Genomic DNA, 115,343 nt, shown 5'->3' on the forward strand with positions numbered 1-115,343 from the left:
CCAAAATCACCCAAGCCGGTACTAAGCTTATGAAACACATTATGAAAGTAACGAACTGGTTCAGTATTATTATCTGAAGTTTCAATGTGTAGTAAATAATTTTCTATGATGAAGGTATTGAACCGGGCAATTTCCAAGCGCAACTCCTTAATAAGGTCTTTCATATTTGCTTAAAACAGTCTGCTAATATAAGCAGGTTAACTTATATTAGAACCATGCTGAAGCATTTATACTATTTAGTGTATAATAATTTACTTACTTAATGAGTGAGACTCAAAAATAATATATATTAATAATAATAGAGGCAAGTAATTAATTATTCATAATCCTATGAATTTTATGATTTTGACAATAGCAGTATTAAAAATGAATATATAACTAAAGCAAATAGGAATAATAGTAGTGTTTTTTAATTTATTAAATAGCACTTACTAATAACTCATTATACTTTTCTAAAAGTGAAACATATTTTGTTTTATACATTTCATTTTCAACGTTAGCATATTCAGAATTAACATCTGGTATTTGTTTGAATGATTTGTTTTTTACAATTTTAAAATCTTCGCTGACAAATAATTCAGGAAACTCCTGTGAAAAATCGTGTCTTAAAACACATCCAATTTGGAATATAACTTCTTTTTTTAGATGTGTTTGATTAAACCAATTGTAAATAGATCTTCTGTTTACATGTATGCTTCTTGCCAAATCACTTATGCTATACCCATTTTTTCGAACTCTGTACTCTACAATTTGCCCATAATGTTTATCCATAATTCAATTTTTATTAAAAATTCATGATAGGGTTAATTTTAAATTACGTCATTAAAAATATGTAATTTTTCGCAATTAATGCATATGCAATTTATGATTTTTTTTTAATATACACACGTATAAATACGTAAAAATGCATGTATAAATACGTGAAATATAATAACTAAAGATTATAAGATTGTTAATTAATTAGGAGGGAGTGCTAAAATAATTGCTATTATTATTTTACGCTATTCTAATGAATATTTTCCATTATAGGATTTAACGCTTCTTTGGTAACTGGTTTAACCAGGTAAGATTTAACAAAAGGGTATTTACTACAGCGTTTTATATCTTTGGGATCTATAGACGAGCTTAATATATATACAGTAATTGGCTTAATTAGTTGTGGGTACAAAACTTCTAAATGATCTAAAAACTTCCAGCCATTTAACTTAGGCATATGTAAATCCATTAAAAGTATTTCAGGTAAAATACTTTTATCCTTTTTGTGCAATTTTAAAAAATCAAGTATAGTGTGCCCGTCAGTGCTATAAATAGTGTCATTCAATTGGTCATAATTCATCAGCATTCTTTTAATAATTAAATGCTGTATTTGATCATCATCAAGAACTATAAGCTTACACATAAATATTTGAGTTACTATAGGTCAAAGAAATCTATTACTCAAATTTATTGTTTATAAACACCATTTTACATTCAAAGCCATACCGTTATCAGCACATTTTTTTTCACACTCTTTTTTTACTTTCCGGCAATTTAAAATGATAGGCTTTACCATTTTTTAAGCTTAATACCAAGCTTATTTTTTTAATAATATGTCTGTCAATATTTATAGCTACACATATCCTTGCCACTTTATACACTATTTCTCAACATGTTATACACTTTTGGGTAAATCAGCTTTTTGCTACTTATTAACTTTATTTTTACTTAAAACATAAATATATTAACATTATGAAAAGTGCAAAAAATGAATCAGCGGGCTTAAATTTAGTCCCGTTTGTGAAGGGAGGATTTCAATTATTCTCCGTTAGGAAAGGAATTTGTATGTTAACCATTATGATAGCTACTACAGGCTGTGTTAAAAAGGATCTGAGTCAAGACAGGGACTATGGATATGGTAAATTAACAGTTGAATGTGAAAAAAAGTGCAGCGTATCATTTGGCACACCAGACAAAATGAATATTTATGATATTGATGCAAGCATGGCTGTTTACTATATCAGATATCAGGCTAAATATAATCTTGACATTAATGTTACTCCAATAGATGAAGACCAAAGGGTTATATTAAATGTATACAGCAGAGAAGAAAAACAAATATTTCATAACGAAGCCATAAGGGAAGCTAATGAGTTATGGTATTCAAAAATTATAATTCCGTAAAAGTTATAAATGTTAAATGTAAATTTCTACAAGTAAAATATAAAGAAAGTTGTCTCCTCAAAAGGGGCATTTTTTCTATTTTAAAAAAAAGCCTTATTCTTAAACTTAAGGCATGAGAAAGAATCCGAAAACAGGGATTTTAAGCTGGCTTACCAGATCAGTTAGCCATACCGCATACTATATATATTTTTGAAGGACTGATGCCATAACAGCACCCAGCGGGGGTGGTGCAGCAGGTGATTACACGGATAGAAGACATCCGACGTCAACTTTAACAATATCGTAAATATCGACCGGTTAATCCGGAACCGGCGTTTGTACATATCAAGCTTAACCTGGCCATAAGTTAACTGGGAGGGCCAACAAAACGGAAGCCAATATTAGTTGCTTTTTATTGCTCAAGTTCAAAAAGTGGCGGGCTTATTGTAAGCTATAATTGGTTTAACCAGCAAAAAATCTCAATAAACTACCCCTTACTAACTTTCTTCTTATTAGATAGCTCAAGCTCATTAAAAATAAAACCGCCCCATAGTAATTATGAGAGGGCTTCTTTTTATGAATAAATTTAATGTAGAATATAGGTGGGATGCTATTAGAATTTGATTCTGATATTGCTGCCTGGCAAAATAAGGGGGGGATATAATATTATATTTGAGAGTCGTTCTCCAGTTGTTTTAATAAAAGGTTGTTATATTTTTCTAATAGATCAATATATTTATCTTTCCAGTTTATGGCATTTATTTCCCCAACGATTGACAAATTTCCGGAACTATCCACAACACTGCTGCGTGTAAAATCTTCTTTAGTAAACAACTCTGGAAACTCAACAGAAAAATCATGATGAATAATGCAGCCAACGCTGTAAATAATTTCGGGTTTTAGGTACTTTTGGTTAAACCAATTATACACACATTTTCTATTGATTTGCGATAAACGTGCAAGTTCACTAATACTATATCCTTTTTTGCGGATAACCAGTTCAACTATTTGACCATAATGTTTGTCCATAATATTTTGCAATTAGTTATTTAGATCGGTGATAAATTTTAAACTCTATGTACGTACTTCATAAAAAATAATTAACAAATAGCTGATCGTCCACGGACTGAAAGTTCTTTCTGATCGATTTTTACCGTGAGTGCACAGTTTAAATTTTCAATTATCATTACAACTGATTTACCCTGGATCTTTTGTATTTCTCCATTATGATTTAAAAGAGGCCCGTTTTTAACGGTTACATATTCGCCTATTTTTATATTGTTTAATGGAACCGTTTCAATATCTGAGTAAGTATTTACTATAGTGCGTATGCGCTCAATCTCTATATTGTTTATAGTGGCGGGTTTGCCACAGTGTGATATGTAATTAATTACACCAGATGTTTGTGTTGCTTTTATCAATTCAAATTGATCGGCATGTACAAACAGGTAAGAGTTAAATAAAGGAACTTCTACTATTTTGTTCCGATCAACCCATTTACGATTTGTTTTAACAAGCGGGCAAAACGAAGTAATATTTTGATCTGTTAATAATTGATCCACTTTTTTTTCCCATCTCGAACGTGTATAAAGTACCATCCATTGCTTATTTAAAGTTTTTATCATAAAAATCAAATTAGTAGTATGTGAATCTTTTATTTATAGCTATTTAATTTATGGTGCAATTATGTTACTTAGAACATTAATTGACACATATTTCATCCAACTAAATTAAATTAAAAGAAAGGTCGTTTTGCCAGTTTAGAAAGGTTGTGTAACAACGTGTGTAAATCTGTGTAATTACATTAAGCCTGCAAAAGTGATTAGTTATAAGCTAATTAGCTTAAATTTGAAGTTATTATAGGTTGTTTTTAAAGCCTGGGTGTGTCTTATTTACACATTTTTTGTTGTGCACATTTACACACAATTTTCACACATTTTTACAATCGTTGTACAAGCGTATTAAAATCCTTATTTTTTGCTTATTATTTATTAAAATTGTGACTTGCCTTAGGCTTATAATTTAATTACTTACATGTAAGTGAGAATAGCGAAGCTGTATTAGAAGCATGCTTACATTCTCAATCATACCTACATTCTCAGTCAGATCCTCCCCCCACACTCTCAGCTAAAGCATTAAATCTTATTTTCAAACCCATTTCATTATAAATGTTATGAAAAATAAATGGTTATTGTTTTGCACGTTTATGTTAGCATGTTCCAATGCTTTTGGAGGCACCAATTTAAAATTTGGCATAATAGAGGGAATAGTGCAAGATACTTGCAGCCCCGTGAGTACTCTCCCTTGTGATGCAATTAAGGTTAATATGCCGTATATCTCGACATTTAATGCGCCAATGCCCGGCACATTAAATGATATTAACGGGCAGGGCACAGGTTTTACTACCGTTAATAATTATTCTGGGGTACGCTTATCTGCGGATGGTAGTGTTTCAAATCAGTTTGTACCAGGTTATGAACCCTCTAAAATTTTAATTACAGGTGGCCAACTACAAATTACATCCTCTAAAGGCATTGATTATTTAACGAATAATAATCAACTGAACACCTTAGGTGTCAAAATATCAACCGGAGGCAAATTTCAGATAGAAGTTAAAGTAATTAATCCCTATTATGGAACACAATCACAACAGGCTGGGATATGGTTTGGATTTAATGACAAAACCTATATAAAATTAGGTATAACTGGTAATAAAGTTGAATTAAGAAAAGAGCTTAATGATCTGTCAAGCACCGTTGCGGGCACAGCTAATCCTGATCAGCGTGTAACCCCTGTTATTAACAATTTACAAACACAAACTGTATGGCTTAGATTAATTATAGACTCGGCTTCTAAAACAGCTGAAGGTTTTTATTCAACCAATGGCACAAACTATAACAGTACAGGCGCCACATATGCAACTTCCAGCGTGAATATAACAAGCATGGGAATTACTGACAGTACAGCTTATGCGGGTGTATTTGCTACTTACCGGAATGGCCCCACTCCAATAAATTATAAATTCGATGATTTTAAAGTTTCAAATATAAGTCAGACAAGTCAGTATGCTCTTTCTTTTTCAGTAGATAAGCTCGACTTTACTGCACTTCAGGGTTCGCCAGTGTTATCACAAACAGTAGTTGTACGGGGTGATCCTGTAAGGCCGCCATATACTTTATCCAAATCATCTGCCAGTTGGCTACAACTACCTTCCGGCCAAACTGATAGCCTTAAATTTGGCCCGCAAAACATTAATACAAACCTGGCTGCCGGTAATTATCAGGCTTTAGTTACATGTAAATCTCCCGGGTATACAGATGCAACGCTTCTTATAAATCTAAACATTGTAGACAGTATCCCGGACAGAGCGGTAAGAATAAATTTCCAGGACAAGGCCACAGTTCCGCCGGTCGCTTATGTAAGAGACTATGGACAGGCCTATGGCCCACGTACAGGGCTTTATCAGGCATCTGAACTAACCTACGGTTGGAAAAGGAAATCAGATAACAGCTTATTGAGTTTGACAGCAAACGGGCGAAATAGAAATACGCCAGAGGATATTTTGTTTGCAACCCTAATGCACATGCAGGCTAATAATATAAGCGGCTCATTTACGGGTACAAAAATTGAAGGGTATTGGGAGTTAAGTGTACCAAATGGGGTATATGATGCAACAGTAGCAGTAGGCGATGGTTTAGTAAACTCATCTCCCGAAAGGCACACCATTAATATTGAAGGTGTAAATGCAATTTCAAATTTCATACCCGTAGGTAACGTAGGTACAAATACCCGTTTTAAGTCGGCAACAATAAGAGTAACCGTTGCCGATGAGCGTTTAACTATTGATGCAACAGGAGGGCAAAACACAAAAATAAATTATGCGGCTGTTGTGCCTGTTTCTACAGCTCCTTATTTGTATTGGAGTACAAGCACGCAAAACATTATAATCAAAAAAGGATCAACACAGGTAAATACCTTTTTAGTAAAACTCGGGAATTCAAAAAATTTAACATCTTCTTATAGTTTAAAAGCCAGCTACGCAGCCGGAGCTACCGGATGGTTAAGTTTTAATTCAACATATTCCGGAATACAACCGCAAATAACTGTCAATTATTCTGGTGCTAAAAATTTGGCGGTAGGTATATATAAGGCTACAATAACGGCAACTTCATCACAATATACAAGTGCAAAATTAGCCGTTCAAATAAATGTTGTTGATAGTTTAAGGCCGTATGTTATATCATCAACACCTTTGAATGGTGCTAAAAAAGTATCCATAAACACTGTAAGTATAGCAGCAAACAACTTACATGTACCGGTGGTAAGTGGCACAACCGGAGGGGTTGATAACAGTACTATTACCAGTACAACAGTAAAGTTGATGAAATTAATTGATACAACTTATACTCAGGTAAGTGGTGTTGTACAGGGAACCGGTGGTGGTGATGCTATAAGTTTTTCACCTTCCAGCAATCTGGCACCTGCAACAATTTACAAATTTATGGTTACCGCTGGTGTTAAATCTTATTCGGGCGCGGCGTTTTCACCCTATGAAGCAACATTTACTACTGATGAAGCGAAAATAGATACCAGCGGCTTTCTCAATGCTCAGTTTGCAAAAGTTCCTATCCCTGGTACTCAAAACATAAAGTATAGTACCCTAAAAATTGGCCCTGATGATAAATTATATGCGTTGCGGCTGGATGGCATTATTGAAAGATTTAATATTAACCATGCTGATGGCACATTATCAAATAAATTCACCATAAATACATTATTTAATAAGTATGGTGCACGGTCTGCAATAGGATTAGTTTTTGATCCTCAATCAACAGCTTCAAATTTAATTGTTTGGGTATCCCATTGTTCTGGTGGCCTTACCACTGCGCCGGAGTTTGATGGGAATATATCCCGCTTAAACGGAAATAATTTGCAAATGGAGCAATTAATGGTTACTAAGCTCCCTCGTTCAACAAGAGACCATTTGGTAAATAGCCTTGCATTTGGGCCGGATAACGCACTTTATATTTGCCAGGGGAGTAACAGTTCCGCAGGTTCTTATGATAATGACTGGCAACGAAGCGAAAGCTTGCTTTCCGGAACAGTTTTGCGGTTGGATGTTCAAAAGTTGAATGCGTTTACATTGCCTTTAAATGTTAAAACTACTACCAGTCAAAGCATTATAAATAATGCACCTTCAAATTCAGCCACAATGAGCGATGGTACTTACAACCCATATGCCAGTACTTCGCCAATAACAATTTATGCATCGGGCGTACGCAATGCATATGATTTAGTTTGGCATTCAAACGGGCAGCTTTATTTACCAACCAACGGTTCAGGCGGTGGCGGTAATTCCCCGGCTTCAGTGGCTGGCACACGCAAGGTAAACGGTACTTTTTACAACGGACCTGTTATACCTGCAACTACAGGTGTAAAGGTTCAGGTAGATTGGTTGTTTAGGGTAAACCCATCAAAACCCGTTGGTTTTTATGGACACCCAAATCCGCTAAGGGGAGAATATGTTATAAACAGAGGATTTCAGGATAATCCATTGTACGCTCCTAATATTGTACCGGATAATAACTTTCGCCCGGGTTATGATTTTGGCCTCAATCACTCACCAAATGGTGCGCTTGAGTATAAAAGCAACACATTTAATGGGGTATTAAAAGGCAAGTTATTAGTATGTCGTTTTAGTGGAGGCGGAGACATTGTTGTTATGGAACCAGGATCAATGGTGAAAAGAACTGATATTGGTTCAGATGATCATATATATGATATTGTAAAGGTTGTTTCAGGCTCGTCCAACAGCGGGCTTATTGGCATGTCGGGTTTTATTAACCCGTTAGATATAGTTGAAGATGAGACTAACGGTAATTTATATGTTATTGAATTTAACTGGAATGATATACCTTCTGCAAGCTCACAAATTACACTCTTGCGTGTCCAGTCACAACCAAGTCCTCCGCTTGCTATGTTAGCGGTAAGCGCCACTGCCGAACCAGCTAATGATTCACGAAAGAAAAAATATATTATTACCCTGGCTAATAGAGGCGACGGCGTTTTAAGAGTTAAAGATATTAGCCTTACAGGTGAGGATGCCACCGGATTTAAAATAGCCGATATTAAATTACCCACAACTAAATCACCTTTAATATTAAAAAGGAACAGTGCCATCTCCTTTAAAGTTAACGCTGCACAATCAAATGCAAAATCAATAAGTACAAAATTGATAGTAACCAGTATGGATGATGTAACCGGAGAAGCGGATTTAAGTAACAAGCCGGAAATAGAATCAATTGAAAGTAAAGCCGATAACGAAATAATTACTGCAAAAAATTTATCTAAAGAGCAACGGAAGCTAATAGTATATCCGAACCCTAATGCAAGTACGGGAACACCTTTAAATATACAATTGAAAAACTTTAACAAGCATGAAAATACAATTTTAACTGTTTATGATATGCGCGGCAACACACTTAAAACCATGCAAGCGCCCATCAGTGATGACGGCGAATTTAATACCCAAATATTAATGAGCGACCCGGGCATGAACACTTTTTATGTAGTGCGTGCCACTTACTTATCAGGCTCGATAAGTTCAAAAATTATACTTATCAGATAAGATCCCTTTTTCCTGTTTATTCATATCCATTTTTTCTTGTTTATTCATATCCATTTAACCTTTCATATTTAATCATGAACATTTTTAAGCTATTCAGAAACATTCTTTTATTATGTGCCCTGTTGTTCGGAACTTTATTTCTACTGTTTTTTGAGTATAAAAAAGATTTGGCTAAAGCTTCAATTAAGCAGCAAAACACACAGTTGGCTTCCGAAATATTTAGCCTTGTATCAACTCCTGCAGTTGAAACAATAAAAATTAATTTTCAGGATGAAAAGACATTTCCGCCTCCCGGTTGGCTTAAAGATGCCGGTGAGCCGTTTTCAAACCATCCTGGTATTTATGAAGGCTCACAATTAGTATACGGATGGAAAAACACGGCAGATAGTATGCCTGTTTCTTTAGGTGGTAATGGAAGGGCAAGAGACGAGCCTGAAGATGTGTTGCTTTCAACATTTATTCATATGCAGGCAGATGATATTAACCGTTTGCGGTACGGTACATTTAATGGTACCAGAGTAAATGGATATTGGGAGTTAAAGGTTTTAAATGGGGAGTATAAGGTTACTGTTGCAACAGGAGATGGTGCAATTGGAAAAGCAAAAGAAATTGATTGTATTAATGTTGAGGGCGTAAAGGCAATATCAAATTTTGTTCCGTTTGGGAAACTAAGAAGTCCGGGGAGGTTTAAAACAGCTACAGTTACCGTAACTGTAAGTGATGGTTACCTTACAATTGATGCAGAAGGGGGTACCAATACAAAAATTTGTTATGTTGAAGTTGAGCCAGTTACAATAGCACCCTATCTGTACTTATTACCTGCTGCTCAAAATTTGCTGATAAATAAGGACCTGAATGAAAATAAATCAGTTGCAGTTAAGCTTGGTAACTCATTAAAGCAAGATATTAGTTATCATTTAACTGCAAATTATAGTGCAGGAGCCACAAACTGGTTAAAGTTTCCTGCTAATACTTTAAATGGAGATAAAGAATTATTGTTTGATTATTCAGCAGCGGGTAAATTACCTGTTGGTACATATCGGGTTAAATTACAAGCATCAGCTCCGGGCTTTAGCACTTCCAGTGTAACTATTCAGGTAAACGTGGTGGTAAATAGCAGGCCCTATGTTATTGCTTCTATTCCTGAAAACGGATCATGCATGGTTAATAACACTACAATTGCTGCAAACAATCTTTACTTACCGGCAATTAACGGTTTTACGGGCGGAATAAACAATGTTACCATTAACAATAAAACCGTTAAGTTATTAAAAATGAGTAATGGGAATGCCGAAATGGTACCGGGAAATGTGCAGGGTACCGGTGGGGGAGACGCGATAAGTTTTTCGCCACTACACCCGCTAGAACCTAACGCCTATTACAAATTTATAATTACCTCTGGTGTTAAATCTTACAGTGGAAAATCCTTAATACCATATGAGTCTTCTTTTTCAACAGCGACAGCTCCGGTTGATTCCAGTAATATTTTAAAAGCAGAATTTACAAAAGTATCAGTTCCGGGTACACAGAATAAAAAATATACCGCTCTAACTTTTGGGCCCGATGGCAAATTTTATGCTCTTAAAATTGATGGTGGTATTGAAAGATATAAAGTAGACCATACTACAGGAATGTTGAGTGGTCTTGAGCAAATCAACACTATGATAAAAAAGCATGGTAAAACAACTGCAATAGGATTAACTTTTGATATTCACTCAACAGCAAAAAATTTAATAGCATGGGTATCTTATTCGTCATCATCAGGGCTAACTGCAGCACCTATGTTTGATGGCAATATATCCAGAATTAACGGGCCTAAGCTTGAAAATGAGCAGCAAGTAATAGTTAATTTACCCAGGTCAACCAGAGATCATATGGTTAATAGCATGGCCTTTGGGCCAGACAGTGCCTTATATATATCAATTGGAAGCAATAGTTCGGCCGGTAATTATGATAAGGGCTGGCAAAGAAATGAAACGCTATTGGCTGGTTCTGTATTACGTTTAGATATAAAAAAGCTTAACAAAATAAAATGGCCGCTCGATGTAAAAACTACGGCCAATCAAAATTTAATAAACCATGCATCAAATGTAACTGCAAAAATGGCTGATGGAACTTACAACCCATACAGCATAAGCTCACCACTTACTATATATGCCTCAGGCATCAGAAATGCGTATGACATGGTTTGGCACAGCAATGGCCAATTATACATTCCTGCTAATGGCTCGGGTGGAGGAGGCAACTCACCCGCTTCGGTTAAAGGCACTAAAAGGCCCAATGGAACTTACTATAATGGCCCTGCCATTGCCGCAACACAAAATGTACCTGTTCAGCATGATTGGCTGTTTCGTGTTAACCCCGATAAGCCAGTTGGATATTTTGGCCACCCCAATCCATTAAGAGGGGAGTATGTTATTAACAGAGGATTTGCAGATAATCCTGTTTTTGCGCCAAACGTTAAGCCGGATGTAAATTATAGGGGCGCTGCGTATGATTTTGGGTTCAACAAATCTCCTAATGGTATTATAGAATATAAAAGTGATGCATTTAATGGCGCATTAAAAGGTAAGCTGCTTATTTGCCGGTTTAGTGGCGGGGGAGACATTATAGTATTAGAGCCAGGTTCTAAAGATAAACATCGCTTATTAAACAATGCAGATACTATTTATAATATAAAGCATGTAGCCAGCGGCATTGGTAACAATGGTTTGGTAGGTATGGCAGGGTTTGCTAATCCGCTTGATATTGTTGAGGATGTTAAAAATGGCAACCTATATATCAGTGAATTCAATTGGAATGAAAACCCGAATTTAATTTCTCAGATAACACTTTTAAAAGTAAAACAACCAACCGTTAAGCAGTCAATTGCCAGAATAGTGTATTCAAATAAACACTAAATACATATTTCAAGCTGGGGTTACCATCAATAGAATTATTGTGAGCTGTTCTGTTGGTGGCCTTTTTGTGTCCTTTTCATTTATAAAGTATAAAGTTTACACTACCTATTAAAAACGATATAACAATGAAAACTAACTATTTACTTAAAAAAGCTTTATATAAGCAAATATTGCATATTATTATAATATGTAGCTTTTGCTATGGTAAGGCTTATGGTATTACCAACAATAAGTGGGGGGTAATTTATGCTAACAATTTAAGCATGGCAGATACCTGTGCCCCGGTAAGTACACTCTCTTGTGCTGCCATAAAGGTTAGCCTGCCATTCAATTTAAATTATAATGCTGGTATAGCCGGCACTATTTTAGATAAAAATGGACTTGGAACAGGTTTTACTACTGTTAACACTTATTCAGGTGCCAGATTATCTGCTGATGGCCAACCCACAATCAGTGAGGTACCGGGATATGTTCCTTCTAAAATTACCGTAACTGGTGGGCAACTGCAATTAGTTACTAATAAAGGAATTGATTTTCTAACTAACAACAATCAGCTTAATATTTTAGGTGTACAAATAAACCCTGTAACCAAACTGCAATTAGAGGTGAAGGTAATCAACCCGTTTAACGGCACCCAATCTCAGCAAGCTGGTTTGTGGTATGGATTGAATGACAAAACATTTATTAAATTAACTATTATAGGCAATAAGATAGAGTTAAGAAAAGAAATAAATGATGTATCATCAACAACACCCGGAACAAGCAACCCCGACCAACGTGCTACTGCCGTAATAAGTGGTTTAAATAATCAAACTGTGCGCTTACGTATGATCATTGATTCGTCAACAAACAGTGTGGAGGGGTTTTATTCTATAGATGGGGTAAATTATATAAATGTAGGATCAGGTTATAACCCAGCCGGTATTAATATAGCAGGTATGGGACTAGCTACTGCCAGTACTGCTTATGCAGGAATATATGTAACCCATCGAAACGCTACTACCGCTGTTACCTATAATTTTGATGATTTTTCAGCAACTTCTATAGTAGTTCCGGTATCGCAAAACGTTAATATCAACTTTCAGCCAGGCACTGCAGCCGTTCCGGCAGGTTATATAGCAGATACCGGCCTGCCATATGATGCAACCCGTAAATACGGCTGGGTAGATCCGGTAACAAAGCAACCGGTGAATTTACAGGCAAATATGAGATTACGCTCAGGAACCGGCGACCCTAAACAACTTTCATTGGTACAAATGCAGGCTAATACAAGCGGCCAGGTGCCAGGCACCTGGGAGTATGCTGTGGCAAACGGCCAATATGTAGTTACAGTTAGTGCTGGCGATGTTGGGTATTATGATAGTAATAATCAAATAAACGTTGAAGGTTTACCTACCATTGCCGATTTTAGTCATACAGCAACCACAAAGTATCGTACAGCTACTGCAAAAGTATCTGTAACAGATGGTAAATTAACAATTGACGCAACGGGCGGAGCAAATACTAAAATGAACTATTTAACATTTAGTCCTGCTGCTACCGTAACAGATGTAATAAACCCAACCGCAAGCGCCCGCTTTGCAGGTGTACTAAAATCTACCAATGCATATGATGGTGAAGTGCAGGTTTTTTTAACTGCTGCTGATACAGGAGGTTCCGGGTTGGCTCTGTTTCAATATTCCCTAAATGATGGCGCTTATATAGATTATAAAGCACCATTTGTTATAAGTACAGCTGGTAACTATGCCCTAAAAGTAAAAGCGGTTGATGGTAATAATAATGAAACCATTACAAGTACATATAATTTTAGTGTAGTTGCACAGGCAACAACAGGTGTTTATATGGTTTTAAAAAACCTTGATAATTTTCCATCAGATAACAGGTTACTATTTTCGTTGATTCAAACCCCATGGAGAAGGGTAAGCCCTGATACAACCCCTTACAATGCTAACCATGATAGGGTAAAACTAAGGGTTAACAGCAAGGGCACCGGGAAACTTACCATCAGCAATATTAAACTTTCTAACCCAAGTGCATGGAAAATTGTATCCATCGGTTTAGATACTTTATCTCAAGTGCCTGTATCTGTTTTATCAAAAGCATTTACTGATATAACTATTCAATTTATAGCTAAAGATGCTGCAAGCAGGCTTAAAGTATTTACAGATACCCTTACTATAACCAGTAACGACAATAGTTTTCCAATTAAAAAAGTACTATTAAGCGGCATTTGGCAAAAAGAAGGAGAGGGTGTTAATGAGCCGTATGCACAGCAAATTATAAACGCATTTGGTTTTACAAGTATTGTTGGTTATGCACATGATGATAATGGCATAGAAGGAAAAACAAGAGTGCCCAATTCAAGCGAAGTAAACGCAAATTATTTTGTAAGGGTTGATAATACCAAGCCGGTAACAGTGTATCAGGTAGCTGCTTATCATGGGTGTTGCTTGTCGGTCGAATCAATAAGGTATTTTGATAAAGGTTCTAGCTCAAATAGAAATGTGTTTACCCATAATAATCTCGATGGACAATCTGTATTGCCCAGGCTTATAGGTTCAAGCACTGTTCTTGCGCAGGGTAGTTTTACGCCTACAGGAAAATTTGGCTTAAGGGTTGGATCATCATCAACAGATAGAAACCAAAATGTTGATAGCCTTATCGGGATAAGAATTTTAAAAGCTTTTGATGGACAGGGAAATATTATACCTAATGCATACTTTTTAGATTGTGATTACCTGGGTACCCCATTTACAAACTATGATTATCAGGATAATATATATTATGTGGAAAACATGCGGCCCGACTCTGGCACAGTTAACTATTCTGAATTGGCGGTATCACCTGTAACGGCAGTCAATTTTGCACCAACCCAAACCGGGGTAACTACCACTGTCCCATTAACGTTTACAAACACGGGGAAAACCTATCCAAACGGCACAAGCGACCCGGCAATTACTTTGAGTAGTATGCAAATTGTTGGTCCGGATGCTGCAGAATTTGCAGCGGGGGCTTTCCCGGCCGGCACTCTTAACATCCAAACTTCAAAGCTTTTAAATATTAAGTTTGTGCCAACAAGTGTTGGTATTAAAAATGCTGCATTATTAATTAACTATAATAGTGCGGCATCACCGATGCGTATTCCTCTATATGGAATTGCTAATTCTGCTACTTCTACTGTAAATGCCATAAAGCGCATAAAAAGTGGTTCAAACTCAAGTGTTACTATTGGGAATATTCCATATGAATCTGATGTCTCATACCGTAAAGGCTCTATTAAGCTGGATGGACAGGCAATAGCGGGCCCAATTAGGAGTACTGACGTTGATTCTTTATATCAGACTTATTTATCTGCAACTGCAGATGGTGCTGAAACAAGATATGAGATTCCGGTTTCGAATGGTAATTACCAGGTGCGAATGCATTTTGTTGAAAATTATTTTACGGGCCCGGGGCTGCGGGTATTTAATACCACTATAGAAAATCAGCTGGTATCATCCAATTTTGATATTTTCAGTGAAGTAGGTTATCGTACGGCACTTGTTAAAGACTTTAACGCCACGGTTACAGATGGCGTATTAACTATAAAATTTAATCCAACTATTAACAGATTAGCATTGGCAGCAATGGAACTGTTTCAAATTACAAATAACAGCAGCTTATTGGCAAGTACTGTAAATACATTAATAACACCTCCGGAGGTTTCTTCAGAAAAGAAAATAATGGTTTATCCAAATCCAAATAACGGAAGCCTGTTCAATTTGAATTTAAATAATTTTGCGGCATCAGAAAAGGTCTTGGTATCTGTAACAAATACCTGGGGGAAACTAATGCAAAGCCAATCTGTTATTACTGATTTATCGGGTAATGCGAGTGTTACATTTCCTTTAAATACGGTACTAAGCAGAGGCGTTTATATTATAAATGCACGTGCCACCTCCGGCAAATTGTATACTAAACTTGTTGTTGAATAGCTCTTTTTTCCCGTCTAAATAATTCTTTATTCCTCACTTTCTCACATTAGTGCACACAATTTTACATAAATGTATCAATGTCTGGATTTGAATAAATCTCATTGATATTTTTGTAATATTTGTTATGTGTTAATGAAAATGTTATTGACTAATTCGCTCAATAACAAATATTATCACAATATAAATTAAATATTAAATTCTCGCTTTGTGAGCGAAGTGGCGAAGCTTTTTGCCAATACCTGCCCAAAACAGTATTAAAAGTGACTTGACCACAATACTGGTACAGGTTTATCTGATTTTTTCTGTTTGCATTTTCAATCGTTTATCTAACATCAAATATTTATTTACTTAATATTCCGATCATTCATGAAAAAGCTATTTTTAACAACACATTGTTTATTTGCATTAACATTACTTCTTTTATGTTCTTGTGCAGACACAAAAAAACTCAGGTATTTTCAGGATCTATCTCAGTCTAATTCACCATCAGATATATCCATTGCTAAATACACAGAGCCAGTTATCCAACCGGATGATATTTTATCAATAAACGTAAACACGCTCGATCCCGAAGCTACTAACAGCATCAATTCACGAAATGGAGGGTTTTCAACCATTGGTGTGAATTATGGATCGGGTACTGTAACACCTATATCGGGATATTTAGTTGACAGGCAGGGATTTGTTGATATCCCCATTATTGGAAAAATGAAATTAGCCGGTTTAACAACTCTCGAAGCCAGGAGTTTGGTTGAAAAAAAGGCTGCTTTAACATTAAAAAGCCCGGTGGTAGATATAAGGTTTACCAATTTTAAAATAACCGTAATAGGCGAAGTAAATCGCCCGGCTTCTTATGTTATGCCGAATGAACAAGTTACTTTATTAGATGCAATTGGTTATGCAGGCGATTTAACCATCTATGGAAAACGCGAAAATATATTATTGATCCGTAAAGACGCAAGTGGAAGAAACGTATCCATAAAAATGGATATGACAAGAAAAGACATTCTTAACTCTCCCTACTTTTACTTAAGGCAAAACGATGTTATTTATGTAGAGCCTAACAAAACCAAAGTTCTGAATAACGATAATAACGTTATTAAATATATTTCAGCCGGAGCAACAATATTTACTGCAATAATCTTAGGCATAAGATACCTATAAGAAACTTTGGGCTATAATCTGGCCCACCATTTTATCCATCTTCAAGTTAAATTAAACTTATATGAAAACTAATCCAGTAAAGGAAAGCAATAATGGTCTCAGGTATTTTCTTTTGCAAACTAAAACTAATTGGTACCTTTTTGTAATTAGCCTTGTTTTGTTTTTAGGGTTAGCGTATGCCTACAATACGTTTGCTACAAAGCAATATCTTATATACAGTACAATGCTTTTACAACAGCATCCAAATACGCCCGAAGCATCTTCTCAGTTTTCAAACGGTGGGGTGTCTTCGGTACTGAACGTTGCTGACAATATTAAAAATGAGGGAGATATACTACGTTCGCGTAATTTGATGAAAGAAGTTGTGCAAAGCATGCATTTAAATTTGCAATACTTTACAAATAGCGGCTTGTTAGCTAAAGAGATCTATCATGAAGCACCGTTTTATGTTCAACTGGTTAAGTCAAAGGTCGACTCTTTAAAATGGAGAGATTATAAAATAAACATTGTTAATGACACAACTGTAAAAATAACCAGCGAAGATGAGGGCGTAGATCGTACCGTTAGTTTTGGCAAATCCATAAATCTGCCGCAGTATGAAATAAAAATTATAAGGCGCAATGGAATTAGCTTTACAAGCTCTGAATATTCAGTTCGTATATTTTCTGAAGATGATGCCATAAACATTCTGTTAGCCGGTTATGATGCGTCGTTTACTGATAAAGCCACAACGAATGTTATGTTCACCCTGTATTACCCACATCCCAAAAAAGGAGAGGATATTTTACAAAGTATAATGAATCGCTATTTGATGGATAATATTGCTGACAAACGAAAAAATATTGACAGCACAATTGATTTTATTAACAAAAGAATAGCTGTTGTTGCAACCGAGCTAAATGAAATTGAAAAAAATTATCAGGACTTCAGAAGCAGTAACGATATAACCGATATTAATGAACAATCAAAAGTACTGGTTGGTAATGCAAGTGAATATGCTAATCGTTATCAGCAGCAGCAAATACAACTTTCTATCATAAATGATTTAAAGAACCGGTTAAATGATTCGTCAAATAAAGACGTAATTCCCAGCTCTATAAATATTCAAAATACATCTTTTGCGGCAGGGCTTGCTCAGTACAATAATTTGCTTAATGAAAAGGAAAAGAGGAAGTTATCATATACTGAAGATAACCCTGTAGTACAAAACCTTAACCAGCAAATACAAGTTGTCAGACATAACTTACTGCAAAGTATTGATAGCTACAAAAAAGAAATGGAATTAAGTAGCGCAGGCTTAAGTAGTCAGAATAATGCTATTAGCGGATCAATTAAAAAGGTGCCGGGTAAACAGCGGGCAATGATTGATTATGCGAGGCAGCAAGAATTAAAACAGCAATTGTATGTGTATTTATTACAAAAACGCGAGGAAACTGCAATGGCAAAAGCTGCAGACATGCCATATTCCCGAATTATTGATAATGCAAAAAGTACTAAAGATCCTGTAAAGCCCATAAAGCAGATTATTTATGTTATGTCTTTCTTTTTAGGCTTGATAGTGCCATTTGGTTACGTTAATTCAAAACATTTGTTTGGATCAAAAATTAGTTCAGAAGCCGATATTGAAAAACAAACTGACGTTACCATTATAGGTAAAATTGGACATAACTCTTTATCAGAAAAATACCTGGTAGATATTACTTCGCGCTCACCCGTAACCGAAAGTTTCAGGACCCTGAGAACTAAGCTCAGGAACATACTGGATCCCGATCAATCAAATGTTATTATGATTACCTCAAGCGTTAAAGGTGAGGGAAAAACATTTATGACATGCAACCTGGCCAGCACCCTGGCAATGTCAGGTAAAAGGGTTGTTATGATTGAGATGGATCTTAGGAAACCAAAATTATCCGGGTTGCTGGACATTGATTATGCTGATAGGGGATTCTCAAATTATGTTTTAGACGGGCTTGATATTAACAGCATTATTAAACCAACCGCTTTTAGTCATAATTGCTTTATAATTTCTTCAGGCCCGGTTGTTGCCAATGCAAGTGAACTATTGCTTACTGATAAGCTTGGTGAATTAATTGCTGATCTGAGGAAAAGATTTGATTATGTATTAATTGACAGTTCGCCTGTAGGGTTGGTGTCTGATGCTTTAGTGATACAAAAATATGTAGATATGACTATTTACGTTTGCAGGCATAATTATACTGACAAAGCACAAATTGATATAATTAATAATATTCAAATAAATGACAAAGTAGATAACCTATACCTTGTTATAAATGATGTAGATTTTTCTAAGACCGGCTACACCGGCTACGGGTATGGGATGGGTTACGGTAATTAAATTATTCTATCCATAAATCTGTTTTAAGTCATCAACTCATACATCCTCTTTTGCAATGATTAATAGTTATTCTGTTTATCCGGCAGTTGAACAAACAACAGGTCCGTTTATAAAAAGATACGTCAATATTTTGATGCTATTCTTTCCATTAACAGCATTTTTACTTATACCTGTAATTCCGGGTACCACCATTATTACTGTAATGGCCGGTTTAATGTTCTTTTTAATTCCTTTATCAACTTTTAAAGAAGAAAAAGGAATGTTTATGCTAGAATTAGGATACTTTTTTGCGGTTGTGCTTACCTTAAGTTTTTGCTCTCAGTTTATAAACTTAGTAAGCCATTTAAAGTTATCAAGCAATCTTATTTTAATTAACAGAAACGATTTTACCAAAACGTTTTATAGAACCTCGCACCTTACCCAGTCTTTATCGTTGATTGTAGGGTTCATAATTTATGCATATGTAAAATACTTTTCAACCGAACGTATTATTACATATATATACTGGGGTATACGTCTACTTTGTTTTTATGGATTGTATGAATTTGTATTTTACTTATTAACCGGCCAAAGTGGCGATTTTGTAGTAAACCGCACATTTGGAGACGGTGAAAAGTCGGCTTCGTTATTCCAAACTGTAAATTTGGGAGGGTTAAGTTTATTACGATTTAAAGGCTATACTGGCGAACCATCGATGTTTGTTTTTACGGTTTTTCCTTTTTGGGTATTAAGCTTCGCACTAAAAAGAAAATTTGATACATATCTGATATTGGGATGTCTTTTGTTATCATTTTCAACAACCGCTTACATGTGTATAATTATGTTTTCATGTTTTTGGTTTGTATATAAGAGGCAGTTCCAGATTTTCTATTACATATGCATTTTTATAGTATTTATATGCTTGATTCTTCAATTAGATAGGTTCCAGCATCTTTTAGATAGCATTTACAATTTTGTTTTTGCGGGTAAAATATCTGGTAATGCTGCATCAGGCCGGGACAGGAGCAATGGCTTTGTAAACCATGTTTCATATTGGGCCAGCCTTAATAGCCTTAGCCAGGCTTTTGGTATTGGCTTTGGTTATGTGCGCTCTACTGACTTTTTCTCAACTATTATTGTAAACAATGGCCTTATAGGGTTTTTAATTTTTACCTGGTTTGTTCTAAGAAATCTGTGGCTTAAAATATCGGTGCCCTTATTATCAGTTTGTTACAAACTTGGCCTGGCATTGGTTTATATTATTATGATGGCTTCGGTTCCGGAATTTGCATACCCATCTCTATGGATTTACATAGCATTGGGGTTTGTAATAAAACACGTGAGCGAAAAACAAAATGCTCTTGAATTATCAAATAGCTAACCTACCATTTATGAATTTTAAACTTAAATTAAAGGTTGGCTTGCTAGCCATGGCTGCCGTGTTAAGTTTTACTGCAAATGCCCAAAAAGTTGATAGGGATTTTGTTTGGGGGATTAACGGGCACCCTTTAACTCAAAAGGCTTATTCCAATAATTTGGATGACCAGATAGAAAGATTGAATGATCTTAAAGTTAACAGTTACCGTGTTGATGTATTGCTGGATCCACAAGGTTATGCAAAAAAAGAAAGTCAGTTTATTGAAATGCTGTCACGGTTAAAAAACAACAACATATCTACACTGCTGGTGCTTATGCAATCAGGTTTAAAAGGGTTGGATGCGCAAGCTACTTATCAAACCAGCTATGATCAAGGCAAGAACTTTGCCAGTAAGTACGGAGAGATGATATCAGTAGTTGAGATTAGCAACGAGGCTGATAATAAAATATTGTTACCAGGTAATTTAACCGGTTTAAAAGTAGGTGATTATGACCTGGTAAAAGCACAAAAAATAATTGCCGGAATAAAGGGATTTATTGACGGTTTAAAATCAGTTAAATCAACTATTAAGGTTTCTATATCAGTTAGTTATATACATTTTTATTATCTGCAGTTGTTGAAGGATAATAATGTTGATTATGATATCATAGGCTGTCATTGGTATTCAAACATGGGCGATATTACTAATGCTAAGCCACCTGTTGGCAATGCACTTTTAAGAGTTAGCAAGCAATTTAAAAAACCAATTTGGATCACCGAGTTTAATTACGGCAAGGGTAGCCTAAAAGTAACTTCTGCAAAGCAAAAGGAATATTTATACAATACCATTCCTCAAATTATATCTCAAGGGATTATTAGCGGGTTTTTTATATATGAATTATATGACCAGCCAGAATTAGGGCAACGCTATCCGCTGGAAACATCTTACGGCCTTATCCAAAAAGACGGTTCAGGTCGCATGATCGAGAAAGATGCTTATACAGGATATAAAGAAGTTATCCAAAACTTTTTGCGAAAGCGAAAATAGTTTATGCTAATAATGTATTGGCTCTGTTGCAAGCCCAATAAGTTTAGTGTATTAACCCCATTTATATAGGGGCCTCTCTTATACAGGAAAATGATCGTCTATTCAGAAACAAAATAAACTAATTACATATGAAAATTGCAATAGTACATGATAACCTGGTTTGCAAAGGTGGTGCAGAACAGGTTGCGTTAAGTTTTCACAATGCTTTTCCCGATGCACCAGTTTTTACGCTTGCTTATGATTCTAAAAACACTTACCCTGAGTTTAAGGATTGTAATGTGAAAACAAGCTGGTTTGGGCGTTTTATTAAAAGCGAAAAAAACTTAAAGCGCTATTATTTCCCATTTGGAATAATGGCTATGCAACAGTTAGATGTAAGCGGGTATGATATTGTATTACAATCTACAACTCATTGTGCAAAATATATTAAAACAGATCCAAATGCACTGATCATAACTTATTGTCACAATCCGTTCAGGTTGGTTTGGAGCACAGAATCATACGAGAAGGTTGTAAAAGCAGGGGCCATAAAAAAAATATTGTACAAAAAAGTTATTGATATGTTAAGAAATATTGACAAGACTTTTGCTAATAAAACCACCTGGTTTATTACAAACTCAAAAGAAGTGGTACCACGTATACAAAATGCATACCACCCTAAAAATGAAATAACAGTAATTAATCCATCTGTTAAATGTGAGAATTTTTATGTAGCAGATGCCATTGGCGACTATTTTCTGGTTGTATCCCGGTTCGAATCTTATAAAAAGATTGATCTGGTTGTGGAAGCCTTTAACGATATGCCAGAGAAAAAGCTGGTTATTGTAGGTAAAGGATCAAGAGAAAATGAGGTTAAATTAAGTGCCGGCCCTAACATCACGTTTTTAAATGGATTAAATGTTCAGGACCTGGCGAAGGTTTATGCAAATTGCAAGGCTTTTATTTTTCCGCAGTTAGAAGACTATGGGATAACGCCTTTAGAAGCTAATGCATCTGGCAGGCCCGTAATTGCTTACGGGAAAGGTGGTATTTTGGAAACCATGTTGCCATATAAAGATGATGCAATGAAAGCAACAGCGATTTTCTTTGATGAACAAACCAAAGATGCGTTAAAAGAGGCTGTAGGTATTTTTGAAACGCTCACCTTTGATCCTGCTTTTATACGCGCACACGCGGAATCTTTTGACGAAGGGTCTTTTGTTAACAAGATCAGATCTTTTGTAATGAATAAATACATCTCTGGCGACGTTGTAAAACCTAATAATGTCGAAGAACCTAAACCGGTTATTGTAGTGGCATGAGAGTCCTGATCATTAATACCTACTATTACCCGGCATTTGTTGGAGGTGCAGAAATATCTGTTAAACTATTAGCAGAAGGAATGGTTAAGGCAGGAAATAGTGTTTTTGTGCTTACAACTGGTTTAGCTGATAAGGTTTACAGAGTAAATGGGGTTATTGTAATTTGTTTAAAGCAGAAGAATATTTTTAATAGCTATCGGGATTCAAAAAACATTCCACAATTTTTAAAAGTATTTTGGCATCTTATTGATTCATGCAATCCGTTTTATCATTTTAAAATTTCAAATTTATTGAAACGGATAAGACCTGCTCTGGCACACACTAACAACATACAAGGCTTTTCACCGTTTTTATGGCTCACAATTAAATCACAAAAAATACCTTTAATACATTCACTACGTGATTATTATTTGCTTTGCCATAAGTGCAATTTATATAATAACGATAAAAATTGCGAGCGTTTATGTTTGCCTTGTTCGGTTACGCATACAATAAAAAAAGGTTTTTTTAAGTATCCTGATCATATTGTAGGCATCAGTAATTATATTCTAAATAAGTATAGCACCTATCTTCCTATTTCAAAGCTAAATAGTAATGTTATATATAATGCTACCGAAAAAAACGATTTTGAATTTATGAAATCTGATTCGCCAAAGTTAAGATTTGGCTACATTGGACGAATTGCAAAGGATAAAGGGGTAGAATACCTGGTTGACGAATTGGCTAAATTAGGTGAACAAAAAGATGCCTTTAAGATCATATTTGCAGGCAAAGGTGACGCCGGGTTTATTGAACAACTATCCCATAAGCTGGAAAATATTGAATTTGAATTTTTAGGGGTTGCCAAGCCTTATGATTTTTATAACAATATAGATGTACTGCTTATTCCTGCTTTATGGAATGAGCCGTTTGGCCGAATTGTAATTGAATCGCTATCTTATTTAGTACCCGTATGCCAGTCGGACAGGGGAGGTCTGAAAGAACTTTTTAACCCAGCCAATTCATGGATATATAGCCCCGAAGAAGGGGAACTATCTATTTTAATAAAACATATATTAAACAACAGAAATGAGGTTGTAGAAAAGAAAAAACAATGTGGGCAGCAAGCTGGTAAGTTTTCTTCAGAACAATATATTGCTAACTATTTGAAACTTTACCATCAGTTTGTTTCTATTGGGCCTGAAATAAGTAAAGCGAGGGTACACCCCCGCCTTACTTAAAAAATGAATTTTTAAAATACTATTATTTACTAATTCATTAATGTATTAGCTACAATTTTGTTAGTCCAGGTTGAGTAAGCCGTTTGCCATTTTAACAAACCATAGAATCCTTCTTGACCATTTTTGTAAGGTTCGTCAAACAATTCATAAAATATAAGTACTTTAACTTGTGGGTTGTTTTTGCACTTCGCTATAAACTTTGTTGCAAAAGCATTTTGATCGGTTTCGTTAGTTGAAATTGAATTAGTTAACTTATACCGGAAGTTACATTCTGTAAACCAGATTGGTTTATTAGGAAAAAGTGAAGCCAGTTTTACTGTAATATCTGGAATTTTGTTAGTAGAGTTAGCTGCAGCAGTTTCCATATCTGCGTACCAGTTGTACGAAACAATATTAAATTTAACACCGTATGATTCGCACATTTTTAAAAATCCGTAGTGTAACCAGCCAGCAGTGATCATGGTTTGAGCACCAGGGTCTTTAGCTTTAATGCCATCATCCATACCTTTTAAGTAAGCCGCTGTTATTTTAAATTCAGCTGGCTTGTAATCAGATGAGCTTGCTCCGGTTTTACCAGAGTATAATAACTTAAGTTCCAAATCATTACCAAGATTATAGTAAGTAAAATACTTACCATACTTAGCAGCAAAGTTACCACCCAGGGTTTTGCCTTTTTGGTACGAAGTTGATTCAGTGTCACCAAAATTGAGTGTACGCAGGTAAAGCATTGGCAACAGGTTAACACCGGCGGTTGTACCGGCTGCCTGTAAGGCTTCTAATAATTGTGATGAAGATGCAGATCCATCAGATGTAGTTTGCACGTTTATCCTATACCAAGACATTTTCATGTTTTTAAGCAATTGCATTTGCTTAGCAGGCGAAGTTGCCAGGTAGGGTGCATCACCCATGTGGCAGTTAACACCAAGTGCAAAACCTGATGGTGTAGCTGCAGTAGTGGCTAATACTGTTTCGGTAGAGTTAGATAGTGCACTTGAGTCAATTGAGGCAGTAGGTTCAACTGCATCGTTTTTAGCGCATGAGGCTAAAGAAAGGAGGGCAATACTAAATAGTAATGCCGATCGGCTTTTAAAATTTTTGTTCATCCGGGGTGATTTTAATTAATAGTACCTGTTAAACGATAGGATTTATAAGAATGTTACATTAGAATTCTTATAAATTAAAAAAGTTTTAATAAAATGATATTTATATAATAAAATTAGTAATAAATGTTTCTTATAAATTATTAAGTTTCAAATATTTAACATGTAACACATGCATGTAAGCTTTATTTATCTACTTATGGCTATTTTTTTACAAATTTTTACCAAAATCTCATAAATGGATACAATTCTTAAAAAACCTGTTACGGATACCGATAGAAAATTAGTTACATCCGGTATTTTTTGGAATTTTATTCAGCTACTTATCAATCAATCATTTGCGTTTATATTAAAGCTGGTATTAGCTAAACTCCTGTTTCCATCTCAGTTTGGAATTGTAGGAATGGCTGCTGTTTTTACCGGATTTGTACAGGTTTTGAATGATCTTGGAGTTGGTGCAGCATTGGTTCAGCGTAAAGCTGAAGATTTGCGAAAAGAGCACTATCATACTGCATTTTGGACTGGGGTTGTGTGGTCAGTGTTATTATATATAATAATGAGTATAGTTGTAGCTCCTGTAGCCGCCTCATTTTACAATGAAGATTTGCTTAAAACAATTATACCTGTATTAAGTATTGGCATACTCGTAAGTCCAATAAACCTGGTGCATAAAGCCCAGTTAACAAAGCAAATGAATTTCAAAAAACTTGCTTTTATAGATAATACATCAAATGTTTTAGCGGGTACAATTGCTCTTATTATGGCTTTTAAAGGGGCTGGGGTATGGGCGTTGGTTTTTAATGCGGTTGCAACAGTATTTTTTGCGATGCCCATGTTTTTTAAAGCTACTGGTTGGAAACCAGCATTTATAGTAGAAAAACAAGCTTTTAAAGATGTATTTGGCTTTGGTGTTTATACCACCGGTTCAAACATAATGAACTACTTGTATAATAACATTGATTATTTATTGATCGGAAAGCTTTTGGGAGCAACATCCTTAGGGATTTATACACTGGCATTTGTGCTAACAGATACTTTCAGAAGTAGGTTAATGGCTGTTATTAACAATGTGATGTACCCAATTTATGGGAAAAAACAAAGTGATTTTGTTTCCTTAAAAAAATATTATTTAAAGGTTGTGGAGTTTAATTGCCTGTTTATATTTCCGGTTATGGTTTTCTTTATAATGGAAGGCAATTTTTTTGTTGTGCATGTTTTTGGAAACAAATGGCATGAAACTGTTGCCCCATTACAAATATTGTCCTTTTCTGTAATGTTACACATTCTTGTTAGTGGTAATACCGCTTTATTGCGTGGTTTAGGGCGCCCTGGTTTAGAAATGAAGCAACAGGTATTAAAAGCAGTGATCTTTCTGCCTTCCCTTGCCATTGGTATCTATTATGGTGGTATAATAGGAGCCGCTTGGGCAATACTGCTTAACAAACTGATAGGAGTATTGATTGCCCAGTACACTTTTAAATATCTTATTCCAATAAAAATCTCAGCAAAAGAATTAGTTATAGCTATAAAGGCACCGCTTTTAGCGGCGGCAGCGGCATTTTTAACAGCTTATTTGTTAACTTTTATAAGCATTCATTATTTAATTACCGGTGTGCTTATTTGCGCTTGTTATTTTGGTGTTGTTTGGTTGTTCATGCAAAATGAACTAAAACTTTTAATAAAAGGGATAACACGTAAATAACGTCCACTAAATATTTATCATTTTAAATTTCTCTTTTTATGGTATCAGTAATTATACCCTGCTATAATTGTGAAAATTTTATTGACCGGGCCATGCAAAGTGTTTTTGCACAGCTTTGGCAAAATATTGAAATTATTTTAGTTGATAATAAGTCAACCGATAATACATTAAAGGTTTTGCACGAATATCAAGCAGCATCTCCTTTTCAAATAAGTGTTTATGAAGAGCACAAGCCGGGTGCGCCTGCAACACGTAACCATGGTTTATATAAAGCTAAAGGAGATTATATTCAGTTTTTGGATGCAGATGATGAGTTGCTCCCCGAAAAAATATTCCGGCAACTACAAATTGCTCGTAATACCGGTGCTGACATTGTAGCGGGTGAATGCCTGCTTAAATATAGCGATGGTAAAAAGAATACAAGGCATGTAGATAGTAATGCATGGAGGGGGTTGATCAGTTCAAACCTGGGTATAACAAGTTCTAACTTATGGCGAACAAGTGTGCTCAAATCAGTAAATGGCTGGGACGAAACTATAAGCTCATCACAAGAATATGATTTGCTTTTTAGGCTACTTAAAAATGATGCAACGGTAACCGTAGACCCATCAGCCAATACAATTGTTAATTTTTCAAGTAATTCAATATCAAAAAGCACAAATATAAACGTGCTGAAAAAAATACTGCATAACCGTATCAACTTAAGGTTGAAAATTAAACTTGAATTACAGATAAGAGGACAATTCAGTCCGGAATTGTCTCAAGCCGTTGATACTTATATCTACAAGGAAATTATGAGGAACTATCATCATTTTCCTAATCACGCAAATGAACTATTACAACACTATGGGTTTAAAGCCAATGCTTTTAATTTATTAAAAATCAAAATTAAAATGGCGTATGATAAACTCCGCCCACAGCCTATCACAAATACAGTGTTGCTTTAACCCGCTATACTCCAAACCATTATGAACAAAATTTTTGTATCTATTATTATTCCAACTTATAAAGATTGGGCAAGATTGTCATTCTGTCTGCATTCACTTTCGCAGCAAAATTATGACAAGGATCTTTTTGAAGTGATTATTGTAAATAATTACGTGGCCGATAAGCTACCAGATGATTATAATTTGCCAGAAAACTTTAAAATGATCACTGAAGAAAAGCCCGGCTCTTATGCAGCGCGAAATGCAGGGATAAAAATTTCTCAGGGAGAGATTATAGGTTTTACAGATTCTGATTGTATCCCCGATAAGGATTGGATAAGCAATGCCGTTGATTTTTTTAACAATAATCCTGATTGTGACCGTATTGCAGGTAAAATAAGGCTGTATTACAAATCAGATAAGCTTACAAAGGCGGAGCTGTATGAAAAAATATATGCATTTAATCAGGACATGTATGTTGAGCAAGACGGAACAGGTGTTACTGCCAATATGTTTACTCACAAGTATGTTTTTGATAAAGTTGGCTTGTTTAAAGAAGATCTGTTATCTGGCGGTGATTATGAATGGTCAGTAAGGGCCCGTGAGGCTAACTTTAAAATCAATTATTCTGATAATGTAATTGTAAATCATCCGGCCAGGTATCATCTTAATGAATTGGTTAAAAAAGCAAAAAGGGTAGGTGGCGGTCAGGCTGGCTTTGATCCATCTTCAGGCAAAAATATCCTTCAATCTATGGTAAGATTTATTTATGATTTGCGCCCGCCCGTTAACAGTATCCCGCTTATCATAGCAAAAGGGAAGGATCTGCACATATCTCAAAAAGTACTCATATTTTATCTGAGATATTATTTATCTATAATAACTGCTCATGAAAAGTTTAGAGTTAGCCAGGGTAAAGGCGCTCAGCGCGAATAGTAATTCAAAATCTTTAAATAACTAACATAATATATTAATCTTAATCTTAAAATTCATGAAAATTGCTGTTATAGGAACGGGCTACGTAGGGCTTGTTACAGGAACATGTTTGTCTGAAACAGGAAATATAGTAACCTGTGTAGATATTAACAAACAAAAAGTTCAAATGATGCAACAGGGGCAATTGCCAATATATGAACCTGGTATTGAGACTCTTTTTCACCGTAATATTATTGAGGATCGCCTGCACTTTACATCTGACCTGGCTAGTGCCATTGAACACGCAGAAATTATTTTTTTGGCATTGCCAACGCCTCCCGGAGAAAACGGTGCTGCAGACTTGAGCTATGTATTAGGTGCTGCAAAAGATATAGCATTGCTGGTTACCTCATATAAGGTAATTGTAACCAAGTCAACAGTTCCGGTTGGCACTGCTGATAAAGTAAAGGCCATATTTGAACAATACACCGATGTTAAAGTAGCTATTGCATCTAACCCTGAATTTTTAAGAGAGGGCGTCGCTGTAGAGGATTTTATGAAGCCCGACCGCATTGTTGTTGGCACTACTGATGAACATGCACGAAAGCTGCTAACTGAGCTTTATGAGCCTTATGTACGCCAGGGGAATCCTATTTTGTTTATGGACGAAAAATCTGCTGAATTAACCAAGTATGCAGCCAACTCTTTTTTAGCAACCAAAATATCGTTCATGAACGAAATGGCTAATCTATGTGAAAAAATTGGTGCCGATGTGGATATGGTTAGATTAGGTATTGGAACAGATGAACGTATAGGGAGGCGTTTCTTATTTCCGGGAATTGGATATGGAGGTAGTTGTTTTCCGAAAGATGTACAGGCCCTGGCAAAATCAGCAAAAGAAAATGACCAGGATTTAGAAATACTGGAAGCCGTGATGAGAGTTAATGTTTCTCAAAAAAAGGTATTGATTGAAAAGCTTAAAAAGCACTACAACGGCAATTTAAAAGATAAGTTATTTGCATTATGGGGATTGGCTTTTAAGCCTGAAACTGACGATATAAGAGAGTCTCCAGCCTTGGCCATTATTGATGAATTGTTAAAAGAAGGGGCCAGGGTGGTAGCTTATGATCCAGAAGCTATGAATAATGTTAAAAACATTATTGGAGATGATATAATTTATGCAGATGATCAATATGAGGCATTAATGGGGGCAGATGCATTGTTAATTTTAACCGAATGGAGCGTGTTCCGCAATCCGGATTTTTATCTGGTTGGAAAACTACTTAAAGAAAAAGTAATTTTTGATGGGCGTAATTTATATCAGGTAGAAAAGATGATGGATAACGGCTTTTATTATAACAGCATAGGCAGAAAAACCGTAGGGCAGATAGACCGGGAAATCCCAACCAATACAATTTAGTTTTAAATCGGGACATCAATTTCTCAGTACTACACAAAAATCTCCCAACCGTTTAAATGTGCAAACTTTAAAGAAAGATTAATTGTATTATTGTTAAAGGAAATAAGAAATTGTTATGACATTGGTAACAATAGATATTTTTTATAGTTATAATGTTAGTTGTTTCTTATAAATAGTAAATCTCCTTCCCTAAGATGATTGATTACTATTGCCGGCTAAATTTAAAGTGATTCTGTTTTTAAATGCTTTAATTATGAAAACACGCTACCTATTTTTGGTTTATTTAATAATGTCAATTACAGACATTATAGTTGTTAACTTATCATTCGTAACGGCTTACGATTATACTTATTTTAGAATTGATGGAGCTATGGATCAGCTGATAATAGCAAACAATGTTTGGATATTTTCTGCTGTTTATTTTGGGCTGTATAACCGAAAGTTTATACACAGTTTAAGAGATATGTATAGCTTAACCATTAAAAGTTTTGTGCTTTTCTCCATAATATTTATTTCATATATTTTTATTTTTAAAAGTAACGTACAAACAGGTGATGTATTGGTACTGTTTAATTTAATCTTACTCATAGGGTTAATTCTAAACAGGTATATGTATTACCTGCTTGAAAGCTTGTTTAAAAAATGTTTTAGAATTACCCGGCCGGTTGCAGTTATCGGTACTAACCACATGGCAATGCGCCTGGCTGGGTTCTTTAAAGAAAGTGATAATCATTTTGCTTTTGAAGGTTTTTTAAACAAAGGGAACGCGTCTTATCTTGATAACCTGGGTCAGTTATTACCTTCTATTTTAAATCAAATTAAAACTGCTGCAGAAAGCGGGATAAAAGAAGTATACGTTTCACTTGCCCCTGACAGGATTAATGAGTACGATTTTTTGCAAAAAGAAGCAGATAAATATTGCCTGCGCTTAAAGTTAGTTACAGATATGCCAAGCTCTCTCATTAGTCATTTAAAAATCAGTTATATGGGCGAGTTTGCGGTTTTGAGTAATAGATATGAACCCCTTGAAGAAATTGAGAATAGATTTAAAAAGAGGGTGTTTGATATTATTTTTAGTTCGCTTGTTATTGTATTTATAATGAGCTGGTTATTCCCAATTATTGGGTTGCTTATTAAGTTGCAAAGTCCCGGGCCTGTTTTGTTTAAACAGTTAAGAAGCGGTAAAGATAACCGGTCATTCTTGTGTTACAAATTCAGGAGTATGCGATTAAATGATGAAAATCATAAACAAGCAACTATAGATGATAATCGTATTACTAAAATTGGTAGGTTTTTAAGACGAACCAGCCTTGATGAATTACCTCAGTTTTTAAATGTACTGCTTGGCGACATGAGTACTATTGGCCCCCGGCCGCATATATTAACCATGACTAAAGAGTACAGCCAGATCATCAATCAGTATATGGTTAGGCATTTACTTAAATCAGGCATTACGGGTTGGGCGCAAGTAAATGGTTTAAGAGGTGAAACTAAAGACCCGGAGTTGATGAGGAAAAGGGTTGAATACGATATCTGGTATCTTGAGAATTGGTCAATGGGACTTGATCTGAAGATTGTTATTATGACTATTTTACAAGTAATAAAGGGTGATAAAAATGCCTATTAATGACATATGGCATATGTTTCATGTGTGAATAAAATGTTTACACTTTCACAAATTCAACAAACTAACAAACTAAACTTTAAAGCTATGAACGGTTTAACAGAAAAATTAAATTATCTTAAACTTGTTAATAAAAAACCAACCATTTTAGTTGTTGGCGATTTGATGATTGATCAGTATATATGGGGTAGCGCATCCCGCTTATCACCCGAAGCCCCTGTACCGGTAGTGGCTATAAGTAGTGAAACTTATACGTTGGGTGGTGCTGGTAATGTGGTACAGAACCTTGTATCATTAGGGGCCAATTTAATTGTTAGTGGTGTTATTGGTAATGATTTACCTGCATCACGTATTATAGATATACTTATAGGCGAAGGAGTAAATACAGAGCACATTCTTAGAGATAATGAAAGGGATACAACTGTTAAAACCAGAGTGGTGGTTGGCAGTCACCAATTGGTTAGAATTGATAAAGAGTGTACTCATGCTGTATCTGCTTCAATGGAAAATGAATTAATGGACCATTTGAGTAGTTGTATGCAAGAGGCTGATTTGGTTGTAATGTCTGATTATAATAAAGGTTTACTTTCTCCAGGCTTAACACGGGGTATTATTGATTTAGCAAACAAGCTGGGTAAAAAGGTAATTGTTGATCCAAAGGGACATAGCTTCCAAAAATACCAGGGCGCTTATATTATAAAACCCAACAGGCAGGAACTTGCTTTAGCTACCAAGTCAACCCAAATAACGTCAATCGAGAGCTTAAAATTAGCGGCCGAGATAGTTTTGGAGCAAACAAATGCTCAATACCTTATTGTAACACTATCAGAAGAAGGTTTAATGATTTTTGATGCAGATTCATATAGGTCGCATCCTGTTAAAGCAACAGAAGTTTTTGATGTTACAGGTGCCGGCGATACGGTAATAGCAAGTATTGCATATTTCTCCTCACTGGGATTGGATTTGGATGAAGCCTGTGAATTAGCCAACCATGCAGCCGCTATTGTAATTAGGCGGGTAGGCAGTGTTACCACAACTGTAGATGAAATTATTCAAGATATCGTTGAAACCCAAAAACGTAATTATCAGGAATTAAGATAATTAGATAACTAAATTACTTACATAAAAATCAATCATCATGGTATTAGCCGAACTTAATGATCATTATCAAACCATTAAAACCCTTATTAACAGCAGCCTTATTACAGATATTGAAACAGCCTGCGAATTAATTAGGGATACAATAACGAATGGAAATAAAGTTTATTTGGCAGGTAATGGCGGAAGTGCTGCGGATGCACAGCATATTGCGGCTGAACTAACCGGAAGATTTTTAAAAGAAAGAAAACCATTACCCGGAATTGCCTTAACAACAGATACTTCGGCAATTACAGCAATTGCAAACGACTATGGTTATGAATATGTTTTTTCAAGGCAATTGGAAGCTTTAGCCCAACCTGGTGATTTATTTATAGGTATATCTACCAGCGGAAATAGTCCGGGTATATTAAATGCTTTTCGGACGGCTCAAATGGTCAATTGTAAGACATTGGGATTATCCGGAAGAGATGGTGGACAAATGACAAGCCTTTGTGATCTTAATATCATTATTCCTTCAACAACAACGGCACGCATTCAGGAGATGCACATCTTAATTGGCCATATTCTTTGCAAGGCTGTGGATGAATTGTTTAATGACGAAAAAATTAGCGTAAAGGAAGAGCAGAAAGCTGTTATATGAGGCCGGGGATTGAACAAACCTTATTGGCCAAAATAAACGAGCTTACAACTGCCACAGAGAGGCTACAGCAATGGCATAAAGAAGGCCAAACAGTTGTTTTTACAAATGGTGTATTTGATGTGCTGCATGTTGGTCATATAACTTATCTTTCAAAAGCAGCAGAGCTCGGGGATAAATTAGTGATAGGAATTAATGCAGACGAATCCGTAAAAGGTATTAAAGGTGACGGGCGTCCTTTTAATGATCAGCATAGTCGGGCATTATTGCTGGCTTCATTGTTTTTTGTTGATGCTGTAGTAATGTTTAATGATAGTACTCCTCTGAATTTGATCCGCACACTTTTGCCGGATATACTTGTAAAGGGTGCCGATTATACAATTGAAAATATTGTAGGGGCCAAAGAAGTGATTGCGAACGGTGGTGCCGTTAAAACAATTGATTTTGTTGATGGATTCTCGTCAACTGCTATAATCAATAAAATGAGAGGTTAGTTGCTTTAATTCAAAAGTGTCAATTCTCAAAGATAAGATCTTAATTATCCTGATTAAATCAACAGGCATCAAATCAACACGAAATGAAAGAAATTAAATACAGATTTGGTCCAAATGTATCTATCGGAAAAATCAAAAAAATCAAACTAATAGACCGGTTGCTTAACCTTTTTTTTAAAGGACCTGCGGCCCCCTTAATTGTGTCACCTATAACAGAAATTACTATTATACAGTTTGCACACATTGGCGATTTGATTTTAATGCTACCGGCGCTTAAAAAATTAAAAATTCTCACCAGCTATAAAATCAACCTGGTGGTAAGCAGTCAGAATTTATTGATAGCCAAAAGGTTAAAATATATTGATAGTGTTATAGTTGCAGACGCACCTTATTTTTCCAGAGGAAAAAAAACATCATACTTAAATTTTATTACTCAATTAAAAAAAATAAATTCTGACCTGGTTTTTGATGTTAGAGGAGATTTAAGAAATAATTTTTTCATAAAATTTTTTGTTAAGAAAAAATATTTTGCTGGCTATAATGTAGGAGGGGGAGAAGCGCTGTTAGATATTTCTTTGCCGTATAGGCACGGGGGGCATATTACCGGTTTATTAGAACCCTTGTTTGATTATTTACACATACCAGATATTGATATTTCTTATTGCTGGCATCAGGAGGATATCCCGTATGATGTAATAAAAGATCATGATTTTCCGTCAAATTTTTTAGTTGTTCATTTAGGTACCGGTGCGTCAGCCAGAAAGTGGCCTGTTGAACATTTTATTACAACCATAAAAAGCTTAGCGGGTATAACACCGGTTTATGTATTAGGCGTTAACCAGGATTTATCTGCAGAGCAACTCCAAACCATTACACAAATACCCAATGTAGTAAACTGTGTAGGCAGGTATTCTATATTACAATCAATTTTCATATTAAAGAAATGCAGTATGTTTTTGGGCCTGGATTCAGGCTTTTCTCATATAGCAGCCATGTTGAAAAAGAAAGTATTTGTGGTATTTAGTGGCACAGTGAATAAAAGCGTTTGGAAACCTTATAGCTTTGATAAAGACCAGGTAATACTTATTAACAAAAATGTAGCTTGTGATTTGGTTACCGGGTGTGGTAAATTAACCTGTGTTGATAATATATGCATGAAACAAATTCATCCGGGACGGGTGATCTCTGTATTAGAATCGTATATCAATAATAGAGATGATTATTATAGCTATCAAGCCACTAAGTCATCTTAGCCAATAAAATAATGATACCGTTCCTTATAATAATTGAGTAGTGCTAGGCTATAGGCAATAATAAGTTAAATCTCTAAAAAATAGAAAAGCGATCCTTGTATTAAGAAGGATTAGTTATTTGCTGTATTGATTGCAGTAATTTTAATGAGAATATTATCTAATTGATTATGGAAATCAATATAGGATATATGTGCGCTTTGCAGGGACGCCATTAAATCTTCAATCTCAATTTTCATCCCCTGGTCCTTTGAGATCCCATTAAGGACTTGTAAATACCCTTTCTCATAAGTAATAAATTCAGGGTCTTTCGTAAACTTAATTTCTTCGTTAATCTTTTTGATTTTTACTTTTTCTGCTTTTAATAAACGCAGGATAGTTACATTTTTGTTGCACCTTAAAATATTTTCGGCTCTTTTTCTTTGTCTGTTGATCATTTTTTAATTTAACTGAAGGTCATAAAACAACTTAAAATGTATTGATAAAAATCGATTAAGAAATTTATGTTATATATTTTTAGTTAATTAATTAAACGTAATTATTTAAACGTAATATTTTTTGAAAAGTTACATTTATATAATCATTTTTATAAGATAAATTGTTGCTGAGGATAAACAACTTATTTAAGATAAGTATATAATATTTCAATTTAAAAACTATGGTTATCCATTTTTATTTTAATTGGCTGGTAACCAAAGATCAGAAATGAATTATAAACATGTTTAGGCATATTTACAAAAAAATGCAATAAATTATTGTGAATAAATATAGTTATATGTTAATTAATTACACTTAATAAGTGTGTAACAAATTAAATACAAAAATAAAAAAAAACGAAGCGAAAAACTACCATTTTCTTCGTTTTTTTATTTTAATATTTTGAGCATAATTAATTTTTTCTAATTATCTGAACCTTTATTTTTTCTTTGTGATTTTTCGTAGCGAATTATTACCATAATCTACAATATACATATCATCCACATAAATGGCAATCCCGCTCGGTGTATTAAACCTGGCGCTTTTTAATGGCCCGTCAACATTTCCTGCAAAAACTTTTTTTACCATGGGCGTTTCAATACCCTCAATACTTAAATAGGAGATTGCGTTACTCTGATGTACTAAAAACAAATTTTCGACAGATGAAGTGTTAAGGGCCTTATCTTTCTTACTAACCGCAATATCAAGGATTGCCATGTTTTCAATTTTTTCTGTAAAAATAGTTTTAACCTCCCCCTTAGCCGATATTCTTCTAACTTTCTGACCAACCTTATCTTCGGCATTTCCATCCACAACCCATAAAAAGCCATCAGTTGCTAATTTAATATTTGAAGGGAAACAAAAATTAGCCTGCTGGCCTACGCCATCACTCGTTCCAAATACCATTGTGCTTCCGGCAAATACGGTTGCCAGTCCCTTAGGAGTAAGTTTAACTATTCTTCTGTTATATGTATCTGCAATATATAAAGTCCCATTTTCTGCAACGGCCACGTCCAGTGGTTTATTTAAACCGATGCTAATGTCAAGAGTAGATACAGCGCCCTTAGGAGTGATTTTAACTATTTGATCTTCTCCGGCGATTGCAACATATACATCGCCATTTTTTGCTGTAGTTAAACCTACCGGATTTTTACGGTGTTGTAAGATAGTTGTGATTTTACCATTTGCGGTAACTTTAAATACTTTTCCTTGCAAAGCCGATGATATAAATAATGTACCATCTTTATTGCTACAAATTCTTGAAGGTTGTGGTAACGTGTTTAATCCGGATATAACCGTTGAAACCAATAAATTGGAATCTGCAGGTATTACTGGTGGGGTAATTATTCCTGTTTCTTCTGAGGGGTTTGTTAACGGATATATAGGTTTATCTTTTTTACAACTTTCCCAAATTATCATTGTAACGAAAATTAGTAAGAACGCTTGTTTAATTTTAAACCTTCTCATAGTTTTAATAATGTTTACAATATTTATAGCTATCGGAGAAACCGGTAATACACTACTTTTTGATGTTTAATAAGCTAAATTTATCAAAACAAATGGTTTAAAATGAGGTAGTTAACTATATTGTCCCAATAGCGAGAATATTTCACAATCGTCACATGCAGGAATGAGAAACGCCAACTAAAAAAGCATTAATGCTTAGCGATACGCAGAGATTGTGATCGTTTGTTTTGCATTGAATGAGCAGTCATTATATTGTTATCCACTCGTAATTCAAGTTGCTTTCCTATAGTGTCAATATCACTTTGCAACAGGGGATATAAGTAAGAAATCATCTGATAAGAGGTTTTACTTTGCCTATGGATAAGACATATCCATTGCCCGTTTTTGTAAACGTCATAAGCATTGAAAACAGATCTTTTTTTCATTGAAAATGTTAACTCACAAGTCTCATTTCCTAAGCTGCAGTTAAGTATAAATTTTTCCATCCAATTCTTAATTTGTTCAATTAAATTAAGCATATAACATGTTATTATATAATTAGGGGGGTGTAAATCAGTTTGTTGTATCGTTTTTTGAGAAGCGTTTCACATTAGCAGCTCATAATTTTAGAGTATTAAATGTGTTTTGTTTAATTGCAGAAGATGTTCAGAAAAGCTTTCCTTTACGTGACTGACAATTAATTCTTTAAGCTTTGGGCAAGGTTGTAAATCAGCAATAAATTCCCATTCCTCATTAGTATTTACAATCAAATAACGTAATAACTTCAATTTAAATTCATATATAGTATGACTGGGGGAAATGCTAATTAAACGCACATCCGCTAAAAAGTCAAAATCAAAATAGTTGAATTTAATAGTAAGTACCTGGTCATGAATTTCCATGTACCTAAAGTATGGAGTTATAATTAGGTAATAAGTTCAATAAAGTACCAAATTACTATACAACTTATTAGCAGATCCCTCCTTAATAAGATGGAGTTTTAATTAACATTTGCTTTTTATGTTAAATTTCAATTTTACTAGCAAGAATTTCTGTCGCATACCTTTTTATATCCTTATCATCAATAAAACAATAGGTTTGCATTTTGCCCTCTACATATAACGTTTGCCCTTGTATAATATCAGTATGTAAGTATGATATTATAGTTTCAGGAATTTTAACATAATGATATTCTGTATGTAAAATGGTGTCATCACCTTTTCTGATAGGTTCTTTTGTCATTAAAACAACACACAGGTAACTAATATCATGAAGTGTTACTTTGACCGGCTCCTGTGTTATATGGCCCATTAAAAATGCTTTATTTACACTACTGTTGGCCTGCATCTTATAATTATTTTGTATTTGCTTATAAACGGGTGCTTTATCTAAGTAAGATCTTTTTGATAATTGTAATAGTGTTGATTGCATAACCAAAAGATAATTTATTAAATATTGATGGACAAAACCTGACCCTTAATCTTTAGTGTAGTATTATACCTCTGAAAACTTAGAATAATTTGAATATCTAATTAGAACAAATAAATCATAAATAGAAGCATGTTTAATCTTTGCAATTGTAATTGCTCAATAGATACTTGTTGTATCAGTTAAGTTGTTCATAATTCAATCACTCATTCTTCCATCCATTACAATTTCTTTTATTTTGTCGAATAAAATACCAACCTCTTTTTCTCCAAGTCCTTTAGCTACAGTAATTCTTTTGGTACCATAATTCATAATTATCTTGTAACCGTTCTCTTCAATATAGCTTTGAACACTTATTCTGTTTTTTACACTTAAGTTTCTTAAATTATCATTCAAACCCACAATGTTTCCAGCCAGGCTTAAAGGGTACACCCTTGAAATAACAACCATACTACTATTTGAATGATGGCCTGAAGGACTTAATATGAAAATGGAGGACACATGATCAAGTAAAAATATCTTGTCCTTAATCACAATGGAATTTTTGCTAACCTTAAATGTATTAGGCTTCCTTAAATAATTAATTATGAAAACAATACCTAAAGACAACCCCAGCATTAAGGCAAACCAAATAATTATTCCAATTTGTAAAGTAACCGGCCGATATATTATTGTTAAACATAAAGCCGGTAAACAAACGTACAAACATATTGGAACGGCCATTTGATAGCTATAGGGCCTTATTTTGTAGATAAATTTATTGTATACACCTTCTTGCTCAACTGTATAACTATCAGTGGTATTTGCTTTTTTCATGATTTCTATTAAAAAAATTCAATATGTAATCTGATTTTAATAAATACTTTGTTTTAACAAAGCTAACCAGCAGAACACTGTTTTTTTTTGTGATTGATATATTGTGTAGGATTTGTGAATTATACACACAATTGCCTCAGATATATAATTATCTGTTTTTTGCAATCAAATATGTAGCGGATAGAATTGAGTTATAGGGTTTAATAAAATTGTTATTGTTGATGGTTTAGTAGAGGTAGTAAAAGGGGCTTATTAATTATATATGGCCATATATAAAATCCCAATCAAAATGTGTGATTATGTGTGCTTTAAATGAGCAATACTATACGATATTATTCCATGTCTTTGGAGTTATTTACTTTTCATTTAGCTTTAATGAGTTTATATAATTAATTATCAATAATATATTATTATACTTATGCAACCTAGACGATTTGTTATTAAAATAGCAATTATAGCCGTTCATTTTTGTTTTGTTTTATGCCTTATTTTAGGAAGTGCAAAAACAGCATTTGGGCAATGGACACGAAAGGCTGATGAGCTTAGTCAAAGAGCCGAATGCAATAATGTTTTATATCGTAATAAACTATATGTATTTAGTGGCTTTGCTAATAATCCTATTATTGAAAAAACAAATGAAGTATATGATATTGCAGCAAATAAATGGAGCAAGATCGCCTCTTTCCCAACCGGTACGGAAGTTACGCATCAGGGAGTATTGCTGGTTGATGATGAGATATGGATTATAGGTGGCAGGGCTGTAGATGCACATGGGCCGGCAAGCAGTAAAGTATTAATATATCATATTACTACAAACACCTGGACAAACGGGCCAGAATTGATTGATCCGGCAAATGGAAAACCATTCCCAATGGGGGCCGGAGGATATGTACTTCTTGGGCGCACTATTCATGTTTTTGGCGGCTTTGGGCCAACTCTATGTGTTGATCAGGCAACCTTGCATTTAACCCTTGATGTTGATAAGTATCGCGCTGCTGTAAGCACAACCACATGGGAGAATAAGTTAGCTCCTTTACCTATTCCCCGCAATCATATAAGTTATGTTGTTTTAGCAGGTAAAATTTATGCCTTTGGAGGCCAGTTTTTACATGACTGCGGCGCTGTAGATCAAAAGTATTGTCACGTATATGACCCCACAACAGATAAATGGACCAGGCTGGCAGACCTTCCGGTCCCACGTTCACATGCCGAAGCTTCAACTTTTGCTGTAGATGGAAAAGTATTCCTGGTGGCAGGCCAGGGAAAAGATAATATACCTCAAAACTCAGTTTATCAATATACTCCACAGGCGGCAAATGGGCCGGGTAGCTGGGCATTATTATCGGCATATAAGCTTCCCGGAAGCTTTTTAGGGCTGTCATCAAAAATAGCAGGCAAATATTTTATCATTACAAACGGTGCTCTAACTACATATTCTAATGAGCGGAAAGAAACGTATACAGCTTATGTTACCAGAAGTAGCAACAGAACGCTTGGGTTCTCCGAACCGTGTCTGTCGTTATCATCAATAGCAGGCCAAAAAGTAATCATGCAGAACTTATTGTATGTTGTGGAAGATGAAACTACCTATAATGCAACAACAGACTCTCAATGGCTTACAGTTACTAAAAACGGCACAGGTACCGTAAATCTTAGCGGTACAGTAATTCAAGTAACAATTAATACAACAGGTTTATCAGCAGGCAGTTATACCGGCAAAGTGACTGCCACAGGTACTACTTCTACTTCAAAAGCTTCTTTTTGTGTAAATCTAACTGTTTTACCTTCATCAGGTTATACTTTAACTATCAATAAAACCGGATCAGGGACAGTTACCCAAACGCCAAACGAGCCTCTTTACGCCTATGGCAGCACTGTAAAACTTGATGCTATAGCCGCTACAGGATGGCAATTTAATGGATGGAGTGGTGATACTGTAACACTTCTTAATCCACTATCATTAATCATGAAGAAGAATGTAGTCTTAAAAGCAAATTTTATTCAGGATAGTAACTTTTTAATAAGTGATATTAAACCAACATCAACAGGCATTTATGAACCGGGTGAGTTGGTTGTGGGCACAACTTATTATACCGATAGGGATTATACCATACAATCTATTCCGGCTGCATTAATTAATACACCATTTATTAAAACGGCTAATAACGATAAATCCCTCAACTCATCAACATTGCTTACTTTTAAACTTAATAGGGCGGCAACAATTTATGTTGCTTATGATAGCCGTGCTACTACGCTGCCTGCCTGGCTGTCGGGCTGGCAAAAGCTAACAGACAAGCTTGTGGTTAGCGATGCTAAATTGCCCGGTTTTATACTTTATACAAAATATTTTCCTGCCGGGACTGTCAGCCTTGGTGCTAATATGGCCAGCCCTGCTGCCGGTGCATTGTGTCAATACTTAATTATGGCATTGGAAGATGCCACAAGTTCTAATTCGGCCACAATGCTTTTAGCAAGCACATCCTCAAGCCAATTTTCACAGGTTGTTTATAATAATAACCCTAATACTGATAAAAACATTGTAGCTAAACCCATTTTATACCCTAACCCGGTTCGTACAACTTTGCAGGTTGTTTTTCCGGATAGTTACCAGGAGCCTACTGCAGTGCGCCTTATTAGTATGACAGGGCTTATACGCAATTTATCAAACTCGATTTTTAGATCATCCGGAAATGTAATTGATGTTAACTTAGAGCCTTTAGGGTTAAGGCAGGGAACCTATGCACTGCATATTACCTATGGTAAAGGAAAGGTTTATGTGATACGATTTGTAAAAGAATAAGTAATTTATTTATTGCGTTACTCCGAAGCAATTATTCATTCGTGTCTACAGGCAGGCTAAAGTAAAAAGTTGAACCTTTACCTATTTCACTTTCCACCCATATTTTACCATTATGGCGATGTACAATTTCAGCACTTAAATATAATCCTATACCGAAACCTGAAATGCTTTTGTTATCTTCAACTCTGTAATACCGTTCAAATAGTTTTTCCATCTCGGTTGATTTTATACCAATCCCATAATCCTTAACGCTTACTATTGCTATATCGCTTGCTTTGAAACAGCGAGTTTCAATAGCAGTTTTACCGGGAGAATATTTAACTGCGTTAATTAATATGTTAGAAATTACATTAATTATTTTTTCCTGGTCCGCAAAAACAACCACCTCGTCACCTGGTACATATTCAAACTGATGATCGGGCCCCATCATGCTAATTTCTTCCATTACCGTTGCAAGTAACTTATCCAATCTAAAATGCTGCTTGTTTAAATGTATTTTGCCCGATTCTAAGTGAGATATTGTTAGAAAACCATTAATCATTCTATTCATACGCTTCATTTGCCCGTATGCTTTATCAAGCAGGCTGATTATTATTTTATCCGCACCCTTAAATTCTTTTTGTAAGATTTGTATGTATGCACTTAATGATGTTAGAGGTGTTTTTAATTCATGGCTCACCATTCCTATAAAATCATTTTTTCGTTGTTCATCATATTTTTGTTCGGTAATATCCTGTATTACACCAGTAATAAAATCAGGCTTTCTGTTATCATCATAATGTATGTTGCCAATGCATCTTACCCAAACTATTTTATCCTCATGTAATTTGTTTATTTGATACTCTACGTTAAATCGGGCGCATTGGTGTATAGAGGTTTCAATAGCATTAAGAACCATCTGCCTATGATCTGGGTGGATCTGTGCTAAAACCTCATTGTATGTCATTTTTTTATCCCTATCAAAGCCAAAAATTTCTATTGTACGGGCCGAACTTCTAAACTCTCTTGTTTCTGTATGAATATACCAGGTGCCCATCTGCGCAGATTCTATAGCAGAGTGCATTAATGCTTCACTATAAGCCAATTCTTTTGTTCTGCTTAAAACACGTTCCTCCAATTTTAAGTTGGCATTAAGCAGTTCGTTTTGCAGAAACACTAATTCCCTGTTTAAGGCAATTAATGTTTCATTAATATTTGTTAATTCTTCATTTTCTATCAATGCTACCTCATCTGCCGGTGGACCCTTTTTTGTAGAATTGGCTTCTCTAAGTGAAATATTTTCAAATTTATTGGTCAGCTTTATTTTATCAGTATTATCATAAATAGTAATTACAAGGTATTTAGGCTGATCATCATTTTCTGCAATAGGAATAACTTCTAATTGCCATATTCTAATTGCCGTTTGACTGGTGTTAGCAGATGAAACACTGTAGTTGAAAGGAGCCGAGTGTACGGTTTGGTTAGTCCTGACAGCCCTGTATAGGGCATCCATTATTACTTTACCACTTTCGTCACTGGTTTTGTCAAAATTAAAAGCGTTCAGTAAAGCAAAACCAACAACATCTATTTTGGGGATATAGGAAGTAGTTTTAAAAGTATCATTATAAGCGATAATTGTAAAATTTGGCGCATCTGTTTTAAGTATTATACGTGGGATTGATGAATTGAATAACGCCAGGAATAACGGAGTGTTTAGCGAATTCATTAAGCTAAAAAATTAATAACGTTTAATCATATATCGTCTAAGTTAAAATTTGTTTTAAAGTGAAGCGTAACAAAATTGGGTCAATAACTTATGAAAAATGTGTGAAAGATTTACATATTCCTTACAATATGTACCGAAGCTTTTAAAATCATTTATATAAAGGTTAATTTAATAGGTATTAATAGATAGTATATTAATAAAGGTATACCCCTACAACATAATCTGCCTGGTTTAGAAACGGAAATACGAATATGTGATAGCCACATAATTATATTAATAGTGCTTTGTTATGTATTATTTATTAAAGTAAGCTTACTATGAAGATAGCCGTTATTGGCGCGGGCCCTGCTGGTTTAACTATTGCGCACCAGCTTACCAATAAAAACATTAAGGTTGATATTTATGAAACCGCCCCTGAAGTGGGAGGTTTTGCAAAGTCAATTGAGCTGTGGGGAAGAAAAATAGAAATAGGCCCGCATTTTTTTAATGTAAGTAAAATCAGATCAGTAGAAAAGCTGGTTATGGGTATACTTAAAGATAAATTTAGTATCTATAAACGCCAGACATTTATTCTTACCAACAATAAAATATTTTCATATCCACCATCGCCTTTCAATATAATAAAGCAACTTTCTATCTTGGGTACTGTAAAGGTTATCTGGGGCTTTATAAAGCAATCCTTTATTACTAAACAACCTGATGGTACAGCAGAAACATTTATAAAAATATATTTGGGTGATTATTTATACGCGTTCTTTTTTGAAAGTTTTTGTAAAAAATTATGGGGACTGGCAGGAAACCAGGTTTCTGATGTTTTTGCAAAATCATTGATCAGTTTCAATCAAGGTTACTCGCCTCATAAAATAATTTTAAACAAGCTAAGTAATTTTAGGAACGGGGCGTATGATGAAACATATATTCATCCAAATGGTGGCTTATCGGCGCTTTGGAATGCAATGAAAGTTGAAACTGAATTACAAGGAGGGCGGTTTTTTTTATCGGCCGATATTGCTTCAATAAATTGTTCATTGACTGAACCTGATAAAATAGAGCAACTTGTATTGGCTGATGGCAGTTTTGAAACATATGACTACGTTATATCAACCATCCCTATTGACAGGTTTTTAAAATATTTAAAAGCAAATACCCAAAATGAGAGTGCTAATCTCCAAAGTACTATCAAATATCGTAATGATAGATTGCTTTATCTAAAAGTAAGTTATGAAGCTCCTGTGGCTGCCCAATGCTTTTATATCTACTCGAAAGAGATCAGTATAACCAGAGTTACAAATTTTGATGCTTTTGAAGAATTCGCGCAGAGTGAATTCTCTATACTATTGATTGAGTTTTGGTGCGATAAGAATGATGAAGTATGGAATGCACCATTAAATGCCCTGCTTGAAATAACTGCAAAAGAGCTTGATAAAACTAATCTTTTTAAGAATTTGAAAATACTTGATGTAAAAGAAAAGAAAGTAGAGAATGCTTTCCAGATACCAGATCTCAATTTTATAAAAAACAGGAACACCCTGTTTGAAAAACTTTCTGCATATGATAATTTATATGTTACCGGCAGAAATGCCGCTGTGAACTTTAACTACGGAATGGAAAATGCAATAATGGATGGTATTACTCTTGCCGGCGATTTGTCAAAAATGGTCCAAAAAAATAGTAAAATGGAAATGATATGAATATTTTGACAATTGATTTAGAAGAGTGGTTCCATGCGGTTTTTGAAACAGATCCTGCCGGTTGGAACGATAAAAAAGTGAGAATATATCATAACACTGAATTCCTTTTAAAAACCTTAAAGGAGCATAATTTAAAGGCTACCTTTTTTGTGGTTGGCTGGATAGCAAGGCAACACCCGGATCTGATAAAAAGGATCCACCAGGAAGGGTTTGAGATAGGTTCACATTCAGACAATCACAGAACTGCTTATATGTTTACTAAGGCTGAATTTAAAGATGATGTAAAGCGATCTATTGAATCATTGGAAATGCTAACCGGCGAAAAAGTAAAACTTTTTAGGGCCCCTTATTTTTCCATAACAAATTCGACAGGAGATTATTTGGAAACTTTACTTGAAAATGGTATTGAGATAGACAGTTCTATTTGCTGTGGTGTAACTAAATATGGTGGTTTTAAGGATTTTAAAACAGGGAATCCCTGTCTTATCAATTTCGGAAATTCATATTTAAAGGAATATCCAATGAGTACTTATCAGTTTTTTAACCGTCACCTTATTTTTTCCGGCGGCGGGTATTTCAGGTTGTTACCATTATTCATTATTAAAATGCTCTTAAAAAAGCTTCCTTATAACATGACTTATTTTCATCCGCATGATTTTGACGAAGCTCCTCCGGCCATGGATATTTCATTTAAAGATAATATAAGAAGAACAATAGGAACAAAAGCGGCGCAAAACAAATTTAAGAGAATGCTTTCATCGGTGAATTTTATAGACATAGCCGCATCCAACCAAATAACAAACTGGAGTAAAGTGCCCGTAGTTAATTTATAAAAAAGTGGAAAAGGAATTTAAAACGGCAATTGTGCATGATCTTTTACTGACAGTAGGAGGGGCAGAAAAAACGCTGGAATGTATTTATCAACTTTTCCCTTCACCTATTTATACATTGATCTTAAACCGCGATGCAATTAAAAATTCAATTATAAACAAGGCGGATATCACCACATCATTTATTCAAAAATTACCATGGAGCACAAAGAAGCATAGGCATTACTTGCCTTTTTATCCGATAGCTATTGAACAGTTTGACTTAAGCAATTATAACGTAATATTTTCTTCTTCGTTTGTTGTTGCTAAAGGCCTGCTTTCTAATACCGAACAATTACACATTTGTTATTTACACAATCCCATAAGGCCAGCATGGGAACTATATCATCAATTTTTATCACAAGCAAAAAATGGGAAGGGATTAAAAGGGCTGATCACAAAAATAATATTCCATTATTTAAGGCAATGGGATTTACTATCTGCCAACAGGGTAGATCATTTTATTGCCAATTCTCAATATACTGCAAAAAGAATAAAAAAGCTTTACAGAAGAGAATCTAAAGTAATATACCCACCTGTAAACATTGATTTGTTTGATTTAGATGAGGTGAAAGAAAATTACTACGTCACTGCATCACGTTTGGTTTATCATAAAAGAATTGATTTAATAGTGCAGGCCTTTGCCGCAATGGCCGATAAAAAGCTTTACGTGTTAGGCGATGGCCCTGAGTTAGCTAAACTAAAAGCTACTGCAACATCAAATGTAGAATTTCTGGGCTATCAGCCAGGGAATAGTTTAGTGCACTATTTGCAAAAAGCTAAAGCCTTTGTATTTGCTGCACAAGAGGATTTTGGCATTGCACCAATTGAAGCTATGGCATGCGGTACCCCGGTACTTGCATTGGGTAAAGGCGGGGCGTTAGAAACAATTATACAAGATAAAACAGGTGTTTTCTTTTACGAGCAAACAGCCCAAAGCATTTGTAAATGTGTGAAAGAATTTGAATCAAAAAGTTACCTGTTTGATGCTTTAGCAATAAGGCGCCATGCCGAAAAATTTAGTAAGCAACGCTTTGACAAAGAGTTTAAAGAATTTGCCGATCAAAAAATAGCAAATTTTTATACAACCAATACAAATAATGAAAAAGTGGAATATATAACAGTCAGTTAAAATTATGAAAAACATTGTTCAACGAGCCCGGAAGCGCATAATTCACAATCAAGCTGAATTTGGTACAAAAATATTAGGATTGCCTGCGGTAACAAAGCTATTAGATGAAACAAGCGAATGGGATTTGAGCGATGTAGATTTGAATTTATTGCTGAGCAAAAACAATGGAATAACCTATGATACAACTGTTTTTAATGAAACCTTTAATAAAACCATATTAATTACCGGCGCTGCGGGGTCTGTTGGTTCAGAAATAGTAAGGCAGATTTTAATGTATGATCCGGGTAAGGTTATTTTATGCGACCAAGCCGAATCACAGTTGCATACAATGCAAATTGAACTGGAAAATAGTAATCCGGGTGCTGATACAACATTCGTTATTTGTAACATCCAAAATGAAAATAGGATGAGGCAAATTTTTAAAGATACAATGCCGGATATGGTTTTTCATGCAGCAGCTTACAAACATGTACCCATGATGGAGCATAACCCTACAGAAGCTGTTTTAGCAAATGTTTTAGGGACCAAGGTACTTGCTGATTTATCAGTTGAGTTTAATGTTTCAAAATTCATAATGCTTTCTACTGATAAGGCAATATACCCCACCAATGTTATGGGTGCATCCAAAAGGATTGCGGAGTTATACATTCAGTCAATGCACATGAAAGGTTGTCATACTAAATTTATAATAACAAGGTTTGGTAATGTGCTGGGTTCAAGTGGTTCTGCAGTTTCATTATTTAAATATCAAATAAACTGTGGTGGCCCTGTTACAGTAACACACCCTTTAATAACCCGTTATTTCATGACCATAAGTGAAGCCGTTGAGTTAGTTATAAAAGCTGGCGCAATAGGTAATGGCGGGGAGATATTTATATCTGACATGGGCGAACCCGTTAAGATACTTGATCTGGCACATAAAATGATTGAATTAGTCGGCCTGATACCTGATAAGGATATCAAGATTATTTTTACAGGCCTAAGGCCGGGCGAAAAACTTTACGAAGAATTGGTGCATGGTAACGAGATTAATATTCCTACCCAGGATCCAAAAATTAAAATATCTACCGGAGGTAATTGTTATAAGGAAAATATAGATAAGCTTATTGCAGAATTGTTGAATTCAGTATATGGCAGCAACCTGGAAATTGTTAAAAAGATGAAAGCGATAGTGCCGGAATATATTAGCCAAAATTCGATTTACGAAACTTTGGATCCCATTACGGAGAAGGTAGTTGTATAATTAAGCATCTTATAAGCCGACAAGTTATAAGGAAGTGTTAGTCTTCATATATAAAGATTTACCTTCCAGTTTAATTCGCATTGAAACAAATAAACCTGTAGCTACAAGCATAAATAATACAGTATTATATAAATTATAATCATTACCTGTTAAATTATAATTGTAAATAATAAACATATTAATCATTAACTGGGCTAATCCAAAAACTATTGCAACCGATATGTGGTGCCACTTTAATCCATTTGCTAAAAATTGGTAGAAATGTTTTCTGTGGGGTTGAAAAACATTTTCGCCTTTTATCCATCTAAATACAAAGGAGCTACCAGCATCAAGACAATAAATCAGCAAAAAATTGATAAAAAATAAATTTTGAGTCTGCCATATCAATTTTAGCAAACAAAAACACACTGTAAATGCAATGCTGATACTACCCACATCACCGGCAAAGCACCTGGCTTTTATACGAAAATTAAAATACTTAAAAACAAGAAGGCCAATACTAACTGTAATGAGTAAATTTTCGTCAATAAAATGGACTTTAAAATGGTTTATATAATAAAAGGTGAAAAATTGTACTAAGCTATATGCAACGGTAATTCCATTAATCCCATCCATAAAGTTATAAGCATTTATAAATATGATTGTAGTAATTAAGATAAATACTATAATCAGGAACTGGTTTGAATATAGATCAAATTCCATAAACATTAGAAACACAGCCAGTAACTGGATCAGAAGCCTGATTTTTATCGATGCTTCTTTAATGTCATCCATAAAACTAATAAATGCTACCATGATAAGGCCGCATATAAAAAATGGGTATTGAAATTGTGATGTCAAAAAAAAAGCAAAACAAGCAATTGGAAATATTATACCACCTCCCGTTATTGTAACTTGATTATGAGAGCCTCTTTGGCTGGGTATAGCATTTATTTTAAAATGATTTGCTAAGCGCAGGTAGACCAATTCTAATAGAAAGAAAATTATTAAAAAAGAGACATAAAGAGTAATTTTTCCCATCTAATAAAATTTTGCTGGTGTTTGACTATTTTCAAAGTAGATCAGCCAATAATTGGGGTTTATTATAGCTAACTTAATGTTATTACAAGTTAAGTTTATATAAGAAAGGGGCAAAGGATACATCCCTGATTGTAACCAAAATGTATAAAATTGTGAAACAGTATTATTCTATCAGTATTAAATACGTGATGGGAGATATTGGTTAGATGCCACCAATTTATTAAGGGGTATTTTAGAAAATATTTTCTTCAGTGAATATTTAATTAGCCATGCTTATAAATAAAAATAAGCCCTTTTTAGGGGGCTTATTTTTAACTATTAACTAACGGTTTATAACTAACTGTATCAAATATAAGGATGATACTTAAATTTCTGGTACACAATTAATTACACACTTTTTCTCACTTTGTGAGAAAGTAGCTGCAATATTTTATTCCGATCAATAAATGCAGTTATAACTATTTTCTCATTTAAATACAGTTTTAGAAAGTTTCATAATATAGATAATAATAGATATTCTCTCAAGAGGTGTGAAATTGTGAGCATTTTTATACGTAGTTGGCCCAATAATGTTTTTATGTAAAATATTAAAGATCATCACGTTAGATTTGGGTATATAATAAACCAACAACCAAATTACAATAGAAATAATGATCACACACAACAGACAACTATTAGAATAATTTCAGAAACTATTGAAAAGCAACCTAAAGATTTTTCAATAGTTAAAATCCTGTATTATCACAACCTTAAACTGAATGGCAATATAAAGTTTTGCTATGCGCTAAGTTTATTAAAAAGGGACTTGCCATTATGGGTTGTTAACAGCCTATTGAAAGTAGGCAAAGCGCTATAATCCAAAAAGAAACAAAATATTAATAAGATATAATCATTTGTATATGAAAAATTTTAGCATAAAGAATTTTACATTGGGTTACCTTTTAACAGTGCTGATAATTAGTATTGCTTTGTCAATAATTATAGCAACCTCTGTTAATTTACAGGTTGATGAGTTAGGTGCTTTGTTAAATATCTATTTACCTGTTTTAGTAGGTTTATTAACGCTTGCCGTATTTTTAGTGATAGTTTTATTTAACAATAAATTTAATATACGCATAACAGCCCTGATCATATGTGTGTGTTTTAACCTGTTAACAGCTATTAGTTTAAAATTGAATTTTTATAATTTCTTAACCAATTTATCAATTAACAAAACAGAAAGTAACCCCTATAAACTTTCATTTAAATTTTCATCATATGCATCACCTGCTGTTTCTCCGGGTAATATAACCATTCAAAACATGGATGGCTTCCCATCAAATACACACTTGGTGTTTTCGTTAATTTATTTGCCATACAAAAATGGTGCAAGCCCTAAAAATAAAGCACTCGCCCATAATCATGATCGTGTAACTGTTCGTATTAAAAATCAAAATGCCTATAATTATGTAATTAGTAAAGCGTCTTTTTCTAATAAAGGCTTATGGGAAATAACCCGTATAAATAATATAAATACTGATAGCTTATCATTTCCTTTAAGTATTCCCCCTGGTGGCTCTGCAGATATAACTATTGCCTTTACTGCAAATGCAATTAATCAAAGAATAACACCTTCGCTTTGGAAGGCCTTACTTAAATTACAATATCATTTAGTGCGTTTTGGCAGGACTATTAACTATCAGGTACCGGTAGGAAGTACATGTTTAAATTTAAATGGTACATTAACTTTGGAAACCAACGATAAAACTAAACCCGTAAAGACAATTTATTTAAGAAGCATATGGCAGTATAGAGCTGAAAGTGATTGGGAACCAGAGCTTCAAAGGGTCTTGAACGTTTTAAACTTTAAAACAAAAGTAGGGTTTAAGAATTTTGATAACGGCTTACGCGGAGACAACATTACTGAATTATCTGATGAAATACCGGCAGATTATTTTGAAATAGCAAATAAAGCAATCCCTGTAAAGGTTATAAAAATAGCGTCATATCATGGCTGCTGTACCATAGAAGATACTGATACAATTGGTTATTATTACAAAGGTCAAAAAAATGTAAATCCTCTTCAGTACACAGATGATCATAGTGGTCAAATGTTGTTACCAGCCCCATCTGATGCACTAAATAATTATGCTTCATTTACACCAACACGTTCATTTGCATTAAAGATAGGGGCATTAGATACAGACAGGAATAAGAATTATGAAAAAAAGATAGGGATAAGGGTTTGGAAAGCCATAAATGAATATGGAGTTGTAATTGATAACGCTTATATATTAGGAAGCGATTATTTAGGCAAAGGCGGCACAAATTATGATTACCAGGACAATGTTTACTATGTTGAAAACGTAAGACCAATCTCTCAAAAGGTTAATTAACTCTACCAGGCTGATTATTAATTAGTATACAAGTCCTTCGTTACTAGTTCATTTATAATGCTTATCCAGGCTGATTATGAGAAAAACATACACACAATTTCACCAATTACTTTACGTATTGAGTTGTTCTGTTGTATGTGAAGAATTAAATATTTTACTTAGAGAACTTCATGTAATTAAGCGTTAAATGAATTAGTAAAGTTAATTAGGGGAGCCTCCAAACTGCGAGAGTAAGGAGGCTTTATTATACAATCTATAATTGCTTTATTGCTTCCTGATCGGTACTTCTGTAAAAAATTAATTTTTATAGTCTCCATTTAAAACAACAGATTAACTTTGCGGAAGATTCTTGAGTTTGTAAAGAACTAAACGATTTAGCTATTAATACTTTAAAGCAAGATATTTACAATAAATATGCGTAACTAAAGTTTAAAGAATATCGTATACAGGAATTCCCTAATACTTTAATATGAAACGGATATCGATTGCTTTTAATGCGTTTTGGTTTATTATTACCAATAATGAATTAAGTTTAAAAATTAAAAGCAGAAACAAAGAACTGAACTTTGAAAATGGTTGCTTTGCTAAAACAACTGAATTTTTAAATGACCTCCATGAAATGGGTAATGTACCCAATTTAATTTTAGACCAGTATAAAGAAGTATTATCAGATTATACTGTAAAAAAGTAAGTTAATCTGATTGGTTATAGTTTAATAATATACACATAACAATTACAATTACCCTTTCCTCAAACCTGGGTTTTTACTTCATTTATATAAACTAAGATCTTCCCATTCTTAAATCGCGAATAGCACTTCACAATAGTACAGTTCATTAATTAAGGGTTATAACTCCTTTCTGGGTAATGTTGTAGAATAAACCTTAAGTCCGGCCGGCTTTTAAGTAATTTCCCAAATAAGCTTATCACATAATTTACACAACTTAACGTATGTTAAATTGAGGGCAACTTTTCTATTTAACTTTATTCAATAATCACAAATAGATATGAACTAAGAACAGGGGATATTTAAAGCTATTTGTGAGTTGAATTTTATGAATAAATATAAAACCCATTTTTTAGGCCTTTTACTATTGTTTACTTCTCTGTTCCTATTCCAAAACTGCAAAAAGAGTGACGATATTAAGCCAGAACCTACAATTAATAAGGGCGAAGATTTTACAGTTGGGATTGAAAATATCCTGAGCGAAACCAGTTCCGATTTTACTACAATTACGTGGGGTAATGCAAAGTCTCAACCCGTTGCAACTCATGAGGTCAACGGCGAAGTAGTAAATAACAAGCTTTATATTTTTGGAGGCCATGATTTTAATAAAAGACCTACATATTGGACTACTACCAAGCGTGCATATGTTTATGACCCCGCATTTAATTCATGGTCTGCCATTGCAGATCTTCCCCACTTACCCAACGGGCCAGACTTTGGTGGTGTTGCAAATGAAGGGCTCACCAATGACGGTACCTCTATTTACTTTGCAGGCGGCTATATATCTAATGCAACTGGCACCGGCCAGGTATTCGGAACCAAACAGGTTTGGAAGTATAATATTGAGTTAAACAGTTATTCGCGCCTGCCTGATCTGCCCAGATCATTAGGGGTTGGCCAACTAAAGTATTTAAATGGAAAATTGCATTTTATGGGAGGGGCTGATCTGTCCCGTAATGATGTAAGTGCGCACTATGCATTAGATCTTAATAATTTAGCAGCCGGATGGAAAACATTAGCCTCATTAATAAATCCGGTTAACCAGGCAGGGGCAGTGGTATTTGAAAACAAAATATATAACATGGGTGGGTCCCATAATCATGATAACTCGGCTGTAGTTCAAAAAACGCTGGAGGTTTATGATGAAACTACAAATACATGGAAACGATTAGCTGATATGAAAGTTGGTCGTGATCATATTTCATCTTCTGTAATTGTAAAAGGAAACAGGATTCTTGTATTGGGTGGCGAAAGTGCTCACAATGTTTTCACAAAGTTGGTATCTGCATATTCGCCGGCAACTAACACATGGGCAGAACTTAATTCCCTTCCTGTAACCAGGTCTGGAGGAGCCGCAGCTGTTATAAACGATAACATTTATTATGCGGGGGGTAATTTCTCAAATACTAATTACAAAGGTGTTGCAGTAGTTAACAATAACACAATTACATTATCTCCTCTGGAAGATGCATTTGTTCGCAATGGAAGCTTTGCCTTAACTAATTACGGAAGTGATACAGCGCTGATTGTTAAAGGATCTGCAGTTAGCAATTATACACGTTTTTCTTTTGTAAAATTTTCTCTGAGTACCATCACTAATTTAACTTCGGCAAAATTGCGGATATACGGATCTAACATAGATAATTCTCAAAATATTAACCTTTCATGTTTCGGGGTAACTAATAACACCTGGGCAGAAGGAAGCATTACTTTTAACAATGCGCCAACAACGCTTACGCCGGTGTTAAGTTCGGCAGCTATTAATAATCAGGCTAAGTATATTGAATTTGATGTGACAAACTTCGCGAAAACACAATTTGCCGGAGACAAAGTAGCAAGTCTGCTTATTAAAGATCCGGCCAACGGGAATAGTACTTTGCAGTTAAATAGTAAAGAGGCTTCAAAGAATAAGCCTCAATTGGTTATACAATGAATGATTAATTATTTTAGCAAGGTGATCTGCTTCTTATCTTAATAATACTGCCCCAACGGTATTCCCTTTATGCTCAATAAATCTTTTTTACACTACGCAATTATTCAAAATTAATGTGTGATATAAGCGTATCGCAACTTTTTTTATAAAACTTTAAAAGCATGTTTAAATCATTTAAAGTGCTGTTTATTAAAAAAATTGTTTGCGATATAAGCGTATAGGTGTCTTTTAATTATTTAATTATCAGTTGTTTATGAAACTTTATTATTGATTGTAACGTAAAAATTACTTTAACCAATTATACCGGCATCCTGCCTTTTATTGAAAAATACATAAATGCGATTAAAGCCTGTTGGCTATTTCTTGCATCGTGATTTTAAATAGCAGTTATAGCAGAAACGGATTTTAGCATGGAATAAAGCTTACGAATCAAACCAATAACTAAATAACCGACACAATTATGAAAATTAATTACACTTTTAAGCTGCTCGCGATGGTCATTGTTACCTTCGCCATGTTCGTTTATGCATGTAAGAAAGACTCTGGTTCACAGGGTGTAGTAACTACAGGAACCCCCGAAACTGTAGCGCGTGCGGCTACATCTCCCGTTACAGCATGGCTCACCACTGCTAACAAATCCAGCCTGTTAGCACAAAGCTCATTAAACTTTGCCGCGGACGCCGGTACAAACGCTACCACAATTACGGTTGACGAAAATGTTACCTACCAGGGCATTGATGGCTTTGGCTTTACTTTAACAGGTGGCAGCGCAAGCTTACTGAATGGCCTTGGTGGTAATCAGGCAAGTGTGCTAAATGAATTGTTTGGAACCGGAAGCGGACAAATAGGTATTAGCTACCTGCGCATCAGTATTGGTGCATCCGACCTAAGTTCTTCAGATTTCACCTATAATCAAACCGCTGGTGATGTTAATATGAACAATTTTAGCCTCGCGCAAGAGAATACAGATCTTCTTCCTATCCTAAAAAAGATCCTCGCTATTAATCCAAATATAAAAATACTGGGTAGCCCATGGACAGCGCCAACCTGGATGAAGGTAAACACCACCGGCAACAATGGTTACACTGGTGGTAGTTTAAATACCGCTTATTATGATGCTTATGCACGTTATTTTGTAAAATACATACAAGCTATGCAGGCACAGGGAATCACCATTGACGCTATTACACCCCAAAACGAACCTTTAAACCCATACAATAATCCAAGTATGGTAATGCAGGCAAACGAGCAGGTAAATTTTATTAATAACAATTTGGGGCCACAGTTAAGGGCGGCCGGTTTAAATACCAAGATCATCGCCTATGACCATAATGCCGATGTGCCAAGCTATGCCACAACTGTTGTTGGTAATGCAAGCCAGTATGTTGATGGTTCCGCGTTCCACTTGTATGCAGGCAATATCAACGCTTTAACGGATGTGCATAATGCTTATCCAAACAAAAATGTTTATTTCACTGAGCAATGGGTAGGTGCGCCAAGCAACTTTGCAGGCGATCTGGCATGGCACATTAATACACTGATAATTGGCGCGAGCCGTAATTGGAGCCGTAATGTGCTGGAATGGAACCTGGCGGCAGATCCTAATAATAACCCGCATACCAACGGAGGCTGCAGCACTTGTTTAGGCGGCATAACCGTAAGCGGAACATCAATTACGCGTAATGTAGGCTATTACATAATTGGTCATGCTTCAAAAGTTGTTCGCCCGGGTGCTGTACGCATCAGCTCAAATATTGCAGGTACTATCCAAAATGTAGCATTCAAAAACAGTGATGGATCAAAGGTAGTTATCGCATCAAATAGCGGCGGCAGCACAGTTAGCTTCAAGCTGAAATGGGGTGGAGAGTCATTTACCTACAGCCTGGCGGCAGGAGCGGTAGTGACCTTTAAATGGACGGGTACACCATCCACAGGAGGCGGTACAGGCGCACCTATTGGCACTACCATCACATTAAAAGGATTTAATAACCAATACGTAAATAGTCAAAATGGTACACAGGCTATGACCTGTAATAGTGCTGTAGCACAGGCATGGGAGCAATTTACGGTTGTTGATGCAGGTGGTGGTAAAATAGCCTTGCGTAGCATGAACAAATATGTATCGTCTGAAAATGGCACACAGGCCATTACCTGTAACCGGGCAACAATTGGCGATTGGGAAAAGTTCGACTGGGTGCCAACTGCAGATGGTAAGGTTACCATTAGAGGGAATAACGCCAAATTTATATCCAGCGAAAATGGCACACAAGCTATGACCTGTACCCGCGCGACAGCCTCGGGCTGGGAAGCATTTGGGGTAAACCAATAATTCGCTATCGTATCCAAATCAATGATATAAAACCAATCACTAAACTTTAAATTATGAAAAAGCAATTGTTAAACTTTCTGAAAGGCACAGGCATGGTGCTGCTGTTAGGTATGATGGCTGTTTCCTGTAAAAAGGATGTAAATCAACCGGCCGCAACAGCACCCTTTGATGCAACACAGACCACTACTCCCAGGGCATTAACGCTGATTTGGTCTGATGAATTCAATGGCACAAGTGTTGATGGCAGCAAGTGGAATATAGACGTTGGCAACCCAAATGTAAATAATGAAAAAGAGTATTATGCCGTGGCAAATGCAGCCGTAACAGGCGGTAATTTGGTAATAACGGCTAAAAATCAAAGTATGGGCGGGCAGCCATATACATCTGCCAAGTTAACCACAGCCGGTAAGTTTACCCTAAAATACGGGCGTATTGAAGCTCGTATCAAGCTTCCGGCTTTTCAGGGAAGCTGGCCTGCATTCTGGATGCTGGGGAGCAACATAGGAACAGTTAACTGGCCTCAATGCGGCGAAATTGATATTATGGAGCAAACCAATACCAGTAATGTAACGCTGGGTACCATGCATTGGAACAATAATGGCCACGTATATTATGGCAACAGCACACCTGTTAATGTTACCGACTATCACTTATATGCCGTGGAATGGGATGCCAATAGTATAAGGTGGTATGTAGATGGCACCCTGTTTAACACAGGTAATATTGCAAATAATATTAATAGTACCGAAGAGTTTCATTTACCATTCTTCTTGATATTGAACCTTGCCGTTGGTGGCGATTTGCCTGGTAATAACATTAATAACGGCGCTTTGCCAGCTAATATGTATGTAGATTATGTAAAGGTTTACAACATCACATCCGGCGGTACACCGGCGCCAATTGGCCAAACAGTTACACTTAAGGGAATAAACAACAAATATGTAAATGGCCAGAACGGAACACAAGCCATGACTTGCAATAGTACCCTGGCACAGGCATGGGAACAATTTACTGTAGTTGATGCTGGTAATGGCAAAGTAGCCTTACGCAGTATGAACAAATATGTATCATCAGAGAACGGCATACAAGCTATTACCTGTAATCGTGCAACTATTGGCGATTGGGAGAAATTTGACTGGGTGCCAACTGCAGATGGCAAAGTTACCTTTAGAGGTAATAACGGTAAGTTTATATCCAGCGAGAACGGAACGCAGGCCATGACCTGTACCCGCGCGACAGCCTCGGGTTGGGAAGCATTTGGTGTAAACCAATAATAAATTCTTAAATTTCAGCCTGCCTTGCCAAAGGCAGGCTGTTTTACTTCCCTGAATGAGAAAACCAACCAGTGTTTGCTGCCTTATCCTGTTAAGTGTTCATTCGCTTTTTGCTCAATCTATACCCAAAAAACTGCGGCTAAGTTTGCAAACAGGTTATGAAATGCAAGACCTTGGTTGGTCTATAGCCGGCAATATTGCCGGAGGAAACCCTAATATTTATTCTGAGCTGAAATGGAAAAAGGTTGGAGGGGGGTATGTGAGCGCTGCCTTACAATGGAATGTTTGGAATAAGATCTTATTGACAGCCGATTATTCAAGGAGCTTTATCAGATCAGGTACGGTATCAGATAATGACTATAGCGGTGATAATCGCACAAATCCGGTCTATAATGAGATATTTGATGCCGACAAGGGTTATACTCAGGTTTGGTCTGCGGGTGCGGGATACGTCTTAATTAGTGGCAACAATTTCAGCCTGATACCATATGTAGGATATGGCATCAGCAGGCAATCATTACATTTATTAGATCAGACAGGGAATTTACCAGATTTGAACAGCACTTATGAAACTGATTGGAAAGGCCCGTTTGTACGAGCGAATGCAATACTTCTATTAACAGATAAATTCAAGCTAATTGCAAATTTTACCTATAACCAGGTAAACTATAATGCAAAAGCCAACTGGAACCTTATACAAACTTTTCAGCACCCGGTAAGCTACCGGCATAACGCCAAAGGTTTTGGTATTGATGGCCTTGCTGCCCTTTCTTATGATCTTACCTCAAATCTCACTATACAAGCAGGCGGAGGTTATTTTACCTGGCAAACAGGCAAAGGGGTAGATGAACTGTTCCTATCATCCGGCGGTTCAGATAAAACACAATTGAACGGCGTAGACAGAAAAGGGTATAAGCTGTTCGGTGGATTAGTATTAAGCTATTAATTCAAATAATTACTCATAAATCACCTTTTTCAGATACCATCCATCCGCATCAATTACAGGTAATGTTTTGCTGGCTACAGTTATACCCTGTGGAGTAACTACAACGTGTTGTACACCTGCATCCGTAGTAATATCCAATGGTAAGTTCATGTTTATATTTTGCAGCTTTATGAGGTACTTATCATTTGGCCTTGCTTTAACGTTTACTTCTAATTTATTGGTAGTGCGCAGGTAAAGGTCAAATAAAGGTTTTAACGACTGGCCATATGCTTTGCTAAAATACTGCTCCACATCGTCGGTTACTGATAGATTGCTGTAGGTATGCATCGGGTCGGTTGCAAAGCCTTTAAGGGCAGGGAAAAAGGTGCTATCGCCTATAACGTATTGCAGCGTGTGCATAAAATAACCGCCTTTGGTATAAATGTCATTATTGTATGCTGATGCTTCGTCAATATCTTTACCCAACACAAGCGGTTGTTTGTTTTGAATATTGTATGCCGATTTTTTTATACGGTTAATATAGGCTTGTTTACCTTCAAAATCCAGCGTAATCAATGCATCGGCATAAGTATCAATTCCTTCATGTATCCAGTAATCGGCCCAATCTTTAGCGGTGATCTTATTGCCCCACCACTCATGGCCAAATTCATGTGTCATCAACCAATCAAAATCTTGCCCGCCAAGTTTAGTGTACCTGAATTTGTTTCCATAGGCGTTCATGCTCTGGTGCTCCATACCCAGGTGTGGTGTTTCTACAATACCTATCTTTTCTTTTGCCCAGGGATACTCACCAAAATATTTTTCTTTTGATTGGGTGACTTTAACCAGCATATCCAGCAAATGAGGGGCCTTATCGGCATGCTCATTTAATACATAAAACTGCACCGGAACAGTGTTGCCCGCAACCGACTTGTAGGTACGGCTTACCATTTTATAATCGCCCACATTAAATAAAATGCTGTAATTATTAATGCTGTAGCTGGTTTTCCAATGATAGGTGGCTGTGTTTCCTTTTTTACTTACGCCTTTTAATAATCCCGGCCCTGCAACAACCAGGTCTTTAGGTACGGTAATGATAAGATCAGCCCCTTCGTTTGGTTCATCAGACGGACTATCTTTTGAAGGAAAATATATTTTACCACCAGTTTGTTCTGCAGTTATGGCCAGCCATGGGTGCCCGGTTGAATCTTGTGTCCAGGTAAATCCATCATCCCAGGGCGGTCTTTTGGCAATGCGTGGTTTGCCACCGTACAGCACTTTTATACTTGCTTTCCCGGCAGGCAGTTCTTTATTCAGGTTGATGGTTATCAGGTCATTTTGATGTTTAAATGGTTGCTTAGTGCCATTTACAGAAACTTCACTCACATTCAAAGAATCAAGCAGATCTAACAGCAATACCTTTGCAGGCTTTTCCATTATTACATCAACAACGGTTGAACCATCAATTGATTTCTGATCGAAATTGACATTTAGCGCGATGGTGTAATGCCTTACATCCATAATAGCTTGCTCGGGCTTTAGCTTACCACCAGAGGTTTGGGCCGAGGCCTGCGCCAAGCCAGATATTAGGAATAGCGTTATTAATTTCGTCCGAATCATATTTTATTAGCTAATGAAAATTTTATGGGCATCGCATATTGTACCCTAACAAGTTGACCATGTTGATTGCCCGGTTTCCATTTTGGCGATAGTTTTATTATTCTTATCGCTTCTGCGTCAGTATCTACAGACAGGCTTCTTACAACTCTAATATCTGTTAGCGTCCCATCTGTTTCTACTACAAAAGTTATGATAACTCTTCCTTCTGTCTTCTTTTTTCTTGCTTCAACAGGGTATTTTAGGTTGTCATCGATAAATTTTAACAAATTGGCCTGGCCTCCCGGAAATTCGGGTGCAACTTCCATCGGGCCAAATGTAGTATCTGTTTTTGCCGTTATATTAGTTGTCTGAGCAGACGCTGAAAAAAACAAAGTGCTGATAATAAATGTAAGAGCGCTTCGCGTTAAAAATCCGTTCATTTTATAATACAGTTAGTATTCCCTAACTAATAACCCATCTGCAAAATCGCGCAGGTATTGTTTACTTTCTTCAGGCAAATTTATCTGTTCAAGAGCTTCAAAGGCTTTCTCGGCATATGCCTGCATTTCGCTCTCAGCATATTGGCGTACGTTTACCTTGTTATATATTTCTGTAACCGCGGCCACTTTCCCGGCAGTATCAAATTGTTTATAAGAAAGCCATTTGTTCAGCTCAACGGCTTGTTCACCTTTAACCAGTTCCAGTGCTTTAATTAGCAGATAGGTTTTTTTGTTGGAGATAATATCTCCGCCAACCTGTTTGCCAAATTTCTCTGGGTTGCCGTAAACATCCAATATATCATCTTGTAGTTGAAAGGCTATGCCTAATTGCTCGCCAAAAGTGCTCAACAGGTCAGCATCTTTTTGGTCGGCTTCGCCAATTAGCGCGCCTATTTTAAGCGCGCCACCTAACACTACAGCCGTTTTAAGGCGGATCATGCTTATGTACTCGTTAATGCTGATGTTGTTACTGGTCTCAAAGGTCATATCCAGTTGCTGGCCCTCACAAACACCAACCGCTGTAGCATTGAAAATATCAAGCACCTGCCTCAGAATATTATCACGTACCTGCATCATCAGTTTGTAACCCTCTATCAGCATTACATCGCCGGATAGGATGGCCACATTCTGGTTCCACTTTTCGTGTACAGTGACCCGGCCACGACGGATAGGTGCATTATCCATAATATCATCATGCATCAGCGTAAAATTATGGAACACCTCAATAGCTAAAGCAGGAGGAAGGGCAGCCTCCACATCTCCGCCAAACAGGTCACAGGCCATTAACAATAGGGCGGGGCGCATACGTTTGCCGCCTAAAGCTAAAATATAGCTGATAGGCTCGTACAGCTCGGCAGGATAAGCAGGGTATTTTAATTCAGATATAGAATTTGCAATCAGCGATTGCAGGTCTTCCAATTTTCTCATGTCGTGCGTTGAGCTGATTGAATCAGGCTATTTTATTGGGTTTCGTAGTTAAAATCCACACATAACCCAACCAGGTTCAATCAACTTATTATAACTAAATCAACTATTTACTAATGAAAAATCAATCTGTTTCTTAGTCAGATCAACATTTTTCACACGGATACTTACCTCATCCCCCAATTGGTAGGTCTTCTTTTTACGCTGACCGATGATGGCATAGTTTTTCTCGTCTAAAGTATAAAAATCGTCACTAATATCACGCAGGCGTATCATTCCTTCGCATTTATTTTCAATTATTTCTACATACATACCCCATTCCGTAACACCCGAAATTATGCCGGTAAATATATTACCAACTTGATCTTTAAGGTATTCGGCCTGTTTGTATTTAACAGATGAACGCTCGGCATCCGCCGCCTTTTTTTCCATTGCAGAACTGTGCTTGCACAATTCTTCGTAATGATCTGCATTGGCGCTTTGGCCGCCGTTTAAATAATGGAACAACAATCTGTGCACCATCACATCAGGATAACGGCGAATAGGTGATGTAAAGTGTGTGTAATGATCAAACGCCAAACCATAATGGCTTGATGTTTTTGTAGTATAAATAGCTTTGGCCATTGACCTGATAGCCAGTTGAGTAAGTACGTTTTGCTCTTTTTTACCTTCTACATCCTCCATTAAAAAATTGAGGGATTTAGCCGTCTCCTTGTCAGATTTAGTATTGATCTTATAACCAAATCTTGCAGCAAACTGGGCGAAATTGGCTAATGCATCGGGCTTAGGAGAGTCGTGTGCACGGTAAACAAAGGTGTATTTATGTTTGCCCTTACCCATTTTGCTTACATGCTCGGCAACTTTACGGTTGGCCAGCAGCATAAAGTCTTCAATGAGCTTGTGGGCATCCTTACGCTCTTTTACGTATACCCCGGTAGGCTTGCCGCTTTCATCAAGCTTAAATTTAATCTCAGTAGTTTCAAAGCTGATTGCACCGGCTTTAAATTTACGGTCGCGTAATTTGTAAGCTAAAGCATTTAGCTTTAATATTTCTTCGGGATAATCGCCGGTTTGCGTTTCTATTACATCCTGTACTTCTTCGTAAGTAAACCGCCTGTCTGAGTGAATAACAGTTTTTCCGAACCATTCTGTAAGGATATTGGCATTCTCATCCAGCTCAAAAACAGCCGCAAAGCATAGCTTATCTTCTTTTGGGCGTAAGGAACATAATCCGTTTGACAACCTTTCTGGCAGCATAGGTATAACCCTGTCTACCAAATAAACAGATGTGCCACGCTCGTAAGCTTCTTTATCTAAAGCAGAGTCGGGGATGATATAATGCGCCACATCGGCTATATGAACACCAATCTCGTGATTCCCATTCTCCAGCTTTTTGTAGGAGATGGCATCATCAAAATCCTTGGCATCAAATGGGTCTATTGTAAAAGTGAGGATGTCCCTAAAATCGCGGCGTTTGGCAATCTCATCTGCAGGTATATCAACCGGGATTTCATTGGCCTCGTGCTCTACTTCAGCAGGGAAGGAGAGTGGGAAACCATACTCGGCCAATATGGCGTTCATTTCGGTGTCATTCTCGCCCTGCACACCCAATACGTGTTTAATACGCCCTATAGGGTTTTTTGCCCCGGCTGGCCAGTCTGTAATTTCGGCAACTGCTTTTATACCATTCTTGGCGCCATTAAGATCGCTGATGGGGATAAAAATATCATGCATCATTTTGCGATCATCGGGAATGAAAAAAGCAAAACGTTCAGAAAGTTTTACAATTCCTGTAAACTCCATTTTGTTACGCTGCAATATTTCAATCACTTCGCCTTCCTGGCGTTTACCTTTACTTATGGCATACACGTAAACCCTTACACGGTCGCCATTTAGGGCATTACGCAGTTTACGCGGAGCAACAAATATATCGGTCTCTGACGGGTCGTCTGTAACAATAAATGCCGATCCATCGTTTGTGAGGTCTACTTTTCCTTCTACAAAGGTCTTTAATTCAAGTAATTGGAATTTTCCGGGCGATACTTCCTTCAGCACACCTTTAAAGGCTTCATCTTTTAAAACATCAAGGATAACGCCGCGTGCATCAGGGTCGCGTATGTTTAATTTGGCAGAAACTTGTTTATGATTTAATGGCGTATTGCCGTTTTGTTCAAATATATCAAGCACCATTTGCGTGAGCACCTGGTTTATTGAGGACTTATGTTTATTCTTTTTAGACATTTAAATCTGTTTGTCGCTAAGATACGGGAAAGATTTGTAGGGAGGATTAATGATTTTTAAACAATGATTATTATATAACTATTAAACCCGACCGGTACAAGTCAAGCGCGTTTTGTATGATATCCTCAATAACGCTAACCGGAAGGTCCTTGTTTGCATCAAGAAGCATTATCTTCATCCTTGACCGTTTTTCGATAATCAGATCGGGATGTTCAAATCTTTTACCCTCTACTATACCAATGTAAGGCTGACGAAGCTTTTTATGCACCCACAAATAGCAGAATATTTTGCCTTTATAACAAAAGAAGGGCATTTTATACTTCCACTCTGCGGTTATGCTTAGATCCTGTTTTAAGATGATTTTTCTTAATGCAAGTAAACAACCTTGTGTTGGTTCGGGTTGTTGCAGGTAAAAGTTATCAAGCTCGGTTGGCATTACACTATGGTTATACAATCATCCGCAATTAAACTCTCCCCACGGTAACGCCTTAACAATTGCGCCGTAGCTATAACATCTTTCTGGCAATAGGTACAAATGCGCGGCAAGTCGTCTTCTACCCAATAAACATATCCAACCTGGCTACCGTCAATATCATCTTTTGAGGTTGGGATATCAAATATGGCGGTAAGCAAGCTTAATGAGGTGTAGTTTTTATAATCGCCAAATTTCCACAGTTCCATAGTATCCAGATGAGGGATCTCCCAGGGTTTTTTACCGGTGATCTGTAAATGCGGCGGAAACTGCACACCATTAATGAGCATACGCCGGCATATGTACGGAAAATCAAACTCCTTGCCATTATGCGCGCATAATATCAGGCTCAATGGCTGCCCGCTTAACATTTTGCTAAAGTCTTCCAGTAATTCCTTTTCATCGTGGCCGGCAAATGATTTTACACGCAGCCCCGCTCTTTTTCCATTCAAAAATATGCCAACCGAGATACAAACTATCTTACCAAACTCGGCCCAAATACCCGCGCGTTCATAGAAGTCTTCAGCTGTTATTTCGCCCCGGTTGTTCCGGATCTTGTGCGCCCAAAGCTCCTGCATGTGCTCTGGCACCTGGTCATGGCTGCTGTATTGCGGTACAGTCTCAATATCCAGCACCATTAAATTACTTAGGTCATATTGTTCAAGCATAGCCGGTGTACAGGTTTAATTCAAATCTAAAATTTATATTATTTAATTTTAGCCGCATTTGAAATTCACGATGAAAATAGATAAATTATCAATAATTATTCCGGCCTATAACGAAGCAAGCACCATTTTTCTGATATTGAATAACATAAAGGCAGTAGAGTTAATTGATAATATAAAAAAAGAGATCATTATTGTGGATGACTGCTCTACCGACAATACCCAACTCACTATTGCCGCTTATCACTCCGAAAACCCCGAACTGGATATCCGCTACTTCAAGCACGAAGTGAACAGGGGTAAAGGGGCTGCTTTAAAAACCGGCATATCACAAGCAACTGGTGAATATTTGATTGTACAGGATGCGGATCTTGAATATGACCCAACCGAATATAATGATCTGCTTAAACCTGTCTACAACGGTTTTGCCGATGTGGTTTATGGTTCCAGGTTTATGGGCAGCAACCCGCATCGCGTATTGTTTTTTTGGCATACAATAGGCAATCGCTGGTTAACTTTTGCGTGCAATATGGTAAGTAATTTAAACCTTACCGATATGGAAACCTGCTATAAATTATTTGATACCAAGATGATTCAAAGTATAAACCTGCAGGAACAACGTTTCGGTTTTGAACCTGAAGTGACTATAAAGATAGCCCGTGTACCTAAAATTCGTATATACGAAGTAGGGATCTCTTACTATGGCCGTACGTATGATGATGGTAAAAAAATAGGCTGGAAGGATGGTGTACACGCTATTTACTGTATCTTAAAATATGGGGTGTTCTCCAGATGAAGAACGTGTTCAAATTTAAACAGTTTAATGTAGACCAAACCAACTGCGCCATGAAGATAAATACCGATGGTGTGCTGCTTGGTGCCTTGACAGAGGCTAATGACCCGCAAAGTATTTTAGATATTGGCACAGGTACAGGTGTCATTGCCCTTATGCTTGCCCAACGTTTTACCAGCGCTAAAATTGATGCGGTTGAGATAGATGAAGACGCGGCAGAAACTGCCCGTGAAAACTTTAATAACTCACCGTTTATTTACCGGATAATAGCTTATACAACAGGCTTTGAGAGCTTTTTTGAACAGTATCCTCATAAAAAGTTTGATCTTATTGTTTCTAATCCGCCGTTCTTCTTAAATTCGTTGGAGTCGCCTGGTATTAAAAAGAACCTTGCCCGGCATACAGATGAAGGTTTTTACAAAAAGCTGATAACAGCTGTTGCTGAGCATTTGACAGAGACCGGTACCTGCCAGTTAATATTACCCGTACCTACGGCTAATTTGGTTAAGGGCCTGTTGCCGGAATGCCAGCTTCATTTACAAAAGCAAATAAGCATCTGTTCGTTTCCTGATGATGCGCCTCACCGGGAAATACTGATCATTGGAAATACACAAACGGGTATAATTAAAAAAACATTTGTTATTTATGATCATCCAAAAGTATATTCTGTAGCATATCAAAACACGTTAAAAGAGTTTTTTACCATATTCTAATCTGAAATTAAATGGTTCGTATAGGTTTAATATCCGATACTCACAGTTACCTGGATGATGCTGTTTTTAAACATTTTGATAAATGCGATGAAATATGGCATGCCGGCGATTTTGGCAACATAGAACTGGCAGACAAACTTGCCGCCTTTAAACCGTTAAAAGGTGTTTATGGGAATATTGATGGAAAAGACATCCGCCAGATTTACCCGGAACATTTACGGTTTAACTGTGAAGCTGTTGATGTTTGGATGACCCACATAGGCGGATACCCGGGTAGGTACAGCCCCGCGGTTAAGAGTGAAATATACACTAAGCCCCCGAATTTATTTATCAGCGGGCACTCGCATATTTTAAAGGTTATATATGATAAAAAAATAAATTGTTTGCATTTAAACCCTGGTGCAGCCGGTAAACAGGGTTGGCAAAAGGTTCGTACATTAATTAGATTTTCTATTACTGAAGAAAAAATTCATACCTTAGAAGTCATTGAACTATAATAACAACACGTAAAAAATACACTAAGCCTATGAAAGCAGTTAAAACTTTAGGACAATTTATTATTGAAAAGCAGGCCGATTTCCCATATGCGAAAGGTGAACTATCCCGGCTGCTTAGGGATTTAGGCATAGCCGCCAAAATTGTGAACCGGGAGGTGAACAAAGCAGGGCTTGCTGATATTTTAGGTGAAGCGGGTAGTGTGAACATTCAGGGTGAGGAGCAAAAAAAATTGGATATTTATGCGAATGAGCAATTTATATCGGCTTTAAAATATGGTGGGGAATGCTGTATGGTGGCCTCAGAAGAAAACGAGGATTATATCCATATTGATTCTGAGATATCCAGGGAGGCGAAATACATTGTAGCCATTGATCCGCTTGATGGTTCTTCAAATATTGATGTAAATGTTGGTGTAGGCACAATATTTTCTATATATCGCAGAATATCAGCAAGTGGTAAAGCAAATGACAGTGATGTTTTGCAACGTGGTACTGAACAGGTAGCCGCCGGTTACATTATCTATGGTTCATCTACCATGTTGGTTTATACCACAGGTAAGGGAGTTAACGGTTTTACGCTTGATCCATCTATAGGAGAGTTCTGTTTATCGCACCCTAACATGTGTATACCTGACGATGGAGTAATATATTCTATAAATGAAGGTTATTATACCCATTTCCCTGATGGGGTTAAAAAGTATATAAAATACTGCCAGGTAGAAGATGCCAAAACAAACAGGCCATATACATCGCGTTATATTGGCTCAATGGTTGCAGATCTGCATCGTAATATGATTAAAGGAGGCATCTTTATTTATCCCTTAACGGCATCGGCACCCAAAGGCAAACTGCGCCTTGTTTACGAGTGCAACCCAATGGCTTTTATAATTGAGCAAGCCGGTGGCAAAGCCAGTAATGGTTATGACAGGATATTGGAACTGGAAGTAACGGAGCTGCATCAGCGTTCGGCAATATTTATTGGCTCTAAAAATATGGTAATTAAAGCCGAAGAGATGATGGCTTGTTTTTCGCCGCAGCTAACACGCAAAAATTTTGAGGGTGAAACTTGTTTACAATAGTTCAGATACAAATTAAACGCTAAAGCAAGTCCATCTTACCAGCTTCCATTTCAAAAACTGAATCTATCAGCAGGTCTTTTTGTTTACCGGCAGCTACCGCTAATTCGTCGCAGCGTTCATTTTCGGGATGCCCGTTATGGCCGCGTACCCACACAAATTTTATCTTATGTAATTTGCTAATGTTTAGATACCTTATCCACAAGTCTTTGTTCTTTTTACCTGCAAAGCCTTTAGTAACCCAGCCATGTACCCATCTTTTTTCAATAGAATCGATCACGTACTTAGAGTCGGAGTAAATAGTAACCTCCTGATTAGGGGTTTTTATAGCTTCCAGTCCGGTAATAACAGCCATCAGCTCCATACGGTTGTTGGTGGTTTTACGGAAACCGGCAGAAAGTTCTTTGTAATGTTTTCCCGAACGTAAGATCACTCCATAACCACCCGGACCCGGGTTGCCACTTGATGCACCATCTGTATATATTTCTATCATTATCCGGCTAAAAGAACAAATCCCCAATAATTATATTATCGGGGATTTGTTAAAGTTTATGTACCCAGCGCCGGAGTCGAACCGGCACGGTTTCCCACAGGTGTTTGAGACCAGCGCGTCTACCAATTCCGCCAGCTGGGCATACTCAGTTGTAAGTAGTATTTGCTTACAATCGGGCTGCAAATGTATCTAAACTCTCTTTAATACGCAAAAGATATTTTTGTCTGTAGTAAATATTTGCAATATCATTTAGCCGGCTTTCTTTGGCAGTATCATCCAGTTGGGTATAATTATGCGTTAGGCTTTTTAATTCCTCATTTATATCACCCTCAATAGCAAGTACTTCTGCAGTAACATTAGCCAGCTGTTGTTTGTCTTCAATTTCCATTAAACGCTCATTAATATCCATCATTTCCATTAAAAAATCTGCCGGAAGTTGCGGTTTTGCGCCTTCACTTACCAAATTATGGGTGCGTAAAATGTATTCCATCACCTTATTTGGGTCAGAAAGTGTCTGATAAGCCTTATTATTAAGCGTTGATAATTCTAAAATTTCCTGTTGCTTTGCATCATCCTCGTTTGCAAAAAAATCAGGGTGATATTGCTTGCTCAATGCATAAAATTGCTTTTTTAGCTGTGCGGCATTGGGACTGAAAGTTTCGGTTATTCCGTAAAAATCAAAATAATTCATCAGTCAAAATTACTATTAATATTGGTGCAGGCGCAACAGCAATTAATATTCAATCGCACAACAAAAAATATTTATACTTGTTGAGGTTTACTGAATTACTTATAAGGCATGAATTTTACCATCAATAAAGACGCTCAAATACTTATAATAGGAGATATAATGCTTGATCATTACATCTATGGTAACTGTAACAGGATCTCGCCGGAAGCGCCCGTGCCTGTGGTTGAAATTACACGCGAGAGTTATACATTGGGTGGTGCAGGTAATGTGCTTGAAAACCTTAACGCGCTTGACTGCCATGCTGGCATTATAGCGGTTGTTGGTAATGATAGCCATGCTGCAATTATTGCTGATAAACTCATTGAATGCGGATCAAACAGTAACGGATTGATAAAAGACCCGGCACGTTGTACTACGGTAAAAACACGTGTGCTGTCATCTAACCATCAAATGATAAGGCTTGATAGAGAGATAACAGAACCTGTTAGTGAAGAAGTGATAAATGAATGCTCAGATCTAATTAACCAGCATATTGGTAACTGCAGTGTGGTACTGCTATCTGATTATAATAAGGGCTTGTTAACGGCCAATTTGCTATCAGAAGTGATTGCTTTATGCAATGCAGCGGGCATCAAAACAATTGTAGACCCTAAAGGACTTGATTTTTCAAAATACCAGGGCGTAAGTATTATAAAGCCAAATCGTAAAGAAGCTTCGTTAGCAACCGGAATTGTCATCAAAGATAATGATAGCCTGGAGCGTGCTTGTATAAAAATAAAAGAGATTACAAATTGTGAAGCTGTAGTAGTTACTATGTCTGAAGATGGCATTGCCATTTACGAAAATAACGAACTAAGCATCATCCCTACAAAAGCTATGGGCGTGGTTGATGTTACCGGCGCCGGCGATACAGTAATAGCATCTATCGCTATAGCACTTGCTTCTGGTTATTCTTTAAAAGAAGCCTGTGATTTTGCTAACCATGCCGCCGCTATTGTAGTGAGCAAGGTGGGCAGTGCCACTGCTACTTTGCAGGAGATTAATGAGATGTTCCAGTAAAACATATTTGTTATGGCTGTATTTTATGATCAGTTAAACCGGGCCATTGCTTTAGCATCTACACCTCAAAGGATAATTTCTATAGTTCCTTCGCAAACTGAATTGCTTTTTTATCTCGGGCTTGATGCTGCAATTGTGGGCATAACCAAGTTTTGTATTCATCCGCAGGGAAAAGTAAAGCAGGTTACCAAAATAGGGGGCACCAAGCAGTTAAACATGCAGTTGATACATGACCTGCAACCCGATCTTATTATTGCTAATAAGGAAGAGAATGAACAAAACCAGGTAGAAGAGTTAATGATGCGGTATCCGGTTTGGGTAAGCGACATACATGATCTTGCAACCGCGGTGGATATGATCAATAGAGTAGGTGAGGTTGTTGGGAGGAGAACCGAAGCGAACGAATTAAGTAGTAATATCAGTGGGCAATTTAGTTTACTAAAACCATCTGATAAAAACCTGCGGGTAGCTTACTTTATATGGCGTAAACCCTATATGGTGGTAGGGACAGGCACATTTATAAACGCCATGCTACAGTTATGCGGATTTACCAATGCTTTTAATAAAGACAGATACCCTGAGGTAACCCCCGATGATTTAATTGCCGCCCAGCCCGATGTACTGTTTCTTTCATCAGAACCATATCCATTTGCTCAAAAGCATATTGTTGAGTTTGAAAAATTGTTGCCAAACACTAAAATTATATTGGTTGATGGCGAAATGTTTTCCTGGTATGGAAGCAGATTATTGCATGCGCCCGCTTATTTTAACGGCCTTATTAGTACTCTGTAATAAAATAATAGCTAAGTAATGAGGCAGATAACTAAAAACTTAAAATTCAATTTTAAAGTTTAGCTTTTTACGCTATCTTTGCACTCTCTAAAAACCAAACGCGGAAGTGGCGTAATTGGTAGCCGCACCAGACTTAGGATCTGGCGCCGCGAGGCGTGGGGGTTCGAGTCCCTTCTTCCGCACATGGGATTGTGTTAAATTCCGAAAAGGGTTGCTCTACAAGAGCAGCCCTTTTTTATTAAGTACCAATTTTATCTTAAAAAGCTTCATTGATGTAGTTGTATTCTAAATGCACTTTCCTTACAACATGATTCCATGGTGTTTATTAACTTACGGATTAGACTGATGCTTCTTTATTTTTTGATGAAGTTTTTTAAGCATCCAAATTGCGTGTGGATTTTTTGGATCTATAGTTAATAGTTCTTCATATGTTTTAATGGACGGTTTGATATTACCAGTCCGATTGTACAGGTCAGCTAAACTTTCATACGCCTGTGTAGATTTTGGATACTCGCTTATATTAAGTTTGAACATCTTAATTGCAGCATCTGTTTTATTTATTTTCCGTAATTCATTGCCCGCATAATTAAGCATCGATTCCTCAAAAATAAATTTGTCGCTTTTTGATTTTTTTAGTTGATGATATAAGTTGATTGCGGCATCTGCACCTTTCTGGTTTGCAATTGTTGTAATAGTGTCTAACAGTGCCCATTTGTATTTGTACGGCTTTATGGCTGAGGTAGAATCCAGAATGTGATAGGCAATATCATTAATCTGATTAAGTGAGTTTGACAAAATCACAACGCCCTTTTTTTTCATTTTGTCGATAACTACAATGGCGCGATAGCCGGCCGTTGAACCGTCTTTCCATAGTACTTGTTTACCTCCGTTATTCAATAATGTCCAACCCATAGTTACATATCCGTCATCCCTGCCTTTTTTTACCCGCTGAACATGAGACAGTTTCATAGCAGGGTACAGATCTGACTGAACCAAGCCCAGATTGGCTGCAGCAAATTTGAGCATATCGTTCATATTAGAACGTAAAGCTCCGTTGGCGGCCAACGCCGGGAATTCCCAATTGGCCACAGGTTTTCCATACTCGCTATGCCCCGTTGCCATATTACTTTTTATTGACGGTGTAAGCTCAATTACCGTGCTGGTCATTTTTAAAGGCGTACAAATTTTCTCCTTTACTGTGGTTTCAAAATCCTTGCCTGATATACCGGTAATTACATGCCCCAGCAGCGCATAACCGGTGTTGGAGTACTGGTATTCCAGGCCCGGCTTAAACTCCGGATGAAAACCGGAAATGTATTCATAAAGCTGGCTCACTGTATATTCCACAAAAGGGTTTTCCAGATCTCTGGGGTCAACATTATCCGGGAAACGCGGGAACCCGGCAGTGTGCGTGGCTAAATTTAAAAGCGTGATATCTCTTACATTTTTATCGATAGGCCTTACATAACCCGGAATATATTTCAAAAACGGATCACTTAAATTGAGTTGTTTTTTCAAACTCATATCAGCCAAAATTGCCGAAGTAAAAACCTTCGTTATTGAGCCTATTTCATACTCGGTGTTTCCATCTGGTAACCTCCTGTCTTTATCACTCAACACACCTGCACTGATGATATGGCTGCCATTGCTATCAATAACGCCTACAATAATACTTTTGCTTCTTTTATTATCCACCTCTCTTTTAATGATAGAATAAATATTGTGTACATCGGTTTGTGCAAAAACCGATGTGCTCTTTGTGCAGAGACTAATAATTAGCAAGAGGGCTATAACCTGTAGCGACCTAATCTTCATAATAATTATGTTTGATGGAGCTTGATGTGGTAAGAAGTAAGTATTGTTTTTTAATGAAGACGTTTACAACGGAAATTAGTTACATCGCTTATTGAATAAACACTTCTGCGGGCGCTAACACTGGTGAGGAGCATTTTGATATAAAATAGCATCAGTATTAGTTGGTGTTTCTTATGAAAAAAAGACTTATTCACACCCGCCTGGCAATTTCCGCTCACACAAAAGTGTATATTTTACACTATGCCCATAACTTAACATTTACTTTATCTTGGTTAGCTAAATTTGGCGCATGCTATAATTTGACAATCCACCTACCGACTACGAGTTGTTGGAATTGCTTAAGCAAAGCGATACCAATGCTTTTGACGTATTGTATAACCGTTATTGGAAATTACTTTTTATTGCCGCTCATACAAGGTTAGGCGATGAGGATGCAGCAAAAGATATCGTACAGAACCTGCTGATTGAGGTATGGCAAAAACGGAACGACCTACAAATAAATACCAGCCTTAGCCAGTTTTTATTCGGTGCGGTTAAGCTCAAAATATTACAACATTTTAGGTCTGAAGCCATCAAACAGAGTGCGATAGAAAAAGCTTTAGAGCGCATTGGTGAACTTTCTTTTGTTGCCGAAAACTTGTCCGGATATCTTGACCTTGAAAAAATTGTAAGCGACGAAGTGGAGGTGATGCCGGTTAATATGAAGCGGTCCTTTTTATTAAGGACCGACAGTTACTCGGTTAAAGAAATTGCCGAAAACCTTAACCTTGCTGAGCAAACAGTATCAAATAATATTACCGAAGCTTTAAAGCGTTTAAAACGCAGGCTTAAGGTAGAGTATCCCGACCGTTACCTAAACTGCTTTATTCTGTTCGCTGCCTTGTTTACAAAAAGTTAACAGAAAGTTGATGTAAAATAGAAGTACTAAAAGGCGTTTTGTGCAACATCTCTATAAACAGCACAAAACTGGATGGATTCATCGGGACTAAAAGATTTAATTGATCGCTACCTTAAAAACAACGTAACCGAGCAGGAACGTAAACTGGTTGATGAATGGTACCAGTTATACGAAGACGGTAACTATTCTTTATCTGCCGAAAAATATTCTCAATTAAAAAGAGAAATATATATACACGTAAAAGAGCGATTAAATCCGTCGCCTGCAAAGATTCGCTGGCTGAATATCAGCCGATATGCCGCTGCTGCTATAACCATTCTGTTAATCACAACAGGAATACTTGTCCGTAAAAAGAGAATCGAGCATTCCAAGCCAGAAACATTTACCATAATTAAGACAGGTACCGGCCAGGTAAGAAAATTGGAGCTGCCTGATGGGTCAAAGGTTTGGCTAAATGCTGAAACGAGTATCCGCGTAAGCGAAGACTTTGAGAAAAAAACTTACCGTGGTATTTATTTGGATGAAGGCGAGGCATTTTTTGAAGTAAAAAAGAACCCGGCCCGCCCTTTTTTGGTGATTACCAATAGCATTACCACCCGTGTTCTTGGCACATCATTCAACATCAAAGCCTATAAGCAGCTAAACAACGCTGTAGTAACTGTAAGAACGGGCCGCGTGCAGGTAAACGATACGCAAAAAAAACTGGCAATACTGCGGCCCAATCAAAAAATAACTTATTCAATAAAGGGGCACACCGGTAGCGTAACAGGGTGCGATGCTGAAAATAGCAAAACATGGACCGAGGGGCATACCGCACTTAACTATGTTTCTTTTAACGAACTGGCCCTTGCCGTTAAAAATATTTACGGCATACAGCTAAAAAGTAAAAACAAATTAACAAACACCTATAAATATAATATAATCATTAGTTCGTCGCGCACTATTGACGAGACCATGAGGATTATATGCTCAATCCATCAAAACAGTTTCAGGAGGAAAAATAATGAAGTAATCATTTATTAATCAAAAAAGCCGGTCTGTAGCAGATCCGGCCATAGTTGCAAAGCCTAATAGATTGAGCCCTATTTGCTTATGCCCTTAGTTTCTCTATTAAAAATTCACTAAGAACTCAAAAGTATGAAAAAAAATTTACGAAGCTTAACTAAAGCCATGCGTATCACATTTCTTATTTACACCATGATTATTGCGGGTGCAGGTGTACTTATTGCCGCCCCAACCACCGGTCAGATTTTTGAAAAGCGCGTTAGCATTTCTTTCAAAAATGAAACACTGTCAAGCTCTATCAAGAAGATTGAACAGGCCGGCAATGTTGATTTTGCTTACGACCCTGAATTGGTAAACCTTACCAATGTGCAAATTAAAGGCCACACGTTTAATAATGAACGTTTAGCCATCGTTTTAAAAAAGCTTTTTGCCAATACGGTTATTGGTTTTAAAGAAGAAGTTGAAGGCACTGTTACCCTTTACAAAAAGGAGTTGCCTGCCAAAGCGGCCCCGGGTAAAATTTCGGGTAAAGTTGTTGATGAAAAAGGTGAGCCGCTTGCCGGTGCCACCATCATGCTGGTTGAGACGGGGAAAGGCGCGCAGGCTGATGCTAATGGCCAATTCAGCATTACTGCCGATGAAGGCACCTACACCATGTTGGTAAGCTTTATATCGTTCGAATCAAAGCGTATACCGGGTGTGAAAATAAAAGCTGGCGAGGATACTAAATTTAATACCATTACGCTTGTAGCACAAGCCGGCACATTAAACGAGGTATTGGTAGTTGGTTATGGTACACAAAAAAAGCAGAACCTTACCGGTGCTGTTGACCAGGTCACTTCAAAGGCTTTTGAAAACCGCTCACTACCAAATCTTACCCAAGGCTTACAGGGCGTTATGCCTAACTTAAACCTTACGCCACTGGATGGTAAGCCGGTGCAATCGCCATCGTACAATATAAGGGGTACCACTTCAATTGGGCAGGGGGGTAATGCACTGGTATTAGTTGATGGTGTTGAAGGCGACCCAAGCCGTATAAACCCAAATGATGTGGCCAGTGTATCGGTACTTAAAGATGCCGCTTCGGCAGCTATTTACGGTGCAAGAGGAGCTTTCGGGGTGATCTTAATCACCACCAAAAACCCGTCTAAAGAAAAAACCAGTATCACTTACTCTTTTAATCAATCTATTAAAAGCCCTACGGTAGTACCTGAGTTTGTTAGCGACGGTTATACCTTCGCAAAAATGTTTAACGAAGGCTGGAGCGCATGGAACGACTATTCGCAAACGCCGCAAAATATTAACAAAACAGTAAAATTTTCGCAAAGCTATTTGCAGGAGTTAGAAAAGCATGCCAACGACCCATCGCTGCCCAAAACCATTGTAAATGGTGCCGGCGAGTATGAGTATTATGACAATACAGATTGGTACAAGCTACTGTACAAAGATCATAACAGCGCCCGCGAGCATAATCTTTCGGTTTCGGGTAACAGTGGTAAAGCAGATTTCCTGATCACCGGCCGTTATTATTCACAGGATGGCTTGTTTCGTTATAATTCTGATGACTATAACATCTATAATTTACGAGCAAAGGGGTCATTGCAGGTTTACCCGTGGTTAAGCATCTACAACAATGCCGATTACTCCAACATGAAATATCACAACCCTTTAAATGTTGGCGAAGGTGGCAGTGTATGGCGAAATATTGCAGATGAAGGGCACAATATGGTACCTATGTTTAACCCTGATGGTACACTAACCTATTCAGCTGCTTATTCGGTAGGAGATTACTATTATGGTAAAAATGGTATCGACTTTGATAACCGCGTGTTCAGGAACACTACCGGTTTTGCAGCGCAGTTTTTTGATAACGTATTTCGCGTTAAAGGTGATTTCACTTTCCAAAATACAGATAACGACCAGACCAGGAAGCGTGTACCTGTACCTTACAGTCGCAAACCGGGCGTTATTGAATACGTTGGCACCAATTATAACGATTTACAAAATGTTAATCAGAGTACACAATATATTGCTACCAACATTTATGGTGAATACGAGCCTAAGCTAAAAGGCGGGCATTACTTTAAAGCTTTAGGAGGCTTCAACTTTGAGCAATCAACCTTTAAAAAGCTTGATGTTGTACGCAACGGTTTAATTTTTGAAGATGCTACCGACATCAATCTTGCCTTAGGCCAATCCATTAGCACTGCAGGCGGTTGGGACAGGTGGGATATACTGGGCAGCTTTTACCGTTTAAACTATTCGTTTAAAGACCGTTATTTGGTTGAAGCCAATGGCAGATATGATGGTTCATCAAAATTCCCATCTAATCAGCGCTACGCCTTCTTCCCATCAGTATCTGCAGGTTGGAAAATTTCAAACGAACCTTTCTGGAAGGTATCAAAAGACCTGATCACCGACCTGAAGTTAAGAGCATCTTACGGATCATTGGGCAACGGCAGCATTGGTTCTTACGCGTTTCAGGAAAAATTCAATATCTCTAAATCGGGCAGGGTATTAAGTGGTGTATTGCCGCAAAAAACAAGCCAGCCGGGTGTTTTGCCTGACGGCTTAACCTGGGAAACGTCAAACACACAAAACATAGGCATAGACCTGGGTATGTTGTCAAATCGTTTAACCATTGCAGGTGATGCATACATCCGCAGAACAAAAGATATGTTCACTGTAGGTATGACGCTACCGGCTGTATTTGGTACCAATGTACCAAAAGGCAACTATGCCGATCTGAAAACAAAAGGCTGGGAAGTAACAGTAGCCTGGAGAGACAGGTTTAATATTGGCGAAAAACCCTTTAACTATGGCCTGAGATTAACCATGGCCGATTACACCGCAGAAATTACTAAATACAATAACCCGGACAAAAAACTAAGCGACTACTATGCAGGGCAAACCGTAGGCGAAATTTGGGGATATGAAACAGCAGGCTATTTTACGTCTGCCCAGGATATTGCCAACTCGCCTAAGCAAACGCTTATTAAAGCCTCTAATACCGGGCAGCTTTTACCCGGTGATATTAAGTTCAGGGATTTGAATAACGATGGTGTGATTGACTACGGCGATCAAACCGTTACTAAACCGGGCGACAGGAAGATTATCGGTAACTCAACTCCAAGATATACTTATGGGATTGGTGTTGATGCCGATTGGAATAACTTTTCTTTCTCGGCATTCTTCCAGGGAGTAGCTAAGCGCGACTGGTATCCAGGTTCGGAGGCAAGCGTTTTTTGGGGGCAGTATAACAGGCCTTATAACAAAGTGCCGGTATCACAACTTGACAAAATATGGTCAGAGAGCAACCCTAATGCCTACTTCCCAAGGTACCGGGGTTACGTTGCTCAAAACGGATCTGGTGAGTTAACCCAGGCACAAACCAAATATTTGCAAAACGCCGCTTACCTGCGAATGAAAAATATCCAGGTAGCTTACAACCTGCCATTGCGGTTGATCCAAAAGATCAAGCTTACAAATTTGCGTGTGTTTGTGTCAGGCGAGAACCTGTTGACATGGTCGCCGCTATATAAGATCACCAAAGATATAGACCCTGAAAGCATTAACGGATCAGACCGGATACTGACCGACGGCACCAGTGGTAACGGGAATAACTACCCCATACTTAAAAGTGTGACATTAGGTTTAACGGCCACATTTTAATCATCATTAATATAAACAATTTAAAGAGCTTAAATATGTTTTCCCTAAAATCAACATTCATAAGACTATCAATAATAATGCTGTTTTTAAGCTTTATTATAGTTAGCTGTAAAAAATTAGATCAGGTGCCGCAGGATACGGCTACCAATTCCGCTGTGTTTGGAAGCGTAAATGGGTTACAACTGTATGCCAACTCGTTTTATGATATACTGCCAGATGCAGGTGCCGCAGTGCGTGGCGACGCCATGGTAGATTATGCCGCCAGAACATCGGTGCCTGATTTTTTAAGGTCGGGCGCATTCAGCGCAAGGCAAAGCAGCGGCTGGACCTGGACCGGGCTGCGTAACATTAACTACTTTATTGAAAATTGCAACAACCCTAATATCCCGGTTGAACAACGCCAGCACTTTATTGGCCTGGCACGCTTTTTCAGAGCGTGGTTTTACTTCGATAAATTAAAGCGTTTTGGTGATGTGCCATGGATCAACTCAACGATGAAGGTTGACGACCCTGCACTTTACAATGGCAGGGATAAAAGGACTTTAGTAGTTGACTCGATTATTGCTGACCTGGATTATGCAGGCCTGCACATCAACACTACCGATAACACCCGTAGCCTGATAACTAAATATACCGCTTACGCGTTCAAATCGCGGGTTTGCTTATTTGAAGGCACTTTCAGAAAATATCATGACGAATATAGTTTACAATCGTCGGCCGATGGATTACTTGTTCAGGCTGCTTCAGCAGCCCAAAAGGTAATGGCAGAAGGCGGTTTTACCCTGAATACTGCCGGTGGCACCGATAAATCGTACAGGCAATTATTTTCGAGTCAGGCACCTGTTGCCTCCGAAGTAATATTAGCTGCAGTTGTTGACCCCGCACTAGGCATTTTTAATGACGCTAACTGGTATTGGACCAGTGCCACATACGGCGATAGATTGAGCTTTATCCGCACATTTGTAAACACCTATCTTAATATCGACGGCACACCATTCACAAATAAACCGGGTTATAAAACCATGCCTTTCGCACAAGAAGTAAAAGGCCGGGATATGCGTTTGCAGCAAACCATACGTATGGGTAATTATACGCGTTTAAATGGAGCTACACAACAGATTGCGCCACCGGTGTTTTCTTATACTTACACCGGATACCAGCCAATTAAATTAACACAGGACGATGCATCAATGGATGGCGGTACACGTAATACCAATTCTATCCCTATTATGCGGTATGCCGAAGTGTTGTTAAACTATGCAGAAGCTAAAGCCGAGTTAAACACCTTTACCGATGCCGATTGGAACCAAACAATTGGTGCTTTACGCAGAAGGGCCGGCATAACAGGTAATACCAATACCAAACCAACCGTTGCCGACCAGTACCTGAAAACTAATTATTTCCCTGCTATATCTGATCCTTCTTTATTAGAGATAAGGCGCGAGCGCGGTATAGAGCTGGCTTTTGAAGGGTTCAGGTTTAATGATATTGTAAGATGGAAACGCGGCGAGCTGATGGACCAAGCCTGGAACGGCTTTTATGTGCCCGAGCTGAATGTTCCGCTTGATTTGAATGAAGATGGTATTGCAGATGTATGCTTTTATACTACACTGCCTGCCAAACAGGTTGCTGGGGTTACCTATGTAAGTGTTGCTGAGACGCTGGCTGGCGGAACACAAAACCCGCAAAGGCTTAACAGTGCTAACGAACTTACCTGGTTAACCACTATACAGCGCAAATGGGATAATAAATTTTACCTTTATCCTATACCAGAAACCGATAGACTGCAAAACCCCAAATTAGGCCAAAACCCAGGCTGGGAATAATAATTTATAAAAACTAACACATGATCATGAAAATAAAACAGCATTTATTCACAGCCCTATTGATCTTTCTTTGCCTGCATGGACAAGCACAGCACTTAATAGTGGGTACGTTTAATTTAAGATATGATAACCCCAAAGATAGCGGCAACCTTTGGGTTAACCGCGCACCGGTGGCCTCTGCGTTAATACGTTTTCACCAATTTGATATTTTTGGTACGCAAGAAGGCCTGCAGAATCAACTGGAAGATATTAACAAGGCTTTATCTGAATATCAGCGTTATGGTTTAGGCCGCGATGACGGTAAAGAGGGTGGAGAACATTCAGCCATTTTCTTTAAGAAAGATCGTTTTGAATTGCTAAAGAAAGGCGATTTCTGGTTGTCTGAAACACCGGACAAGCCAGGTCTTGGCTGGGATGCCACCTGCTGCAACCGCATTTGCTCATGGGTATATCTGCTGGATAAGCAAAGCAAAAAGAAATTCTATTTTTTTAATGCTCACTTTGACCACCAGGGTAAAATTGCCCGGGAAGAAAGCGGTAAATTGATACTTAAAAAGATAAAAGAGATAGCGGGCAACGAAAAAGCCATCTTTACAGGAGATCTTAACGGTGACCATAAAAGCTCCTGGTATCAGCGTTTAGCTACGTCAAACTATTTGGTTGATACTTACAGCCAGGCAGCACAACCTTATGTGTTTAATGCTTCATTTAACTCATTTGGTAAGGCCCTGAATAAAGAAGGTATCATCGATCACATTTTTACCACCGGCAAGGTGACTGTTAAAAGGTGGGGTATATTAACCGATAGCTATCATGGCAAATTTCCGTCAGACCACTTCCCGGTACTCGCCGAAGTGATTTTGTAATTATGCAATAAAAAAAGCCTGCTCAAAAGCAGGCTTTTTTTTACAAAATGTCACGTTCTGAAAAAGTTGACTAATAAAAGTCTACATATAATTTATCAGGTAATTAAAATAAAAGGGAAGTGCTCTGTCTTGTACTTCTTAAATAGTTACCCGTACCGTTTCCATATCTGCAAGTTCAATCGTTAGATTGACTGAACGCGGACCTTTGGGCCGTGTGCGGTGACGAACGCTGGCAGCAACTGTGATCATCTGACCCTTACCGATCTCTACAGTGCCGGTCTCCAGATCAAGAAACATAGTGCCTTCCAACACAATAAACGTCTCGTCAGAATTAGGGTGGTAATGCCAGTAAAAGTCTTCGGTCATGACGCTTATCCTAACTACATGGTCATTGACATTTGTAAGAACGTGATTGGCATACTTATCAGAAATTGCCTGATGGTATTCGTTTAAATCAGTCGGTTTAAAAGGTGAATTTTCCATATCGTATTCCTATAAAAATAGTTAAACATTTTTAGGATGTGACCATTGTCGCCTAATATCTATACCTCCTACAGATATAATTGCACCATTTGTTTCCAGTAGCGGGGCCGGTGTGCGTAATTATTCCATATAAATAACCGGTTAGGTATCTGCTTACCCCAAAGTAGTTGGCTAAATTCCCGGTTGTCATTCAAAAACGGATCAGTTTCGCCTACCGCAAGTATAATTTCAATATTGCGGATAGCATCTAATGTATGGCTGTCATTTAAGTTTGCAACATATTGCCGGGGCATATTAAAGTAAACATCATTATTGTGATAGCCATTAAAAAGGTCATTAAAGTCTTGTATCTGATTGGTAAGATCATATCTTCCGCTCATTCCTATTGCTTTTTTAAAAAGGCCGGGATATTTCAGTGCCAGGTTTATAGCATGATATGCGCCCATGCTACAGCCGGCCACTTCTAAATAGTTAGCTGTGTTTTTAAGCTGCATCAGCGGCACTACTTCATACAAAATATACTGCTCATATTGTATATGACGGGCAATTCTAACAGAGGGGTGTACCCAGTAATTATAAAAGCTTTCGGCATCAATGCTATCTATACAAAAAAGCTGGATGTCACCATTATAAATTGGATCCCTTAATGCATTTACAATGCCCCAATTTTCGTAATCATAAAACCGGGCCATGCGGGTTGGGAAAAATAATATGCACCTGCCGCTATGCCCAAAAATCAAAAGCTCCATGTTACGTTGTAACCTGGTACTGTACCATTTATGATATTCCCTGTTCATTTTAGGCGCAGTCTTATATGTGGGAAATATATGTAACGAATGTTACCTCATAATAAACAAATAATTAACCATTAATAGCAATTTGCTTGCTAATAATATCTTTCCATAACCTATATCCGCTTTCACTTAAATGCAGGCCATCGCCAACCAAATATTCACTTTTCAGATGACCTGCCTCATCTATCATTTCTTTAAATATATTAATAAAATGCCAGTTATTGTTGTAACAAATAATTTCGGTTTCTATTAAATTATTAGTGTATTTAAACCGGTCGGCCATGTGCCAGCGACTAATACTTGGTTTTAAAGAAACAAAATAGCAGGGGATGTTTCCGAATTGCTTACTTATTTTAACAACAAGTTGCTGAAAAAAAATAAATACTTCCTCGGGGTGTCTTCCATCTCCCAGATCATTATCACCGGCATAAATAATAAATCTTTTAGGGTGATAATATTTCATAACCCGTTCAAAAAACCACACACATGCTGCCAGGGTCGATCCTCCAAAGCCAAGGTTAACAGGTTTTAATTGATTAAAATCTTCATAAAAACTCGTCCATAGCCGAATAGAGGAACTGCCGTAGAAGATAGTTTCTGGTTCATATTGTAAATTACTAACATCCTTTTCAAGACGCCTAATCTCATCTTCATACCAAATCATTCAATATTTTAATATAGATAGCGCAATGTTAATAAATCTATTAGTTTCTTTAACCATTTTCAAAAAGCTTTCAGGTAGATAGCTTTTTACTTTTTAGCAAAATCTTTAGCAAACTCATTAAGCTGATTAGTGCTAACAGTTTGTTTGCCATTACTAATAACTATACGATAACGGAAAGTTACCGATTCCCCTTTTTTAAGATGCAGGTTCTTTGCTGATTTACCATTCGTGAAAATTTTCTCGCCAAGAGGGTTAGCTGCAAACAGGCCATATCCCCGAGCATGCCAGAAGGTTGGGTAATTAGGGTTTCCGGGATGATCTATTATAGCAATACTTACCGAGTCGGCGCCCATTTTACCAAAAACCTTGCACCATACCCCGCGGGTACTCCAAACGTCGTTACCTGTTTTGCCGGCACTGGTTAAGTAATCGCCATTGGCTATTTTATCTTCACCACCTTTAACTATTGTTACGTTACCCTTATCGTCCGTAAATTTCTGGTCTTCGGTGGTAGGCATTTGTAATTCATGCGCTAAACGCAGGCCAAGCATGCCATCTTTGGCATCGGTAAAAACAGCATCTGCATCAGCCTTTAAGGTGGTAACCCTGTCAATTGTACGCTGGTTGCCTGCTCCTTTAAATTCAAACCGTGTGGTTTCCTCTAAAATTACATCCTTTTGCTGATTGGTCCAGTTAGCATGATAGGCCAGTACCCCGGTTGTTCCACTTGTGGCCTCCAATATACGATCGGTGCGGATCCAGCCGTATAAATTCTTTTTGGCCTGCGGAATGGCGTACGAATTGTTCCAGAAATCAAGCCCGTTGAGGTTTTCAAAATTAAACCAAAGGCCAATGTGGTGCGGATGATCTGTCGGATCGCCGGGTTTAGGATTAAGCGGGAAACCACGGGTAACAACAGTACCATTAGCCGCATGCAATGGGTATAACACGGGCTTTTCAAGGCTATTGGGATACAAGAAACTGGTAAACAGTTTGCCTCCAATAAAAACATCTACCTTTTGTTCCTTAGCCGATCTCACCATCTTTACCGGTTCGTTTTTTTGAGCCGATACCGTTAAAGTAGCTACTGACAGAAGGGTAACAAATCCCAATTTTTTAAATATGGCCGTCATAATTGTTTATTAATATTTAAATATTTTACCGTTTGCCATTACCTCCTGCGTTTTTTCATCAAATGTGGCCTTATAGCCGGTATGTACAGCAGCGTTGGTCATAATGTTGGCTATAGAATGGCTGTATCCTGCTTCAACGGGTGCATTAGGCTGTTTACGGCTGCGCACACATTCCATCCAGTTACGCACGTGGTTTGATGTTAGTACATCACCGCCTGTATTGGCAGAAGCTACTACCTTTTCAGTATTTGCCAGGCTAATTTCAGGCAGCAGGTTTGCTTGCATCTTCATGGCCGATGCCATTTTTTGAGTTAAACCACCTTCCGGAGATACCTTGTTGGTATTCAGGTTTAATTCGCCACCGTTTGAATAGTAGATCTCTGCCGGATGCTCATCACCGTTATGCATGCGTGAACCAAATGTAACCTGGAAACCTGTTGACAGATCATCCTGCGGGCCGTAATCAAAAGCCGCTAAAATAGTATCCCAGTTTCTGCGGCCATCTTTCCACTTATAAATACCACCATTGGCAACTACGCTACGAGGATGTTTAAGGCCGGTAAACCAATGCACTGTATCAATTTGATGGCTCATCCACTGACCCGGCAAACCCGATGAATATGGCCAAAACAAGCGGTATTCCAGGTATATACGAGGGTCAAACGCCTCATAAGGGCGGTTCATAATAAAGCGTTTCCAGTCGGTATCCTGTTCTTTTAAAACGCCTAACAGTTCCGGCCGGCGCCAGCGGCCGGGCTGGTTAACATTCCAGGTTAGTTCAACCATAGTAATAGGGCCAAACTTGCCTGATCTGATAAAATCATTAGCGGCATGGTAATTAGCCCCGCTTCTGCGTTGCGAACCTATTTGTACTATTTTACCCGATTCTTTAACCGCCTTAATCGCTGCACGGTTATCTTCCATGGTTTCTGCAAAGGGCTTTTCAACGTAGGCATCGCAGCCGGCTTTTACGGCTTCAATAGCGTGGCGGGCATGCTGGAAATCTGCTGTGCTGATAAAAACGGCATCTACTGTTTTGCTATCATATAATTCTTCGTTATTACGGTATGCCTTTACATCGTTTTGCATTTTCTCTTTCCAGATGGCCGCGCCTTCTTCCCGGCGCCTTTTCCAGATATCAGATACACCAACTACCTCAAAATTAAGTTCTTTGCAGTGGTTCATAAAGCTGGGGATGTGTGAGCTTTTATGCCTGTCAGAAAATCCGACAACACCAACCCGCACACGATCATTAGCGCCTATTATGCGTTTATAACTTTTAGCGCTCCATGCGGTTTGAGTGAGTAATGCCCCGGCTCCGGCCAATGTAGCCTGCCTGATAAAAGTACGACGTGATTCTTCCATAGTAGTGTTGTATAATTTATTAGATAGTTGATTTTAATTGATCTTAAAATTACAACGATATGGCCCGCAGGCCGCTATCAGGGTAACTTTCATGAAGAACAGGTAAATTGGTTTATAAGCCAGTCCGCATAACTGGCATAATCAAATATCGAAGATATTTCTATAAAATTGTTATGCTTTTTGTAAGAAGCCTATTACAATTGCAACATAACTGCATGTAAAGCTTCTCAAAAAAAGCAATTCTAAAGAATCAAATAGGGGGGACACAGGTAAATTATAGATGGGCGTGAAACAGATAGCCACGCCCTAAACTTTTAATACAAACTTTATTATTTAGGAATAGCAAAAAGATGCGCCCTATCAGGAATTGGGTCTTTACGGTCATAAGGTACGGGTGGTTTTAATATTTCCCATTGTACCCATAAATTATAATCTGTCGAAAGTAATGACAAGAGTTCTTCCACACTGCTACCATAACGGCTCATCATATCCGGATGAAGCTCAATAGCCAGTTTAGGCATTGTTTTTAACAGCTCTGTTGCACCCTTTAAAACATCTGTTTCAAAGCCTTCAACATCTATTTTTATCACTGTTGGTTTTAAATGCAGATAGTCGTCAGCTTTAACAACGGCTACTTCAATTCCGTTGTGCTCTTTTCCTTTAAGGATATAAGAATTTGAGCTGGAGTGCGATATCATTATTGTACCGTCTTCGGCACCAACAGCATTCGGTATAATGGTTGCGTTTTTTACACCGTTTATTTCAATATTCTTTTTAATTATAGCTACGTTATCGGGGTTAGGTTCAAAGGTATACAGGTGACCTTCATTGCCGATCCATTTAGAAATAACAACAGCAGTAAGCCCATGATGGCCACCGCATTCCAATACAATATCACCCGGTTTACAAATAGCATTCTTAACAAATTCCATTTCGGGCCAAAGCCATTCTCCTGCCGAACTTGAACTATCTACATACCAGGTTTTGCCATCCAGGTTAGCTACGTAAAATTTAAAATCGGTTTTTAGCAAAGTCCTTTCAACTACATAAGGGACAAAGTTTCTGTTCTTATAACGAAATACAATTTTTTTAAGGGATTCTTTTATATCTGTTCCAAATAAGTTCTTAAGCTTCATATTACGATTAATGAGTTAATTAGTTGAAAAACCGGGGCGGAGTTTGCAAACTTTGACAGCTGCAAGATAATTAAAATAAGGAATTACGTATTAATAATTATCATTTGTGCTATTAATAGCGGTTGTCAAACGGCAAGGTAACTCGTTTGAATTTATAATATAGACTGCTAAAATTGATTAGCTTTTTCTATTTTTAGCCGATTTGATATGTTTAAAGGCCTTATGTAAGTAGGTGTGCTGTCTATGCCTATCTACATCCAAAAAACATAAGCCTTTAAATACCGTTAAATTTATCTTCACAACCCAATTATCTACTATGAACAACCTATCTAAAAAACTACTTACATTATTATTAACTTTTTGTTGCTTTCAGTTGTGGGCGCAAGACAAGTTGCCGTCATATCCGTTAATTACTCATAACACCTACTTTAGTATATGGTCAAACAGCGATAAGCTGAACGAATCTGTCACTACACATTGGACGGGTAAGGAGCAATCGCTGATAGGCATTATTAAGGTTGATGATAAGTTTTACCGCTTTATGGGGCAGTCATCCAAACAATACAATACTATTGTTGCCGCTGGCGATGAAAGATCTGAGAGGGTTAAATATCAAATGGAAGGTACAGCCGCTACCAATTGGGAAAAACCATCTTTTAATGATCAGGACTGGAAAACGGGTTTAACACCATTTGGTGATGACCGTAGTAAGCCGGGAACGGAATGGAGGGGTAAAGACATCTGGATCAGAAAAAAATTCAATCTTAGCCAAGTTCCTACAGGACGTGTAATGCTTAAACTTTTTCATGATGATGGTGCCGAGATTTACCTGAATGGACAAAGCATTATTAAAAAACTTGGCGCTAATGGCGATTATGAGATGATTGAGCTATCAGACGATGCTAAATCAAAATTAATTACCGGCGAGAACTTGTTAGCCATTCATTGCAATAATACCGGAGGTGGTACATGGATAGATGCAGGCCTATCAGAAGAAGTAGTAAACACTACTGACAGCGAAATCAAATTAGCCAAACAAACCGGTGTAAAGGTTACTGCAACACAAACCACTTACCAGTTTAAATGTGCCGATGTTGACCTGGATGTTACCTTTACTTCGCCGCTTATATTAAATAATTTGGCCATGCTGTCGTCGCCGGTGTCGTATATCACCTATAATGCAAAAGCTAACGACGGCAAAAAGCATTCAGTTAGTATCTACCAGGGTGTATCTACAAACGTTGCGGTAGATCAGCCAAATCAGGAAGTTAATGTTACAGCGTATGCTAAAAATGGCCTGCAAATTTTAAAAGCCGGTACTGTTGAGCAGCCCGTATTACAAAAAAAAGGCGATAATGTAAGAATTGACTGGGGATACATGTATGTAGCCGCCAATGGTGCAAAACAATACACCGCCACAGAGGATAATGCCATAAATTCATTCTATGGTTCAACCGGGCAACAATCTGCGGCACTTACCACCGGTAAAAAACTTGTGCTCAATACTATTTTTAATTTAGGGAGCGTGGGCAGCAATGTTGTTAGCAAATACACGCTTTTAGGGTATGATGATATTTATTCGGTGCAATACTTTAAAGTCAACTTAAAACCATGGTGGCGTAACCAGCCGGGTGCCACAATGGACGGTGCTTTGGCTAAGGCAGCCAATAATTACGCTGCGACAATAGCCCTGTGCAATAAAACCGATGTACAGATATACAATGATGCAAATAAGGCAGGCGGCAAAGAGTATGCTAAGCTTTGCGTTATGGCTTACCGCCAAAGTATATCGGCACATCAGTTAGTAAAAAGTCCGCAAGGCGATCTGTTATTCCTGTCAAAAGAGAACTTTAGTAATGGCTCAATTAATACGGTAGATGTAACCTATCCATCAGCACCTTTGTACCTGTTGTATAATCCTGATTTAATGAAAGGTATGCTTAACGGGATCTTCTATTACAGCGAAAGTGGTAAATGGAAAAAGCCTTTTGCCGCGCATGATCTGGGTACTTATCCGCTGGCAAATGGTCAAACATATGGCGAGGATATGCCTGTTGAAGAATCTGGTAATATGATCATACTTACGGCAGCAATTACAGCAGCGGAGAAAAATCCGGCGTATGCCAAAAAACACTGGAAAACCTTAACCGTATGGACTAACTACCTGGCACAGGCAGGTTTCGACCCGGGAAATCAACTATGTACCGATGATTTTGCAGGGCACCTGGCTCATAACATAAACTTATCTGTAAAGGCTATTGTTGCTATTGGCGCCTATGCAAAAATGGCAGGTATGCTTGGCGAAAAAGCAACCGAGGCTAAATATAATAAGCTGGCAAAAGAACTTGCAGTAAAATGGGTAGAGAAAGCAGATGCAGGAGACCATTACGCTTTGGTATTTGATAACAAAAATACCTGGAGCCAAAAATATAATATGGTTTGGGATAAGGTGCTAAAGCTAAACCTATTCCCGCAAAGCGTTTATAATAAAGAGATCAAGTACTACTTAACTAAGCAAAATGAATATGGCTTGCCATTAGATAGCCGTAAAACCTATACAAAATCTGACTGGATACTGTGGACGGCTGCAATGGCGGCAAACCAAGCCGATTTTAAAGCCCTGGTTGACCCTGTGTATAAGTTTGCCACAGAAACTCCATCACGTGTCCCTTTAAGCGACTGGCATGAAACTACTGACGGCAAAATGGTTGGTTTCCAGGCACGGAGCGTAGTAGGTGGTTATTTTATGAAAGTTTTAGCTGTTAAAGCAGCTAAACCGGCAATCAAAAAGTAAAATTAGCACAATTACATATTGTTAAGCGTTATTGGCAAATAGCCGGTAACGCTTTTTTTATTAAGTTATTTATAGGCAAGGAAGGTTAATTGCTTCAAAAATAAAAATCCTTTCCATAGTTTTAGCGCATGAAAACATTGGGCTTAATAGGCGGTACAAGCTGGGTATCAACAATAGATTATTATAGGTTTATAAATCAGGGGATAAATGACAAACTTGGCGGTTTAAATGCTGCAAGATTGTTGTTACATTCCTTTAATTATGCCGATATCGCTAAAAACAATGCTGCGAATGATTGGGCCAAAACAACCGAAATGATAGTGCAGGCAGGGATTGGTTTACGCAACAGCGGTGCAGATGCTATAATTCTGTGTGCTAATACGCTCCACCTGGTTGCTGATGAAGCTGAGCAGAAAATAGGCTTACCCGTAATTAATATTGCTACTGCCACTGCCGTAGTAATCAAAAAGCAAAACCTTACGAAAGTTGCTTTACTGGGAACAAAATTCACTATGGAACATACTTTTTTTACCGATAAGTTAGCAGCGGACGGCATAGATGCCTTAATACCCGGTGACGATGATAGGAAATTTATTCATACAACTCTTATTGACGAACTTGGAAAGGGGATATTGTTACCTGAAACCAAAACAAGATACCTGCAGATAATTGAAAATTTGAGACAGCAAGGTGCCGAAGGGGTTATATTAGGTTGTACAGAGATTCCTTTATTAATAAAACCCGGCGATACCGATATTATACAGTTTGATACCACACAGATCCACTCGGCGGCGGCGGTAGCGTTTGCGATAGGATAAAATTTCAATAACTGTAAAATTTGCATACTTTTAAACTGCAATGCAAGCAAAAAATAACAAAAGAACCATCCGCGCCTGGGCTATGTTTGATTGGGCGAATTCGGCATATAACCTGGTAATTACATCAACTATTTTCCCGGCATATTACGTAGCTATTACCACTAATGCTGATAATGGCAACCGGATAAATTTCTTTGGGTATAGCTTTGTGAATACAGCTTTGCAGGATTACGCATTAGCCGTGGCTTACCTTATAATGGCGCTGTTATTGCCGATATTAAGCTCCATAGCCGATTATCGTGGTAATAAGAAGGTATTTATGCAATTCTTTACGTTGCTTGGTTCCGTTGCTTGCTGTGGCTTATTCTTTTTTGATAACAGTAGGTTAGAGATTGGAATTATCTGTTTTGCGCTAGCAGCAATTGGCTACAGCGGAGGCTTTGTTTTCTATAACTCTTACCTGCCCGAAATAGCCACCTTAGATATGCAGGACAAAGTGAGCGCCAAAGGGTTCACTTACGGCTACATTGGTAGCGTATTACTGCAATTGATATGTTTTGCGTTTGTGTTATCGCCTGGTACTTTTGGCATTACCGATAAGGCTTTGCCTGCACAGCTATCCTTTTTACTGGTTGGCATCTGGTGGATTGGCTTCGCGCTGATACCGTTTAGTATATTACCTAAGGGAAGCCCCAATGCGCAAACACATCAGCATAACATAATAAAGGGAGGTTTTATGGAGTTGGGTAAAGTTTGGGTAAAGGTAAAATCGATGCCGTTGTTAAAACGTTATTTGCCTGCATTCTTCTTTTACTCAATGGGGGTGCAAACTATTATGCTGGTTGCCACAGGCTTTGCAGCAAAGGAATTAAAGATGCCTACATCCGCGTTAATTACTACTATCCTTATTATACAAATAGTAGCCGTTGCTGGCGCTACGCTCATGTCGCGCCTGTCAGATAAATTCGGTAACATAAAGGTGCTGATATTAGTAGTTTTAATATGGGTAGGGATTTGCATAGCTGCTTATTTTATTAAAACAGACACTCAATTTTACATTTTGGCTGGAATTGTTGGTCTGGTAATGGGAGGGATCCAATCGCTTTCACGATCTACCTATTCAAAATATCTGCCGCAGGATATTACCGATACCGCATCTTTTTTCAGCTTTTACGATGTAACCGAAAAACTGGCTATAGTAGGGGGATTATTTAGCTTTGGGTTTATAGAAGAAATAACCGGGAGCATGCGTAATTCGACCCTGGTTTTATGCGGATTTTTTATTGTTGGATTGCTCCTGCTGTTTTCTTTATTAAGAAGAGAACAGAAAGTTCAGAAAAATTCGGAATTTAGCGTCGTTTAATTTTTATAATGACAATTGAGTTATTTATTCCCTGTTTTATAGATCAGCTATATCCTGAAACTGCTTTTAATACTGTTAAAGTGTTAGAAAAAGCGGGTTGCGTGGTTAAATATAACCCGGAGCAAACCTGTTGCGGTCAGCCTGCTTTTAACGCCGGATTTTGGGACGATGCTAAAGCTGTGGGCAGTAAATTCCTTAACGATTTTCACGAGGATAGCATTATTGTTTCCCCATCGGCCTCATGTACAGGCATGGTGCGTAATTACTATAACGACCTTTTCACTAATACTACATCGCATAATAAATGCCGTAATATTCAAAGCAATATATACGAGCTGAGCGATTTTCTGGTAAATATATTACAGGTAGATTATTTTGGCGCCGAACTGGAAGGGCGTGCGGTTTACCATGATAGCTGCAGTGGGTTGCGCGAGTGCAAGATCAAAAATGAGCCACGTCAATTATTATCAAAAGTATTAGGGTTGGAGTTATTAGACCTGAAGGATAATGAAACCTGTTGCGGATTTGGCGGCACCTTTGCTGTTAAATTTGATGCAATATCGAGCGCGATGGCCCAGCAAAAGGTTGATAATGCACTGGCTGTCAATGCAGAATATATTATCTCAACAGATGCCTCATGCCTCCTGCACCTGCAGGGCTATATAGATAAAAACAGTCTGCCGATAAAAACCATCCACATTGCTGACGTATTGGCAAGCGGGTGGGGGAATGTGTAATTTTTATAGATATATGTAGAGACACAATATTTTGTGTCTCAGCCTACAAGTAATTTCATGATTTAAAGTATCCGGGAGACACAAAATATTGTGTCTCTACAAAAAGGATGCTTTACAACTCGTAAACCACATCTTTTTCGGGGATAGTAACCTTATAGCCGTCTTGTTCTAATGTATCAGCCAATGCCTGCATGCTGCTTTCCTCTCCATGCACCAAAAAGACGCCTTTAAGCGATTTACTATCCTGAGATTTAATGTTAGCCACCAAATCATCATGATCGCCGTGAGCGCTTAAAACATCGGTTTTTTTGATGGTAGCATAAACTGCCAGGTCGCGGTCTTTTATATGAACTATTGGGTCGCCGCGCAGCAGGCGGTAACCTAAAGTACCTTTAGCACAATAACCTATAAACAAAATGGTACAGTAATAATTTTGAATGTTATAGAAAAGGTGGTCCTGGATACGGCCGCCTTCCAGCATACCTGCTGATGATATAATGATACAAGGCTCATAATAGTTTGATACCTGCCTGCTATCCTTTAAGGTTTCAACATAGGTGAGGTTGTCAAACTCAAACTCATCACCTTTTTTATTGTAAAATTCCTGTGCCTCAGGATTTACCAGATTGTGGTGCTTTCTATATAAGCTGGTAGCCATTGATGCCATCGGGCTGTCAACAAATACAGCTACTTTAGGTAACAGGCCGCTGCTAAAGATCTTATTTAAAGCAAAAACCAACGATTGCGTGCGCCCAATACTGAATGCGGGTATAATTAAACGGCCCTGTTCCTTAATACAAACCTTTTCAATTGTTTCTACCAGGGTTTCCTCAACAGACTTATCCTTAGTATGGTTACGGCCGCCATAGGTAGCTTCTGAAACAATATAATCAACAGGAGGGAGGGCCTCCGGATCATTTAATACCGGGTAGTTCTTACGGCCAATGTCGCCGGTAAAGGCTATAGATTTTTCTATTCCTTCATCATTTATCTTTAAAACCGCGGCGGCAGCACCCAGTAAATGACCTGCTTGTATAAAGGTTAGTTCAATATCGCCGGTAATACGGAACGGTCTGTTAAAGCCAATAGTTACAAAACGCTCAACAGTATCCATCACGTGTTTTTGTAAATATAATGGCTGCGGACCGCTGTTTTTTTGGTATTTATTTTTACGGTTCCGGTGGTTTTTTTGAGATTTCTGCAAAAAGATATTTACCGAATCCAGCAGTAACAATTCTGTAAGATCGGCGGTTGGGGGAGTACATAGTATCTGGCCGTTAAAACCCATGCGTACCAGCGTTGGCAAGTTGCCGGAGTGGTCAATGTGGGCATGTGTAAGTATCACTACATCAATATCTTCCGGCTTAAAGTTAAAGTTTTCATTTACCTGTATATTGTGGTCTTTTTCGTAATCGAGCCCGCAATCAATTAGTATTTTATATTGGCCAACCTCCAGCATATGCATGCTTCCGGTAACCTGACGGGCCGCCCCGTGGATAGATAATTTCATTTAAATAGATCAATAATGGTTCGGGTTTTCTCTGAATATCTCTAATTTTCTCTAATTTTTTGCTTTTTGTTGTTCATTTTTTACAAAAAACACATCAAAATTCAGCCCCTTAAAAACCGGTAGTTAAGATATATAAATTTATTGAACTTCGTATTGTAACTGGCTCAGATAACGGTAAAGGCCCTGCTGGTTGGCAATTAATTCCTGGTGGTTACCGGTTTCAATTATCACACCTTTTTCCAGCACAATTATTTTATCAGCCTCGCGGATGGTAGACAGGCGGTGGGCAATGATCACCGATGTACGGCCCCTCATTAATACCTCCAATGCTTCCTGTACCAAACGCTCCGACTCCGAATCAAGCGAAGAGGTTGCCTCATCCAATATCAATATGGCCGGGTTTTTAAGCAAAGCCCTTGCAATGGCAATTCGCTGCCTTTGTCCGCCCGAGAGTTTTACACCGCGCTCACCAACAACGGTATCATAACCTTCTGGGAAGGAGGTGATAAACAGATCGGCATTGGCTTTTTTAGCCGCTTGGATAATCTCTTCTTTAGATGCATCCAGCTTACCGTATGCAATGTTCTCTAAAATGGTACCGCCAAACAGCAATACATCCTGCGGAACAATGGCTACCTGGTTACGGATATCCGTAAGGGCATATTCGCCGGCATCTTTACCATCAAACTGTATGGTACCGCTTTGCGGATGATAAAATTGTAATATCAGCGCGGCCATGGTTGACTTGCCTGAACCGCTTGGCCCTACAATGGCTATCCGCTGCCCGGCATCGGCACTAAAAGAAATATCTTTCAGAACAGTTAACTCTGATCGGGAAGGGTAGGCAAATACCACATTGTTAAATGAAAGGTTGCCTTCAATTTTTTGTTTGATGAGGTTCTCGCTGGCAATTATAGATACGTCTTCGCCTTTTTCATCCAATATTTCCAATACACGCTCACTGGCGCCAACCGCCTTTTGCATATTGGCATACAGCTCAGGGAAGCTACCCATAGCAGCACCCACAAATATAGAGTAGAGTATAAAAGTTGTTAAACTGCCAACAGAAAGCTCATGGTGACTGACCAATATCGAACCATACCAGATAACGCCCACTATAGCCCCAAATAAACAAAATACAATGAAGGAAGCGAATAGCCCACGGAACTTTGCGCCTTTAACGGCTATTTTTACTACCTCACGCAGGTTTTTATCATATCGCCCGGCTTCAAATGCTTCGTTTACAAATGCTTTTACATTGGCTATCCCTTGCAGTGTTTCTTCGATAATGGTATTTGAATCGGCCAGTTTATCTTGTGCCTCCCTGGAGAGTTTCCGGATAAATTTTCCGAATACTACCGCTACTACTATCAGCACCGGCAGCATCACCAATAAGGCCAGCGTAAGTTTAAAAGATACGATGGTAAGAAACGTTATACCACCAACCAGCAGTACCATTTGCCTTATCATTTCGGCAAAAGTGGTGGTCATGGTATCCTGGATCTGGGAAAGATCGGCAGATATACGGCTGTTAAGCTCGCCAACCCTGCGGTTAGCAAAAAAGTTCATGGGTAAGGTAACCAGTTTAAAATAAGTATCGCGCCTTATATCGGCCAGGGCACGTTCACTTACCTGTACAAACCATACCACCCTAAAAAATGATATGATAGCCTGCACAAACAGTACTGCAAATGCCAGTGTACCTATCGCGTTAATAGTAGGCGGCAAAAACGAATATTTTTGTTTGCCCTGCGCAGCATCTATCAGCGCCCCTAAAAATGAGGGAAATGCTAAACCTGTTAAACTGGAAAGAAATAAAAATAAGATAGCGGCTGTAAATTTACCGCGGTGAGGTTTTAAGTAGGAGATAAGCCGGGCTATGCGCCTTAAACTATCCAGGTTTATTTTTGCTTTGGGTAATTCCGCCTCTGCCTTACTGCCACTGTTCAGTCGTCCTCTTGCCATTTATAATTATATGTTATCAACCTGCAAAACTAAGGGTTTAATTGTTGTGTTTGGCTTGAAGTGGATAAAATTGACGAAAGGATGAAAGGAAGTTGTATTCTGAACTATTTTATATTTCACGCAAAGTCGCGAAGACGCTAAGAAGACAAACTCAATTTTGCCGTTGTTGGTGTTGTCACCACAGGTGTTCGGAAGACGAAAAAGCGGTGGATATGTGCGATTCCCTCCCAACGGGAGGGTGCAGGGAGGGGTTTAGGAGATAGGTATTGGTGTAAATAACCCCTACCCGCCACTTCACAGGCAGCCGCACCCTTCCCCAAGGAAGGAGTTTTGGCATAAATACAAATCTTCCGAACACCAACAATGGCGCAGTCATGCTGAGCTTGTCGAAGGACGTGTGCAAAGGCCCGCCCGCGATGCTTCGACAAGCTCAGCATGACTCATATAATTAAATATGTCATGGATAGAAACTCTATTGAAAATCAATTATCACACTATCACCCAAATTCAAGCCCAACAAACCGCCTGCATTACCCTTGTTAATGGCAATTTCCAAATTATGAAACGCCGCAACCTTTACGTGTATATGGCACCATGTATTTTTTTGTTCATCTTGCCTGATTTATACATACTATTGTGATTTAATATAATGATACAGCCGGCAACAACTTTTTTAGGAAATACCAAATTTACAAAATCTGTAAAAGGATGTATGGTCGCGCTTACAAGCTACACAAATGACACCAGCTTTGAGGAGTGGCATTCGCATGAAAACTCAAGTATCAGTTTTTTACTCAATGGCTTTCATAAGGAAGATTTTTTAGGCAAAACTTTATTAAGGGTGCCGGGCGATATTAAATTTATTCCTGCAGGTGAAATGCACCGGTGTAATGATTATACTCCCGAAACACGGAAAATTAACCTTGATCTTACTGATGAACTTTTAAAGCAAATGGAAGTTTCTGAAGAGGGAGTAATTAATCTGATAGATCGTTCAGGACAACCAAAATTTACTTTGCTTAAACTTTATCATGAGCTTAATGACAATGGGAGCCATGCAACGGCTTCTTCACAATTAATGCTTTATGAATTATTTCACCCCAAAAGTGCAGCTTCTAAAGTCAGGGGCAATAAGGCTCCCGCCTGGGTATATGTATTAAAACAATTATTGCACGATGAATGGGACACATCGTTTGATCTTCATGAGCTATCATTAAGATTAGGGATTCATCCTGTTACTATCTCCAGATATTTTCCTCAATACTTTGCTTCCACCTTAGGAAGTTATATGAAAACCATTAAAATTGATAAAGCTCTTGGCTTAATAAAAAGTACTAACTGCTCACTTACAGAAATTGGGTATATGTGCGGCTTTTCAGATCAGGCACATTTTACACGCACGTTTAAAGAACTAACCGGATTTTTGCCAAAAGATTTCCGGAAGGCTTAAATGCACAGGTTAATTTCATTCAATTTTAAGCTTTAAGCGTTGATTAGTTTTACCTTATGAAAAAAACAGGAATGTTGCTGTATTTGTTGTTGCAAATTACCTTAGCGTGGGCACAAACACCTTATACCATCCAGATAAAAAAAGCCGATTCACTCACTAAAGCCAAAGACTATAAAAATGCCGCTTTAACTTATTCGGTCGCTTTTAAAATGAGCAAAGGATCTGAGGATACGGATAACAGGTACAATGCGGCCTGCGCCTGGGCGTTGGCTAATTATCCCGACAGTGCTTTTAACAACTTAAACACCATTGTAGGTAAAACATATTTTAATTACGACCATCTCATTACTGAGGCCGACCTTGAAGGGATTCATAATGATAAACGCTGGTTACCGCTGCTTCGCAAAATACAGACAGCTAAGCTCACTATTATTTCTCCGGATAAGCTATATCAGGACTTTGATCTTTTAGTATCTGCCCTTAAAGAGGCGCATGGCGGTTTATATTGGTATAATACACAATTACAGTTTGATAGCATTTGTCGCGCACAAAAAAATAAGATAAAACCGGGTATGACAGATCTCGATTTTTATAATATAGTTGCCCCGTTAAATGCTTTTATAAAAGACGGGCATACCCCTTTAAGTTTAGGCCCGCAAACACAGGCATATTTAAGGTTTGGCGTTAAGTACTTTCCCGTTTATCTCAAGTTTTTTAATAAAAAAGCATATATCATCAATAATGTAGGGGAGGCGAATATAAAAGGCCTTATTTTAATTAAGGTTAACGGCCATACGATAGATGAGTTAATGCAAAAATTCATGGCCTATGAACCTGCAGATGGCTATAACATCACCAGCAAATATCGATGGATTGAACAGAACGCCAAATTTTCTACCTATTACGCCTTATGCTATCCACCGGAAAACTTTTACGATATCGAGGTAATTGAGCCAATAACTGGTCAAAAGCAATCGTTTAAACATATTGCGGCTCTTAGCTATGATAAGTTTCGGCAATCATATAAAGCTGTTTCGGTTGCTATTCCAAATGTAGGTTACACATTACCGGCCGAAATAAATATTGATACGATATCCAAAACCTGTAAGCTTACTGTTAATTCCTTTTCAAGCAGCAAGTACAAAAATGCCGGTATGGATTTTCATAAGTTTATAGATGAGTCTTTCAAAAAAATAAATGAACTAAAAGTAGCTCATTTAATAATTGATATCCGAAAAAATGGGGGAGGCCGCGAAGGGTATGAAGACTATTTACTGGCATACTTAATTGATAAAGATTATCTGAAATATAAGTATGTGCAAGCGTCGGCATTTACTTACTCTTTTTACAAGTACACCGATTATAAAACCGACTACAACGACCTCGACAAAGAACTTAAAGATGAAAATTACCTGGAAAAAGATGGACGGATATTAAGGAAACCAGGTATTGAAGAGCATGAAAAGCCAAAACCGGGTGGGTTTAAAGGCGATATGTATATTTTAATTAACGGCCTAACGTTTTCCGGCGGTTCTGAATTTGCTTCACTTGCGCGGAACCATACTAACGCTACATTCATAGGTGAAGAAACCGGCGGTGGCTATTATGGTAACACGAGCGGAACAAGAATATACCTTGGGTTACCTAATTCCAAACTGCAAATTGGCATTCCTATCCTGAAATTTGTTGTAGATACGCCAAAAGAAAATGTGTTATTTGGGCACGGTACTATGCCCGATTATGAAGTACAGCCCAGCATAAGCCAGTTTTTATCAGGTTATGATGCAGAATTAGAAATGGCAAAAAAGCTGATTTTAAAACAATAATTGTTAGCTAACCAAGCCGACTAATTGGAAGAATGGCTTGTAAAAGATCGGGAAAATGAAGTGGTTAGCGCACGCAATTAAGAATTAGTTGCCCGGGCTATTGAAAATCAATAATCACACTTTGCCGTTGTTGGTGACGATACCAACAACGGCGCGGTCATCCTGAGCTTGTCGAAGGACGTGTGCAAAGGCCCGCCCGCGATGCTTCGACAAGCTCAGCATGACCCAACTAATATGTCATGGGTAGAAACTCCTATTGAAAATCAATAATAACACTATCGCCCAAATTCAACCCCAGCAGTCCGCTTGCATTGCCCTTGTTAATGGCTATTTCCAAATGATCGCTTATACCAAATAAACAAAGCTTTTCGCCCTCGGGTACTTCGTTATAATGCCAGCTTAATTGGGTGATGGTTTCGTTCCGTTTAAAGTAAAGTATAAAGCGGCGGCCCTGTTGTACGCGGTTAAAAAATTCTTTGGTTACGTTGGTTATTACGTTCTGGAAAGAGTCGATATATATTACGGCGCCCTTGATAATATTTTTCTCGATTACCGGCTGCAGGGTCATTTTATTTTCCACGCTGGTTACCGGCAGGCCTATTTGAGCAAGTGTGCCACCGTTGGCTAAATGGCAGGCGGCTTTAACAAAAATATCTGCCAGCGGGAAGTGCAGGAACTTCAAATCCTGCATAATATTTATTTCCACAATCTCATCAGGCTCGCGGTCAAACATCAGCGAGAATATGCCATTATCGGCCCCAACAAAGTAGTGGTTATTAAACTTTACAGCAAGGTAGCGGGTATAGGTATTGTACACAGTATCAATGCCTATAAGGTGAACGGTGTAGTCTGGAAAGTAGTAAAAACTGTTCTTTAAAATAAACGCTGCCTGCTGCACATTAAAGGGTGCAACATTGTTAGTAATATCAACAATATTTACCGTTGGCAGTAATTTATAAATACTACCTTTAAGGGCAGCCTGATAAATATCTTTATCGCCCAGGTCAGTAGTTAAAGTTATAATTGCCATTAATTTTATAAATATTTATTGCTAATCTTGTAAAGCATTTAAAGGTGCAAATATTCAATTTTTAATTCATAAAAATCTGCAACCGGTAAAAATCAATTAGTATTGAACGAGCTAAAGTTATCAATTGACCAAGTTAACCCCGCTGTACTATGGGGACCGAACAATGATCATTTCGAGATCATAAAAAAGCAATATCCTAAGCTTAAAATAGTTGCGCGTGGCAACGAGGTTAAAGTTATGGGCGATGAGCGCGAACTAACCCTTTTTCTGGAGAAGTTTGATCATCTGATTGAGCATGTAGAAAAATTTGAAACCCTTAATGTAAACGATGTTGAACGGATCTTGGGAGCCAAAATATCTGTACAAATAGATGGCGCTGCCGCACCTGATAAATTTGCCAGCGGCGAAGTGTTGGTGTTTGGCCCCAACGGCATTATGGTTAGGGCACGTACGCCAAACCAGCACCGTATGGTTGATAGCCTGAGCAAAAATGATATTTTGTTTGCCATTGGTCCCGCAGGCACGGGTAAAACCTATACTGCTGTAGCTTTAGCGGTAAGGGCATTAAAAAATAAAGAGATAAAACGTATTATACTTACCCGCCCGGCTGTTGAGGCAGGAGAGAACCTGGGCTTTTTACCGGGTGACCTGAAGGAAAAGATAGATCCGTATTTGCGCCCGTTATACGATGCGCTTGATGACATGATCCCTGCTGAGAAGCTGAAACTTTACCTGGAGAACCGTACCATTGAGATAGCGCCCCTGGCGTTTATGCGTGGCCGTACGCTTGATAACTGCTTTGTGATATTAGATGAGGCACAAAACGCTACAGATATGCAGCTGAAGATGTTTTTAACCCGTATGGGCCCTTCGGCTAAGTTTATTGTAACAGGCGACGTAACCCAGATAGATTTACCTAAGAAACAGCAATCGGGCCTTTACACCGCGTTGCGCATATTAACTGATATAAAAGGTATTGATATTGTTTACCTGAGCGGAGAAGACGTTGTACGCCACAAACTGGTGAAACGCATACTGGAAGCTTACGGGGATATACAAAATTAGAAGTAAGACTTTTAGAGTCAGGAATCAAGACCGGGGGGATTTATCTTGTCTCTTGATTCTTGTCTCTTGATTCTCATACAACACAATGAACGCTATAAAAGAAACACATTACAATTTTCCGGGACAAACCGCTTTTTACAAGGGCAAAGTACGCGATGTTTATACCATTGCTGATAAATATCTGGCAATGGTTGTTACCGACAGGATCTCTGCATTTGACGTAGTACTGCCCGAGCCAATACCTTTTAAAGGACAAGTTTTAAACCAGATAGCCGCTAAATTTTTAAGCGCTACCGCTGATATTGTACCCAACTGGGTAATAAACGTACCCGACCCAAGTGTTACCATTGGCCGCATTTGCGAGCCGTTTAAAGTAGAAATGGTAATAAGGGGTTATTTGGCCGGCCATGCCGCACGTGAATATGCTTTAGGCAAACGCCAGGTTTGCGGTGTAAGCTTACCGGAAGGTTTAAAAGAAAACGACAAGCTGCCCGAGCCTATCATCACCCCAACAACAAAAGCAGCAGTAGGGCATGACGAGGATATTTCACGTGAGGAGATACTAAAGCAAGGTATTGTTACCGAAGCCGATTACGTTCAGCTTGAAAATTACACCCGCCAGCTTTTTAAACGCGGTACTGAAATTGCCGCCGCGCAGGGCTTGATATTGGTTGATACCAAATATGAGTTTGGTAAGGTTGGCGATACCATTTACCTGATAGACGAGATCCACACACCAGATTCATCACGGTATTTTTATAGTGAGGGTTATGAGCAGCGCCAGGCAAGCGGCGAGGCCCAGAAGCAGCTCTCAAAAGAGTTTGTGCGGAAGTGGCTCATTGAAAACGGTTTCCAGGGTAAGGACGGGCAAAATGTGCCGGTAATGACCGCCGATATAATCCAGTCTATCTCAAACCGGTATATTGAGCTGTATGAGCAGATCACAGGCGAAAAATTCATTAAGCCCCAGGCTCAGGATGTTGTTGTAAGAGTTGAAAATGCAATTAATAAAGCAATTGCTGAATTGTAATTTTTATTTAAAGACAAAATCTTTATATCTTTAGCGATAAATAATACAAAGATGAAATTTTCAGTTGATAAGCACGAGAAGTATATTCTGATAAAGCTAAACGAATCAAAATTAAACTCGCTGGTAACTCCACAGCTGAAATCCGAGTTAATATTGATCAATACGGAAGGTCAGAGAAACATAATCCTTGATCTTTCACAAGTTAAGTTTGCCGATTCATCAGGCCTGAGCAGTTTATTGGTAGGGCACCGTATTTGCAAAAATGCCGAAGGTTCATTTATACTTTGCGGTTTAAATGATTCTGTAGCCCGCCTGGTTACTATTTCGCAATTGGATAATGTACTTTCGGTTGTTCCTACATGCGAAGAAGCTATCGATCTTATTTTTATGGAAGAAATAGAGAAAGAGCTAAAGAAGGAAATGAGATAATATAGCGATATACCCCGGTATGAAATTCGAAGTTACGATACTGGGCAGCAGTTCTGCAACGCCAATTTTTAATAGAAACCCTACTGCGCAGGTACTTAACATAAACGAGAAACTATACTTAGTTGATTGTGCCGAAGGTACCCAGCAGCAAATGCTGCGTTTTGACGTAAAAGCAAGCCGTATTGATTATATTTTTATCAGTCACCTCCATGGCGATCATTACCTGGGGCTGGTGGGATTACTCTCATCAATGCATTTGAACGGGCGTACAAAACCGCTTCAGGTTTTTTGTCCGCTTGCTTTGAAAGAGATCGTAGATCTGCAATTAAAATATTCTGAAACTACCCTGCAATATCCTGTAGAGTTTATTTTTACTAAAACCGATGCTGCCGAAGTGATCCTGGATAACCAGGATATTGTAGTTGAGACCATCCCGCTTGATCACCGCATACCTTGTACCGGTTTCTTATTCAGGGAAAAAAAAAGGCTTCGTAAAATTATTAAAGACAGGGTAGAAAAGCTGGACATCTCCGTACAATATTTTACCGCCCTAAAAAAAGGGAAAGATTATGAGGCCGCTGATGGTACCATTTACAAGAATGATACGCTCACTGTAGATTCTGCCGAACCCAAAACTTATGCTTATTGTTCAGATACGTTGTATAATCCCGGATATTTTGAACAGATAAACGGAGTATCGTTGCTGTATCACGAGGCTACTTTTTTAAATGATATGCTGGATAGGGCAAACCAAACCCACCATACAACCGCCTTACAAGCCGCACAGGTAGCTTTGCAAACACACGCCGATAAATTGATCATCGGTCATTTCTCGGCCCGTTACAAGACATTAAACGAGTTCCTTGACGAAGCACAAAGCGTTTTCCCAAATACAGAACTGGCTGTAGAAGGAAAAACGTTTATTATATCAAAATAGCTTTTCTTAAGAGAATAGAATCCGGCAACCCACAGGAGTTGCCAGATCTTAAAATTTAATGAACTATTTACTCGTCACAGTCCCTATCGGCATTACTACCTTACCATAAACTTCATTTAATACGCCGGCTATACCGGTATAAATAGCAGATAACCCGCAAATGATACCTTCATAACCTGCAAGGTGCTTAATGCTTTCGTTGCCTGTAGCATCTCCCAAAACCAGCAAAAAGAATAATATGGTTAATGATGCAAATACAAATTGCAGGGCGCGGTTCAATCTTAATGTGCCAAAGAAAAGGCAAAAGGTAAACAGTCCCCATATACCTAAGTAACAGCACATTGACAGTTCAGATGCTTTAACTCCCCAGCCCAGTTTAGGCATTACAAGCAGGCCCACCAGTGATAGCCAGAAAAAGCCGTAAGATGTAAATGCGGTTAAACCGAAAGTATTATTCTTTTTAGCTTCAATAACGCCGGCAATTACTTGTGCCAGTCCGCCGTAGAATATGCCCATGGCCAGGATCATGGTATTCAGCTCAAAAAAACCGGCATTGTGGATGTTTAAAAGAACGGTGGTCATACCAAAAGCGCATAAGCCAAGTGGCGCGGGGTTGGCAATTCCATCCTTTACAGTAACAGGTGTTGTTGGGATCATAACAAGAAAGGTTTAAATTTGGTTAATAACGCAATCTAATTTAAATACGGTTAATTAGCAATTATTTTAAACTCAAATGCCTGTAAGGCGTTAATAAAGCTGATATGCAGAAACTTGTTTTAATCCGCCACGGCGAGAGTGTTTGGAATAAAGAGAACCGCTTTACGGGCTGGGAAGATGTTGACTTGTCTGAAGAAGGACTAGAACAAGCCAAAAGGGCAGGGCGGTTACTTGCCAAATATGGCTATACGTTTGATACCGGCTTTACATCTGTTTTAAAGCGATCTATCAAAACCATGCACTTTGTTTTGGAAGAGCTGGATCATTTGTGGATCCCGGTACAAAAATCATGGCGGCTAAATGAACGCTTTTATGGTGCGCTGCAGGGTTTAAACAAAGCCGAAACCATTGAAAAATATGGCGAGGAACAAGTGCACAAATGGCGGCGCGACCCGCACGAACACCCGCCTGCTATAACAGAGCAAGACAAACGCTTCCCCGGCCATTACCTGCGTTATAATGACCTTACCTACCGTGAATTACCGCTTACCGAAAACCTAAGCGAAACGATGAATAGGGCATTACCCTTTTGGCATGAAAGCATTGTACCCGCCATACGCCAAAATCAAAAAGTAATTATTTGTGCCCATGGAAACAGCCTTAGGGCTTTAATACAATATATAGATAACTTAAGCGACGAGGATGTTGCAAAACTGGATATCCCCACGGCCACACCATGGGTATATGAACTTGATGACCGCCTTAATCAGATAAGGCATTATTATTTAGAGTGATAAGCGGTTGGCGGTTTGCAGTAAGCAGTTGGCAGTTTGCAAGGTTTAATGCCCAACCGCAAACTGCCAACTGCTTACTGCCAACTGTTATTATTTCACCAAATCAAATCCCCAGTCTTTTCCTTTATCAACAGCGGGTACACCATTGGCCAGCCAAACCGGCATAGGCGCGCCTTTCAGGAAATGATCAAAGAACTGTGCTTCGCGGATAGATATATCTTTACGGTTCTGGCGTTTTACAAGATTGTGGGCCTCATCATTATATTGCAGTAGCCATACTGGTTTATTTAACCTGCGCAGGGCGGTAAACATTTCAATACCCTGGTACCATGGCACAGCGCCATCCGCATCGTTTGACATGATCACTACCGGGGTTTTCACCTTTGGCAGCATAAATAGCGGCGAATTATCAATATATAGTTGTGGTTTATCCCACAGGTTGGCACCAATACGGCTTTGTGTTTTTTCGTACTGAAACTGCCTGTTTACACCGCTTTCCCAACGGATACCACCATAAGCCGATGTCATATTGGCAACCGGTGCACCTGCCCATGCAGCCGCATACATATCTGTTTGGGTAATTAAATAAGCAACCTGGTAACCACCCCAGCTTTGGCCCTGTATGCCAATATGCGCGCCATCAACCCAGGCATTTTTCTTTAATGCCTCAACACCCGAGTTAACAAACTCAACCGCAGATGCTCCCGGGTGGCCGGCTTCGTAACTGATATCCGGTGCGAATACCAGGTAACCGTTACTTACAAACCAGGAGATGGGTAACCTTGACGGAGTAGGTGACGGTGGCAAATAAGCGTATAAACCTTCACTTAGTTTTTCATAAAAGTAAGCGATCATCGGATATTTTTTAGCCGGATCAAAATTTTCCGGTTTGTATAAGATCCCTTTTGAATGGTATCCTTTTGGGGTTGTCCATTGTACCAGTTCGGCTGTTCCCCAGTTATACTCTGCCTGCTGCGGGTTTATAGCGCTAAGCTTAGTCTCTTTTTTAAGGTCTGCTGATACATACAAGTCAGGCGATTGCGTGTAGCTGTATCTGGTGTAGATAAAGCTATCGGCATTTTTGGCTTTTTGTAAACCGCTAAAGCCGTTTGGCGCCATTACAACTTTTACAGGCGCGGCTGCCGTGCCTATTTGTTTTTTATAATATCCCCATTGTTTGGTATCATCATTCTGCACTATCATCCAAAGCACTTTTTTATTGGGGATGAATTTCTCATCAGGATCGGTACTGTTATACCTGAACTCGAGCTTGTTCTTACGGCCTATACCATTAGTAAAGTTTGTAGCAGCGCCTGTTGCAGGGTCAATGCTCCAGATATCATACCTGTCATATATCAGTACGTTTTTATCGCCTTGTTCCCAATCGGCAACACCGTAAGCCGATGGATCATCCGGTACATCATTATCCTCATCGCCCCATTTAACATGGGTAGCTGTTGTTAAATTTACTTTTTTACCTGTGGCGATCGCATAGCTGTTCCAGTTCTGATCTTTTGAATCAAACCAGATCACATAATTACCACCCGGCGAAATACTATATCGGCCTTTTAAACGGCTGTTTATCAGTTTACGCTCCCCGGTTTTAACGTTTATTAAATAAGCTGCCTGGTTGCTGCCGCCTTCCCACTGCGATTGCACACGGGCACCTGTATCGGTAAGGCCTAATGCATAACCGGCATCTGTATTATCAGATATCAGCACATTCTGAATATTGATATCCGCTAATTGGATCAGTTTTTTATCCGCTTCGGCAGGGCGTATTACGGCAAGGTAATTGCGTTTTAGCTCGCGTTGCAGGTTTTTTAACTGCTGCGGCTGCAGGTAATCGTCTTTATAGTTCCATATATCTAACCGGGCCACTTCAAAATCAACAATAGTGGTATCGGCAGGTTTAGGGATAGGAGCGGTGCCAAAGAAAAGGTTGCTGCCATTCTTACTAAAATAAACACGCCCATCGCCGCTAACAGCCCATTTAGCCGGCATACCTGCCGAGTTTGGTGCAGCTATAACGTCGGCACTGTCTTTACCTATCTGATAATAATACAGCTTAAACGGCTTAACCTGCGCTTTCTCTGGGTTCTTCTCGGCTGTAAAAGCCAGTTGTTTGGTGGCATCATCAAAGGTGACGTTGCGGTAGTTACCACGGCCTGTATTTACAAGCTTTAAAGTATCTTTCTCAACATCATAAACAAACAAGCCCGACTTTACATCTTTTGATTTCTTTGGTGCTGTAACAGCATAGGCCAGCATTTTACCATTTTTGCTTAACTGGTACTCTGTAACATATTTAAAAGTGCGGGTTTTGCCGGTTAATAATTGTTTTACGGTAAGCTCGGCACCATCACGTGTTGGCGGGGCTATTGTTGCGGCAACCGCTTTTTTTGAAGTATCTGATGCAACAGGTTTCTTTAATGTATCAGCAGGCATTAAGTAAGCTATTACCGATGCTTTATCAGCAATTTTGAATGACCTGATAGCCGGGATCTTTTCTACCTGGTTTTTACCTAAAACTATTATGCCCAAGGTGTCTTTTGGAAACTCGGCAGGTTTTTTCTTTTTGATTTTGGCCAGGCGGGTATCTTTAAAGAAAGGCCTTATCAAAAACGCGGCGTATTTGGAGTCGGCAGTAATACGGACGGTATCCGCACGCGGGATGCTGAATTTACTGCTGTTCTTACTGTCGGTTATAACCAGGCTGGCATCGCCTTCCTGTGGTTTTACTACATATAATATATATTTACCATCGTTACTGATACGTTCGTTGGTAATATTTTGCCAGCCATCATAAACAGTATGATCGAGTGGTTTTTTTGATATTTTTTGTGCCGTGGCACCAAAAGCGGCAAATAATAATAGAGGAAGTAGAATTTTCTTCATAATAAGTGGGATATTAACTCTTAAATATCTTAAAAAAATAGTTCGGAGGCCGGTTTTACAATAAAAAAGTTACAAGAAAGCGCTTATTAAAACCATCTTTAAAGAAAAAGATCATTTTTACCAGATACTTATTCCAATTGGGCTTTGTTTATAACTGTTGATGAGATCACAGAACCGGAAGCAAGGAACATCCAACCAAAAAAATATTCTTTTATAGTAATATTGTTAACGTATTTTGACAGAATTTGCCAGGGTTCCGCACTCATTCCGGGTGTTGTCGCAAAAGTAAGTTTTGAGAATACTTTATTTAGGATAGGATTTAATATTTTCCCTATAAAATTGTTAGCCCCCTTTGCACCAAATATTACTACACAGCTATTATCCTTTAAATACGGAATAATGTTTTCAAGGGCCTCTTCTGACGCATATGCATCAGGTGCGCCAAACATAAGCAAGCCATTAAACATACCTGTTAAGCCTACAGTTTGTGCCGGGGCTTCAACCACTATAATATTTGTCCAATTATTTAATGCGATACGTTTTTTGGCATTTATGATCACATCAGGGCTTATCTCTACACCAACAACTTCTCCGGTTGGCCCAACGGCATTTACCAGGTAGGGGAAGCTGCCACCCATTCCGCAACCCATATCTATAACCCGGTCCCCGGGCTTCAGCATTAACAGACCGGTAGCCTTTTTACGCAGGGGCTTTATAAAAAAGAAGTCGAAATCAGGAAAAGGACGGGTTAAACGAATTAAATATTTTGCATAAAGTGGTGTACGGTCATCTTTTCTCATTCAGTTATTGCTTAAAATAAGATTTAACCTAGTGCAATTATTCGCTTTTATATAATACCCCCGCTTTTTCGGCAGACATTTTTATGCCCTTTATCATTGCCGAACTAAAGCCATTGTGCTCCATTTCGTTCAGCCCCGCTATGGTACAGCCTTTTGGGGAAGTAACCTTATCAATTTCCTGCTCGGGGTGGGATGAGAGCTGCAGTAAAAGATCGGCAGCGCCTTTGGCGGTTTGCGCGGCCATCTTCAAAGCATCATGCGCGTGAAAACCTATCTCGGTACCGCCTTGTGATGCCGCACGGATGGATCTTAAAAAGAAAGCGATACCGCAGGCACAAAGCGCCGTGGCCGATGTCATTAATTCTTCATTGATCTGGATGCTTACACCCACGGTATCAAATAATGATTTAACCAGGCTAACATTGGCGGCAGATGCATTGTCTGTTGCAATACAGGTCATGCTTTGGCCTATGGCAATTGCAGTGTTGGGCATAGCACGAATTACCTGCACATCCAACCCCAGTTGATTACGGATATCCTGGCAGCTTACACCCGATACTACCGAGATCAAAAGGTGTTTGGTTTGATCGGCAGCAGGTTTAATTTCGTCAAGCAGCTTGTTTAATTGTTGTGGTAGTATAGCTAAAACAACAATATCGGCTTTGGTAACGGCTTCGGCATTATCGCTGGTCACGTTGTAACCTTCATCGGCCAGGGCAGACAAAGCCGTAATATTACGACGGGTGAGCGTAATTTGCTGCGGTTTAAAAATACCTGCTTTTACCAATCCCTTAGCCAAAGCTAAACCAATATTTCCGCTGCCTAAAATGGCTATATGCTGCTGTGTTTCCATGTTATTATTTGCTTAAACGTGTACCAAAACCCTGCTTACTTTTCAACTGCCCCAAATCATCAGAGTGCCCTATTATTACTGCTTTAACCCCGCATGATATAGCGGTAAATGCATTATCCATTTTAGGGAGCATCCCACTGTGAATGATCTGATCTGTCTTTAATTTTTCGTAACGCCCGGGGTCAATATCCCTTATCAATGAATCTTCATCGTTAATATCCTGCAATACGCCTTTCTTTTCAAAGCAATAAACCAGCGTGGTTTCATACAGCTTTGATAATGCTACCGCCAGTGCCGATGCTATGGTATCGGCATTGGTGTTTAACAGCTGGCCCTCACCATCATGCGTTAACGCGCAAAAAACAGGGGTGAAGCCACCATCAAGCAATTTACGAATGTTCTCCGGGTTTATCGATCCTTCAAATATATCACCGGCAAAACCATAATCGATAGTTTTTACCGGTCGTTTTTTAGCACGGATAAAATCGCCGTCGGCACCGGTTAGGCCAATAGCGTTATTGCCATAGCGCTGTAGCTGGGCCACAATATTCTTGTTTATCAATCCGCCATAAACCATGGTTACAACGCGCAGGGTATCAATATCGGTAATGCGGCGGCCGTCTACCAGTTTGGCTTCAATACCCATTGTTTCTGATATTTGGGTAGCCACTTTACCACCGCCGTGTACCAGGATCTTGTAACCCTCCAGCGCCGTAAAATCTTTCAGGAAACGGTGCAGGTTCTCTGAGTTATCAATTACGTTTCCGCCTATTTTTATGATGTGCAGGGCTTGCATGTTGTATTATATATAAGTTCGATGGCAATAATAGTTATTTTTTGGTGATGATAGCGGATTTTAACCACAAAGGACACGGAGATTTTCTGACTATTAATCACAGAGTGCACAAAGAAGTAATAAAGAGGTGCCTATAATCCTTGTAATTGTTTTTCGGTCTCTGTGTACTTTGTGTTTCTCCCTTTGTGATCTCTGTGGTTAATTATCATATTTAAACCACAAAGGGCACGGAGATTTTCTGATTTGTTAATTACGGAGTGCACAAAGAAGTAATAAGGCGGGACTTTATAATCCATGTAATTGTTTTCGGTCTCTGTGTACTTTGTGTTTCTCTCTTTGTGATCTCTGTTGTAAATTAATCAATTGATAATAAAATACTTAAGTATTACAACTGATAAATAAGTTAAATAACTATAAATACAGTTGTATAACTGAAATATAAGTTATAGATTTGGTTTATGGAAGAGTTAACAAAAACAGAAGAGCGTGTAATGCAGGTGCTATGGAACCTGAAAAAGGCTTTTGTAAAGGATATTATTGAAGCCATGCCAGATGACCCTAAACCACCTTACAACACCATATCATCGGTAGTGAGGCTATTGGAGAAGAAGGGGTATGTTGATTACAAGGCATACGGTAAAACCTATGAATACTTCCCCGCCATTAGTAAAGCGGAATATCGCAAGGCGTCATTCAAAAAAATGTTTACCGGGTACTTTGATAACTCGGTAGAGAGCCTGCTATCATTCATGGTTAAAGAGCAAAAGCTGGGCGAAGATGATATCAGGAAGATCAAAGAAATGATTGATAAAAACTCAAAATAATGAAGACACTCATCTATCTGCTGCAGGTATCGGCATGTACCGGTATCTTCTACTCATTTTACTACCTGTTTTTGCGAAGGCTCACCTTTTTTACACTGAACAGATGGTACTTATTGGCCACATTGCTGCTAAGTTTTGTTATCCCGGCGTTAACTATTCCACTAAACACAACGGAGGTATCGCCCATAATGCAGCCTGTTGCTTTTGTACAGCAAATGCAAACCGTACAGCAGCCAGAAACTACAATAATACAGGCATCGGCAGATAATGTTGAACCCTTTAATTGGATGGTGCTTATTAGAGATGTTTATATAACCATGGCTATAACATCAGTTGTGCATTTACTGGTTACGCTTACACTGTTCTTTCGCCGTATGGGTAATAAAAAACTGATGCAAATAGGTAATGTGAAAGTATTAAAAGGCAGTAAAAAGCTTGGGAACAGTTCATTCCTGAATGTAATATTTATAAATGATGATGAACTGGAGCCCGAAGAGATAAAGCAGATCATCACCCATGAAATGTTGCATGTGAAATTAATGCACTCGGCAGACAGGCTTATTGCAAGGGTAATACAGATAGTACTGTGGTTTAACCCATTCGCTTACTGCTACATACGCTCAATAGAAGAGAACCACGAATTTGAGGTTGACCGGATAGCGGCAGGGAAGGATGATAAAGGAATATACGCTACGTTGCTTTTTAAACTGGCGGTAAGCGGGCAAAGCTACCTGTTCCACGGTTTTAGTAAAGTATCGCTTAAAACGCGCATAACCATGTTATTTAATAAACCCACATCAAATATGAAAAAGATCATTTACCTGCTTATACTACCAATGGTGGTGATAAGCTGCCTTGCCTTTGCCAATTTATCGCCAAAAGAACAACCGTTCTACACTATAACCCGGCATAAATCTCCGGATGGAATTGAATTGGAGACCAGGAAAATAATATTGCCACACGGAAAAGGAGGGGTGGATAATAGTAATACTTATCAGGATACTGCAAAATTTCGCCAGAAAGTAAAACGTACACCTGCCCGGCAAAGGGAATACGATAAATATAAAACCGAACAGAAAGCATACCAACAAACTGACGATTACAAGCAAAAAACCGAGGCGTTAAAAGAGGCAATGAACAATACCCTTACCTACAAAGTAACAGGATTTACAAATGCCGATAAATCCAAACAGATCAAAGAAGGGTTTACAGTTTCTACAAATAATAAAGAGTTCACTTTAACTACCTGGTACGGGCAGTCAAAATTATTGAAGAATTTACTTAAAGTTGGCGATGAAATACAATTAAAGGTTTTCCTGGCTGGTTATGGTAAGGGCCGACCGGTAGAAATTGAACCGGCATTCGTTATTAAAGATGGTAAAGAAATTTATCGCATAGCAGAAGCAGCTAAAATTCCGGATTATGCTTTCCTGTATGAAGCCAACAAAGTGCGCTTTACAAACGGGCAGGTAACTAACATACAAAAATATCCCAACGGCAAATGGAAAAGCGCTGTTGTTGAAGTGGTTAACGGTTATAAAATTAAATTCAACCTTAAGCCAAATGCACCGGATTTTAAAGATATTGAATCCGGCGACCATGTAACTTTCCGTTTTGTACATGAGGTTAAAACGGGCGCTAAAGAATATACCGTTAACGACTGGGTATCATTAAGTACCGATATTAAAGATTACGGCATCAAAAACCCCGACTACTTTTACAAATTTTACGAGAAAGGTTAAAAAGCTTCAGTTCAGGATGATGTAATAATTAACCACAAAGGACACAGAGATTTTCTGATCAATTATCCACAGAGTACACAAAGAAATAATAAGGAGGGCCTCTATAATCCGTGTAATTGTTTTTCGGTCTCTGTGTACTTTGTGTTTCTCTCTTTGTGATCTCTGTGGTTAATAATTTGCGGTTAATAATTGCCACGGTACTACATCCATTTTCATGAAATTATTGTCTGTTAAAACACATATTTAATTTATCCTGTTAAGAAACTAAACACATGCCTGCAGTTTAATTTGTTACTTTGCGGCAGGCTATATTAATATGGATAAAAAACAAAATGCATTACCCCGAATAGTTATTATAGGCGGTGGTTTTGGTGGTATTCAACTGGCAAAGAAACTAAAGAACAAACCGGTTGAAGTTTTATTACTCGATAAACATAACTATCATACATTTCAGCCATTGCTTTACCAGGTAGCAACAGGTGTTCTTGAGGGCGATTCTATTGGTTTCCCTATCAGGCGAATATTCACGCACCAAAAGAATTTCACCTTTCATATGGCAGTGGTTCAAAGAATAGATACCGATAACAATACCGTAATTTCTGATGCGGGTGAGTTTAAATACGATTACCTGGTTGTTGCAACGGGCGCCAATACCAATTTTTTTGGCAACAAACAGTTGGAGCACTTTACAATGCCCATGAAAAACATTGCCGAAGCGCAAAATTTACGCAGTTTAATATTGCAGAACCTGGAGAAAGCTTTAGTGACCACTGATAGGGCCGAGCGGGATGCCTTGTTGACTTTTGTAGTAGTTGGCGGCGGGCCTACAGGGGTTGAGCTATCAGGTGCTATATCTGAACTGAGAGAATATATTTTATGTAAAGATTACCCCGGCCTGTGCAATGCAGATATGACGGTGTATTTGGTTGAAGGTAAACCAGAACTGTTGGCTGCCATGTCGCCGCAGGCATCATTAAAAGCAAAAAAGTTTTTATCTGAAATGGGTGTGACCATTTTTAACAGTGTGCATGTTGAAAGTTATGACGGTAACATGTTAACAATAGATGATGGCACAAAAATTAAAACCCGTAACGTATTTTGGGCGGCTGGCGTTAGGGGCGAAATACCTGAGGGGATCCCTCCTGAAATAATAGCAAAAGGTTCGCGGATACAAACCGACGAGATCAACCGTGTAAAAGGCTGTACGAATGTATTTGCAATTGGTGATGTATCGGCGGTGTCGTCAGAGGCAAATCCGGCGGGTTTCCCGGGAGTAGCACAGGTAGCTTTACAGCAGGGTAAGTATTTGGCTAAAAACATTATGCATATTATAAACGGCGAGCCAACTACCCCCTTTGTGTATAATGACCTGGGGACTATGGCTACAATAGGCCGCAATAAAGCGGTTGCCGATCTGGGGCGTTT

91 protein-coding genes and 2 tRNA genes (1 of these 93 running past the window's edge) are annotated in these 115,343 nt (G+C 38.0%); 56 read left to right on the forward strand and 37 right to left on the reverse strand.

Annotated features, from left to right (window positions below; translation table 11 throughout):
• Window positions 1-417: 417 nt before the first annotated feature.
• Both WC743_RS17515 and WC743_RS17520 read right to left on the reverse strand, forming a co-directional pair.
• The gene (locus WC743_RS17515; RefSeq protein ID WP_373013969.1) at window positions 418-771 is read right to left on the reverse strand and encodes a hypothetical protein; all 354 of its coding nucleotides are present in this window, start codon (window positions 769-771) and stop codon (window positions 418-420) included.
• Between the two features lie 235 nt (window positions 772-1,006).
• Window positions 1,007-1,399: a response regulator gene (locus tag WC743_RS17520; RefSeq protein ID WP_373013970.1), complete on the reverse strand. Its 393-nt coding sequence runs from the start codon at window positions 1,397-1,399 to the stop codon at window positions 1,007-1,009.
• A 329-nt stretch (window positions 1,400-1,728) separates the two neighbouring features.
• On the opposite strand from WC743_RS17520, the gene WC743_RS17525 reads away from it, so the two are divergent.
• Window positions 1,729-2,160, forward strand: coding sequence for a hypothetical protein (locus tag WC743_RS17525; RefSeq protein WP_373013972.1), 432 nt, complete (start codon window positions 1,729-1,731; stop codon window positions 2,158-2,160).
• Between the two features lie 645 nt (window positions 2,161-2,805).
• Here the strand turns inward: WC743_RS17525 and WC743_RS17530 are convergent.
• Both WC743_RS17530 and WC743_RS17535 read right to left on the reverse strand, forming a co-directional pair.
• Window positions 2,806-3,168, reverse strand: coding sequence for a helix-turn-helix domain-containing protein (locus WC743_RS17530; protein ID WP_373013973.1), 363 nt, complete (start codon window positions 3,166-3,168; stop codon window positions 2,806-2,808).
• A gap of 71 nt (window positions 3,169-3,239) precedes the next feature.
• The gene (locus WC743_RS17535; protein ID WP_373013975.1) at window positions 3,240-3,764 is read right to left on the reverse strand and encodes a UpxY family transcription antiterminator; all 525 of its coding nucleotides are present in this window, start codon (window positions 3,762-3,764) and stop codon (window positions 3,240-3,242) included.
• A 701-nt stretch (window positions 3,765-4,465) separates the two neighbouring features.
• Between WC743_RS17535 and WC743_RS17540 the strand changes: the two genes are divergently transcribed.
• The 9 genes from WC743_RS17540 to WC743_RS17580 all read left to right on the forward strand — a co-directional run bounded on the left by WC743_RS17540 (window position 4,466) and on the right by WC743_RS17580 (window position 24,066).
• Entirely contained in the window at window positions 4,466-8,767 is a 4,302-nt protein-coding gene (locus WC743_RS17540; protein WP_373013977.1) for an Ig-like domain-containing protein, read from the forward strand.
• 74 nt (window positions 8,768-8,841) lie between these two features.
• On the forward strand, window positions 8,842-11,667 hold the full coding sequence (locus tag WC743_RS17545) for an Ig-like domain-containing protein (protein WP_373013979.1): 2,826 nt from the start codon (window positions 8,842-8,844) through the stop codon (window positions 11,665-11,667).
• 125 nt (window positions 11,668-11,792) lie between these two features.
• A complete protein-coding gene (locus WC743_RS17550; RefSeq protein ID WP_373013981.1) occupies window positions 11,793-15,641 on the forward strand; it encodes a malectin domain-containing carbohydrate-binding protein in 3,849 nt (1,282 codons plus the stop codon).
• Window positions 15,642-16,007: 366 nt separating this feature from the next.
• On the forward strand, window positions 16,008-16,805 hold the full coding sequence (locus WC743_RS17555; protein ID WP_373013982.1) for a polysaccharide biosynthesis/export family protein: 798 nt from the start codon (window positions 16,008-16,010) through the stop codon (window positions 16,803-16,805).
• 61 nt (window positions 16,806-16,866) lie between these two features.
• Complete coding sequence (locus tag WC743_RS17560; protein WP_373013983.1) at window positions 16,867-19,161, forward strand: GumC family protein; 2,295 nt, start codon at window positions 16,867-16,869, stop codon at window positions 19,159-19,161.
• A gap of 901 nt (window positions 19,162-20,062) precedes the next feature.
• A complete protein-coding gene (locus WC743_RS17565; protein WP_373013984.1) occupies window positions 20,063-20,521 on the forward strand; it encodes a hypothetical protein in 459 nt (152 codons plus the stop codon).
• Between the two features lie 10 nt (window positions 20,522-20,531).
• On the forward strand, window positions 20,532-21,545 hold the full coding sequence (locus WC743_RS17570) for a glycosyl hydrolase (protein WP_373013985.1): 1,014 nt from the start codon (window positions 20,532-20,534) through the stop codon (window positions 21,543-21,545).
• Window positions 21,546-21,673: 128 nt separating this feature from the next.
• A complete protein-coding gene (locus WC743_RS17575) occupies window positions 21,674-22,846 on the forward strand; it encodes a glycosyltransferase (RefSeq protein ID WP_373013987.1) in 1,173 nt (390 codons plus the stop codon).
• On the forward strand, window positions 22,843-24,066 hold the full coding sequence (locus WC743_RS17580) for a glycosyltransferase family 4 protein (RefSeq protein WP_373013988.1): 1,224 nt from the start codon (window positions 22,843-22,845) through the stop codon (window positions 24,064-24,066). The genes WC743_RS17575 and WC743_RS17580 overlap by 4 nt, the downstream gene beginning before the upstream one ends.
• 29 nt (window positions 24,067-24,095) lie before the next feature.
• On the opposite strand, the gene WC743_RS17585 is transcribed toward WC743_RS17580, so the two are convergent.
• A complete protein-coding gene (locus WC743_RS17585) occupies window positions 24,096-25,169 on the reverse strand; it encodes a hypothetical protein (RefSeq protein WP_373013990.1) in 1,074 nt (357 codons plus the stop codon).
• 235 nt (window positions 25,170-25,404) lie between these two features.
• Here WC743_RS17585 and WC743_RS17590 point away from each other — a divergent pair, with 235 nt between their 5' ends.
• The 9 genes from WC743_RS17590 (at window position 25,405) to WC743_RS17630 (ending at window position 35,238) form a co-directional block, all read left to right on the forward strand.
• Entirely contained in the window at window positions 25,405-26,868 is a 1,464-nt protein-coding gene (locus WC743_RS17590; RefSeq protein ID WP_373013991.1) for a lipopolysaccharide biosynthesis protein, read from the forward strand.
• A 38-nt stretch (window positions 26,869-26,906) separates the two neighbouring features.
• Complete coding sequence (locus WC743_RS17595) at window positions 26,907-27,815, forward strand: glycosyltransferase family 2 protein (protein ID WP_373013993.1); 909 nt, start codon at window positions 26,907-26,909, stop codon at window positions 27,813-27,815.
• Between the two features lie 21 nt (window positions 27,816-27,836).
• Complete coding sequence (locus WC743_RS17600) at window positions 27,837-28,730, forward strand: glycosyltransferase family 2 protein (RefSeq protein WP_373013995.1); 894 nt, start codon at window positions 27,837-27,839, stop codon at window positions 28,728-28,730.
• Window positions 28,731-28,785: 55 nt separating this feature from the next.
• Complete coding sequence (locus WC743_RS17605) at window positions 28,786-30,129, forward strand: UDP-glucose/GDP-mannose dehydrogenase family protein (protein ID WP_373013997.1); 1,344 nt, start codon at window positions 28,786-28,788, stop codon at window positions 30,127-30,129.
• A gap of 253 nt (window positions 30,130-30,382) precedes the next feature.
• On the forward strand, window positions 30,383-31,756 hold the full coding sequence (locus WC743_RS17610; RefSeq protein WP_373013999.1) for an exopolysaccharide biosynthesis polyprenyl glycosylphosphotransferase: 1,374 nt from the start codon (window positions 30,383-30,385) through the stop codon (window positions 31,754-31,756).
• 84 nt (window positions 31,757-31,840) lie between these two features.
• Entirely contained in the window at window positions 31,841-32,854 is a 1,014-nt protein-coding gene (gene rfaE1, locus WC743_RS17615; protein WP_373014000.1) for a D-glycero-beta-D-manno-heptose-7-phosphate kinase, read from the forward strand.
• Window positions 32,855-32,891: 37 nt separating this feature from the next.
• Window positions 32,892-33,494: an SIS domain-containing protein gene (locus WC743_RS17620; RefSeq protein WP_373014002.1), complete on the forward strand. Its 603-nt coding sequence runs from the start codon at window positions 32,892-32,894 to the stop codon at window positions 33,492-33,494.
• Window positions 33,491-33,985, forward strand: a complete 495-nt coding sequence (gene rfaE2, locus WC743_RS17625; protein ID WP_373014004.1) for a D-glycero-beta-D-manno-heptose 1-phosphate adenylyltransferase — start codon at window positions 33,491-33,493, stop codon at window positions 33,983-33,985. Before WC743_RS17620 ends, rfaE2 begins: the two co-directional genes overlap by 4 nt.
• Before the next feature lie 83 nt (window positions 33,986-34,068).
• The gene (locus WC743_RS17630; RefSeq protein WP_373014006.1) at window positions 34,069-35,238 is read left to right on the forward strand and encodes a glycosyltransferase family 9 protein; all 1,170 of its coding nucleotides are present in this window, start codon (window positions 34,069-34,071) and stop codon (window positions 35,236-35,238) included.
• A gap of 110 nt (window positions 35,239-35,348) precedes the next feature.
• On the opposite strand, the gene WC743_RS17635 is transcribed toward WC743_RS17630, so the two are convergent.
• From WC743_RS17635 to WC743_RS17660, 6 genes are all read right to left on the reverse strand, one after another.
• The gene (locus WC743_RS17635) at window positions 35,349-35,672 is read right to left on the reverse strand and encodes a hypothetical protein (protein ID WP_373014007.1); all 324 of its coding nucleotides are present in this window, start codon (window positions 35,670-35,672) and stop codon (window positions 35,349-35,351) included.
• Between the two features lie 478 nt (window positions 35,673-36,150).
• Complete coding sequence (locus WC743_RS17640) at window positions 36,151-37,179, reverse strand: hypothetical protein (RefSeq protein WP_373014009.1); 1,029 nt, start codon at window positions 37,177-37,179, stop codon at window positions 36,151-36,153.
• Between the two features lie 188 nt (window positions 37,180-37,367).
• Complete coding sequence (locus tag WC743_RS17645) at window positions 37,368-37,664, reverse strand: hypothetical protein (RefSeq protein WP_373014011.1); 297 nt, start codon at window positions 37,662-37,664, stop codon at window positions 37,368-37,370.
• 120 nt (window positions 37,665-37,784) lie between these two features.
• Complete coding sequence (locus tag WC743_RS17650; protein WP_373014013.1) at window positions 37,785-38,060, reverse strand: hypothetical protein; 276 nt, start codon at window positions 38,058-38,060, stop codon at window positions 37,785-37,787.
• Window positions 38,061-38,181: 121 nt separating this feature from the next.
• Window positions 38,182-38,589: a single-stranded DNA-binding protein gene (locus tag WC743_RS17655; RefSeq protein ID WP_373014015.1), complete on the reverse strand. Its 408-nt coding sequence runs from the start codon at window positions 38,587-38,589 to the stop codon at window positions 38,182-38,184.
• Window positions 38,590-38,784: 195 nt separating this feature from the next.
• Complete coding sequence (locus WC743_RS17660) at window positions 38,785-39,402, reverse strand: hypothetical protein (RefSeq protein ID WP_373014017.1); 618 nt, start codon at window positions 39,400-39,402, stop codon at window positions 38,785-38,787.
• Between the two features lie 418 nt (window positions 39,403-39,820).
• Between WC743_RS17660 and WC743_RS17665 the strand changes: the two genes are divergently transcribed.
• Window positions 39,821-42,205 carry a T9SS type A sorting domain-containing protein gene (locus tag WC743_RS17665; RefSeq protein WP_373014019.1) on the forward strand — a complete coding sequence of 795 codons (2,385 nt, stop codon included), beginning with the start codon at window positions 39,821-39,823 and terminating at the stop codon, window positions 42,203-42,205.
• A gap of 31 nt (window positions 42,206-42,236) precedes the next feature.
• Here the strand turns inward: WC743_RS17665 and WC743_RS17670 are convergent, their stop codons facing one another.
• Window positions 42,237-43,697, reverse strand: a complete 1,461-nt coding sequence (locus tag WC743_RS17670; RefSeq protein WP_373014021.1) for a sensor histidine kinase — start codon at window positions 43,695-43,697, stop codon at window positions 42,237-42,239.
• Between the two features lie 530 nt (window positions 43,698-44,227).
• Between WC743_RS17670 and WC743_RS17675 the strand changes: the two genes are divergently transcribed.
• Genes WC743_RS17675 through WC743_RS17690 form a run of 4 tightly spaced genes read left to right on the forward strand, consistent with a single transcriptional unit; the run spans window position 44,228 to window position 48,845 of the window.
• Window positions 44,228-45,601, forward strand: coding sequence for an FAD-dependent oxidoreductase (locus WC743_RS17675; protein WP_373014023.1), 1,374 nt, complete (start codon window positions 44,228-44,230; stop codon window positions 45,599-45,601).
• Complete coding sequence (locus tag WC743_RS17680; RefSeq protein ID WP_373014025.1) at window positions 45,598-46,434, forward strand: polysaccharide deacetylase family protein; 837 nt, start codon at window positions 45,598-45,600, stop codon at window positions 46,432-46,434. Before WC743_RS17675 ends, WC743_RS17680 begins: the two co-directional genes overlap by 4 nt.
• A 4-nt stretch (window positions 46,435-46,438) precedes the next feature.
• The gene (locus WC743_RS17685; protein WP_373014026.1) at window positions 46,439-47,602 is read left to right on the forward strand and encodes a glycosyltransferase; all 1,164 of its coding nucleotides are present in this window, start codon (window positions 46,439-46,441) and stop codon (window positions 47,600-47,602) included.
• Window positions 47,603-47,606: 4 nt separating this feature from the next.
• Window positions 47,607-48,845, forward strand: a complete 1,239-nt coding sequence (locus WC743_RS17690) for a UDP-N-acetylglucosamine 4,6-dehydratase family protein (RefSeq protein WP_373014028.1) — start codon at window positions 47,607-47,609, stop codon at window positions 48,843-48,845.
• A 24-nt stretch (window positions 48,846-48,869) separates the two neighbouring features.
• Here the strand turns inward: WC743_RS17690 and WC743_RS17695 are convergent, their stop codons facing one another.
• The gene (locus WC743_RS17695) at window positions 48,870-49,865 is read right to left on the reverse strand and encodes a UDP-GlcNAc--UDP-phosphate GlcNAc-1-phosphate transferase (RefSeq protein WP_373014030.1); all 996 of its coding nucleotides are present in this window, start codon (window positions 49,863-49,865) and stop codon (window positions 48,870-48,872) included.
• A gap of 929 nt (window positions 49,866-50,794) precedes the next feature.
• Here WC743_RS17695 and WC743_RS17700 point away from each other — a divergent pair.
• From WC743_RS17700 to WC743_RS17725, 6 genes are all read left to right on the forward strand, one after another.
• Window positions 50,795-52,240, forward strand: a complete 1,446-nt coding sequence (locus tag WC743_RS17700) for a hypothetical protein (RefSeq protein ID WP_373014032.1) — start codon at window positions 50,795-50,797, stop codon at window positions 52,238-52,240.
• 469 nt (window positions 52,241-52,709) lie between these two features.
• Window positions 52,710-52,931 carry a hypothetical protein gene (locus tag WC743_RS17705; RefSeq protein ID WP_373014034.1) on the forward strand — a complete coding sequence of 74 codons (222 nt, stop codon included), beginning with the start codon at window positions 52,710-52,712 and terminating at the stop codon, window positions 52,929-52,931.
• 364 nt (window positions 52,932-53,295) lie between these two features.
• Complete coding sequence (locus WC743_RS17710) at window positions 53,296-54,900, forward strand: DNRLRE domain-containing protein (RefSeq protein ID WP_373014035.1); 1,605 nt, start codon at window positions 53,296-53,298, stop codon at window positions 54,898-54,900.
• Between the two features lie 460 nt (window positions 54,901-55,360).
• The gene (locus WC743_RS17715; RefSeq protein WP_373014037.1) at window positions 55,361-57,229 is read left to right on the forward strand and encodes a glycoside hydrolase family 30 beta sandwich domain-containing protein; all 1,869 of its coding nucleotides are present in this window, start codon (window positions 55,361-55,363) and stop codon (window positions 57,227-57,229) included.
• A 53-nt stretch (window positions 57,230-57,282) separates the two neighbouring features.
• Window positions 57,283-58,503, forward strand: a complete 1,221-nt coding sequence (locus WC743_RS17720) for a family 16 glycosylhydrolase (RefSeq protein ID WP_373014039.1) — start codon at window positions 57,283-57,285, stop codon at window positions 58,501-58,503.
• Between the two features lie 55 nt (window positions 58,504-58,558).
• On the forward strand, window positions 58,559-59,449 hold the full coding sequence (locus tag WC743_RS17725; protein WP_373014041.1) for a hypothetical protein: 891 nt from the start codon (window positions 58,559-58,561) through the stop codon (window positions 59,447-59,449).
• 9 nt (window positions 59,450-59,458) lie between these two features.
• Here the strand turns inward: WC743_RS17725 and WC743_RS17730 are convergent, their stop codons facing one another.
• From WC743_RS17730 to WC743_RS17755, 6 genes are all read right to left on the reverse strand, one after another.
• Complete coding sequence (locus tag WC743_RS17730; protein ID WP_373014043.1) at window positions 59,459-61,048, reverse strand: M1 family metallopeptidase; 1,590 nt, start codon at window positions 61,046-61,048, stop codon at window positions 59,459-59,461.
• A complete protein-coding gene (locus tag WC743_RS17735; protein WP_373014045.1) occupies window positions 61,045-61,467 on the reverse strand; it encodes an energy transducer TonB in 423 nt (140 codons plus the stop codon). Before WC743_RS17735 ends, WC743_RS17730 begins: the two co-directional genes overlap by 4 nt.
• Before the next feature lie 12 nt (window positions 61,468-61,479).
• Window positions 61,480-62,454: a polyprenyl synthetase family protein gene (locus WC743_RS17740; protein WP_373014047.1), complete on the reverse strand. Its 975-nt coding sequence runs from the start codon at window positions 62,452-62,454 to the stop codon at window positions 61,480-61,482.
• Between the two features lie 99 nt (window positions 62,455-62,553).
• On the reverse strand, window positions 62,554-64,692 hold the full coding sequence (gene rnr / locus WC743_RS17745; RefSeq protein ID WP_373014048.1) for a ribonuclease R: 2,139 nt from the start codon (window positions 64,690-64,692) through the stop codon (window positions 62,554-62,556).
• 70 nt (window positions 64,693-64,762) lie between these two features.
• Window positions 64,763-65,128, reverse strand: coding sequence for a DUF1801 domain-containing protein (locus WC743_RS17750; RefSeq protein WP_373014050.1), 366 nt, complete (start codon window positions 65,126-65,128; stop codon window positions 64,763-64,765).
• A complete protein-coding gene (locus WC743_RS17755) occupies window positions 65,128-65,832 on the reverse strand; it encodes a 3'-5' exonuclease (protein ID WP_373014051.1) in 705 nt (234 codons plus the stop codon). The genes WC743_RS17750 and WC743_RS17755 overlap by 1 nt, the downstream gene beginning before the upstream one ends.
• A 70-nt stretch (window positions 65,833-65,902) precedes the next feature.
• Here WC743_RS17755 and WC743_RS17760 point away from each other — a divergent pair, with 70 nt between their 5' ends.
• From WC743_RS17760 to fbp, 4 genes are read left to right on the forward strand one after another with little or no spacing between them, the layout of a single operon-like run.
• Window positions 65,903-66,625 (forward strand): glycosyltransferase family 2 protein, encoded by a 723-nt coding sequence (locus tag WC743_RS17760; protein ID WP_373014053.1) that lies wholly within the window; start codon window positions 65,903-65,905, stop codon window positions 66,623-66,625.
• On the forward strand, window positions 66,622-67,335 hold the full coding sequence (locus WC743_RS17765) for a tRNA1(Val) (adenine(37)-N6)-methyltransferase (RefSeq protein ID WP_373014055.1): 714 nt from the start codon (window positions 66,622-66,624) through the stop codon (window positions 67,333-67,335). Before WC743_RS17760 ends, WC743_RS17765 begins: the two co-directional genes overlap by 4 nt.
• 11 nt (window positions 67,336-67,346) lie before the next feature.
• Entirely contained in the window at window positions 67,347-67,832 is a 486-nt protein-coding gene (locus WC743_RS17770) for a metallophosphoesterase (RefSeq protein WP_373014057.1), read from the forward strand.
• 29 nt (window positions 67,833-67,861) lie between these two features.
• On the forward strand, window positions 67,862-68,911 hold the full coding sequence (fbp, locus tag WC743_RS17775) for a class 1 fructose-bisphosphatase (RefSeq protein WP_373014059.1): 1,050 nt from the start codon (window positions 67,862-67,864) through the stop codon (window positions 68,909-68,911).
• Window positions 68,912-68,930: 19 nt separating this feature from the next.
• On the opposite strand, the gene rnhA is transcribed toward fbp, so the two are convergent.
• The 3 genes from rnhA to hscB all read right to left on the reverse strand — a co-directional run bounded on the left by rnhA (window position 68,931) and on the right by hscB (window position 70,092).
• The gene (gene rnhA / locus WC743_RS17780) at window positions 68,931-69,401 is read right to left on the reverse strand and encodes a ribonuclease HI (protein ID WP_373014061.1); all 471 of its coding nucleotides are present in this window, start codon (window positions 69,399-69,401) and stop codon (window positions 68,931-68,933) included.
• A 61-nt stretch (window positions 69,402-69,462) separates the two neighbouring features.
• Window positions 69,463-69,542 (reverse strand) — tRNA-Leu (locus WC743_RS17785).
• A 25-nt stretch (window positions 69,543-69,567) separates the two neighbouring features.
• Window positions 69,568-70,092, reverse strand: coding sequence for a Fe-S protein assembly co-chaperone HscB (gene hscB / locus WC743_RS17790; protein ID WP_373014063.1), 525 nt, complete (start codon window positions 70,090-70,092; stop codon window positions 69,568-69,570).
• 108 nt (window positions 70,093-70,200) lie between these two features.
• On the opposite strand from hscB, the gene rfaE1 (WC743_RS17795) reads away from it, so the two are divergent.
• The 3 genes from rfaE1 (WC743_RS17795) (at window position 70,201) to WC743_RS17805 (ending at window position 72,125) form a co-directional block, all read left to right on the forward strand.
• Window positions 70,201-71,151, forward strand: coding sequence for a D-glycero-beta-D-manno-heptose-7-phosphate kinase (gene rfaE1, locus WC743_RS17795; RefSeq protein WP_373014065.1), 951 nt, complete (start codon window positions 70,201-70,203; stop codon window positions 71,149-71,151).
• Between the two features lie 12 nt (window positions 71,152-71,163).
• On the forward strand, window positions 71,164-71,943 hold the full coding sequence (locus WC743_RS17800; protein ID WP_373014067.1) for an ABC transporter substrate-binding protein: 780 nt from the start codon (window positions 71,164-71,166) through the stop codon (window positions 71,941-71,943).
• Window positions 71,944-72,043: 100 nt separating this feature from the next.
• Window positions 72,044-72,125, forward strand: a tRNA-Leu gene (locus WC743_RS17805).
• 148 nt (window positions 72,126-72,273) lie between these two features.
• Here WC743_RS17805 and WC743_RS17810 read toward each other — a convergent pair.
• Window positions 72,274-73,758, reverse strand: a complete 1,485-nt coding sequence (locus WC743_RS17810) for a serine hydrolase (RefSeq protein WP_373014069.1) — start codon at window positions 73,756-73,758, stop codon at window positions 72,274-72,276.
• Between the two features lie 328 nt (window positions 73,759-74,086).
• Here WC743_RS17810 and WC743_RS17815 point away from each other — a divergent pair, with 328 nt between their 5' ends.
• The 5 genes from WC743_RS17815 (at window position 74,087) to WC743_RS17835 (ending at window position 82,025) form a co-directional block, all read left to right on the forward strand.
• Window positions 74,087-74,656, forward strand: a complete 570-nt coding sequence (locus tag WC743_RS17815) for an RNA polymerase sigma factor (RefSeq protein WP_373014071.1) — start codon at window positions 74,087-74,089, stop codon at window positions 74,654-74,656.
• 72 nt (window positions 74,657-74,728) lie between these two features.
• Window positions 74,729-75,679: a FecR family protein gene (locus WC743_RS17820; RefSeq protein WP_373014073.1), complete on the forward strand. Its 951-nt coding sequence runs from the start codon at window positions 74,729-74,731 to the stop codon at window positions 75,677-75,679.
• Between the two features lie 114 nt (window positions 75,680-75,793).
• Window positions 75,794-79,333 (forward strand): SusC/RagA family TonB-linked outer membrane protein, encoded by a 3,540-nt coding sequence (locus WC743_RS17825; RefSeq protein ID WP_373014075.1) that lies wholly within the window; start codon window positions 75,794-75,796, stop codon window positions 79,331-79,333.
• A 77-nt stretch (window positions 79,334-79,410) separates the two neighbouring features.
• On the forward strand, window positions 79,411-81,159 hold the full coding sequence (locus WC743_RS17830) for a RagB/SusD family nutrient uptake outer membrane protein (protein ID WP_373014077.1): 1,749 nt from the start codon (window positions 79,411-79,413) through the stop codon (window positions 81,157-81,159).
• Window positions 81,160-81,185: 26 nt separating this feature from the next.
• Window positions 81,186-82,025 carry an endonuclease/exonuclease/phosphatase family protein gene (locus WC743_RS17835; RefSeq protein ID WP_373014078.1) on the forward strand — a complete coding sequence of 280 codons (840 nt, stop codon included), beginning with the start codon at window positions 81,186-81,188 and terminating at the stop codon, window positions 82,023-82,025.
• Between the two features lie 138 nt (window positions 82,026-82,163).
• Here the strand turns inward: WC743_RS17835 and WC743_RS17840 are convergent, their stop codons facing one another.
• The 6 genes from WC743_RS17840 to WC743_RS17865 all read right to left on the reverse strand — a co-directional run bounded on the left by WC743_RS17840 (window position 82,164) and on the right by WC743_RS17865 (window position 87,600).
• Window positions 82,164-82,508 (reverse strand): cupin domain-containing protein, encoded by a 345-nt coding sequence (locus tag WC743_RS17840; protein ID WP_373014080.1) that lies wholly within the window; start codon window positions 82,506-82,508, stop codon window positions 82,164-82,166.
• 68 nt (window positions 82,509-82,576) lie between these two features.
• A complete protein-coding gene (locus WC743_RS17845) occupies window positions 82,577-83,305 on the reverse strand; it encodes an esterase family protein (protein WP_373014081.1) in 729 nt (242 codons plus the stop codon).
• Between the two features lie 64 nt (window positions 83,306-83,369).
• A complete protein-coding gene (locus WC743_RS17850; RefSeq protein WP_373014083.1) occupies window positions 83,370-83,966 on the reverse strand; it encodes a GDSL-type esterase/lipase family protein in 597 nt (198 codons plus the stop codon).
• An 86-nt stretch (window positions 83,967-84,052) separates the two neighbouring features.
• Window positions 84,053-85,099 carry a PmoA family protein gene (locus WC743_RS17855; RefSeq protein ID WP_373014085.1) on the reverse strand — a complete coding sequence of 349 codons (1,047 nt, stop codon included), beginning with the start codon at window positions 85,097-85,099 and terminating at the stop codon, window positions 84,053-84,055.
• 9 nt (window positions 85,100-85,108) lie between these two features.
• Entirely contained in the window at window positions 85,109-86,464 is a 1,356-nt protein-coding gene (locus WC743_RS17860) for a Gfo/Idh/MocA family protein (protein ID WP_373014087.1), read from the reverse strand.
• Window positions 86,465-86,793: 329 nt separating this feature from the next.
• Complete coding sequence (locus tag WC743_RS17865; RefSeq protein ID WP_373014089.1) at window positions 86,794-87,600, reverse strand: FkbM family methyltransferase; 807 nt, start codon at window positions 87,598-87,600, stop codon at window positions 86,794-86,796.
• Between the two features lie 316 nt (window positions 87,601-87,916).
• Here WC743_RS17865 and WC743_RS17870 point away from each other — a divergent pair, with 316 nt between their 5' ends.
• The 4 genes from WC743_RS17870 to WC743_RS17885 all read left to right on the forward strand — a co-directional run bounded on the left by WC743_RS17870 (window position 87,917) and on the right by WC743_RS17885 (window position 93,312).
• The gene (locus tag WC743_RS17870) at window positions 87,917-90,394 is read left to right on the forward strand and encodes a glutaminase domain-containing protein (protein ID WP_373014091.1); all 2,478 of its coding nucleotides are present in this window, start codon (window positions 87,917-87,919) and stop codon (window positions 90,392-90,394) included.
• 128 nt (window positions 90,395-90,522) lie between these two features.
• Window positions 90,523-91,212, forward strand: coding sequence for an aspartate/glutamate racemase family protein (locus WC743_RS17875; RefSeq protein ID WP_373014093.1), 690 nt, complete (start codon window positions 90,523-90,525; stop codon window positions 91,210-91,212).
• A gap of 40 nt (window positions 91,213-91,252) precedes the next feature.
• The gene (locus tag WC743_RS17880; protein ID WP_373014095.1) at window positions 91,253-92,575 is read left to right on the forward strand and encodes an MFS transporter; all 1,323 of its coding nucleotides are present in this window, start codon (window positions 91,253-91,255) and stop codon (window positions 92,573-92,575) included.
• 8 nt (window positions 92,576-92,583) lie between these two features.
• Window positions 92,584-93,312, forward strand: coding sequence for a (Fe-S)-binding protein (locus WC743_RS17885; protein WP_373014097.1), 729 nt, complete (start codon window positions 92,584-92,586; stop codon window positions 93,310-93,312).
• A gap of 112 nt (window positions 93,313-93,424) precedes the next feature.
• Here WC743_RS17885 and WC743_RS17890 read toward each other — a convergent pair whose 3' ends face one another.
• Both WC743_RS17890 and WC743_RS17895 read right to left on the reverse strand, forming a co-directional pair.
• The gene (locus WC743_RS17890; protein WP_373014099.1) at window positions 93,425-94,822 is read right to left on the reverse strand and encodes an MBL fold metallo-hydrolase; all 1,398 of its coding nucleotides are present in this window, start codon (window positions 94,820-94,822) and stop codon (window positions 93,425-93,427) included.
• Window positions 94,823-94,960: 138 nt separating this feature from the next.
• The gene (locus WC743_RS17895; protein WP_373014101.1) at window positions 94,961-96,787 is read right to left on the reverse strand and encodes an ABC transporter ATP-binding protein; all 1,827 of its coding nucleotides are present in this window, start codon (window positions 96,785-96,787) and stop codon (window positions 94,961-94,963) included.
• A gap of 649 nt (window positions 96,788-97,436) precedes the next feature.
• Here WC743_RS17895 and WC743_RS17900 point away from each other — a divergent pair.
• Window positions 97,437-98,237, forward strand: a complete 801-nt coding sequence (locus WC743_RS17900) for an AraC family transcriptional regulator (RefSeq protein ID WP_373014103.1) — start codon at window positions 97,437-97,439, stop codon at window positions 98,235-98,237.
• A 56-nt stretch (window positions 98,238-98,293) separates the two neighbouring features.
• Window positions 98,294-100,063: a S41 family peptidase gene (locus WC743_RS17905; RefSeq protein WP_373014104.1), complete on the forward strand. Its 1,770-nt coding sequence runs from the start codon at window positions 98,294-98,296 to the stop codon at window positions 100,061-100,063.
• 253 nt (window positions 100,064-100,316) lie between these two features.
• On the opposite strand, the gene WC743_RS17910 is transcribed toward WC743_RS17905, so the two are convergent.
• Entirely contained in the window at window positions 100,317-101,093 is a 777-nt protein-coding gene (locus tag WC743_RS17910; protein WP_373014105.1) for an S-adenosyl-l-methionine hydroxide adenosyltransferase family protein, read from the reverse strand.
• 102 nt (window positions 101,094-101,195) lie between these two features.
• Here WC743_RS17910 and WC743_RS17915 point away from each other — a divergent pair, with 102 nt between their 5' ends.
• The 4 genes from WC743_RS17915 (at window position 101,196) to WC743_RS17930 (ending at window position 104,554) form a co-directional block, all read left to right on the forward strand.
• The gene (locus WC743_RS17915) at window positions 101,196-102,158 is read left to right on the forward strand and encodes a PhoH family protein (protein WP_373014106.1); all 963 of its coding nucleotides are present in this window, start codon (window positions 101,196-101,198) and stop codon (window positions 102,156-102,158) included.
• An 85-nt stretch (window positions 102,159-102,243) separates the two neighbouring features.
• Window positions 102,244-103,188: a phosphoribosylaminoimidazolesuccinocarboxamide synthase gene (locus WC743_RS17920; protein ID WP_373014108.1), complete on the forward strand. Its 945-nt coding sequence runs from the start codon at window positions 102,244-102,246 to the stop codon at window positions 103,186-103,188.
• 51 nt (window positions 103,189-103,239) lie between these two features.
• Window positions 103,240-103,617, forward strand: coding sequence for an STAS domain-containing protein (locus WC743_RS17925; RefSeq protein ID WP_373014110.1), 378 nt, complete (start codon window positions 103,240-103,242; stop codon window positions 103,615-103,617).
• 19 nt (window positions 103,618-103,636) lie between these two features.
• Window positions 103,637-104,554 (forward strand): ribonuclease Z, encoded by a 918-nt coding sequence (locus WC743_RS17930; protein ID WP_373014112.1) that lies wholly within the window; start codon window positions 103,637-103,639, stop codon window positions 104,552-104,554.
• 63 nt (window positions 104,555-104,617) lie between these two features.
• Here WC743_RS17930 and WC743_RS17935 read toward each other — a convergent pair whose 3' ends face one another.
• Entirely contained in the window at window positions 104,618-105,211 is a 594-nt protein-coding gene (locus WC743_RS17935) for an acetate uptake transporter (RefSeq protein ID WP_373014115.1), read from the reverse strand.
• A 104-nt stretch (window positions 105,212-105,315) separates the two neighbouring features.
• Between WC743_RS17935 and gpmA the strand changes: the two genes are divergently transcribed.
• On the forward strand, window positions 105,316-106,005 hold the full coding sequence (gene gpmA / locus WC743_RS17940; protein ID WP_373014118.1) for a 2,3-diphosphoglycerate-dependent phosphoglycerate mutase: 690 nt from the start codon (window positions 105,316-105,318) through the stop codon (window positions 106,003-106,005).
• Between the two features lie 90 nt (window positions 106,006-106,095).
• Here the strand turns inward: gpmA and WC743_RS17945 are convergent, their stop codons facing one another.
• The 4 genes from WC743_RS17945 to argB all read right to left on the reverse strand — a co-directional run bounded on the left by WC743_RS17945 (window position 106,096) and on the right by argB (window position 111,352).
• Window positions 106,096-108,903 carry an alpha/beta hydrolase family protein gene (locus tag WC743_RS17945; protein WP_373014120.1) on the reverse strand — a complete coding sequence of 936 codons (2,808 nt, stop codon included), beginning with the start codon at window positions 108,901-108,903 and terminating at the stop codon, window positions 106,096-106,098.
• Window positions 108,904-109,031: 128 nt separating this feature from the next.
• On the reverse strand, window positions 109,032-109,703 hold the full coding sequence (locus tag WC743_RS17950; protein WP_373014122.1) for a methyltransferase domain-containing protein: 672 nt from the start codon (window positions 109,701-109,703) through the stop codon (window positions 109,032-109,034).
• A 37-nt stretch (window positions 109,704-109,740) separates the two neighbouring features.
• The gene (gene proC, locus WC743_RS17955; RefSeq protein WP_373014124.1) at window positions 109,741-110,556 is read right to left on the reverse strand and encodes a pyrroline-5-carboxylate reductase; all 816 of its coding nucleotides are present in this window, start codon (window positions 110,554-110,556) and stop codon (window positions 109,741-109,743) included.
• Between the two features lie 4 nt (window positions 110,557-110,560).
• Window positions 110,561-111,352, reverse strand: coding sequence for an acetylglutamate kinase (gene argB / locus WC743_RS17960; RefSeq protein WP_373014126.1), 792 nt, complete (start codon window positions 111,350-111,352; stop codon window positions 110,561-110,563).
• Window positions 111,353-111,810: 458 nt separating this feature from the next.
• On the opposite strand from argB, the gene WC743_RS17965 reads away from it, so the two are divergent.
• From WC743_RS17965 to WC743_RS17975, 3 genes are all read left to right on the forward strand, one after another.
• Complete coding sequence (locus WC743_RS17965; RefSeq protein WP_373014128.1) at window positions 111,811-112,176, forward strand: BlaI/MecI/CopY family transcriptional regulator; 366 nt, start codon at window positions 111,811-111,813, stop codon at window positions 112,174-112,176.
• Window positions 112,176-113,918 carry a M56 family metallopeptidase gene (locus WC743_RS17970; RefSeq protein WP_373014130.1) on the forward strand — a complete coding sequence of 581 codons (1,743 nt, stop codon included), beginning with the start codon at window positions 112,176-112,178 and terminating at the stop codon, window positions 113,916-113,918. Before WC743_RS17965 ends, WC743_RS17970 begins: the two co-directional genes overlap by 1 nt.
• Window positions 113,919-114,234: 316 nt before the next feature.
• Window positions 114,235-115,343, forward strand: the 5' portion of a protein-coding gene (locus WC743_RS17975) for an NAD(P)/FAD-dependent oxidoreductase (protein ID WP_373014132.1). 190 nt of this gene lie beyond the right edge of the window; the window shows 1,109 of its 1,299 coding nt (coding positions 1-1,109); the start codon lies at window positions 114,235-114,237; its stop codon lies off the right edge, out of view.

Source organism: Mucilaginibacter sp., assembly GCF_041660805.1.
GTDB lineage: Bacteria > Bacteroidota > Bacteroidia > Sphingobacteriales > Sphingobacteriaceae > Mucilaginibacter.

Bases quoted from the DNA above. Each gene is read 5' to 3' on its own strand.
- WC743_RS17515 (WP_373013969.1), bottom strand. From the start codon at position 771: ATGGATAAACATTATGGGCAAATTGTAGAGTACAGAGTTCGAAAAAAT.
- WC743_RS17520 (WP_373013970.1), bottom strand. From the start codon at position 1,399: ATGTGTAAGCTTATAGTTCTTGATGATGATCAAATACAGCATTTAATT.
- WC743_RS17525 (WP_373013972.1), top strand. From the start codon at position 1,729: ATGAAAAGTGCAAAAAATGAATCAGCGGGCTTAAATTTAGTCCCGTTT.
- WC743_RS17530 (WP_373013973.1), bottom strand. From the start codon at position 3,168: ATGGACAAACATTATGGTCAAATAGTTGAACTGGTTATCCGCAAAAAA.
- WC743_RS17535 (WP_373013975.1), bottom strand. From the start codon at position 3,764: ATGATAAAAACTTTAAATAAGCAATGGATGGTACTTTATACACGTTCG.
- WC743_RS17540 (WP_373013977.1), top strand. From the start codon at position 4,466: ATGCCGTATATCTCGACATTTAATGCGCCAATGCCCGGCACATTAAAT.
- WC743_RS17545 (WP_373013979.1), top strand. From the start codon at position 8,842: ATGAACATTTTTAAGCTATTCAGAAACATTCTTTTATTATGTGCCCTG.
- WC743_RS17550 (WP_373013981.1), top strand. From the start codon at position 11,793: ATGAAAACTAACTATTTACTTAAAAAAGCTTTATATAAGCAAATATTG.
- WC743_RS17555 (WP_373013982.1), top strand. From the start codon at position 16,008: ATGAAAAAGCTATTTTTAACAACACATTGTTTATTTGCATTAACATTA.
- WC743_RS17560 (WP_373013983.1), top strand. From the start codon at position 16,867: ATGAAAACTAATCCAGTAAAGGAAAGCAATAATGGTCTCAGGTATTTT.
- WC743_RS17570 (WP_373013985.1), top strand. From the start codon at position 20,532: ATGAATTTTAAACTTAAATTAAAGGTTGGCTTGCTAGCCATGGCTGCC.
- WC743_RS17575 (WP_373013987.1), top strand. From the start codon at position 21,674: ATGAAAATTGCAATAGTACATGATAACCTGGTTTGCAAAGGTGGTGCA.
- WC743_RS17580 (WP_373013988.1), top strand. From the start codon at position 22,843: ATGAGAGTCCTGATCATTAATACCTACTATTACCCGGCATTTGTTGGA.
- WC743_RS17585 (WP_373013990.1), bottom strand. From the start codon at position 25,169: ATGAACAAAAATTTTAAAAGCCGATCGGCATTACTATTTAGTATTGCC.
- WC743_RS17590 (WP_373013991.1), top strand. From the start codon at position 25,405: ATGGATACAATTCTTAAAAAACCTGTTACGGATACCGATAGAAAATTA.
- WC743_RS17595 (WP_373013993.1), top strand. From the start codon at position 26,907: ATGGTATCAGTAATTATACCCTGCTATAATTGTGAAAATTTTATTGAC.
- WC743_RS17600 (WP_373013995.1), top strand. From the start codon at position 27,837: ATGAACAAAATTTTTGTATCTATTATTATTCCAACTTATAAAGATTGG.
- WC743_RS17605 (WP_373013997.1), top strand. From the start codon at position 28,786: ATGAAAATTGCTGTTATAGGAACGGGCTACGTAGGGCTTGTTACAGGA.
- WC743_RS17610 (WP_373013999.1), top strand. From the start codon at position 30,383: ATGAAAACACGCTACCTATTTTTGGTTTATTTAATAATGTCAATTACA.
- rfaE1 (WP_373014000.1), top strand. From the start codon at position 31,841: ATGAACGGTTTAACAGAAAAATTAAATTATCTTAAACTTGTTAATAAA.
- WC743_RS17620 (WP_373014002.1), top strand. From the start codon at position 32,892: ATGGTATTAGCCGAACTTAATGATCATTATCAAACCATTAAAACCCTT.
- rfaE2 (WP_373014004.1), top strand. From the start codon at position 33,491: ATGAGGCCGGGGATTGAACAAACCTTATTGGCCAAAATAAACGAGCTT.
- WC743_RS17630 (WP_373014006.1), top strand. From the start codon at position 34,069: ATGAAAGAAATTAAATACAGATTTGGTCCAAATGTATCTATCGGAAAA.
- WC743_RS17635 (WP_373014007.1), bottom strand. From the start codon at position 35,672: ATGATCAACAGACAAAGAAAAAGAGCCGAAAATATTTTAAGGTGCAAC.
- WC743_RS17640 (WP_373014009.1), bottom strand. From the start codon at position 37,179: ATGAGAAGGTTTAAAATTAAACAAGCGTTCTTACTAATTTTCGTTACA.
- WC743_RS17645 (WP_373014011.1), bottom strand. From the start codon at position 37,664: ATGGAAAAATTTATACTTAACTGCAGCTTAGGAAATGAGACTTGTGAG.
- WC743_RS17650 (WP_373014013.1), bottom strand. From the start codon at position 38,060: ATGGAAATTCATGACCAGGTACTTACTATTAAATTCAACTATTTTGAT.
- WC743_RS17655 (WP_373014015.1), bottom strand. From the start codon at position 38,589: ATGCAATCAACACTATTACAATTATCAAAAAGATCTTACTTAGATAAA.
- WC743_RS17660 (WP_373014017.1), bottom strand. From the start codon at position 39,402: ATGAAAAAAGCAAATACCACTGATAGTTATACAGTTGAGCAAGAAGGT.
- WC743_RS17665 (WP_373014019.1), top strand. From the start codon at position 39,821: ATGCAACCTAGACGATTTGTTATTAAAATAGCAATTATAGCCGTTCAT.
- WC743_RS17670 (WP_373014021.1), bottom strand. From the start codon at position 43,697: ATGGATGCCCTATACAGGGCTGTCAGGACTAACCAAACCGTACACTCG.
- WC743_RS17675 (WP_373014023.1), top strand. From the start codon at position 44,228: ATGAAGATAGCCGTTATTGGCGCGGGCCCTGCTGGTTTAACTATTGCG.
- WC743_RS17680 (WP_373014025.1), top strand. From the start codon at position 45,598: ATGAATATTTTGACAATTGATTTAGAAGAGTGGTTCCATGCGGTTTTT.
- WC743_RS17690 (WP_373014028.1), top strand. From the start codon at position 47,607: ATGAAAAACATTGTTCAACGAGCCCGGAAGCGCATAATTCACAATCAA.
- WC743_RS17695 (WP_373014030.1), bottom strand. From the start codon at position 49,865: ATGGGAAAAATTACTCTTTATGTCTCTTTTTTAATAATTTTCTTTCTA.
- WC743_RS17705 (WP_373014034.1), top strand. From the start codon at position 52,710: ATGAAACGGATATCGATTGCTTTTAATGCGTTTTGGTTTATTATTACC.
- WC743_RS17710 (WP_373014035.1), top strand. From the start codon at position 53,296: ATGAATAAATATAAAACCCATTTTTTAGGCCTTTTACTATTGTTTACT.
- WC743_RS17715 (WP_373014037.1), top strand. From the start codon at position 55,361: ATGAAAATTAATTACACTTTTAAGCTGCTCGCGATGGTCATTGTTACC.
- WC743_RS17720 (WP_373014039.1), top strand. From the start codon at position 57,283: ATGAAAAAGCAATTGTTAAACTTTCTGAAAGGCACAGGCATGGTGCTG.
- WC743_RS17725 (WP_373014041.1), top strand. From the start codon at position 58,559: ATGAGAAAACCAACCAGTGTTTGCTGCCTTATCCTGTTAAGTGTTCAT.
- WC743_RS17730 (WP_373014043.1), bottom strand. From the start codon at position 61,048: ATGATTCGGACGAAATTAATAACGCTATTCCTAATATCTGGCTTGGCG.
- WC743_RS17735 (WP_373014045.1), bottom strand. From the start codon at position 61,467: ATGAACGGATTTTTAACGCGAAGCGCTCTTACATTTATTATCAGCACT.
- WC743_RS17740 (WP_373014047.1), bottom strand. From the start codon at position 62,454: ATGAGAAAATTGGAAGACCTGCAATCGCTGATTGCAAATTCTATATCT.
- rnr (WP_373014048.1), bottom strand. From the start codon at position 64,692: ATGTCTAAAAAGAATAAACATAAGTCCTCAATAAACCAGGTGCTCACG.
- WC743_RS17750 (WP_373014050.1), bottom strand. From the start codon at position 65,128: ATGCCAACCGAGCTTGATAACTTTTACCTGCAACAACCCGAACCAACA.
- WC743_RS17755 (WP_373014051.1), bottom strand. From the start codon at position 65,832: ATGCTTGAACAATATGACCTAAGTAATTTAATGGTGCTGGATATTGAG.
- WC743_RS17760 (WP_373014053.1), top strand. From the start codon at position 65,903: ATGAAAATAGATAAATTATCAATAATTATTCCGGCCTATAACGAAGCA.
- WC743_RS17765 (WP_373014055.1), top strand. From the start codon at position 66,622: ATGAAGAACGTGTTCAAATTTAAACAGTTTAATGTAGACCAAACCAAC.
- WC743_RS17770 (WP_373014057.1), top strand. From the start codon at position 67,347: ATGGTTCGTATAGGTTTAATATCCGATACTCACAGTTACCTGGATGAT.
- fbp (WP_373014059.1), top strand. From the start codon at position 67,862: ATGAAAGCAGTTAAAACTTTAGGACAATTTATTATTGAAAAGCAGGCC.
- rnhA (WP_373014061.1), bottom strand. From the start codon at position 69,401: ATGATAGAAATATATACAGATGGTGCATCAAGTGGCAACCCGGGTCCG.
- hscB (WP_373014063.1), bottom strand. From the start codon at position 70,092: ATGAATTATTTTGATTTTTACGGAATAACCGAAACTTTCAGTCCCAAT.
- rfaE1 (WP_373014065.1), top strand. From the start codon at position 70,201: ATGAATTTTACCATCAATAAAGACGCTCAAATACTTATAATAGGAGAT.
- WC743_RS17800 (WP_373014067.1), top strand. From the start codon at position 71,164: ATGGCTGTATTTTATGATCAGTTAAACCGGGCCATTGCTTTAGCATCT.
- WC743_RS17810 (WP_373014069.1), bottom strand. From the start codon at position 73,758: ATGAAGATTAGGTCGCTACAGGTTATAGCCCTCTTGCTAATTATTAGT.
- WC743_RS17820 (WP_373014073.1), top strand. From the start codon at position 74,729: ATGGATTCATCGGGACTAAAAGATTTAATTGATCGCTACCTTAAAAAC.
- WC743_RS17825 (WP_373014075.1), top strand. From the start codon at position 75,794: ATGAAAAAAAATTTACGAAGCTTAACTAAAGCCATGCGTATCACATTT.
- WC743_RS17830 (WP_373014077.1), top strand. From the start codon at position 79,411: ATGCTGTTTTTAAGCTTTATTATAGTTAGCTGTAAAAAATTAGATCAG.
- WC743_RS17835 (WP_373014078.1), top strand. From the start codon at position 81,186: ATGAAAATAAAACAGCATTTATTCACAGCCCTATTGATCTTTCTTTGC.
- WC743_RS17840 (WP_373014080.1), bottom strand. From the start codon at position 82,508: ATGGAAAATTCACCTTTTAAACCGACTGATTTAAACGAATACCATCAG.
- WC743_RS17845 (WP_373014081.1), bottom strand. From the start codon at position 83,305: ATGAACAGGGAATATCATAAATGGTACAGTACCAGGTTACAACGTAAC.
- WC743_RS17850 (WP_373014083.1), bottom strand. From the start codon at position 83,966: ATGATTTGGTATGAAGATGAGATTAGGCGTCTTGAAAAGGATGTTAGT.
- WC743_RS17855 (WP_373014085.1), bottom strand. From the start codon at position 85,099: ATGACGGCCATATTTAAAAAATTGGGATTTGTTACCCTTCTGTCAGTA.
- WC743_RS17860 (WP_373014087.1), bottom strand. From the start codon at position 86,464: ATGGAAGAATCACGTCGTACTTTTATCAGGCAGGCTACATTGGCCGGA.
- WC743_RS17865 (WP_373014089.1), bottom strand. From the start codon at position 87,600: ATGAAGCTTAAGAACTTATTTGGAACAGATATAAAAGAATCCCTTAAA.
- WC743_RS17870 (WP_373014091.1), top strand. From the start codon at position 87,917: ATGAACAACCTATCTAAAAAACTACTTACATTATTATTAACTTTTTGT.
- WC743_RS17875 (WP_373014093.1), top strand. From the start codon at position 90,523: ATGAAAACATTGGGCTTAATAGGCGGTACAAGCTGGGTATCAACAATA.
- WC743_RS17880 (WP_373014095.1), top strand. From the start codon at position 91,253: ATGCAAGCAAAAAATAACAAAAGAACCATCCGCGCCTGGGCTATGTTT.
- WC743_RS17885 (WP_373014097.1), top strand. From the start codon at position 92,584: ATGACAATTGAGTTATTTATTCCCTGTTTTATAGATCAGCTATATCCT.
- WC743_RS17890 (WP_373014099.1), bottom strand. From the start codon at position 94,822: ATGAAATTATCTATCCACGGGGCGGCCCGTCAGGTTACCGGAAGCATG.
- WC743_RS17895 (WP_373014101.1), bottom strand. From the start codon at position 96,787: ATGGCAAGAGGACGACTGAACAGTGGCAGTAAGGCAGAGGCGGAATTA.
- WC743_RS17900 (WP_373014103.1), top strand. From the start codon at position 97,437: ATGATACAGCCGGCAACAACTTTTTTAGGAAATACCAAATTTACAAAA.
- WC743_RS17905 (WP_373014104.1), top strand. From the start codon at position 98,294: ATGAAAAAAACAGGAATGTTGCTGTATTTGTTGTTGCAAATTACCTTA.
- WC743_RS17910 (WP_373014105.1), bottom strand. From the start codon at position 101,093: ATGGCAATTATAACTTTAACTACTGACCTGGGCGATAAAGATATTTAT.
- WC743_RS17920 (WP_373014108.1), top strand. From the start codon at position 102,244: ATGAACGCTATAAAAGAAACACATTACAATTTTCCGGGACAAACCGCT.
- WC743_RS17925 (WP_373014110.1), top strand. From the start codon at position 103,240: ATGAAATTTTCAGTTGATAAGCACGAGAAGTATATTCTGATAAAGCTA.
- WC743_RS17930 (WP_373014112.1), top strand. From the start codon at position 103,637: ATGAAATTCGAAGTTACGATACTGGGCAGCAGTTCTGCAACGCCAATT.
- WC743_RS17935 (WP_373014115.1), bottom strand. From the start codon at position 105,211: ATGATCCCAACAACACCTGTTACTGTAAAGGATGGAATTGCCAACCCC.
- gpmA (WP_373014118.1), top strand. From the start codon at position 105,316: ATGCAGAAACTTGTTTTAATCCGCCACGGCGAGAGTGTTTGGAATAAA.
- WC743_RS17945 (WP_373014120.1), bottom strand. From the start codon at position 108,903: ATGAAGAAAATTCTACTTCCTCTATTATTATTTGCCGCTTTTGGTGCC.
- WC743_RS17950 (WP_373014122.1), bottom strand. From the start codon at position 109,703: ATGAGAAAAGATGACCGTACACCACTTTATGCAAAATATTTAATTCGT.
- proC (WP_373014124.1), bottom strand. From the start codon at position 110,556: ATGGAAACACAGCAGCATATAGCCATTTTAGGCAGCGGAAATATTGGT.
- argB (WP_373014126.1), bottom strand. From the start codon at position 111,352: ATGCAAGCCCTGCACATCATAAAAATAGGCGGAAACGTAATTGATAAC.
- WC743_RS17965 (WP_373014128.1), top strand. From the start codon at position 111,811: ATGGAAGAGTTAACAAAAACAGAAGAGCGTGTAATGCAGGTGCTATGG.
- WC743_RS17970 (WP_373014130.1), top strand. From the start codon at position 112,176: ATGAAGACACTCATCTATCTGCTGCAGGTATCGGCATGTACCGGTATC.